General features: G+C 62.9%; 79 protein-coding genes, 1 other RNA gene and 2 pseudogenes. 56 read left to right on the forward strand and 26 right to left on the reverse strand.

Features of this window, described 5'->3' with window-relative positions:
• The 3 genes and pseudogenes from B3M58_RS22055 to cysN all read left to right on the forward strand — a co-directional run.
• Nucleotides 1–341 (forward strand): annotated as a pseudogene (locus B3M58_RS22055) (Nif3-like dinuclear metal center hexameric protein); the annotation flags it as partial.
• Between the two features lie 141 nt (nucleotides 342–482).
• Nucleotides 483–1400, forward strand: coding sequence for a sulfate adenylyltransferase subunit CysD (gene cysD, locus B3M58_RS22060; protein ID WP_296222515.1), 918 nt, complete (start codon nucleotides 483–485; stop codon nucleotides 1398–1400).
• 1 nt (nucleotide 1401) lies between these two features.
• The gene (gene cysN, locus B3M58_RS22065) at nucleotides 1402–3300 is read left to right on the forward strand and encodes a sulfate adenylyltransferase subunit CysN (RefSeq protein ID WP_296222516.1); all 1899 of its coding nucleotides are present in this window, start codon (nucleotides 1402–1404) and stop codon (nucleotides 3298–3300) included.
• A 192-nt stretch (nucleotides 3301–3492) separates the two neighbouring features.
• On the opposite strand, the gene B3M58_RS22070 is transcribed toward cysN, so the two are convergent.
• Nucleotides 3493–3930, reverse strand: coding sequence for a YhcB family protein (locus tag B3M58_RS22070; protein WP_296222518.1), 438 nt, complete (start codon nucleotides 3928–3930; stop codon nucleotides 3493–3495).
• A 140-nt stretch (nucleotides 3931–4070) separates the two neighbouring features.
• Here B3M58_RS22070 and B3M58_RS22075 point away from each other — a divergent pair, with 140 nt between their 5' ends.
• From B3M58_RS22075 to zapE, 3 genes are all read left to right on the forward strand, one after another.
• Nucleotides 4071–4700 (forward strand): alpha/beta hydrolase, encoded by a 630-nt coding sequence (locus B3M58_RS22075; protein WP_296222520.1) that lies wholly within the window; start codon nucleotides 4071–4073, stop codon nucleotides 4698–4700.
• A gap of 40 nt (nucleotides 4701–4740) precedes the next feature.
• A complete protein-coding gene (locus B3M58_RS22080; protein ID WP_296222522.1) occupies nucleotides 4741–6087 on the forward strand; it encodes a tryptophan--tRNA ligase in 1347 nt (448 codons plus the stop codon).
• Nucleotides 6088–6259: 172 nt separating this feature from the next.
• Entirely contained in the window at nucleotides 6260–7354 is a 1095-nt protein-coding gene (zapE, locus tag B3M58_RS22085; protein ID WP_296222524.1) for a cell division protein ZapE, read from the forward strand.
• 59 nt (nucleotides 7355–7413) lie between these two features.
• Here zapE and B3M58_RS22090 read toward each other — a convergent pair whose 3' ends face one another.
• Both B3M58_RS22090 and B3M58_RS22095 read right to left on the reverse strand, forming a co-directional pair.
• Complete coding sequence (locus B3M58_RS22090) at nucleotides 7414–8379, reverse strand: hypothetical protein (protein ID WP_296222526.1); 966 nt, start codon at nucleotides 8377–8379, stop codon at nucleotides 7414–7416.
• Between the two features lie 126 nt (nucleotides 8380–8505).
• On the reverse strand, nucleotides 8506–9411 hold the full coding sequence (locus tag B3M58_RS22095) for a GlxA family transcriptional regulator (protein WP_296222627.1): 906 nt from the start codon (nucleotides 9409–9411) through the stop codon (nucleotides 8506–8508).
• A gap of 293 nt (nucleotides 9412–9704) precedes the next feature.
• Here B3M58_RS22095 and B3M58_RS22100 point away from each other — a divergent pair, with 293 nt between their 5' ends.
• Nucleotides 9705–10841 carry an acyl-CoA dehydrogenase family protein gene (locus B3M58_RS22100; protein ID WP_296222527.1) on the forward strand — a complete coding sequence of 379 codons (1137 nt, stop codon included), beginning with the start codon at nucleotides 9705–9707 and terminating at the stop codon, nucleotides 10839–10841.
• Between the two features lie 46 nt (nucleotides 10842–10887).
• On the opposite strand, the gene B3M58_RS22105 is transcribed toward B3M58_RS22100, so the two are convergent.
• The gene (locus B3M58_RS22105) at nucleotides 10888–11925 is read right to left on the reverse strand and encodes an NADP(H)-dependent aldo-keto reductase (RefSeq protein ID WP_296222528.1); all 1038 of its coding nucleotides are present in this window, start codon (nucleotides 11923–11925) and stop codon (nucleotides 10888–10890) included.
• Between the two features lie 247 nt (nucleotides 11926–12172).
• On the opposite strand from B3M58_RS22105, the gene rplM reads away from it, so the two are divergent.
• From rplM to B3M58_RS22140, 7 genes are all read left to right on the forward strand, one after another.
• Nucleotides 12173–12601, forward strand: coding sequence for a 50S ribosomal protein L13 (gene rplM, locus B3M58_RS22110; protein ID WP_019693576.1), 429 nt, complete (start codon nucleotides 12173–12175; stop codon nucleotides 12599–12601).
• 14 nt (nucleotides 12602–12615) lie between these two features.
• The gene (rpsI, locus tag B3M58_RS22115; RefSeq protein WP_296222531.1) at nucleotides 12616–13008 is read left to right on the forward strand and encodes a 30S ribosomal protein S9; all 393 of its coding nucleotides are present in this window, start codon (nucleotides 12616–12618) and stop codon (nucleotides 13006–13008) included.
• A 254-nt stretch (nucleotides 13009–13262) separates the two neighbouring features.
• Nucleotides 13263–13856: a ubiquinol-cytochrome c reductase iron-sulfur subunit gene (petA, locus tag B3M58_RS22120; RefSeq protein WP_296222533.1), complete on the forward strand. Its 594-nt coding sequence runs from the start codon at nucleotides 13263–13265 to the stop codon at nucleotides 13854–13856.
• Nucleotides 13856–15067: a cytochrome b gene (locus B3M58_RS22125; RefSeq protein ID WP_296222535.1), complete on the forward strand. Its 1212-nt coding sequence runs from the start codon at nucleotides 13856–13858 to the stop codon at nucleotides 15065–15067. The genes petA and B3M58_RS22125 overlap by 1 nt, the downstream gene beginning before the upstream one ends.
• Complete coding sequence (locus B3M58_RS22130; RefSeq protein ID WP_296222537.1) at nucleotides 15067–15846, forward strand: cytochrome c1; 780 nt, start codon at nucleotides 15067–15069, stop codon at nucleotides 15844–15846. The genes B3M58_RS22125 and B3M58_RS22130 overlap by 1 nt, the downstream gene beginning before the upstream one ends.
• 89 nt (nucleotides 15847–15935) lie before the next feature.
• Nucleotides 15936–16553 carry a glutathione S-transferase N-terminal domain-containing protein gene (locus B3M58_RS22135; protein ID WP_296222538.1) on the forward strand — a complete coding sequence of 206 codons (618 nt, stop codon included), beginning with the start codon at nucleotides 15936–15938 and terminating at the stop codon, nucleotides 16551–16553.
• A 17-nt stretch (nucleotides 16554–16570) separates the two neighbouring features.
• On the forward strand, nucleotides 16571–16975 hold the full coding sequence (locus tag B3M58_RS22140; protein ID WP_296222540.1) for a ClpXP protease specificity-enhancing factor: 405 nt from the start codon (nucleotides 16571–16573) through the stop codon (nucleotides 16973–16975).
• Nucleotides 16976–17025: 50 nt separating this feature from the next.
• On the opposite strand, the gene B3M58_RS22145 is transcribed toward B3M58_RS22140, so the two are convergent.
• The 4 genes from B3M58_RS22145 to B3M58_RS22160 are packed head-to-tail and all read right to left on the reverse strand — an operon-like array spanning nucleotide 17026 to nucleotide 20362.
• The gene (locus tag B3M58_RS22145; protein WP_296222542.1) at nucleotides 17026–17559 is read right to left on the reverse strand and encodes a BON domain-containing protein; all 534 of its coding nucleotides are present in this window, start codon (nucleotides 17557–17559) and stop codon (nucleotides 17026–17028) included.
• Nucleotides 17556–18149 carry a phosphoheptose isomerase gene (locus B3M58_RS22150; protein ID WP_296222544.1) on the reverse strand — a complete coding sequence of 198 codons (594 nt, stop codon included), beginning with the start codon at nucleotides 18147–18149 and terminating at the stop codon, nucleotides 17556–17558. Before B3M58_RS22150 ends, B3M58_RS22145 begins: the two co-directional genes overlap by 4 nt.
• A gap of 30 nt (nucleotides 18150–18179) precedes the next feature.
• Nucleotides 18180–18554, reverse strand: a complete 375-nt coding sequence (locus tag B3M58_RS22155) for a YraN family protein (protein WP_296222545.1) — start codon at nucleotides 18552–18554, stop codon at nucleotides 18180–18182.
• Complete coding sequence (locus B3M58_RS22160; RefSeq protein WP_296222547.1) at nucleotides 18551–20362, reverse strand: penicillin-binding protein activator; 1812 nt, start codon at nucleotides 20360–20362, stop codon at nucleotides 18551–18553. Before B3M58_RS22160 ends, B3M58_RS22155 begins: the two co-directional genes overlap by 4 nt.
• A 263-nt stretch (nucleotides 20363–20625) precedes the next feature.
• Between B3M58_RS22160 and rsmI the strand changes: the two genes are divergently transcribed.
• From rsmI to lpxC, 18 genes are all read left to right on the forward strand, one after another.
• A complete protein-coding gene (gene rsmI, locus B3M58_RS22165) occupies nucleotides 20626–21498 on the forward strand; it encodes a 16S rRNA (cytidine(1402)-2'-O)-methyltransferase (RefSeq protein ID WP_296222548.1) in 873 nt (290 codons plus the stop codon).
• Nucleotides 21499–21538: 40 nt separating this feature from the next.
• Nucleotides 21539–21897, forward strand: an RNA gene (gene rnpB, locus B3M58_RS22170) — RNase P RNA component class A.
• Between the two features lie 309 nt (nucleotides 21898–22206).
• Nucleotides 22207–22662, forward strand: coding sequence for a division/cell wall cluster transcriptional repressor MraZ (gene mraZ / locus B3M58_RS22175; protein WP_296222549.1), 456 nt, complete (start codon nucleotides 22207–22209; stop codon nucleotides 22660–22662).
• Nucleotides 22663–22664: 2 nt separating this feature from the next.
• On the forward strand, nucleotides 22665–23606 hold the full coding sequence (gene rsmH / locus B3M58_RS22180) for a 16S rRNA (cytosine(1402)-N(4))-methyltransferase RsmH (RefSeq protein ID WP_296222551.1): 942 nt from the start codon (nucleotides 22665–22667) through the stop codon (nucleotides 23604–23606).
• Complete coding sequence (gene ftsL / locus B3M58_RS22185; RefSeq protein WP_414704123.1) at nucleotides 23603–23926, forward strand: cell division protein FtsL; 324 nt, start codon at nucleotides 23603–23605, stop codon at nucleotides 23924–23926. The genes rsmH and ftsL overlap by 4 nt, the downstream gene beginning before the upstream one ends.
• Nucleotides 23923–25656, forward strand: a complete 1734-nt coding sequence (locus B3M58_RS22190; protein ID WP_414704124.1) for a peptidoglycan D,D-transpeptidase FtsI family protein — start codon at nucleotides 23923–23925, stop codon at nucleotides 25654–25656. The genes ftsL and B3M58_RS22190 overlap by 4 nt, the downstream gene beginning before the upstream one ends.
• Entirely contained in the window at nucleotides 25656–27119 is a 1464-nt protein-coding gene (locus tag B3M58_RS22195; RefSeq protein ID WP_296222553.1) for a UDP-N-acetylmuramoyl-L-alanyl-D-glutamate--2,6-diaminopimelate ligase, read from the forward strand. Before B3M58_RS22190 ends, B3M58_RS22195 begins: the two co-directional genes overlap by 1 nt.
• Nucleotides 27112–28491, forward strand: coding sequence for a UDP-N-acetylmuramoyl-tripeptide--D-alanyl-D-alanine ligase (locus B3M58_RS22200; RefSeq protein ID WP_296222554.1), 1380 nt, complete (start codon nucleotides 27112–27114; stop codon nucleotides 28489–28491). Before B3M58_RS22195 ends, B3M58_RS22200 begins: the two co-directional genes overlap by 8 nt.
• On the forward strand, nucleotides 28492–29574 hold the full coding sequence (gene mraY / locus B3M58_RS22205) for a phospho-N-acetylmuramoyl-pentapeptide-transferase (protein WP_296222555.1): 1083 nt from the start codon (nucleotides 28492–28494) through the stop codon (nucleotides 29572–29574).
• A 7-nt stretch (nucleotides 29575–29581) separates the two neighbouring features.
• Nucleotides 29582–30928, forward strand: coding sequence for a UDP-N-acetylmuramoyl-L-alanine--D-glutamate ligase (gene murD / locus B3M58_RS22210; RefSeq protein WP_296222558.1), 1347 nt, complete (start codon nucleotides 29582–29584; stop codon nucleotides 30926–30928).
• Nucleotides 30928–32184 carry a putative lipid II flippase FtsW gene (ftsW, locus tag B3M58_RS22215; protein WP_296222560.1) on the forward strand — a complete coding sequence of 419 codons (1257 nt, stop codon included), beginning with the start codon at nucleotides 30928–30930 and terminating at the stop codon, nucleotides 32182–32184. Before murD ends, ftsW begins: the two co-directional genes overlap by 1 nt.
• Nucleotides 32174–33244 carry an undecaprenyldiphospho-muramoylpentapeptide beta-N-acetylglucosaminyltransferase gene (gene murG, locus B3M58_RS22220; protein WP_296222561.1) on the forward strand — a complete coding sequence of 357 codons (1071 nt, stop codon included), beginning with the start codon at nucleotides 32174–32176 and terminating at the stop codon, nucleotides 33242–33244. The genes ftsW and murG overlap by 11 nt, the downstream gene beginning before the upstream one ends.
• A gap of 28 nt (nucleotides 33245–33272) precedes the next feature.
• Nucleotides 33273–34694: a UDP-N-acetylmuramate--L-alanine ligase gene (murC, locus tag B3M58_RS22225; RefSeq protein WP_296222631.1), complete on the forward strand. Its 1422-nt coding sequence runs from the start codon at nucleotides 33273–33275 to the stop codon at nucleotides 34692–34694.
• Nucleotides 34691–35641, forward strand: a complete 951-nt coding sequence (locus B3M58_RS22230; RefSeq protein ID WP_296222563.1) for a D-alanine--D-alanine ligase — start codon at nucleotides 34691–34693, stop codon at nucleotides 35639–35641. Before murC ends, B3M58_RS22230 begins: the two co-directional genes overlap by 4 nt.
• A 3-nt stretch (nucleotides 35642–35644) precedes the next feature.
• Complete coding sequence (locus B3M58_RS22235; protein ID WP_296222565.1) at nucleotides 35645–36502, forward strand: cell division protein FtsQ/DivIB; 858 nt, start codon at nucleotides 35645–35647, stop codon at nucleotides 36500–36502.
• Nucleotides 36503–36522: 20 nt separating this feature from the next.
• The gene (ftsA, locus tag B3M58_RS22240; protein ID WP_296222567.1) at nucleotides 36523–37770 is read left to right on the forward strand and encodes a cell division protein FtsA; all 1248 of its coding nucleotides are present in this window, start codon (nucleotides 36523–36525) and stop codon (nucleotides 37768–37770) included.
• A gap of 42 nt (nucleotides 37771–37812) precedes the next feature.
• The gene (gene ftsZ, locus B3M58_RS22245) at nucleotides 37813–38997 is read left to right on the forward strand and encodes a cell division protein FtsZ (RefSeq protein WP_296222568.1); all 1185 of its coding nucleotides are present in this window, start codon (nucleotides 37813–37815) and stop codon (nucleotides 38995–38997) included.
• Nucleotides 38998–39109: 112 nt separating this feature from the next.
• Nucleotides 39110–40021 carry a UDP-3-O-acyl-N-acetylglucosamine deacetylase gene (gene lpxC, locus B3M58_RS22250; protein WP_296222569.1) on the forward strand — a complete coding sequence of 304 codons (912 nt, stop codon included), beginning with the start codon at nucleotides 39110–39112 and terminating at the stop codon, nucleotides 40019–40021.
• A 109-nt stretch (nucleotides 40022–40130) separates the two neighbouring features.
• Here lpxC and B3M58_RS22255 read toward each other — a convergent pair whose 3' ends face one another.
• Entirely contained in the window at nucleotides 40131–40586 is a 456-nt protein-coding gene (locus B3M58_RS22255; protein WP_296222570.1) for a DciA family protein, read from the reverse strand.
• 81 nt (nucleotides 40587–40667) lie between these two features.
• Between B3M58_RS22255 and B3M58_RS22260 the strand changes: the two genes are divergently transcribed.
• From B3M58_RS22260 to B3M58_RS22285, 6 genes are all read left to right on the forward strand, one after another.
• Nucleotides 40668–41594 (forward strand): M23 family metallopeptidase, encoded by a 927-nt coding sequence (locus tag B3M58_RS22260; RefSeq protein ID WP_296222571.1) that lies wholly within the window; start codon nucleotides 40668–40670, stop codon nucleotides 41592–41594.
• Nucleotides 41595–41712: 118 nt separating this feature from the next.
• On the forward strand, nucleotides 41713–44448 hold the full coding sequence (gene secA, locus B3M58_RS22265; RefSeq protein WP_296222572.1) for a preprotein translocase subunit SecA: 2736 nt from the start codon (nucleotides 41713–41715) through the stop codon (nucleotides 44446–44448).
• 138 nt (nucleotides 44449–44586) lie between these two features.
• The gene (gene argJ / locus B3M58_RS22270) at nucleotides 44587–45804 is read left to right on the forward strand and encodes a bifunctional glutamate N-acetyltransferase/amino-acid acetyltransferase ArgJ (RefSeq protein ID WP_296222573.1); all 1218 of its coding nucleotides are present in this window, start codon (nucleotides 44587–44589) and stop codon (nucleotides 45802–45804) included.
• Nucleotides 45805–45927: 123 nt separating this feature from the next.
• Nucleotides 45928–46560 (forward strand): glutathione S-transferase, encoded by a 633-nt coding sequence (locus B3M58_RS22275; RefSeq protein ID WP_296222574.1) that lies wholly within the window; start codon nucleotides 45928–45930, stop codon nucleotides 46558–46560.
• On the forward strand, nucleotides 46557–47498 hold the full coding sequence (locus B3M58_RS22280) for a Nudix family hydrolase (protein ID WP_296222575.1): 942 nt from the start codon (nucleotides 46557–46559) through the stop codon (nucleotides 47496–47498). The genes B3M58_RS22275 and B3M58_RS22280 overlap by 4 nt, the downstream gene beginning before the upstream one ends.
• Before the next feature lie 69 nt (nucleotides 47499–47567).
• Complete coding sequence (locus B3M58_RS22285) at nucleotides 47568–48677, forward strand: HPP family protein (RefSeq protein WP_296222577.1); 1110 nt, start codon at nucleotides 47568–47570, stop codon at nucleotides 48675–48677.
• On the opposite strand, the gene B3M58_RS22290 is transcribed toward B3M58_RS22285, so the two are convergent.
• A complete protein-coding gene (locus tag B3M58_RS22290) occupies nucleotides 48647–49558 on the reverse strand; it encodes a LysR family transcriptional regulator (protein ID WP_296222578.1) in 912 nt (303 codons plus the stop codon). The two genes, B3M58_RS22285 and B3M58_RS22290, sit on opposite strands and share 31 nt — an antisense overlap.
• Nucleotides 49559–49663: 105 nt before the next feature.
• Between B3M58_RS22290 and B3M58_RS22295 the strand changes: the two genes are divergently transcribed.
• Nucleotides 49664–50593 carry an AEC family transporter gene (locus B3M58_RS22295; RefSeq protein WP_296222580.1) on the forward strand — a complete coding sequence of 310 codons (930 nt, stop codon included), beginning with the start codon at nucleotides 49664–49666 and terminating at the stop codon, nucleotides 50591–50593.
• On the opposite strand, the gene B3M58_RS22300 is transcribed toward B3M58_RS22295, so the two are convergent.
• On the reverse strand, nucleotides 50556–51302 hold the full coding sequence (locus B3M58_RS22300) for a phosphatase PAP2 family protein (RefSeq protein WP_296222581.1): 747 nt from the start codon (nucleotides 51300–51302) through the stop codon (nucleotides 50556–50558). The genes B3M58_RS22295 and B3M58_RS22300 overlap by 38 nt on opposite strands.
• Complete coding sequence (locus B3M58_RS22305; RefSeq protein WP_296222582.1) at nucleotides 51292–53271, reverse strand: LTA synthase family protein; 1980 nt, start codon at nucleotides 53269–53271, stop codon at nucleotides 51292–51294. Before B3M58_RS22305 ends, B3M58_RS22300 begins: the two co-directional genes overlap by 11 nt.
• A 123-nt stretch (nucleotides 53272–53394) precedes the next feature.
• On the opposite strand from B3M58_RS22305, the gene B3M58_RS22310 reads away from it, so the two are divergent.
• The 6 genes from B3M58_RS22310 (at nucleotide 53395) to B3M58_RS22335 (ending at nucleotide 58222) form a co-directional block, all read left to right on the forward strand.
• Entirely contained in the window at nucleotides 53395–54078 is a 684-nt protein-coding gene (locus B3M58_RS22310; RefSeq protein WP_296222584.1) for a response regulator transcription factor, read from the forward strand.
• On the forward strand, nucleotides 54068–55342 hold the full coding sequence (locus tag B3M58_RS22315) for a sensor histidine kinase (RefSeq protein WP_296222586.1): 1275 nt from the start codon (nucleotides 54068–54070) through the stop codon (nucleotides 55340–55342). Before B3M58_RS22310 ends, B3M58_RS22315 begins: the two co-directional genes overlap by 11 nt.
• Before the next feature lie 118 nt (nucleotides 55343–55460).
• Nucleotides 55461–56150: a class I SAM-dependent methyltransferase gene (locus tag B3M58_RS22320; protein WP_296222588.1), complete on the forward strand. Its 690-nt coding sequence runs from the start codon at nucleotides 55461–55463 to the stop codon at nucleotides 56148–56150.
• Nucleotide 56151: 1 nt separating this feature from the next.
• Nucleotides 56152–56868 carry a lipopolysaccharide kinase InaA family protein gene (locus tag B3M58_RS22325; protein WP_296222589.1) on the forward strand — a complete coding sequence of 239 codons (717 nt, stop codon included), beginning with the start codon at nucleotides 56152–56154 and terminating at the stop codon, nucleotides 56866–56868.
• Nucleotides 56865–57260, forward strand: a complete 396-nt coding sequence (locus B3M58_RS22330; protein WP_296222590.1) for a diacylglycerol kinase — start codon at nucleotides 56865–56867, stop codon at nucleotides 57258–57260. The genes B3M58_RS22325 and B3M58_RS22330 overlap by 4 nt, the downstream gene beginning before the upstream one ends.
• 68 nt (nucleotides 57261–57328) lie before the next feature.
• A complete protein-coding gene (locus B3M58_RS22335; protein ID WP_296222591.1) occupies nucleotides 57329–58222 on the forward strand; it encodes an RluA family pseudouridine synthase in 894 nt (297 codons plus the stop codon).
• Nucleotides 58223–58399: 177 nt separating this feature from the next.
• Here B3M58_RS22335 and B3M58_RS22340 read toward each other — a convergent pair whose 3' ends face one another.
• The 4 genes and pseudogenes from B3M58_RS22340 to B3M58_RS22355 all read right to left on the reverse strand — a co-directional run.
• A complete protein-coding gene (locus tag B3M58_RS22340) occupies nucleotides 58400–58984 on the reverse strand; it encodes a cob(I)yrinic acid a,c-diamide adenosyltransferase (RefSeq protein ID WP_296222593.1) in 585 nt (194 codons plus the stop codon).
• 2 nt (nucleotides 58985–58986) lie between these two features.
• Entirely contained in the window at nucleotides 58987–60996 is a 2010-nt protein-coding gene (locus B3M58_RS22345; protein WP_296222594.1) for an ATP-binding protein, read from the reverse strand.
• 48 nt (nucleotides 60997–61044) lie between these two features.
• Nucleotides 61045–61953 carry a putative 2-dehydropantoate 2-reductase gene (locus tag B3M58_RS22350; protein ID WP_296222596.1) on the reverse strand — a complete coding sequence of 303 codons (909 nt, stop codon included), beginning with the start codon at nucleotides 61951–61953 and terminating at the stop codon, nucleotides 61045–61047.
• A 12-nt stretch (nucleotides 61954–61965) separates the two neighbouring features.
• A pseudogene (locus tag B3M58_RS22355) lies at nucleotides 61966–62985 on the reverse strand (response regulator); the annotation flags it as partial.
• A gap of 94 nt (nucleotides 62986–63079) precedes the next feature.
• Between B3M58_RS22355 and B3M58_RS22360 the strand changes: the two are divergent.
• Entirely contained in the window at nucleotides 63080–63559 is a 480-nt protein-coding gene (locus B3M58_RS22360; protein ID WP_296222600.1) for a YajQ family cyclic di-GMP-binding protein, read from the forward strand.
• A 133-nt stretch (nucleotides 63560–63692) separates the two neighbouring features.
• Nucleotides 63693–64526, forward strand: coding sequence for a mechanosensitive ion channel family protein (locus tag B3M58_RS22365; protein WP_296222602.1), 834 nt, complete (start codon nucleotides 63693–63695; stop codon nucleotides 64524–64526).
• 198 nt (nucleotides 64527–64724) lie between these two features.
• Here B3M58_RS22365 and B3M58_RS22370 read toward each other — a convergent pair whose 3' ends face one another.
• Both B3M58_RS22370 and B3M58_RS22375 read right to left on the reverse strand, forming a co-directional pair.
• Complete coding sequence (locus B3M58_RS22370) at nucleotides 64725–66269, reverse strand: AmpG family muropeptide MFS transporter (protein ID WP_296222603.1); 1545 nt, start codon at nucleotides 66267–66269, stop codon at nucleotides 64725–64727.
• A 43-nt stretch (nucleotides 66270–66312) separates the two neighbouring features.
• Nucleotides 66313–66627: an MGMT family protein gene (locus tag B3M58_RS22375; RefSeq protein WP_296222633.1), complete on the reverse strand. Its 315-nt coding sequence runs from the start codon at nucleotides 66625–66627 to the stop codon at nucleotides 66313–66315.
• A gap of 76 nt (nucleotides 66628–66703) precedes the next feature.
• Between B3M58_RS22375 and B3M58_RS22380 the strand changes: the two genes are divergently transcribed.
• Together B3M58_RS22380 and B3M58_RS22385 are read left to right on the forward strand one after the other, a co-directional pair.
• Nucleotides 66704–67702: a DUF481 domain-containing protein gene (locus tag B3M58_RS22380; protein WP_296222604.1), complete on the forward strand. Its 999-nt coding sequence runs from the start codon at nucleotides 66704–66706 to the stop codon at nucleotides 67700–67702.
• A 118-nt stretch (nucleotides 67703–67820) separates the two neighbouring features.
• A complete protein-coding gene (locus tag B3M58_RS22385) occupies nucleotides 67821–68825 on the forward strand; it encodes a DUF481 domain-containing protein (protein ID WP_296222606.1) in 1005 nt (334 codons plus the stop codon).
• Between the two features lie 182 nt (nucleotides 68826–69007).
• Here the strand turns inward: B3M58_RS22385 and B3M58_RS22390 are convergent, their stop codons facing one another.
• Entirely contained in the window at nucleotides 69008–69766 is a 759-nt protein-coding gene (locus tag B3M58_RS22390; protein WP_296222608.1) for an SDR family oxidoreductase, read from the reverse strand.
• Between the two features lie 102 nt (nucleotides 69767–69868).
• Between B3M58_RS22390 and B3M58_RS22395 the strand changes: the two genes are divergently transcribed.
• The 5 genes from B3M58_RS22395 (at nucleotide 69869) to B3M58_RS22415 (ending at nucleotide 74244) form a co-directional block, all read left to right on the forward strand.
• Complete coding sequence (locus tag B3M58_RS22395; RefSeq protein WP_296222610.1) at nucleotides 69869–70600, forward strand: HugZ family protein; 732 nt, start codon at nucleotides 69869–69871, stop codon at nucleotides 70598–70600.
• 63 nt (nucleotides 70601–70663) lie between these two features.
• Nucleotides 70664–71128, forward strand: a complete 465-nt coding sequence (locus B3M58_RS22400) for an FxsA family protein (protein WP_296222612.1) — start codon at nucleotides 70664–70666, stop codon at nucleotides 71126–71128.
• A 366-nt stretch (nucleotides 71129–71494) separates the two neighbouring features.
• Complete coding sequence (locus B3M58_RS22405; protein WP_296222613.1) at nucleotides 71495–71788, forward strand: co-chaperone GroES; 294 nt, start codon at nucleotides 71495–71497, stop codon at nucleotides 71786–71788.
• Nucleotides 71789–71844: 56 nt separating this feature from the next.
• Entirely contained in the window at nucleotides 71845–73494 is a 1650-nt protein-coding gene (gene groL, locus B3M58_RS22410) for a chaperonin GroEL (RefSeq protein ID WP_296222615.1), read from the forward strand.
• Between the two features lie 525 nt (nucleotides 73495–74019).
• Nucleotides 74020–74244, forward strand: a complete 225-nt coding sequence (locus B3M58_RS22415) for a hypothetical protein (RefSeq protein WP_296222616.1) — start codon at nucleotides 74020–74022, stop codon at nucleotides 74242–74244.
• An 84-nt stretch (nucleotides 74245–74328) separates the two neighbouring features.
• Here the strand turns inward: B3M58_RS22415 and B3M58_RS22420 are convergent, their stop codons facing one another.
• The 7 genes from B3M58_RS22420 to B3M58_RS22450 all read right to left on the reverse strand — a co-directional run bounded on the left by B3M58_RS22420 (nucleotide 74329) and on the right by B3M58_RS22450 (nucleotide 85738).
• Nucleotides 74329–77382, reverse strand: a complete 3054-nt coding sequence (locus B3M58_RS22420; protein ID WP_296222617.1) for a multidrug efflux RND transporter permease subunit — start codon at nucleotides 77380–77382, stop codon at nucleotides 74329–74331.
• A 27-nt stretch (nucleotides 77383–77409) separates the two neighbouring features.
• A complete protein-coding gene (locus tag B3M58_RS22425; RefSeq protein WP_296222618.1) occupies nucleotides 77410–78558 on the reverse strand; it encodes an efflux RND transporter periplasmic adaptor subunit in 1149 nt (382 codons plus the stop codon).
• Nucleotides 78559–78827: 269 nt separating this feature from the next.
• On the reverse strand, nucleotides 78828–80450 hold the full coding sequence (locus tag B3M58_RS22430) for a methyl-accepting chemotaxis protein (RefSeq protein ID WP_296222619.1): 1623 nt from the start codon (nucleotides 80448–80450) through the stop codon (nucleotides 78828–78830).
• 154 nt (nucleotides 80451–80604) lie between these two features.
• On the reverse strand, nucleotides 80605–81729 hold the full coding sequence (locus tag B3M58_RS22435; RefSeq protein WP_296222634.1) for a DUF1513 domain-containing protein: 1125 nt from the start codon (nucleotides 81727–81729) through the stop codon (nucleotides 80605–80607).
• 9 nt (nucleotides 81730–81738) lie between these two features.
• Nucleotides 81739–82800 carry an imelysin family protein gene (locus B3M58_RS22440; protein ID WP_296222620.1) on the reverse strand — a complete coding sequence of 354 codons (1062 nt, stop codon included), beginning with the start codon at nucleotides 82798–82800 and terminating at the stop codon, nucleotides 81739–81741.
• Nucleotides 82801–82810: 10 nt separating this feature from the next.
• Nucleotides 82811–84187, reverse strand: coding sequence for a di-heme oxidoredictase family protein (locus B3M58_RS22445; protein WP_296222637.1), 1377 nt, complete (start codon nucleotides 84185–84187; stop codon nucleotides 82811–82813).
• A 216-nt stretch (nucleotides 84188–84403) separates the two neighbouring features.
• Nucleotides 84404–85738, reverse strand: a complete 1335-nt coding sequence (locus tag B3M58_RS22450) for an imelysin family protein (RefSeq protein WP_296222621.1) — start codon at nucleotides 85736–85738, stop codon at nucleotides 84404–84406.
• Between the two features lie 216 nt (nucleotides 85739–85954).
• On the opposite strand from B3M58_RS22450, the gene B3M58_RS22455 reads away from it, so the two are divergent.
• Together B3M58_RS22455 and B3M58_RS22460 are read left to right on the forward strand one after the other, a co-directional pair.
• Nucleotides 85955–86527 carry a LemA family protein gene (locus B3M58_RS22455; protein WP_296222622.1) on the forward strand — a complete coding sequence of 191 codons (573 nt, stop codon included), beginning with the start codon at nucleotides 85955–85957 and terminating at the stop codon, nucleotides 86525–86527.
• Between the two features lie 6 nt (nucleotides 86528–86533).
• Nucleotides 86534–87427 (forward strand): GIDE domain-containing protein, encoded by an 894-nt coding sequence (locus B3M58_RS22460; RefSeq protein ID WP_296222623.1) that lies wholly within the window; start codon nucleotides 86534–86536, stop codon nucleotides 87425–87427.
• Nucleotides 87428–87511 lie beyond the last annotated feature (84 nt).

The following is an 87511-nucleotide window of genomic DNA, read 5'->3' on the forward strand; positions in this document are numbered from 1 at the left end:
TGGCCGAGCCGCTGAGCCCGCGCGACTTTGCCTGGCGCGTGCAGCAGGTGCTGGGCCGCGAGCCGCTGTTGGTCGAAGGCCCGGAGATGATCCGCCGGGTTGGCTGGTGCACGGGTGGCGGTCAGGGTTATATCGACCAGGCGATTGCCGCTGGCGTCGACCTGTACCTGACCGGTGAGGCCTCCGAGCAAACCTTCCACAGCGCCCGCGAAAACCGCATCAGCTTTATCGCCGCCGGCCACCACGCCACCGAGCGTTATGGCGTGCAGGCGCTTGGCGAGTACCTGGCACGACGCTTTGCCATCGAGCATCGGTTTATCGACTGCCCGAATCCGATTTAGCCGCCAGACCGGGCGAAACGCTGGGCATAAAGCTAGATCTTTTCGATCTAACTGGCGTCCTGAATAGAAGAGGGCGCTGTGCTAGAGTGCGCCATCGTCCACGGCCCGCCGGCCCCATTACACAGCAAACCGTGAGTAACCATGCTCGATAAATTGACCCACCTGAAACAGCTGGAGGCGGAAAGTATCCACATCATTCGTGAAGTGGCCGCCGAATTCGACAACCCGGTAATGCTCTATTCCATCGGTAAAGACTCCGCCGTGATGCTGCATCTGGCGCGCAAGGCGTTCTTTCCCGGCAAGCTGCCGTTCCCGGTGATGCACGTCGATACGCGCTGGAAGTTCCAGGAGATGTACCGCTTCCGCGAGAAGATGGTCAAAGAGTACGGCCTGGACTTGATTACCCACACCAATCCCGATGGCGTGGCGCAGGACATGAACCCCTTCACCTACGGCAGTGCCAAGCACACCGACGTGATGAAGACCGAGGGCCTCAAGCAGGCGCTGGACAAGTACGGCTTCGACGCCGCCTTCGGTGGCGCGCGTCGCGACGAAGAGAAATCCCGCGCCAAGGAGCGCGTGTACTCCTTCCGCGACAGCAAGCACCGCTGGGACCCGAAGAACCAGCGTCCCGAGCTGTGGAACGTGTACAACGGCAACGTCAAAAAAGGCGAGTCGATCCGTGTATTCCCGCTGTCCAACTGGACCGAGCTGGATATCTGGCAGTACATCTATCTGGAACAGATCCCGATCGTGCCGCTGTACTTCGCCGAAGAGCGCGAAGTGATCGAGATGAACGGCGCGCTGATCATGATCGACGACGAGCGCATCCTCGAACACCTCACCCCTGAGCAAAAAGCCAGCATCCACAAGAAGATGGTGCGTTTCCGTACCCTGGGTTGCTACCCGCTGACTGGCGCGGTGGAATCCACCGCCAGCACCCTGCCGGAAATCATTCAGGAAATGTTGCTGGCCAAGACTTCTGAGCGCCAAGGCCGAGTTATCGACCATGACTCCTCCGGCTCGATGGAAGAGAAGAAACGTCAGGGGTACTTTTAATATGTCGCACCAATCCGAACTGATCAGCGAGGACATCCTCGCCTACCTGGCCCAGCACGAGCGTAAAGAGCTGCTGCGCTTCCTGACGTGCGGCAACGTCGACGACGGCAAAAGCACCCTGATCGGCCGCCTGCTGCATGACTCCAAGATGATCTATGAAGACCATCTGGATGCCATCACCAAAGACTCCAAGAAAGTCGGCACCACCGGTGAAGATATCGACCTGGCGCTGCTGGTCGACGGCCTGCAAGCCGAGCGCGAGCAAGGCATCACCATCGATGTGGCGTACCGCTACTTCAGCACCACCAAGCGCAAGTTCATCATCGCCGACACCCCCGGCCATGAGCAGTACACCCGCAACATGGCGACCGGCGCGTCCAACTGCGACCTGGCGATCATCCTGATCGACGCCCGTTACGGCGTGCAGACCCAGACCAAGCGGCACAGCTTCATTGCCTCCTTGCTGGGCATCAAGCACATCGTCATCGCCGTCAACAAGATGGACCTCAAGGGCTTCGACCAGGGCGTGTTCGAGCAGATCAAGAGCGATTACCTGGCGTTTGTCGAAGGCATTGCCTTCAAGCCAAGCTCGATGCACTTCGTGCCGATGTCGGCGCTGAAAGGCGACAACGTGGTCAACAAGAGCGAGCAGTCGCCCTGGTACACCGGCCAGTCGCTGATGGAAATCCTCGAGACCGTGGAAGTGGCGGGTGATCGCAACTTCAACGACCTGCGTTTCCCGGTGCAGTACGTCAACCGTCCCAACCTGAACTTCCGTGGTTTCGCCGGCACCCTGGCCAGCGGCATCGTGCGCAAGGGCGACGAAATCATTGCCCTGCCGTCGGGCAAGGGCAGCAAGGTTAAGTCCATCGTCACCTTCGAAGGTGAGCTGGAACAGGCCGGCCCGGGCCAGGCGATTACCCTGACCCTGGAAGACGAGATCGACGTGTCGCGTGGCGACATGCTGGTGCATGGCGACAACCGTCCGCAGGTGGTCGACAGCTTCGACGCCATGCTGGTGTGGATGGCCGAAGAGCCGATGCTGCCGGGCAAAAAATACGACATCAAGCGCGCCACCAGCTACGTGCCGGGCTCGATTGCCAGCATCACCCACCGGGTCGATGTGAATACCTTGGAAGAGGGTGCGGCGAGCAGCTTGCAGCTCAACGAAATCGGCCAGGTACGTATCGCCCTGGATGCGCCGATCGCGCTGGACGGCTACGCGCACAACCGCACCACCGGCTCGTTTATCGTCATCGACCGCCTGACCAATGGCACCGTCGGTGCTGGCATGATCATCGCCGAACCGGTTGGTGCCGGCGGCGGCACTCATCATGGTGAGCTGGCTCATGTGTCGACCGAAGAGCGTGCCACGCGCTTCGGCCAGCAACCGGCCACCGTGCTGTTCAGCGGCCTATCGGGCGCCGGCAAGAGCACCCTGGCCTACGCCGTGGAGCGCAAGCTGTTCGACATGGGCCGTGCGGTCTACGTGCTGGATGGCCAGAACCTGCGTCATGACCTGAACAAGGGCCTGCCGCAGGATCGTGCCGGGCGTACCGAGAACTGGCGGCGTGCCGCGCATGTGGCGCGTCAGTTCAACGAAGCCGGCCTGCTGACTCTGGCGGCGTTCGTCGCGCCAGACGCCGAAGGCCGTGAACAGGCCAAGGCGCTGATCGGCACCGAGCGTCTGATCACTGTCTATGTGCAGGCATCGCCGCAGGTCTGCGCCGAGCGTGATCCGCAGGGCCTGTATGCCGCCGCTGGCGACAACATCCCAGGCGAGTCCTTCCCGTATGACATCCCGCTGAATGCCGATCTGGTGATCGATACGCAGTCGGTGTCGGTGGAAGAGGGTGTGAAACAGGTGCTGGCGCTGCTGCGTGAGCGCGGCGCGATCTAAGCCTGACGTTTGTCTGTAAGGAGCCCCGCCATGTGCGGGGCTTTTTATTTGAGCCAGGTTACCCGTAGGAGCGGCCCATGGCCGCGATAGCTGTTTCGCGGGCATGGACTAGGCGTCCCCGCCGCTCCTACAAGCCCGGCTCCAACAAAAATCCCCGGCTGTTTAGGCCGGGGATTTTGGAGCGGGCAATTATTACTTGTTCTTCAAACCGTAGTTTTCATCGAGCATGCCCGGTACATCGGCGCTTTTCGGCGCGTAATCCTTGGGCATTTCATTGTTTTTCGGCGGCGTCAGGCGCTCGCGCTTTTCCAGGCCGTCCTCGGTATGCAGCGAGGCGAGCAGGCGCTGTCGGGTCAGTTCGTCGAGCGCCAGGCGGCTGGCCCCTTCGGACATGTGTTCCTGTACTTCCTGGTAGCTCTGGGTGAGCTTCTTCACCAGGTTGGCGGTGGTGTTGAAGTGGGTTACCACCTCGCTCTGGTAAGTATCGAAGCGAGCCTGCATTTCGTCCAACTGGCGCTGCGTGCGGCTAGGGGCGGCATTGGGCGCAAGGCGGGCAATCAAGAAGCCAATGGCAATGCCGGCTACCAGGGTAATGGCGGGTAGCAACCAGGCGGTAAGCGTCTGTTCCACGAGTCCTTCCTCTCTAAACGGCTTTGCTTTACGTTAACGGCTCGAACCTGCGCTGTATACCGCAATGCAATGCCGAGATGTGTGCGGCGCAGGCTGTCAGCTAGACGAGTCGACCCACTGCGAGGTCACGGAGTTCCCTGTTGCTCACCCGCGAAACCCCCGTATTTATCGATGGCCCCTGCGGCCAACTCGAAGCCCTGTGGCTGGATACCCCTGATGCCCGTGGTGTGGCGCTGATCTGCCACCCTAATCCGGTACAGGGCGGCACCATGCTCAATAAAGTAGTCTCAACCGTGCAGCGCACTGCGCGCGATGCCGGCCTGGCCACCCTGCGCTTCAACTACCGCGGCGTCGGAGTCAGTGCCGGCAGCCATGACATGGGCAGCGGAGAGGTGGATGACGGCGAAGCCGTGGCCACCTGGCTGCGTGCGCAGTACCCCGAGTTGCCGTTGACCCTGCTGGGCTTTTCCTTTGGCGGGTTTGTCGCCGCCGCCCTGGGCGCGCGTCTGGAGGCCCAGGGAGTGACGCTCGACAAGCTGTTTATGCTGGCCCCGGCGGTGCATCGCCTGACCGAAGAAAATCCTCCAGCCAGCAAATGCCCGCTGATCGTGATCCAGCCGCAAGACGACGAAGTCATCGACCCGCAGGAGGTTTACCAATGGTCGGCGGCACTCGGACGTGCCCATGAGCTGCTGAAAGTGGCAGAATGCGGCCACTTTTTTCACGGCAAGCTGACGGATTTGAAAGATCTCTTACTGCCGCGTCTCTGACCTTGCGGGCTGCCTGAGCCTGAGTTGATAAGCGAACGCCATGACCACTCGTATCCTTACCGGCATCACCACCACCGGCACCCCGCACCTGGGCAACTACGCGGGCGCGATTCGCCCGGCCATCGTTGCCAGCCGCGCCGCCGATGCGGATTCGTTCTATTTCCTCGCCGACTACCACGCGCTGATCAAGTGCGACGAGCCGGCACGCATCCAGCGTTCGCGCCTGGAGATCGCCGCCACCTGGCTGGCCTGTGGCCTGGATGTGAACAAGGCGACCTTCTACCGCCAGTCCGATATCCCCGAGATACCCGAGCTGTGCTGGTTGCTCACCTGCGTGGCCGGCAAGGGCCTGCTTAACCGCGCCCACGCCTACAAGGCCTCGGTGGACAAGAACGTCGAGCAGGGTGAAGACCCGGATGCCGGCATCACCATGGGTCTGTTCAGCTACCCGGTGCTGATGGCGGCGGACATCCTGATGTTCAACGCGCACAAGGTCCCGGTCGGTCGTGATCAGATCCAGCACGTGGAAATGGCCCGCGACATTGCTCAGCGCTTCAACCACCTGTTTGGCGTTGGCCGCGAGCTGTTCACCCTGCCCGAAGCGGTGATTGAGGAAGACGTGGCCACCTTGCCAGGCCTTGACGGGCGCAAGATGAGCAAAAGCTACGACAACACCATTCCGTTGTTCGGCAGCGCCAAGCAGCTCAAGGACGCCATCGCCCGTATCGTCACCGACTCCAAGCTACCCGGCGAGGCGAAAGACCCGGACAGTTCGCATCTGTTCACCCTTTATCAGGCGTTTGCCGCACCGACGCAGCAGGCGGATTTTCGCGCCGAACTCACCGACGGCCTAGCCTGGGGTGAGGCTAAGCAGCGTCTGTTCCTGTTGCTCGACGCTGAGTTGGGCGAGGCGCGTGAGCGTTACCATGCGCTGATCGAAAAGCCGGCCGACCTGGAAGATATTCTGCTGGCCGGTGCCGCCAAGGCGCGCAAGACCGCCACGCCGTTCCTCGGTGAGTTGCGCGAAGCCGTGGGCCTGCGTTCATTCCGCAGTAAGGCGGTCAGCGGCGCGGGCGAAAAGAAGAAAGCCGGCAAGAGTGCGCGTTTTGTCAGCTTCCGTGACGACGACGGCAGCTTCCGTTTCCGCCTGCTCGATGCCGCCGGTGAGCAGCTGCTGCTGTCCAGGTCTTTTGCCGATGGCAAGGCCGCGGGCATGGTTAATAAACGCCTGCAGTCCGGCGAAGCGCTGGATGTACGCGAGCAGGATGGTGGCTTCGGCGTCTGGCTGGACGATGAGTGCGTGGCGCAGAGCCCCGCGTTTGCTGACAGCAGCGCCTGTCAGGCGGCGATCCAGCGTCTGCGTGAGGCACTGGCTGTTCAGGAATAACGCGCTAGAAGATGGTTTTGTGGGAGGGGCTTTAGCCGCGACAGCTTGCTGGTGCCAGTGCATCGCGGCTAAAGCCCCTTCCGCGGACCGGTACGCCATCTATAAGCCGATTGCCAATCCGCAGGGGCATCGCTAAAGTGACGCCCCCGTTTTACTTGCCCGGCTAACGAATATGACTCCCCTCGAGCGCTACCAGGCCGATCTCAAACGCCCAGACTTTTTCCATGATGCCGCCCAGGAAACTGCGGTGCGCCATTTGCAGCGCCTGTACGACGATCTGATCGCCGCAGACAAGGGCACCTCCGGCGTGTTCGGCAGACTGTTCGGCAAAAAGCCCCAAGGCCCGGTAAAGGGCCTGTACTTCTGGGGCGGCGTGGGGCGCGGCAAGACCTATCTGGTCGATACCTTCTTCGAGGCGCTGCCGTTCAAAGAGAAGGAGCGCACCCACTTCCACCGCTTTATGAAGCGTGTGCACGAAGAGATGCGCACTCTCAAGGGCGAAAAGAATCCACTGACCATTATCGGCAAGCGTTTCGCCGATGAGGCGCGAGTGATCTGCTTCGACGAATTCTTCGTCAGCGATATTACCGACGCGATGATCCTTGCCACCCTGCTGGATGAGCTGTTCAAGAACGGCGTCAGCCTGGTCGCGACCTCCAACATTGTCCCCGACGGCTTGTACAAGGACGGTTTGCAGCGCGCGCGTTTCTTGCCGGCCATTGCCCTGCTGAAACAGCACACCGAGATCGTCAACGTCGATAGCGGCGTGGATTATCGCTTGCGCGCGCTGGAGCAGGCCGAGCTGTTCCACTGGCCGCTGGATGCGGCGGCCGAGGAAAGCCTGGAAAAGAGTTTCAAGAGCCTGTTGCCCGAACACTGCTCGGTGCAGGAAAACGAGGCGCTGATGATCGAAAACCGCGCCCTCACGGCGCGCAAGGTCGGCGACGACGTGGCCTGGTTCGAGTTCCGCGAGCTGTGCGACGGCCCGCGCAGCCAGAACGACTACATCGAGCTGGGCAAGATTTTCCACGCTGTGCTGCTGGCCAACGTCGAGCAGATGGGCGTGGCCAAGGAAGACATGGCGCGACGGTTCATCAATCTGGTGGACGAGTTCTATGACCGCAACGTCAAGCTGATCATCTCTGCCGAGGTCGAGTTGAAGGACCTCTATAGCGGTGGTCGGTTGAACTTTGAGTTCCAGCGCACCCTGAGCCGGTTACTGGAAATGCAGTCGCATGAGTTCCTCTCGCGGCCGCACAAGCCGTAGGCTCGACACATAGCCGACAAAAAAGCTGCCCCAGGGCAGCTTTTTTGTCGGCGGCGTTTTTAGTGCTGCGCCAGTTTCTGCTCGTGCTGGGCGAGCATCTTCTGCGCGTAGGCCACTTCCAGGGCTTCCATGGCGTTGATCGGTTTGATCGCCACGGCGCGCTTGAGGTGTTGCAGGGCCTTGGCCTGCTCGTCGTCGCCGTACACGTAGGTCAGGGCGTTGGCGTATTCATAGTGGCCGATGGGCAGGTTGTCCTGGGCCTTGAAGCTGCGGCTGAAGTACTTCTCCATATTGTCGGCGCTAACACCGTAGGTCATGCGCCCAACCAGTTTGCCGACCTTGCGAATCACCCCGGCTTCATAGCCGCCGTAAAGCGCCAGGGCGAAAGGTTGCTGCGGTTGCTTGGCCAGCAGGGCTTTCAGCTCTTCAGGGATCTGCGAGGTGTAGCCGCGTTTCAGTACCACCGGGACCGACAGTTCTTCACCCAGGCGCGCCTTGGCATACACGCTGCCGAATTGCGCCACAGTGTCGGCCTTGATCAGCTCGCCGGCCTGCTCGGTGTAGGTGATCACCTCTTCCAGCAACTGGTGTTTTTCCGCCTGGTTAGGCACCAGGAACATGGCGTAGATCACCTGGGCAAACATCGCCGGAATCTGCCCGCCAACGCCGAGCGCCAGGCCCTGCTGCTTCGCTTCGGCGAAGTCGCCACGGAACATCAGGCGCCATACATCCTGCAACTTGGCGGCGTACCGCTCGGCCTCCTCGGGTTTGCCGGTAAAGCCGGTGTCGCCGGTCACGGTCAGCTCCAGCGCCTTGGGGTAGGTGGTGGCCATGGTCAGCACCCAGTCGGCGTCTGGGAACGGGTAATCAGTGCCGAAGCCGCGGGTCAGCTGCGGCCAGGCCTGGCGCAGCTTGTCGCCGCTGTAGTCGTAGGCGCTTTGATCGTAGGGGAAGGGTTTCCAGTCGTCGGCGGCCACAGCGCTGAAGCTGCAAGCGGCGAGTATGGCAATAAGAGTGCGGCGCATGGCGATGACCTGATTGTTGTTGTAGGTAGGGGTGCGCCGATCATAGAGCGCTACCGCGTGCGGCCCACCCATCCAAGGATGAGTTGCGCGGTGGGGTGGGCATGCGCGCGCTGTTACCCGCCGACCTTAAGCATGGCTGTCCTTGTGCTGAAACTGCCGGCGGTACTGGTTGGGTGACAGTTCCGTGTGCTGCCGAAACAACCGGGCGAAGAAGCTGGCATCGTCGTAACCGACCTCATAGCTGATGGTTTTGATGCTCTTGCGGGTGGCGCTGAGCAGGCCCTTGGCGGTTTCGATGCGCAGGCGTTGCAGGTAATGCAGTGGCTTGTCGCCGGTGGCGGCCTGGAACCGCCGCATAAAGTTGCGGATGCTCATGCCGTGCTCGCGGGCCACGTCTTCGAAGCGAAACTTGTCGGCGAAGTGCTCTTCCAGCCATTGCTGGATTTGCAGGATGGTCAGGTCGTGGTGCAGTTTTTGCCCGCCAAAACCGATGCGCCCCGGGGCGTAATTGCGTTGCACCTCATACAGAATGTCGCGGGCCACGCCCTGGGCCACGCTGGCGCCGCAGAAGCGTTCGATCAGGTAGATGTACAGGTCGCAGGCCGAGGTGGTGCCGCCGGCGCAGTACAGGTTGTCGGCATCCGACAGGTGCTTTTCCTGGTTCAGCAGCACCTTGGGGAAGCGTTCGGCGAACTCGCTGAAGAAGCGCCAGTAGGTGGTCGCTTCCTTGCCGTCGAGCAGGCCGGCCTGGGCCATCCAGAACACTCCGGTGGCTTCGCCGCAGATCGCGCTGCCGGCGGCGTGGCGTTGCTTCAGCCAGCTGAGCACCTGCGGGTGGCGCTGGCACAGCGCGTCGAAGTCGTCCCAGAAGGCCGGCAGGATGATCACATCGGCCCTGTCCAGCGGGCCATCCACGGGCATCAGCACATTGCTGAAACTGCGCACCGGTTTCCCGTCCGGGCTGACCAGATGAATCTCGAAGGTCGGGGTCAGGCCCAGGCCCTGTTGTTTGCCGTAGCGCAGGCTGGCCATATGGAAGAAGTCTTTGGCCTGCATCAGGGTCGAAGCGAACACGCCGTCGGTGGCGAGAATACTGACGCGCTTGAGCGGTGCGGACTGCGGAATGGTCATCGTTTGTTGTTCTTATGGTGAGAGGGAGCGCTTGGCGGTCGAAACCGCTTAACGCCGCCTTAGGGGTAAAGTGGTCAAGATACGGCTGGATCGTCTTATTTTTTGGCGCATGTGTCCAGTGTGTCCGACGCTTCGGCTGGCCTACAGTCTGGGTCTGTGTATTTCGTCTCCAGACCGCTTCCTTAGGTGCCAGCATGATCCCAAGAACCATCTTCAGCTCCGACCATGAATTGTTTCGCGACAGCGTGCGCAAGTTCCTTGAGCAGGAGGCCGTGCCTTTCCATCAGCAGTGGGAGAAGGATGGCTACATCGACCGCGCGCTGTGGAACAAGGCGGGGGAGGCGGGCATGCTCTGCTCGCATATTCCGGAGGAGTACGGCGGCATGGCGGCGGACTTTCTCTACAGCACCGTGGTGATCGAGGAGATCGGCCGTCTGGGTTTGACCGGTATCGGCTTCTCCCTGCACTCCGACATCGTCGCGCCCTACATCCTGCATTACGGCTCCGAGGCGCTGAAACACAAGTACCTGCCCAAGCTGGTTTCCGGCGAGATGGTGACCGCCATCGCGATGACCGAGCCGGGCGCGGGCTCCGATCTGCAAGGCGTAAAAACCACTGCGGTGCTGGATGGCGACGAGTATGTGATCAACGGCTCGAAGACCTTTATCACCAACGGCTACCTGGCAGACCTGGTGATCGTGGTGGCCAAGACCGATCCAAAAGCCGGGGCCAAGGGCACCAGCCTGTTCCTGGTCGAGGCTGATACCCCGGGTTTCTCCAAGGGTAAGCGCCTGGAAAAGGTCGGCATGAAGGCGCAGGACACCTCCGAGCTGTTCTTCCAGGACGTGCGCGTACCCAAGGAAAACCTACTGGGCCAAGCCGGCATGGGCTTCGCCTACCTGATGCAGGAGCTGCCGCAGGAGCGCCTGACCGTGGGCATTGGTGCACTGGCTTCGGCCGAGGCGGCGCTGAAGTGGACGCTGGAGTACACCCGCGAGCGCAAGGCCTTCGGCAAGTCGATTGCAGACTTCCAGAACACCCGCTTCAAGCTGGCCGAGATGGCCACCGAGATTCAGGTTGGCCGCGTGTTTGTCGATCGTTGCCTGGAGCTGCACCTTGAGGGCAAGCTCGATGTGCCGACCGCGGCGATGCTCAAGTACTGGGGCACCGACCTGCAATGCAAGGTGCTCGATGAGTGCGTGCAACTGCACGGCGGCTACGGCTTTATGTGGGAATACCCGGTGGCGCGGGCCTGGGCCGATGCGCGGGTGCAGCGCATTTATGCGGGCACCAACGAGATCATGAAAGAGATCATCGCCCGCTCGCTGTGATCTGGCGTTGAGATGAAAAGCCCGGCAATTGCCGGGCTTTTCTATTTCAGGGGGCCGGGTTGGGCTGATCCTTGTGGATGGCTTCGATGCCGGCTAGCACGTCTGCGCTCAGTTTGAGTTCGGCGCTGGTCAGGTTGCTATCCAGTTGCTCCAGGCTGGTGGCGCCGATGATGTTGCTGGTGACGAATGGCTGGGCGGTGACAAAGGCCAGGGCCATTTGCGCCGGGTCCAGGCCGTGCTCGCGCGCCAGGGCGACATAGTGCGAACAGGCGGCCTCCGATTGCGGATTGGTGTAGCGGGCGAAGCGGCTGAACAGGCTGATGCGTGCGCCCTCGGGGCGGGCTCCGCCTTCATATTTGCCGCTAAGCATGCCGAAGGCCAGTGGCGAATAGGCGAGCAGCCCGCACTGTTCGCGGATGGCGACCTCGGCCAGGCCGACCTCAAAGCTGCGGTTGAGCAGGTTGTAGGGGTTCTGGATGGAAACGCTGCGCGGCCAGCCGCGCTGTTCGGCCAGTTGCAGGAATTTCATGGCGCCCCAAGGCGTTTCGTTGGACAGGCCGATATGGCGGATCTTGCCGGCCTTGACCTGCTCGTCGAGCGCGTCGAGAGTTTCTTCAAGGGGCGTGAAGTCGCTGTCTTGGTGGCGATAGCCGAGCTGGCCGAAATAGTTGGTGGGGCGCTCCGGCCAGTGCAGCTGATACAGGTCGATCCAGTCGGTCTGCAGGCGCTTGAGGCTGGCGTCGAGGGCCGCCACGATGTGCTGGCGGTTGTGTTTGAGGTGTCCGCCGCGGATGTAGTCGATGCCGTTGCCGGGGCCGGCGATCTTGCTGGCCAGTACCCAGTCGCTGCGATCGCCGCGTTGTTTGAAATAGTCGCCGATGATTTGTTCGGTCTTGCTGTAGGTCTCGGCGCGCGGTGGCACCGGGTACATCTCGGCGGTATCGATGAAATTGATGCCGCAGGCTTTGGCGCGTTCGATCTGCGCGAATGCCTCGTCGGCGCTATTTTGCTCGCCCCAGGTCATGGTGCCCAGGCAAAGGGTGCTGACGCTTAAATCCGTCCGACCGAGTTGGCGATAATCCATTGGGTGCTCCTTCCGCAAAACAACCATACAAGCAGGTTGAATTTATTTTCGCAATCTGCATAATTGCGCACCTCTTTCTGCGGTGGAAGTGATGCGCCGCCCGCCGAAGAATCTTGCCGTATTACGGACGCGCTGACCCGAGCCCCCGATAGCGTCTGTCTTCGGCTGCCTTTGACTTGTCAAAGTACGCACTATTCAGTAAGATCCGCCGTCTTATTTATCAGGGCGGCCCCTGAGGCTATAAAGAATGAAAACTTTTACTGCTAAACCGGAAACAGTAAAGCGCGACTGGTTTGTCGTCGACGCTGCGGGTCAGACCCTGGGTCGTCTGGCTACCGAAATCGCGAGCCGTCTGCGTGGCAAGCACAAGCCGGAGTACACTCCGCACGTCGATACCGGCGATTACATCGTCGTGATCAATGCCGAGCAGATTCGTGTTACCGGTGCTAAGACCACTGACAAAATTTACTACTCCCACTCCGGTTTCCCGGGCGGCATTAAGTCGATCAACTTCGAAAAGTTGATCGCTAAAGCCCCTGAGCGCGTGATCGAGACCGCGGTTAAAGGCATGTTGCCGAAGAATCCGCTGGGTCGCGACATGTACCGTAAGCTGAAAGTCTATGCGGGCGCTGCTCACCCCCATACTGCTCAGCAGCCCCAAGAACTGAAGTTTTAACGGAATAGTTCATTATGTCGGCGACTCAAAATTACGGCACTGGCCGTCGCAAGACTGCAACAGCTCGCGTTTTCCTGCGTGCGGGCACTGGCAAAATCTCCATCAACAATCGCACCCTCGACACCTTCTTCGGTCGTGAAACTGCCCGCATGGTAGTTCGCCAGCCGTTGGAGCTGACCCAGTTGGGCGAGAAGTTCGATATCTACGTCACCGTTATCGGTGGCGGCGTGAGTGGTCAAGCTGGCGCAATTCGCCACGGTATCACCCGCGCACTGATGGATTACGACGAATCGCTGCGCCCTGCACTGCGCAAGGCTGGCTTCGTGACTCGCGATGCACGTGAAGTTGAGCGTAAGAAGGTTGGTCTGCGTAAAGCGCGTAAGCGTCCGCAGTACTCCAAGCGTTAATTCGCTACCTGCGTTCAAAAGCGCCCAGTTTCCTTTCGGAGCTGGGCGTTTTTTATGCGCGTTCGGCTGCTCTGCGACATCATGCCGCAGACGTAAATGCCGCGCCCTGTAAGGTGTTGAGCCACTGTGGATGGGGTAATTACCTTGTCAGAAAAGGGGCTTTTCTTTACCATTTGGCGAATTTTTTGCGCTACCCGATTTTTACCTAGTAGAGGCCTGACCAACAGGCCACAAAGCTGATGGGAGACGACTGAATGAGCAATGACGGCGTGAATGCAGGCCGGCGTCGCTTCTTAGTGGCAGCCACCTCTGTGGTGGGTGCTGCTGGAGCGGTGGGTGCCGCGGTCCCGTTCGTGGGGTCATGGTTCCCGAGCGCTAAGGCTAAAGCTGCCGGTGCACCGGTGACGGTGAACGTCGGCAAGATCGAGCCAGGTCAGCAAATGGTTGCCGAGTGGCGGGGGCAGCCGGTATTTATCGTGCGCCGTACCGAAGAGATTCTCAGCAATCTGGTGAAGCTTGAGCCACAACTGGCCGACTTCGACTCGCAGTCTTCGGTACAGCCGGCTTATGTCGACCCGAAGACGCGTTCGATCAAGCCGGAGTTGCTGCTGCTGGTGGGGTTGTGTACTCACCTGGGCTGCGCCCCGTCTTTCCGCCCGGAAGTCGCACCTGCCGATTTAGGGGCAGATTGGGTGGGTGGTTACTTCTGCCCATGCCACGGTTCCCGTTATGACCTCGCTGGCCGGGTCTATAAAGGGCAGCCTGCGCCCTTGAACCTGCCGGTGCCCCCGCACACTTACGAGTCGGATGATGTGATCGTCATCGGTGTGGACCAGGAGCAAGCATAATGAGTAAGTTCATGGAATGGGTGGATGCGCGCTTCCCCGCGACCAAGATGTGGGAAGACCATCTGAGCAAGTATTACGCACCGAAGAACTTCAACTTCTTCTACTTTTTTGGTTCCCTGGCATTGCTGGCGCTGGTCAACCAGATCGTCACCGGTGTTTGGCTGACCATGAGCTACACGCCGTCGGCGGAAGAGGCATTCGCCTCGGTCGAATACATCATGCGTGACGTGGAGTACGGTTGGATTCTGCGCTACCTGCACTCCACCGGTGCTTCGGCGTTCTTCGTCGTGGTCTATCTGCACATGTTCCGCGGCCTGCTTTATGGCTCCTACCAGAAGCCGCGCGAGTTGGTGTGGATCTTCGGCATGCTGATCTACCTGATGCTGATGGCTGAAGCCTTCATGGGTTATCTGCTGCCATGGGGGCAGATGTCCTACTGGGGCGCCCAGGTGATCATCTCGCTGTTTGGTGCCATCCCGGTGATCGGCGATGACCTGACCCAGTGGATTCGTGGTGACTATCTGATTTCCGGGATCACCCTGAACCGTTTCTTCGCCCTGCATGTGGTTGCCTTGCCGATCGTGATTCTCGGTTTGGTGGTGCTGCATATCCTGGCGCTGCACGAAGTCGGTTCGAACAACCCAGACGGCGTCGACATCAAGAAAAAGAAGGATGAAAACGGCATCCCGCTGGATGGCATCGCCTTCCACCCGTACTACACGGTGAAAGACATTGTCGGCGTGGTGGTGTTCCTGTTCATCTTCTGTTTCGTGGTGTTCTTCTTCCCGGAAATGGGCGGTTACTTCCTTGAGAAGCCGAACTTCGAAGCGGCCAACCCGTTCAAGACGCCTGAGCACATTGCCCCGGTGTGGTACTTCACGCCGTACTACGCGATTCTGCGGGCGGTGCCTGACAAGCTGCTCGGGGTAATCGCCATGGGTGCGGCGATTGCGGTGCTGTTCGTGTTGCCATGGCTGGACCGTAGCCCGGTCAAGTCGATGCGTTACAAGGGCTGGATGAGCAAGGTCTGGCTGCTGATCTTCTGTGTTTCGTTCGTGATTCTGGGGGTGTTGGGCGTCCTGTCGCCGACACCGGGTCGTACGCTGTTGTCGCAGGTGTGTACGTTCCTGTACTTCGCCTACTTCATCCTGATGCCGTTCTACACCAGGCTCGAAAAGACCAAACCGGTTCCGGAAAGGGTGACTGGCTGATGAGAAAGTTATTTGCTGCACTAGTTTTTGCTGCCATGCCGGCCCTGGCTGTGGGCGCCGCGAGCAACTATCCGCTGGATAAAGTGGACATCGATCTGACCGACAAGGCCGCTATGCAGGATGGTGCGCGGACCTTCGCCAACTACTGCATGGGCTGTCACGCGGCGCAGTATCAGCGTTACGAGCGGGTTGCCGATGACCTGGGCATTCCGCATGACGTGATGCTGGATAACCTGGTGTTCAACGATGCCAAGATCGGCGATCACATGAAGATCGGCATGCAGGCGGACGATGCCAAGGCGTGGTTCGGTGCGGCGCCGCCGGACCTGACCCTGGTTGCCCGTGTGCGTGGCACCGATTGGCTGTATACCTACCTGCGTACCTTCTATGACGACCCGAGCCGCCCGCTGGGCGCGAACAACAAGGTGTTCCCGAACGTCGGTATGCCGAACGTGCTGATCGGTCTGCAAGGTAAGCAGGTGATCGGTTGCAAGCAGGTGCAGGTGGTGGAGAACGGCAAGAAGCAATTCGACCCGTTGACCGGCACGCCGATCACCCATGAAGCCTGTGACCAACTGACCATCGAGCCAAAAACCGGCGCACTGAGCGAAGAGCAGTTCGACGAGAAGATCCAGAATCTGGTGACCTTCCTGGCGTATTCGGCTAACCCGGTGAAACTGGAAAGCCAGCGTATCGGTACCTATGTTCTGCTGTATCTTGCCTTCTTCTTCGTATTCGCTTATCTGCTCAAGCGTGAGTACTGGAAGGACGTGCATTAATCGGTTGTATCTCCGTTGTTGACCTGCGCGCCCCTTTGGGCGCGCAGGTCTTTCTGCTTCACATAACCTTATAAGCGAGGAGGACCGCCATGGGCGTGACCAATCGGTTGGCCTGTTACTCCGACCCCGCCGACCACTATTCCCACCGCGTACGCATTGTGCTCGCCGAGAAGGGTGTCAGCGCCGATATCATCAGTGTCGAAAAGGGCCGTTACCCGCCCAAGCTGCTGGAGGTCAACCCGTACGCCAGTCTGCCGACCCTGGTCGATCGCGATCTGGCACTGTACGAGTCGACGGTGGTGATGGAATATCTGGATGAGCGCTATCCGCATCCGCCCTTGCTGCCGGTGTACCCGGTGGCTCGCGCCAATAGCCGCTTGCTGATTCATCGCATTCAGCGTGACTGGTGTGCGTTGGTGGATCTGATTCTGGATTCGCGCAGCAAAGAGCCGGCGCGTGTGCAGGCGCGCAAGGAGTTGCGTGAGAGCTTGACCGGCGTTTCACCGCTGTTTGCCGATAAGCCGTACTTCCTCAGTGATGAGTTGAGTTTGGTCGATTGTTGCTTGCTGCCGATCCTCTGGCGTTTGCCGGTATTGGGGATTGAGTTGCCGAAACCCGCCAAGCCGTTGCTCGATTACATGGACCGTCAGTTCGCCCGCGAGGCCTTTCAGGTCAGTCTGTCCCCCGTTGAACGTGATATGCGTTAACGCTTGAGGAGGTTCCGATGAACTCCAGTCGCCCTTATCTGGTTCGTGCTCTCTACGAGTGGATCGTCGACAACGATTGCACCCCGCATTTGCTGGTCAATGCCGAGTTCTCTGGTGTGCAAGTACCGTCAGGCTTCGCCAACGATGGGCAAATCGTCCTCAATGTGTCGCCCAGTGCGGTGCGTCATCTGCATATGGATAACGAGGCGGTGAGTTTCGAGGGGCGTTTCGGTGGTGTGGCGCATAGCCTGTATGTGCCGTCCGCTGCGGTGCTGGCGATTTATGCGCGGGAGAATGGCCAGGGCATGGTCTTCGATCTGGAGCCGCCGGTGCCGGACGATGAAGATGGCGACGATCAGGGTCCGCCAGACGGTGAGCCGCCACGCCCGAGTGGGCGGCCCAGCTTGAAAGTGGTCAAGTAAACAAAAAAGGCGATCCTCGGATCGCCTTTTTTGTCTGTGTAGGTGTGCTGCTAGTTGGTGTACTGGAACAGCTTGATGATCTTCTGTACGCCGGAAACGCTCTGTACCAGGCTGGTCGCCTGATTGGCTTCCTGGCGTGAGACCAGGCCAAGCAGGTAGACGATGCCGTTCTCGGTGATCACCTTGATGCGTGTGCTCGGTACGCTGCTGTCGGTGAGCATTTGTGCCTTGATCTTGGTGGTCAGCAGCGAATCGTTGCTGCGTGCCAGCAGTGACGTGGGCTGCAGCACCTGCAGTTCGTTGTGCACTTTGCTGACGCCCTGAACCTTGCGAGCGGCCTGCTCGGCAGCGGCTTTTAAGTCGCTACGTGGCGTTTGCCCGGCGAGCAGCACCACGCCGTTGTAGCTGGTGACCACGATGTGCGAGGTCGGGCTGGTCAGGTCGGCATGCGCGCGGGCCACGTTGGAGCTAACTTCGGGGGCGATAAACTGGTCATCGATCTTGTTGCCGATACTGCGACTGCCGCAGCCGGCGAGAACCAGGGTAAATGCCAGAGCGGCAAGGATTAGCGGTGAACGCGTCATTCTTCACTCCCGAAGAGTTGGCTGTCGATTAGGTCGCACAGGCAGTGGATGGCCAGCAGGTGCACTTCCTGGATGCGCGCGGTGACTTTGGAAGGCACGCGGATTTCCACGTCTTCCGGCAACAGCAGCGATGCCATGCCGCCGCCGTCGCGGCCAGTCAGGGCAACCACGGTCATTTCACGGTCATGCGCGGCCTGGATGGCCTGGATCACGTTGGCCGAGTTGCCGCTGGTGGAGATTGCCAGCAGTACGTCACCCGGCTGGCCGAGTGCGCGAATCTGCTTGGAGAACACCTCGTTGTAGCTGTAATCGTTGGCGATCGAGGTGATGGTCGAGCTGTCGGTGGTCAGGGCGATGGCGGGCAGGCTAGGGCGCTCGCGCTCGAAGCGGTTGAGTAGCTCGGAGGAAAAGTGCTGGGCATCGCCGGCTGAGCCGCCGTTGCCGCAGGAGAGAATCTTGCCCTCGCTGAGCAGTGCCTGAACCATGGCCATGCTGCCTTGCTCGATAAACGGGATGAGCACTTCCATGGCCTGTTGCTTGGTTTCGATGCTGGCTTGGAACAGGTGGCGAATACGGGCTTGCATATCCATCGGAGAAATAACCTTTAGTGTGGCGGCCGCTCAGGTTTCAAAGGCGTTTTGAATCCAGTTCAGTCGCGGGGGTGAGTTGCCGTCGGCATTGATGGCAATCACGTCAAAACGGCATGGGTATTTGCCCCAGCGCGATTCCTGCTGCAAAAAATACGTGGCGGCGGTAATCAGTTTCTCGCGTTTGCGCGCATCCACGCTTTCAGCCGCGCCGCCCCAGGCGGTATGTCGCCGGTAGCGAACTTCGACGAATACTACTGTATCGGCGTGAAGCATGACCAGATCGAGCTCGCCACGCCGGCACCGCCAGTTCTGCGCCAGCAGGCGCAGTCCGTGTTGCTCCAAGTGCTGGCGGGCCAACGCTTCGGCGGCGTTACCGCTGCTTTGCGTGCTGCTGTGATCGATCAATTGCTGCTGTCGGGCAGGCGTTGCACGTGGCCGTCACGGAACTCGGCCCAGGGCAGTTGGCGTTCGATGCGCTGCGCCGGGTTCAGGCTCAGGCTGCCGGACAGGCCCTCGAGCCGGGTATTCGGCAGGGCTTTGAGTTGGCTCAGGCGTGGCGCCAGGCGATAGGCATCGACGCCCATGGCGTAGAGGCGGCCAAGGCTGCCGCCGGCTTGCGGCCACTGGCTGTCGACTTGCTGGCGCAGTGGATCGTTGACGTCCAGCAGCCAGGGTGTTTCGCAAAAACGAATGCCATTCAGATCGAGGTACTGCGCCTGGCTGTGATTGCCGGTGAACAGGTGGGACGTGGCATACACCGGCACGTCGCCGGCGTACTGGAAGGCCAGGGTTGGCTTGATCTGCTGCGCCTGTTGCGGGGTAGCCGCAAGGAAGATGAAATCGACATCCTGGCGCCGCGAGGGCTGTGCCGCTACCGCAACGCCCAGGGTGCTTTGCAGGCGTTTGGCGCGGGCTTCGCTTTGCCGCAACTGGAACAGGTCGGCGATCTGTTGCGCCAGCTCGACCGGTTGATCGACGTGTTCGGCGGCGATCAGGCTGCCGCCTTGGGCCTGCCAGCTCTGCCGGAAAGCGTCGAGTACGCGGTCGCCCCAGTCGCCACGCGGCACCAGGGCGACTGCCCGGCGCATACCGTCGGCCCAGGCGCGACGCGCTACTTCACGGGCCTCGTCTTCGGCGGCGAGGCCGAACTGGAACAGTTGCGCGGGACCTTCCTGGCCGTTCTCGCTGTAGTTCAGGGCCAGCGTGGTGATGGGCAGTTGTTCACGGGCGCTGAGTTGGGTAACCAGCGTTTTCTCCAGTGGGCCGATGACCAGTTGCGCCCCGGCAGCCTGGGCTTGGCGATAGAACTCGTCCAGCGAACTCATGCGCGAGCTGTCGTACACCTGGATGTTGGGGGGATTCTGTCCAGCTTGCTGGGCCTGGTAGTGGGCAGCGAGAAAGCCGTCGCGCAGGGCGCGCGCCACGGAGGCAAGCTGGCCTTCCTGGGGCAGCAGCAGGGCGATTTCGGTCAGCGGCTGGCTGGACAGCTCTTTGAGTTTGCTCAGCGGCTGCGGCAGTTGCAGGGCGGCGGGATGCTGTGGGTGTTGCGTGCGCCAGGTGTCAATGGCGGCTTGCTGTTGTTCCAGTGTGCCGGCGGTCTTCGATGCGCGCGCCAGGGCCAGCCAGCCCGCCAGGTCGGTATCGCCTTCGGCTTGCGGTTGTTCGAGTGGCAGGCTGGAAATCAGGCTCCAGATGGTTTCGTGGTTGCGTGCGGCGGTTTCGCCATTCAGCAATGGGGCGATAAACACGCGTTCGCGGGCGGCGGCCAGGGTTTGTCCATCGGCTTGCAGGGCCGTGGCGCGTGCCAGTTGGCTGCGCACCTGCTGCTCGACTGGCAGTTCGCCTAGGCGCTCCAGGCTTGGGTGGCTGAGTGCCTGCAGGGCGGCTTTGGGCTTGTCACGGGCCAGCGCCAGTTCGGCGGCCAGGGTGCTGGCGTAGATCTGCTGGGCCGGTTTCAGGTTGTCCAGCGGCACTTGTTCAAGAATCCCGGCGGCGCGACCGATGTCGCGCTGTTGGTAAGCCAGGTCCGCGGCGGAGAGGCGCAGCAACGCCGCTTGTTCCGGCTGGCTTTCGCCGGCTTGTTGCAGCAGTTGTTCGATATTGGCTTGTGGGGTGCGCGGCAGTTCGCCCAGGTTGGATGAGGGAGAGCTGGCACAGGCGGCGAGCAGGCCGACGAGGCCGAGGACGGAAAGCGAGCGCAGGCAAGCGATCATGTAAGCGTTCCTGATACTTGATCAAATGAGCGTCGAATTGTACCCAAGCCCTGGCGGTGGCGCGATGTCGAAGGGCGAGAACCGGTCCACGATCTGCTGCGCAGTGGCGCCGCAGCGCCAAAAAAGGCTGCGGGGTGCTCATTTGCAGCGCTTACGCTCTCTTTGCTCATGGGTTTTTCCTGGCTTGGCTAGCGCTCGCTAAAACGCGAGCTGGGGCTAAACGGGCTACAATGCGCGCCTTCGTGATTTGAGAGGCCTGTGCTGTGACCGCTTCCGGTGCATTAAATCCCACTCCTGGCAGCCTTTATGTAGTCGCTACACCGATTGGCAATCTCGACGACATCAGTGCGCGGGCGCTCAAGGTGCTCAATGATGTGGCCTTGATCGCTGCCGAAGACACCCGGCACTCGGCGCGGTTGATGCAGCACTTCGGGATTGGCACGCCTCTGGCTGCTTGCCATGAGCACAATGAGCGCGATCACGGAGGTCGATTTCTGGCGCGCTTGCTGGCGGGTGACGATGTGGCGCTGATTTCCGATGCCGGTACGCCACTGATTTCCGATCCTGGCTATCACCTGGTGCGCCAGGCGCGAGCCGCGGGTATTACCGTGGTGCCGGTGCCGGGTGCTTGTGCATTGATCGCTGCGTTGTCGGCGGCGGGTTTACCGTCTGATCGGTTCATCTTCGAGGGCTTTCTGCCCGCCAAGACGGTCGGGCGTCGCGCGCGCCTGGAACAGGTTAAGGAAGAGCCGCGCACGCTGATTTTTTACGAGGCGCCGCACCGTATTCTCGAGTGTCTGGTGGATATGCAGGCGGTGTTCGGGGCTGAGCGCCCAGCGGTGTTGGCGCGCGAGCTGAGCAAAACCTTCGAAACGCTTAAGGGGCTGCCGTTGGCTGAGCTGCAGGCCTGGGTCGAGGCCGACAGCAACCAGCAGCGCGGCGAGTGCGTGGTGTTGGTCGCCGGCTGGCAGGCGCCGGAGGACGATGCAGCAGTCAGTAGCGAGGCGATGCGCGTGCTCGATTTGCTGCTCAAGGAAATGCCACTCAAGCGCGCCGCCGCTCTGGCGGCAGAGATCACCGGGGTGCGCAAGAACCTGCTCTATCAGGCTGCGTTGGCGCAGCAGAAAGACGCTTGAGCTTGTTCTCCGGGCCACAGACCGCTAACCTTGGCGGCGGAGAGTCGATCGGACAGTCGCTGCCGCGTTTCGTTCTGCGAAAGGCGGGGGAGGAAAGTCCGGGCTCCATAGGGCGGAGTGCCAGGTAATGCCTGGGGGGCGCGAGCCTACGGAAAGTGCCACAGAAAATAACCGCCTAAGCGCTTCGGCGCCGGTAAGGGTGAAAAGGTGCGGTAAGAGCGCACCGCGCGACTGGTAACAGTTCGTGGCTAGGCAAACCCCACTCGGAGCAAGACCAAATAGGGTTCCATTGGCGTGGCCCGCGCTGGAACCGGGTAGGTTGCTAAAGGCGTGCAGTGATGTACGTCGTAGAGGAATGACTGTCCTCGACAGAACCCGGCTTACAGATCGGCTCTCCACCTTTCTCTTCTATCCGCATCAGCTTTCTCCCCGCCTTTCTAATACCGAAAAAATCTTACTCTTAACAAACTACTTTAACTTTGAAGTTCAGCTTGCTGTGTTGGTTGATTTTTATCCAGCGCAACCCCTCGCTATGCTGTGTTTCTACCCCGCTTTAGTTCGCTAAATCGCCGTTCTATAAGGATTTTTCCCTCCTGGCGCGCCTTGACGGTGGGGCGTGCGCGTTCCTATAGTGTGCGCAGGTGGTAAGAAGTGGCATGAAGTGGGTTTTTTTGGGCATGGACAGCTAATTAAAGGGGAAGCGCAGTCGTGTTTCGCGGAGCTAACGCCATCAGTCTCGACGCCAAAGGGCGACTCGCGATGCCAAGTCGGTATCGGGACGAGCTCGTGTCGCGTTGTGCTGGCCAGCTTATCGTGACCATTGATGCCGTCGACCCCTGTCTGTGTGTCTATCCACTGTCCGAGTGGGAACTGATCGAAAACAAATTGCGTGAGCTGGCGTCCTTCCGTGAGGAAAACCGTCGGCTGCAGCGTTTGTTGATTGGCAATGCCGTCGACCTCGAGCTGGATGCCAGCGGTCGCTTCCTGGTGCCACCGCGTTTGCGTGAGTACGCCAAGTTGGACAAGCGCGCGATGCTCGTCGGCCAGCTCAATAAATTTCAACTGTGGGATGAAGATGCCTGGAATGCGGTGGCCGATGCCGATTTGGCTGCCATCAAACAACCTGGCGCTCTGTCCGACGAACTACGTGACCTGATCCTGTGACTATGACTAGCAGCTTTCGCCACATTACCGTGCTGCTCGACGAAGCCGTCGAGGGGCTCGCCGTGCGAGCGGATGGCTGCTACCTGGATGGCACCTTTGGTCGCGGCGGACACAGCCGGCTGATTCTCGGAAAGCTCGGGCCGGATGGGCATTTGCTGGGGCTCGATAAAGACCCCTTGGCAATTGCTACGGGGGATGCGCTGGCGGCCGAAGACGGCCGCTTTGTCGTTGTGCAGCGTAGTTTTGCGGAACTCGGCGAAGAAACGGCGGTCCGCGGCTTGGCTGGCAGGGTCAGTGGCGTGCTGTTGGATCTGGGCGTGTCGTCGCCGCAATTGGACGATGCCGAACGGGGTTTCAGCTTCCTCAATGACGGCCCGCTGGATATGCGCATGGACCCGAGCCGTGGTGTCAGTGCGGCGCAGTGGATCGCCAGCGCCAGCGAAGAAGAAATCGCCCGAGTGTTCAAGGAATATGGCGAAGAGCGTTTCGCCAAGCGCATGGCGCGCGCCGTGGTGCAGCGCCGTATCGAGCAGCCGTTCGAGCGCACCGCCGATTTGGCGCAGGTGCTGACGGTGGCCAATCCGGCTTGGGAGAAGGGCAAGAACCCAGCAACTCGCGCCTTTCAGGGCCTGCGCATTCATGTCAATAACGAGTTGGGCGATCTCGAGCGTGGCCTCGATGCTGCCCTGGAAGCCCTTGAGGTGGGTGGTCGCCTGGTGGTGATCAGTTTCCACTCGTTGGAAGACCGCATCGTCAAACTGTTTATGCGCAAGCACGCCAAGGGCGAGCAGGACAAGCTGCCGCGTGACCTGCCGATCATTCCGAAAGCCTTCGAGCCGCGCTTGAAGCTGATCGGCAAGCCGCAGTTCGCCTCCGAGGCCGAGTTGAAAGCCAACCCGCGCTCGCGTAGCGCGGTGATGCGTGTCGCGGAGAAAGTGCGATGAGCACGCTGCTCGACAAACCTTTTTCGCGGGGCGGCCACCCGCGGGGCGGCCACCCGCGTGGCAGCCTGCTGATGTTGGTACTGTTCGTGGCGGTGCTCGGTTCGGCGCTGGCCGTGTCCTACAGCGCGCACTGGAACCGTCAACTGCTCAACGGGTTGTATGGTGAGCTGAGCATTCGCGACAAGGCGCAGGCCGAATGGGGGCGCTTGATTCTTGAGCAGAGCACCTGGACGGCGCACAGCCGTATCGAAAACCTGGCCAGCGAACAGCTGAAAATGCGCATCCCCGAAGCGGGCGAAGTGCGAATGGTGGCGCCATGATCAGGCTCGAGGGCGCACTCTATCCGTGGCGCTTCCGTCTGGTGCTGCTGCTGCTGGCGCTGATGGTCGGAGCGATTGCCTGGCGCATCGTCGATCTACACGTGTTCGATCACGACTTCCTCAAGGCGCATGGCGATGCGCGCAGCGTGCGGCATATCCCGATTCCGGCGCACCGTGGCCTGATTACCGACCGTAATGGCGAGCCGCTGGCCGTAAGTACTCCGGTGACCACCCTGTGGGCCAATGGCAAAGAACTGCAGGCCGCCAAGGCACAGTGGTCGACCCTGGCCGCTGCGCTGGGGCAGGAGCCGAAGGCCTTTGCCGAGCGTTTGCAGGGCAATGCCGAGCGCGAATTCATGTACCTGGTGCGCGGCCTTACGCCGGAGCAGGGGCAGCGCGTACTCGATCTGAACGTGCCTGGTGTGTATGCCATCGAAGAGTTCCGTCGTTTCTATCCGGCCGGTGAAGTGGCGGCGCATGTCGTCGGTTTTACCGATGTCGATGATCGCGGCCGCGAAGGCATGGAACTGGCGTTCGAGGATTGGCTGGCGGGTGTGCCGGGCAAGCGCCAGGTGCTCAAGGATCGCCGCGGTCGGCTGATCAAGGATGTACAGGTCACCCAGAATGCCAAGGCCGGTAAAGCGCTGGCATTGTCGATTGACCTGCGTCTGCAATACCTGGCCCATCGCGAGCTGCGTAACGCCGTGACCGAGTTCGGTGCCAAGGCCGGCAGCCTGGTGCTGCTCGACGTGCAGACCGGCGAAGTGCTGGCGATGGTCAACCAGCCGACCTACAACCCCAACAACCGGCGCAACCTGCAACCCGCTGCCATGCGCAACCGCGCGATGATCGACGTGTTCGAGCCAGGCTCCACCGTCAAGCCGTTTTCCATCGCGGCGGCGCTGGGTACGGGGCGCTGGACCCCGGAAATGACCGTGGACACCTACCCAGGCACCTTGCGCATCGGCCGCTACACCATCCGCGATGTATCGCGAGCGGGGGTGCTGGACCTCACCGGCATCCTGATGAAGTCGAGTAACGTTGGCATGAGCAAGATCGCCTTCGATATCGGTGCCGAGCCGATTTACGCGGTTATGCAGCAAGTTGGCTTGGGTCAAGAGACCGGCCTGAGTTTTCCGGGCGAGCGGGTGGGCAATCTACCGAATTACCGCGTATGGAAGCAGGCGGAAACTGCCACTCTGGCCTACGGCTATGGCCTGTCGGTGACGGCAGTGCAGCTGGCGCACGCCTATTCGGTGCTGGCCAACTCGGGCAAGAACGTGCCGTTGTCGATGGTGCGTTTGGATCGGCAACCGGTTTCCACTCAGGTGATCGATCAGCAAATCGCCAAAACCGTGCTTGGCATGCTCCAGGCCGTGGTCGAGGAGCCGGGTGGCGGCGGCGCGCGGGCCAAGGTGCCGGGTTACCACGTCGGCGGCAAGAGCGGCACGGCGCGCAAAGCCGCGGTGGGCACCAAGGGTTATGTCGACAAGGCTTATCGCTCGTTCTTCGCCGGTGTGGCGCCGATCGATAACCCGCGCATTGCCGCGGTGATCATGATCGACGAGCCGAGTGAGGGGGGCTACTACGGTGGTCTGGTGTCCGCACCGGTATTCGGCAAGGTCATGGCCGGTGCCCTGCGCTTGATGAATATCGTTCCTGATGACCTGCCGCCGCCTGTCGAATCGCAGACGGCTGCGGTGAACGCTGGTAAAGGAGGGCGTATCTGATGCCCATGCCGCTTAATCAATTATTGCCCGAAGCCGCCAGCGCGACGCTGATCCGTGAACTGACCCTGGACAGCCGTAAGGTGCGGCCGGGCGACCTGTTTCTGGCGGTGCCTGGGACCCAGCAGGATGGTCGTTTGCACATCGCCGATGCGATTGCGCGTGGCGCCGCCGCAGTGGCCTATGAGGCCGACGGCGCGCTGGCCATGACTGCCAGCAGCGCCGAGTTGGTGGCGATCAAAGGGTTGGCCGGACAGCTGTCGGCTATCGCCGGGCGTTTCTATGGCGAACCGAGCCGCGGCTTGCATCTGGTCGGCATCACCGGCACCAACGGCAAGACCAGCGTCAGCCAGTTGCTGGCCCAGGCGCTGGATCTGCTCGGCGAGCGCTGTGGCATCGTCGGCACCCTGGGCAACGGCTTTTACAACGCCCTGGCGCTGGGGCGCCACACCACGCCGGACCCGATCGGCGTGCAGGCCACCCTGGCCGATTTGAAGAATGCCGGTGCGCGCGCCGTGGCCATGGAGGTCTCCTCCCATGGCTTGCATCAAGGCCGTGTGGCAGCGCTGGCATTCGACGTGGCGGTGTTTACCAACCTGTCGCGCGATCACCTCGATTACCACGGTTCGATGGAGGCCTACAGCGCCGCCAAGGCCGCTCTGTTTGCCTGGGCGGGCCTGCGCTGCCGGGTGCTCAATCTGGACGATGCGTTCGGTCGGCAGCTGGCGCTGGCGGAGCAGGAGTCGCGCCTGATCAGCTACAGCCTGGAAGATGCCAGTGCCTACCTGTATTGCCGCGATGCGCAGTTCGACGAGAACGGCGTGCGCGCCAAGCTGGTTACCCCACGTGGCGAGGGCAGCCTGCGCAGTTCGCTGCTCGGCCGCTTCAACCTGAGCAACCTGCTGGCGGTGGTCGGTGCGCTGCTGGGCATGGATTACCCGCTCGACGAAATTCTCAAGGTGTTGCCGCAGTTGCAGGGGCCGATCGGCCGCATGCAGCGTCTGGGTGGGGTGCGTCAGCCACTGGTGGTGGTCGACTACGCGCACACGCCGGATGCCCTGGAAAAAGTCCTCGAAGCCTTGCGCCCGCATGTCAAAGGCCGCCTGCTGTGCCTGTTCGGCTGCGGCGGTGATCGTGACAGTGGTAAGCGTCCGCTGATGGCGGCCGTGGTCGAGCGCCTGGCCGATGGCGTGCTGGTGACCGACGACAACCCGCGTACGGAAACCCCTGAGCAGATCTTCCGCGACATCCGCGCCGGCTTTGCCGCGCCAGAGTCCGTGCAGTTCGTGCATGGCCGCGGCCAGGCGATTGCTCAGCTGATTGCCAGCGCGTCTGCCGATGATGTGCTGGTGCTGGCCGGTAAAGGTCACGAGGATTATCAGGAGATCAACGGCGAGCGTCAGCCGTTCTCCGACCTCGAAGAAGCCAGTCAGGCGCTGCTTGCATGGGGGGTGGCACATGCTTAAGGCGCTGCGTTTGAGCGAAGTGGCCGTGGCACTGAATGGTCGGTTGCTGGGCGAAGATCGCCTATTCGATGCGGTTGGCACCGACAGCCGGGCGATTCAGCCGGGGCAGTTGTTCATTGCCCTGAGCGGCCCGCGTTTCGATGGCCACGATTACCTGGCGGATGTCGCCAGCAAGGGCGCCGTCGCGGCCCTGGTCGAGCGGGAAGTGGCCAATGCGCCGCTGCCGCAACTGCTGGTGGGTGATACCCGTCAGGCGCTGGGGCAGCTTGGCGCCTTGAATCGTCAAGCCTACGGCGGCCCGTTGGCGGCCGTTACCGGCTCCAGCGGCAAGACCACGGTCAAGGAGATGCTCGCCAGCATCCTGCGCACGGCATTCGTCGAGCAAGGCAATGCGGTGTTGGCCACCCGTGGCAACCTGAACAACGATCTGGGTGCACCGCTGACCCTGCTCGAGCTGGCCCCGCAGCATAAAGGTGCGGTGATCGAGTTGGGCGCCTCGCGCGTCGGAGAAATCGCTTACACCGTTGGCTTGACCCAGCCGCATGTGGCCATCATTACCAATGCCGGCACCGCGCATGTCGGCGAGTTCGGCGGCCCGGACAAGATCGTCCTGGCCAAAGGCGAAATTCTCGAAGGGCTCGGTGCCAACGGCGTGGCCGTGCTCAACCTCGACGACGCGGCGTTCGCCACCTGGCGCCAGCGCGCGGCGGGCAAGCGCGTGCTGAGCTTTGCCCTGCACAACCCGGCGGCGGACTTCCATGCCAGTGACCTGGCTCGCGACGCCCGCGGCTGCTCGGCCTTTACCCTGCATTGCGCCGGCGGCCAGGCCCGCATCCAGCTCAACCTGCTTGGTGAGCACAACGTGGCCAATGCCTTGGCCGCCGCCGCCGCCGCGCATGCCTTGAGCGTACCGCTGGTCGATATCAAAACCGGCCTGGAAAACCTGCAACCGGTCAAAGGCCGCGCCGTAGCGCAGTTGGCGACGAATGGTGTGCGGGTAATCGATGACAGCTACAACGCCAACCCCGCGTCGATCTGCGCGGCCATTGATATACTCGCAGGCTTCTCCGGGCGCACCGTTCTGGTGCTCGGGGACATGGGCGAGTTGGGTGCCTGGGCCGAGCAGGGTCACCGCGATGTGGGTAGCTATGCCGTCGGCAAGGTTGCCGCACTGTATGCAGTCGGTCCGCTGATGGCTCATGCGGTCAACGCGTTTGGCGCACATGGCCGGCATTTCGCCGATCAAGCCAGCCTGATCGAAGCGCTACGCGTCGAGCAGGGCGACACCACCATTCTAATTAAAGGTTCACGCAGCGCCGCGATGGAAAAAATCGTGGCGGCGCTGTGTGGCACATTCGGGGAGAGTCACTAAATGCTGCTGCTGCTGGCCGAGTACCTGCAACAGTTCCACAAAGGCTTCGCGGTCTTTCAGTACCTGACCCTGCGCGGGATTCTCGGTGTGCTGACCGCCCTGGCGTTATCGCTGTGGCTGGGACCCTGGATGATCCGCACTTTGCAGATCCGCCAGATTGGCCAATCGGTACGCAACGACGGCCCGCAGTCGCACCTCTCGAAGAAAGGCACGCCAACCATGGGTGGCGCGCTGATTCTGTCCGCCATCGCGATCAGCACCTTGCTCTGGGCCGACCTGTCCAACCGCTATGTCTGGGTGGTGTTGGCCGTCACCCTGCTGTTCGGCGCCATCGGCTGGGTCGACGATTACCGCAAGGTGATCGAGAAGAATTCGCGCGGCCTGCCGAGCCGCTGGAAGTATTTCTGGCAGTCGGTGTTCGGCCTGGGTGCCGCGCTGTTCCTTTATATGACGGCGCAGAGCCCGGTGGAGACCACCCTGATTCTGCCGCTGCTCAAGGACTTCAGCCTTGAGCTGGGCTTGGGCTTCGTGGTGCTGAGCTACTTCGTCATCGTCGGTTCGAGCAACGCGGTCAACCTCACCGATGGCCTCGACGGCCTGGCGATTCTGCCCACCGTCATGGTCGGCGGCGCGCTGGGGATCTTCTGCTACCTGTCGGGCAACATCAAATTCGCCGAATATCTGTTTATTCCCTACGTGCCGGGCGCCGGTGAGCTGATCGTGTTCTGCGCCGCCCTGGTTGGCGCGGGCCTGGGTTTCCTCTGGTTCAACACCTACCCGGCGCAAGTCTTTATGGGTGACGTCGGCGCGCTGGCCCTGGGCGCGGCCCTGGGCACCATCGCGGTGATCGTGCGTCAGGAAGTGGTGCTGTTCATCATGGGCGGCATCTTCGTGATGGAAACCCTGTCGGTGATCATCCAGGTCGCGTCCTTCAAACTGACCGGCAAGCGCGTGTTCCGCATGGCGCCGATCCACCACCACTTTGAATTGAAAGGCTGGCCCGAGCCGCGGGTGATCGTGCGCTTCTGGATCATCACCGTGATTCTGGTGCTGATCGGCCTTGCCACTCTGAAGCTGCGTTGAGGAACCCATGACCCTGATTGCTTCTGACCACTTCCGCATCGTTGTCGGCCTCGGCAAGAGCGGCATGTCCCTGGTGCGCTTCCTCGCACGCCAGGGCCTGCCCTTTGCCGTGGTCGACACCCGTGCCAACCCGCCGGAGCTCGCCACCTTGCGTGAGCAGTTCCCGCAGGTGGAAGTGCGTTGTGGCGAACTGGATGTGGACTTCCTCTGCCGCGCCAGCGAGCTGCTGGTCAGCCCGGGCCTGGCCATCGCCACCCCGGCCCTGCAAGCCGCCGCTGCGCGCGGGGTCAAGCTGTCCGGCGATATTGAGCTGTTCGCCCGTTATGCCAAGGCGCCGATCGTGGCCATTACCGGCTCCAACGCCAAAAGCACTGTGACCACTCTGGTCGGTGAAATGGCGGCAGCGGCCGGCAAGAAGGTCGCGGTCGGCGGCAACCTCGGCACCCCGGCGCTGGATCTGCTGAATGACGAGATCGAGCTGTACGTCATGGAGCTGTCGAGCTTCCAGCTGGAAACCACCGATCAGCTGAATGCTGAAGTGGCGACCTGCCTGAACATCAGCGAAGACCATATGGATCGCTACGCCGATCTGCCGGCTTATCACCTGGCCAAACACCGCATCTTCCGCGGCGCGCGCCAGGTGGTGGTAAACCGCGACGACGCGCTGTCGCGGCCGCTGGTGGCCGATCAGCTGCCCTGCTGGTATTTCGGTCTGGGCAAGCCGGACTTCAAACGCTTCGGCTTGCTTGAAGACGATGGCGAGAAGTGCCTGGCGTACCAGTTCGATGCACTGCTGCCGGTGCGTGAGCTGAAAATTCGTGGCGCGCATAACCAGTCCAACGCCCTGGCGGCGCTGGCCCTGGGCCATGCCGTGGGCCTGCCGATGGATGCCATGCTGGCCACCCTGCGCCAGTTCGTGGGCCTGCCGCACCGCTGCCAGTGGGTTGGCGAACGCAATGCCGTGAGCTACTACGACGACTCCAAGGCCACTAACGTCGGTGCCGCGCTGGCCGCCATCGAAGGCCTGGGCGCGGATGTCAGCGGCAAGCTGGTGCTGATCGCCGGTGGTGATGGCAAGGGCGCGGACTTCTCGGCGCTGAAAACGCCGGTCGGCACGTTCTGCCGTGCTGTAGTGCTGCTCGGTCGAGATGCCGAATTGCTGGCTGCCGCGCTGGGCGACGCCGCGCCGCTGATCCGGGTCAAGACCCTGGAGGAAGCCGTGCAGCGCGCTGCCGAGTTGGCCGAAGCGGGCGATGCCGTGCTGCTGTCGCCGGCCTGCGCCAGCCTGGACATGTTCAAAAACTTCGAAGAACGCGGACGCCGGTTCGCCCATGCCGTGGAGGCGCTCGTCTGATGTTCGCCTTCCTGCGGCCTTATCCATCGCCCTTGTTTAGCCGTCGTGGCCTGGACATGGATTTCCCGCTGCTCGCCGGTTGCCTGGCGCTGCTCGGCCTGGGCCTGGTGATGATCGCTTCGGCCTCCACCGAAGTGGCCGCGGTCAACGCCGGCAGCCCGTTGTACTACATGATCCGCCACCTGATTTACCTGCTGATCGGCCTCGCCGCCGCCGGTGTGGTGCTGTTGATTCCACTGGCCACCTGGCAGCGTTTCGGTGCCGTGCTGCTGTTGGCCGCCTTCGCGCTGCTGATCATGGTGCTGGTGCCGGGGATCGGCCGCGAAGTGAACGGCTCGATGCGCTGGATCGGTTTTGGGGTGTTCAACGTACAGCCGTCGGAAATCGCCAAGGTGTTCGTGGTGGTCTACCTGGCGGGTTATCTGGTGCGGCGCCAGGCGGAAGTGCGCGAGAGCTGGTCCGGTTTCTTCAAGCCGTTCGTGGTGCTGCTGCCGATGGCGGGTCTGTTGCTGCTGGAGCCGGACTTCGGTGCCACCGTGGTAATGATGGGCGCGGCGGCGGCCATGTTGTTCCTCGGCGGCGTTGGCCTGTTCCGCTTCGGGCTGATGGTCGCCCTGGCCGTCGGCGCGGTGTTCGTGCTGGTGCAGACCCAGGAATACCGCCTGCAACGCTTGATCACCTTTACCGATCCGTGGGCCGATCAGTTCGGTTCCGGCTATCAGCTGACCCAGGCGCTGATCGCCTTTGGCCGCGGCGAATGGTTTGGCGTCGGCCTGGGCAACAGCATCCAGAAGCAGTTCTACCTACCGGAAGCGCACACCGACTTCGTCTTCGCCGTGCTCGCCGAAGAGCTGGGCATGATCGGCGCGTTGATCACGGTCGGCCTGTTCGTCTTCGTCAGCGTGCGTGCGCTGTACATCGGCCTGTGGGCGGAGAAGGCCAAACAATTCTTCGCCGCTTACGTGGCTTACGGCCTGGCCTTCCTGTGGATCGGCCAGTTCCTGATCAATATCGGCGTGAACGTCGGCCTGCTGCCGACCAAGGGCCTGACCCTGCCGTTCCTCAGCTACGGCGGCAGCTCGCTGGTGATCTGCTGCGTCAGCCTGGCGCTGCTGCTGCGCATCGAATGGGAGCGGCGCAATCAGCTGGGTAGCGAAGACGTCGATTTCGACGAGTCGGACTTTACTGAGGCGGGCTCCCCCGAGGCGGGCTCTCCCGTTGCGCGCGCTCCTGTGGAGGTGACGCATGCCCGGTAATGTCTTGATCATGGCGGGCGGCACCGGCGGCCATGTGTTCCCGGCGTTGGCCTGTGCCCGTGAGTTCCAGGCGCGTGGTTACCAGGTGCACTGGCTGGGTACGCCGCGTGGTATCGAGAACGAGCTGGTGCCGGCAGCTGGTTTGCCGTTGCACCTGATCAATGTCAGCGGGCTGCGCGGCAAGGGCAAGTTGTCCTTGCTCAAAGCGCCGTTCCAGTTGATCAAGGCGTTGCTGCAAGCGCGCAACGTGATGCGTCGGCTTGAGCCGGTGTGCGTGCTCGGCATGGGCGGTTATGTCACCGGCCCCGGTGGCCTGGCGGCCAAGCTGGCCGGTGCGCCGTTGATCATCCACGAACAGAACGCCGTGGCCGGCACCGCCAACCGCAGCCTGGTGCCGTTCGCCAGCCGCGTGTGCGAGGCGTTCCCGAATACCTTCGGCGCGTCGGCCAAGCGCCGTACCACCGGTAACCCGGTGCGCGAAGAGCTGTTCCTGGAAACCCCGCGTGATGCGCTGCGTAACCGTCAGCCGCGCCTGTTGATTCTCGGCGGCAGCCTGGGCGCCGAGCCGCTGAACAAATTGCTCCCCGCCGCGCTGGCATTGGTGGCGGCCGAGCTGCGCCCCGAGGTCTTTCATCAGGCCGGCAAGCAACATGATGGGGTGACCGCTGAACGCTATCGCGCCGCCGGCGTCGAAGCGCAGGTCGCGCCGTTTATCCAGGACATGGCCCGGGCCTATGCCTGGGCCGATCTGGTGGTGTGCCGTGCCGGTGCGCTGACCATCAGCGAACTGGCCGCCGCCGGGCTGCCGTCGTTTCTGGTGCCGCTACCGCACGCGATCGACGACCACCAGACGCGCAATGCCGACTATCTCGCGAAGGAGGGCGCTGCCGTCCTTCTGCCGCAACGTTCCACTGACGCCGCCACGCTGGCCGCGCAGCTGACCGAGGTTTTGATGCACCCCGACCGATTGAACAACATGGCGAGCACTGCGCGTCGCCTGGCCAAGCCCGATGCAACCCGCACGGTTGTCGAGATTTGCCTGGAGGTGGCCCGTGGTTGAGAGCCAAAAAGCATTCCCGCAGCCGGAAATGCGCCGTATCCGCCGCATCCACTTCGTCGGCATCGGCGGCGCCGGCATGTGCGGCATCGCCGAGGTGTTGCTCAACCTGGGCTATGAGGTGTCCGGCTCCGACCTGAAGGCCTCGGCGGTGACCGAGCGCCTGGAAAACTTCGGCGCGCAGATCTTCATCGGGCACCGTGCGGAAAACGCCGAGCACGCTGATGTGCTGGTGGTCTCCAGCGCCATCAACACCGCTAACCCGGAAGTCGCCACCGCCCTCGAACGGCGCATTCCGGTGGTGCCGCGCGCCGAGATGTTGGCCGAGCTGATGCGCTATCGGCATGGCGTGGCGGTGGCCGGCACCCACGGCAAAACCACCACCACCAGCCTACTGGCCTCGGTGTTCGCCGCTGGCGGCCTGGACCCGACGTTCGTCATCGGTGGCCGCCTGAATGCCGCCGGCACCAACGCTCAGCTCGGCACCAGCCGTTATCTGATCGCCGAAGCCGACGAAAGCGACGCCAGCTTTCTGCACCTGCAACCGATGGTCGCGGTGGTCACCAACATCGACATGGACCACATGAGCACCTACGAAGGTGACTTCAACAAGTTGAAGAAAACCTTCGTCGAGTTCCTGCACAACTTGCCGTTCTACGGCCTGGCGGTGATGTGCGTGGACGATCCGATCGTGCGCGAAATTCTGCCGCAGGTGGCGCGTCCGACCGTGACCTACGGCTTCGACGAAGGCGCCGATGTCCGTGCGATCAACGTGCGTCAGCAGGGCATGCAAACCTTCTTTACCGTGCTGCGCCGCGACCGTGCGCCGCTGGATGTATCGGTGAACATGCCGGGCAACCACAACGTGCTGAACGCTCTGGCGACCATCGCCATCGCCAGCGACGAAGGCATCAGCGACGCCGCCATTGTCCAAGGCCTGTCGTGCTTCCAGGGCGTCGGTCGGCGCTTTCAGGTGTACGGCGACCTGCCGGTCGACGGCGGCAGTGTGATGCTGGTCGACGACTATGGCCATCACCCGCGTGAAGTCGCCGCGGTGATCAAGGCCGTGCGCGGCGGTTGGCCGGAGCGCCGTCTGGTGATGGTCTACCAGCCGCACCGCTTCAGCCGTACCCGCGATCTTTACGAGGATTTCGTCCAGGTGCTGGCCGACGCCAACGTGCTGCTGTTGATGGAAGTCTATCCGGCCGGCGAAGAACCGATCCCCGGCGCGGATAGCAAGCACCTGTGTCACAGCATCCGTCAGCGTGGCCAGTTGGACCCGATCTACATCGAGCGCGGCATCGAGCTGGCACCGCTGATCAAACCGCTGCTGCGTGCCGGCGACATTCTGCTCTGCCAGGGTGCCGGCGATATCGGCGGCCTAGCCCCGCAACTGTTGCAAAGCCCTTTGTTCGCCACGGCCGGCGGCGAGTCGTCAGAGGAGTCGAAATGAGCGCCGATACCTTGAAATCCCAGCTGCCAGTCGCCGCCTTCGGTCGCGTGGCCGTGCTGTTCGGCGGCAAGAGCGCCGAGCGTGAAGTCTCCTTGAAATCCGGCAATGCGGTGCTGCACGCCCTGCAAGGCGCCGGCGTGGATGCGTTTGGCATCGATGTCGGCGATGACGTCCTCCAGCGCCTGCTCAACGAAAAAATCGACCGCGCCTTTATCGTCCTGCACGGCCGTGGCGGCGAAGACGGCAGCATGCAGGGCCTGCTCGAATGCGCCGCGATTCCCTACACCGGCAGCGGCATCCTCGCGTCCGCGCTGGCCATGGACAAATTGCGCACCAAGCAGGTTTGGCAAAGCCTCGGCTTGCCGACCCCGCGCCATGCGGTGTTGGCCTCGGTCGCCGACTGCGAAGCGGCGGCAACCGAGCTGGGCTTCCCGTTGATCGTCAAGCCGGCCCATGAGGGCTCGAGCATCGGCATGGCCAAGGTCGCCGATGTCGCCGCGTTGATCGCCGCCTGGCAGGACGCCAGCCGCTACGACTCGCAAGTGCTGGTCGAACAATGGATTCATGGCCCGGAGTACACCATTGCGGTGCTGCGCGGCCAGGTGCTGCCGCCGATTGGCCTGGGCACCCCGCATAGCTTCTACGACTACGACGCCAAGTACCTGGCCAATGACACCCAGTACCGCATTCCCTGCGGCCTGTCGGCGGAGCAGGAAACCGAGCTGAAAAACCTCACCGCACGCGCTTGCGAAGCAGTCGGTACCCAAGGCTGGGCACGGGTCGATGTGATGCAGGACGCCGCCGGCCAATTCTGGCTGCTGGAAGTCAACACCGTGCCAGGCATGACCGACCACAGCCTGGTGCCGATGGCCGCGCGCGCCGCAGGTCTGGATTTTCAGCAGCTGGTGTTGGCGATTCTCGCCGACAGCCTTGAGGCACGGGGTTAAGCCATGGGCGCCATCCTTCGTCATCAGCCAGGTTCAGCGCGCACTCCGGTGCGTGGCAAACCTGTGCCGCGCGGTGCAAGCCGCCTGGTGGCCAAGGAACCGCTTAGCGTGCGCCTGCCGAAGCCGAATTTCGGCGTGCTCAAGCGCCTGACCTGGCCGCTGTTGCTGATCGTATTGGGCTTCGGCGCGTACGAGCTGGCGCAGCGCCTGCTGCCCTATGCGGATCGGCCAATTGCCAGGATCAGTGTCGAAGGCGATCTGAGCTACATCAGCCAGCAAGCGGTGCAGCAGCGCATTGCGCCGTTCGTCAGTGCGAGCTTCTTCAGCGTCGACCTGCTCGGCATGCGTCGCGAACTGGAGCAGATGCCCTGGATTGCCAGCGCCGAAGTCCGTCGCGTATGGCCGGATCAGGTGCTGGTGCGCCTGGAAGAACAATTGCCGATTGCCCGTTGGGGTGATGAGGCGCTGCTGAACAACCAGGGTCAGGCATTCGCCCCCGACCAACTGGTGCATTACCAGCACCTGCCGCAGCTGTATGGCCCCAAGCGCGCGCAGCAGGAGGTGATGCAGCAATACCAGGTGCTCAGCCAGATGCTCCGGCCCATGGGTTTTTCCGTCGCACGCCTGGAGTTGCGCGAGCGCGGCAGTTGGTTCCTCTCCACGGCTCAAGGCATCGAGTTGCTGTTGGGACGCGACCATCTGGTGGAAAAAATGCGCCGCTTCACCGCCATTTACGGCAAGGCGCTGAAAGAGCAGCAAACGAATATCGCGCGGATCGATCTGCGTTACGCCAACGGCCTGGCCGTGGCGTGGCGTGAGCCGGTCGCGCCCACGGCGGCTGATACCGCTGTCGTGCAGTGAATCAGGAGAAGGCAAGACCCATGGCAAACGTGCAGAGCGGCAAGATGATTGTTGGCCTCGATATCGGCACCTCCAAGGTGGTGGCGCTGGTGGGCGAAGTGACGGCCGATGGCCAGCTGGAAATCGTCGGCATTGGCACCCATCCCTCGCGCGGCCTGAAGAAGGGCGTGGTGGTGAATATCGAGTCCACCGTGCAGTCGATTCAGCGCGCGGTGGAAGAAGCCCAACTGATGGCCGGTTGCCGCATCCACTCGGCTTTCGTCGGCGTGGCCGGCAACCACATTCGCAGCCTCAACAGCCACGGCATCGTCGCGATCCGCGACCGTGAAGTCAGCCCGGCCGACCTCGAGCGTGTGCTCGACGCGGCCCAGGCGGTGGCGATTCCGGCGGACCAGCGGGTGCTGCATACCCTGCCGCAGGATTACGTGATCGATAACCAGGAGGGCGTGCGCGAGCCGCTGGGCATGTCCGGTGTGCGCCTGGAAGCCAAGGTGCACGTGGTCACCTGCGCGGTGAACGCGGCGCAGAATGTCGAGAAGTGCGTGCGCCGCTGCGGCCTGGAAGTCGACGACATCATCCTCGAGCAGTTGGCCTCGGCCTATGCGGTATTGACCGACGACGAGAAAGAGCTGGGCGTGTGTCTGGTCGATATCGGCGGCGGCACCACCGACATCTGCATCTTCACCGAAGGCGCGATCCGCCACACCGCGGTGATCCCGATTGCCGGCGACCAGGTCACCAACGACATCGCCATGGCCCTGCGCACGCCGACCCAGTACGCCGAAGAAATCAAAATCCGTTACGCCTGCGCCCTGGCCAAGCTGGCCGGTGCCGGCGAAACCATCAAGGTGCCGAGCGTTGGCGACCGGCCGCCGCGCGACCTGTCACGCCAGTCGCTGGCCGAAGTGGTGGAGCCGCGTTACGACGAACTGTTCACCCTGATCCAGGCCGAGCTGCGTCGTAGCGGCTACGAAGACCTGATTCCCGCCGGCATCGTCCTCACCGGCGGCACGGCGAAAATGGAAGGCGCGGTCGAGCTGGCCGAAGAGATTTTCCATATGCCGGTGCGCCTGGGCGTGCCGCATGGCGTCAAGGGCCTGGCCGACGTGGTACGCAACCCGATCTATTCGACGGGGGTCGGGCTGTTGCTGTACGGGCTGCAAAAACAGGCCGATGGCATCTCCATGTCCGCCATCGGCAGCTACAACGATGAACCCAAAACACCGGTGATCGAGCGCATCAAGCGCTGGGTACAAGGCAATTTCTGAAGTGCAGTAGGCGTTACAACTAGAAAGTAAAGGAGAGGGAAAATGTTCGAACTCGTAGACAACATCCCGCAAAGCGCGGTTATCAAAGTCATTGGCGTGGGCGGCGGCGGCGGTAACGCGGTCAACCACATGTCGAAAAACAACATCGAAGGCGTCGAGTTCATCTGCGCCAACACCGATGCGCAGGCGCTGAAGAACATCGGCGCGCGCACCGTGCTGCAACTCGGCCCAGGCGTGACCAAGGGCTTGGGCGCGGGCGCCAATCCGGAAGTCGGCCGTCAAGCCGCGCTGGAAGACCGCGAGCGTATCGCCGAAGTGCTGCAAGGCTGCGACATGGTCTTCATCACCACCGGCATGGGTGGCGGTACCGGTACCGGTGCTGCGCCAGTGATCGCCGAAGTGGCCAAGGAAATGGGCATCCTCACCGTGGCTGTGGTGACTCGTCCGTTCCCGTTCGAAGGGCGCAAGCGCATGCAGATCGCCGACGAGGGTATCCGCGCGCTGGCGGAAAGCGTCGACTCGCTGATCACCATCCCTAACGAAAAACTGCTGACCATCCTCGGTAAAGACGCCAGCCTGCTGTCGGCTTTCGCCAAGGCCGACGATGTACTGGCCGGTGCCGTGCGCGGTATCTCCGACATCATCAAGCGTCCGGGCATGATCAACGTCGACTTCGCCGACGTGAAAACCGTGATGAGCGAAATGGGCATGGCGATGATGGGCACTGGCTGCGCCAGCGGTCCGAACCGTGCCCGTGAGGCCACCGAAGCGGCGATCCGCAACCCGCTGCTGGAAGACGTCAACCTGCAAGGTGCGCGCGGCATTCTGGTGAACATCACCGCCGGTCCCGACCTGTCCCTGGGTGAGTACTCCGACGTGGGTAACATCATCGAGCAGTTCGCCTCCGAGCACGCCACCGTCAAGGTCGGCACCGTGATCGATCCGGACATGCGCGACGAGCTGCACGTCACCGTGGTCGCCACCGGTCTGGGTGCGCGGATTGAGAAGCCGGTCAAAGTAATCGACAACACCGTGCAAGTCGCGGCCAGCGCGGCTGCCCCGACCGCACCGTCGCGTGCCGAGCAAAGCGTTAACTACAAGGACTACGAACGCCCGACCGTTCAGCGTCAGAGCCATGGTGGCGGGGCTACAGCGGCCAAGCTGAATCCGCAGGATGATCTGGATTACCTGGACATCCCGGCATTCCTGCGTCGTCAGGCTGATTGATGGAATGTATCAGGATCATTGGGGTGATTGGTGTTCAGCAAAGGCCGGTTCTGCTATCATCGCCGGCCATTGTTGAAAACAATTCGCAACTAGTGCTATAGCGGCCAAAGCCATGATCAGACAACGCACCCTGAAGAACATTATCCGCGCCACCGGCGTCGGCCTGCATTCCGGGGAGAAGGTATACCTGACCCTGAAGCCGGCACCTGTGGACACCGGTATCGTGTTCCGTCGTACCGACCTTGACCCTATCGTGGAAATTCCCGCGCGTGCAGGCAATGTCGGTGAAACCACCATGTCGACTACGTTGATCAATGGTGATGTCAAGGTGGATACGGTAGAGCACCTGCTTTCGGCCATGGCTGGCCTGGGCATCGATAACGCCTACGTCGAGCTCTCCGCGTCCGAAGTCCCGATCATGGATGGCAGTGCGGGTCCCTTTGTATTCCTGATTCAATCCGCCGGCTTGCAAGAGCAGGAAGCCCACAAGAAGTTCATCCGGATTCTTCGTGAAGTCACGGTCGAAGAGGGCGATAAGCGCGCCACCTTCGTGCCTTTCGAAGGGTTCAAGGTGAGTTTCGAGATCGATTTCGATCACCCGGTTTTCCGCAACCGCACGCAGTCGGCCAGCGTGGATTTTTCCAGCACGTCTTTTGTTAAAGAAGTCAGCCGTGCACGCACCTTCGGTTTTATGCGTGACATCGAGTTCCTGCGTTCGCAGAACCTGGCACTCGGCGGCAGCGTGGACAACGCCATTGTGGTGGATGAGTACCGTGTGTTGAACGAAGACGGCCTGCGTTATGAGGACGAGTTTGTCAAACACAAGATTCTCGATGCCATCGGCGATCTCTACCTGCTGGGTAATAGCTTGATTGGCGAGTTCCGTGGCTTCAAGTCGGGGCATGCCCTGAACAATCGTCTGCTGCGCGCCTTGATCGAGCAGACGGATGCCTGGGAAGTGGTTACCTTCGACGACCCGAAAACTGCGCCGATCTCTTACATGCGCCCAGTCGCGGCGGTGTAACGCAACTCTCTCTTCCTTTACTTTTCGAGGCCACCTTAGGGTGGCCTCTTTTTTGCCTCTGATATAGCGGGCCAAACGTCGGTAGTGCGAAATGCGCCGCGTATTGGGCTTATTCGCTGGGCTTGCCGTGTTTGGCCAGGCGTTCCAGGGCGGCGCGTAATTTAGGGTCGCTGATGCCGTCGGCAGTGGCTTGGATGTTCTCCGACGCGCTGCTGGAGAGGCTGATAGTGCGACCGGGTGCACGCCTTTCGGCAGTCGGCGGTTGCACCTTGAAGAGGATTTTCGCTAAGGTCGCGAACTCTTCGAGAGTCTGCAGTTGCCTGAGCAGGCGCCGTTGTTGATAACGCAAGCGGGTGGCCCAGTGGCCATCGGTGACGATAAGCAGCAAGCAGCCCTCGCGCCAAGACGCTACATGGCAGTGTTCGCGGGCCGCAGGTTGCAGTTGGCTTTGCAGTAAGTGTTGCAAGCGATCGAGGCGTTGAGCCTGATTGAACAACGCTTTCAAGGGCTTCGCTTCGCGCAGCAGCGCAGCGGGAGCACGAGCCGGCAAGGGACGAAACGCCATGGCAGGACGCCTGAGATTGTGGAGCCGCCATGGTAGCAGAATCCCTGCTACCGACTTGGGTTCCACCTTATAGGGGAAGCCATGCAGATCATCTTACTCAGCCGCCGTCATGGCGCTGCTCGCTCGCTCAGCCTGGATTTACGCTGGTTGCTGATGGCACTGTTGGTGCTCGTCGCGGCCGCGCTGGGCAGCGGCGTCGCCGTGGGTGCCTGGTGGGCGCCGCAATCGCCGGGGCTGGCGGACAATAGTCAGATTACCCAGGCGTTGGATGAGCAGCGTGCCGAGGTGGGCGCTGTGCGTGTCGATGCGCAACGTCAGTTGGATGCCTTTGCGGCGCACGTCGCCGAGCTGCAGGCGCGTCTGACGCGTCTGGATGCCTTGGGCGAACGTCTGACCGAGCTGGCGGAATTGGATGCCAGTGAGTTCGACTTTTCCTTGAATGTCGGTCAGGGTGGCCCGGAAGATTTGCTCGGCGGTGCGGCTTACGCGCCGCCCCCGTTTATCAGTACCCTGGATGAGTTGGCGTTGCGCCTCGACAGTCGCGAGCAGCAACTTGAGGTGTTGGAGCAACTGCTCGCCGAACGCCGCCTCGACGAGGCCGAATACCTGGCAGGGCGCCCGGTGCTGAAGGGCTATATGTCGTCGCCTTTTGGTCGGCGTACCGATCCCCTGACCGGGCGTCTGAGTGTGCACAAAGGCGTGGATTTCGCCGCCAAGGCCGGCAGTGATGTGGTCGCCGTGGCCGCTGGCGTGGTGACCTCTTCCGAGCGCCGTTCCGGCTATGGCAATACCGTGGAAATCAGTCATGCCGATGGCTATGTCACCCTGTATGCGCACAATCAGAGCAACCTGGTGCAGGTCGGCGATCTGGTGCAGCGTGGCCAGACCATTGCCAAAGTGGGTAGCACCGGGCGCTCCACCGGTTACCACGTACACTTCGAAGTCAGCAAGAAAGGCCGCCTGGTCAACCCCGCCAGTTACATCGCCAGAGTCAGTGGCGTCGAATAACGCCGCTTTCCTCAAGTTCGTTTCCGGGTAGAATGCCCCCTTCGCACGCAGCCATGAAGGCTGCATGGGCGACTCACGGGGCCGCCCTCCATCCATACGCGTGGAAGATCCTGTCGATATGTTTGCGCCTTTGTTGAAAAAACTCTTTGGAAGCAAGAACGAGCGTGAAGTTAAGCGCATGCTCAAGGCGGTTCAGTCCGTCAATGCCTTCGAGGAGCAGATGCTCGCACTCTCTGATGAGCAACTGCGCGCCAAGACTGAAGAGTTCAAAGCCCGTCTGGCCAAAGGCGAAACCCTCGACCAGCTGTTGCCGGAAGCCTTCGCGGTTGCCCGTGAAGCCGGTAAGCGGGTGATGGGTATGCGTCACTTCGACGTGCAGCTGATTGGCGGCATGACCTTGCATGACGGCAAGATCGCCGAGATGCGCACCGGTGAAGGCAAGACCCTGGTAGCGACCCTGGCGGTGTACCTCAATGCGCTGTCCGGCAAGGGCGTGCATGTGGTCACGGTCAACGACTACCTGGCCCGTCGCGACGCCAACTGGATGCGTCCGCTGTACGAATTCCTCGGTATGTCGGTGGGTATCGTCACGCCGTTCATGCCGCCGGAAGAAAAGCGTGCAGCCTATGCCGCCGACATCACCTACGGCACCAACAACGAATTCGGCTTCGACTACCTGCGCGACAACATGGCCTTCAGCCTGGACGACAAGTTCCAGCGTGAGCTGAACTTCGCGGTGATCGACGAAGTCGACTCGATCCTTATCGACGAAGCGCGCACCCCGCTGATCATTTCTGGCCAGGCCGAAGACAGCTCCAAGCTGTACATCGAAGTCAACAAGCTGATTCCGCGCCTCAAGCAGCACATTGAGGAAGAGGAAGGCGTGGTCACCCAGGAAGGCCACTACAAGGTCGACGAGAAGACCCGTCAGGTCGAGCTCAACGAGCTGGGCCACCAGTTCATCGAAGAGATGCTCACCGAAGTCGGTCTGCTGGCCGAGGGCGAAAGCCTCTATTCGGCGCATAACCTGGGTCTGTTGACCCATGTGTATGCCGGTCTGCGCGCGCACAAACTGTTCAACCGCAACGTCGAATACATCGTGCAGAACAACCAGGTGCTGCTGATCGACGAACACACCGGCCGCACCATGCCGGGTCGTCGTCTGTCCGAAGGCCTGCACCAGGCCATCGAAGCGAAGGAAAACCTGCCGATCCAGGCCGAAAGCCAGACGCTGGCCTCGACCACCTTCCAGAACTACTTCCGCCTGTACAACAAGCTGTCCGGTATGACCGGCACCGCCGACACCGAAGCGTTCGAGTTCCATCAGATCTACGGCCTGGCGGTGATCGTGATCCCGACCAACCGTGCCCTGGCGCGTAAGGACTTCAATGACCTGGTCTACCTGACCCAGGAAGAGAAGTACGCCGCGATCATTACCGACATCAAGGAATGCCAGGCCCAGGGCCGGCCAATCCTGGTCGGCACCGCGACGATCGAGAGCTCCGAGTACGTGTCGCAGCTGCTCGACAAGGAAGGCATGGCGCACAAGGTGCTGAATGCCAAGTTCCACGAAAAAGAAGCGGAAATCATTGCCCAGGCCGGTCGTCCGGGTGCACTGACCATCGCCACCAACATGGCCGGTCGCGGTACCGACATTCTCCTGGGCGGTAACTGGGAAGTCGAAGTGGCGGCGTTGGAAAATGCCACCGACGAACAGGTTGCGCAGATCAAAGCCGATTGGCAGAAGCGCCACCAGCAAGTGATCGAGTCCGGCGGCTTGCATGTGATCGCCTCCGAGCGTCACGAGTCGCGGCGGATCGACAACCAGCTGCGCGGCCGTTCCGGGCGCCAGGGCGACCCAGGTTCGAGCCGTTTCTACCTGTCGTTGGAAGACAGCCTGATGCGCATCTTTGCCTCCGACCGGGTGAAGAATTTCATGAAGGCCCTGGGCATGCAGTCCGGCGAAGCCATCGAACACCGGATGGTGACCAACGCCATCGAGAAAGCGCAGCGTAAGGTCGAAGGCCGCAACTTCGACATGCGCAAGCAACTGCTGGAATTCGACGACGTAGCCAACGAGCAGCGCAAAGTGATCTATCACATGCGCAACAGCCTGCTGGCCGCCGACGATATCGGCGAGACCATCGCCGACTTCCGCCGCGAAGTGCTGGATGGCACCATCAACGAGCACATTGCGCCGCAATCGCTGCCTGAGCAGTGGGATATCCCCGGCCTGGAAGCGGCAATTTACAGTGGCTTCAATCTCAAGTTGCCGGTCCAGCAGTGGCTGGACGAAGACGACAAGCTCTACGAAGAAACCCTGCGCGCGCGCATCCTCGAAGAGCTGATCGCGGCCTACAACGAGAAGGAAGAGCAGGCCAGTGCCGAGGCCCTGCGCACCTTCGAGAAGCAGATTCTGCTGCGCGTGCTCGACGACCTGTGGAAAGACCACCTGTCGACCATGGATCACCTGCGTCACGGTATTCACCTGCGCGGTTATGCGCAGAAGAACCCCAAGCAGGAATACAAGCGCGAGTCGTTCACCCTGTTCCAGGAGCTGCTTGACTCGATCAAGCGCGACACCATTCGTGTGCTGTCCCACGTGCAGGTGCGTCGCGAAGACCCGGTCGAAGAAGAAGCCCGTCTGCGCCGCGAGGCCGAAGCCATGGCCGAGCGTATGCAGTTCCAGCATGCCGAAGCTTCGGCGCTGCTGCAGCCGCAAGTGGCGGACGAGGACGGTGATGTCGCCGTTGCCGTGGCGCCGGTGCGGGTCGAACAGAAGATCGGCCGCAACGAGCCTTGCCCTTGCGGCTCTGGCAAGAAGTACAAGCATTGTCATGGTCAACTGACCTGATGGTCTGACGCGACACCGCAACAAGGGCTTTGGGTTTGGCCACTCGCTTGACCCCGCCCCCACAACGCCGCGAACGGCTTAGCCGCTCGCGGCGTTTTACCATCGAATTCAGTCCTACTACCTCAAGGAGCGTTCTTTATGGCTGTTGGTCTTGGCCCACTGTCTACCCTGCATCCGGTTCCAGGTTTTGAGCTGGGCATCGCCTCGGCTGGCATCAAGCGCCCTGGGCGCAAGGATGTGGTGGTCATGCGCTGTGCCGAGGGCTCCAGCGTGGCGGGGGTATTCACCCTCAACGCGTTCTGCGCGGCGCCGGTGATCCTGGCTAAGAAGCGCGTGCTGGGCAGCGTGCGCTACCTGCTGACCAACACCGGCAATGCCAACGCCGGTACCGGCGAGCCGGGCTTGCAGAATGCCGCGCGCACCTGCGCCGCGCTGGCTCAGTTGACCGGTGTCGACGACAGCTCTGTGCTGCCGTTTTCCACCGGGGTGATTGGCGAGCCGTTGCCGGTGGAGAAAATCGAGGGCGCCTTACAGGCCGCGCTGGATGACCTGTCGGAAAACCACTGGGCCGAGGCCGCCACCGGCATCATGACCACCGACACCCTGCCCAAGGGCGCCAGCCGCCAGTTTGTGCATGACGGCGTGACCGTGACCGTGACCGGTATCAGCAAGGGCGCGGGGATGATCAAGCCGAACATGGCGACCATGCTCGGTTATATCGCTACCGATGCAAAGGTTGCCCAGGGTGTGTTGCAGGACCTGCTGCGCGATGCGGCGAACAAGTCGTTCAACCGCATCACCATCGATGGCGATACCTCGACCAACGACTGCTGCATGCTGATCGCCACCGGCAAGGCGGCCTTGCCGGAAATCACCCAGGCCAGCGGCGAGCTGTTCGCCAAGCTCAAGGAAGCGGTGTTCGCGGTGTGCATGGAGGTGGCGCAGGCCATCGTGCGCGACGGCGAGGGCGCGACCAAGTTCGTCACCGTGCAGGTGAATGGCGGGGCGACTCATCAGGAGTGCCTGGACGTCGGCTATGCCGTGGCCCACTCGCCGCTGATCAAGACTGCGCTGTTTGCCTCCGACCCGAACTGGGGGCGTATTCTCGCCGCGGTCGGCCGCGCCGGGGTGGCGCAATTGGACGTGAGCAAGATCGATGTTTTCCTCGGCGAGGTGTGCATCGCCAGTCGCGGCTGCCGGGCGAGCAGCTACACCGAGGAACAAGGCGCGGCGGTGATGGCCGAGGCGGAAATCACCATCCGTATCGAATTGGGCCGTGGCACCTGTGGCGAGACGATCTGGACCACCGACCTGTCCCACGAGTACGTGAAAATCAACGCCGAGTACCGCACCTGAGTGTGACCGGTGGGTGACGTGCTGCCGCTATTCCCGTTGTTCATGGGGCCATGAGCAACGGGAATTTGCTATTCGGGGAGCCGCCTTTTAACGTCCAACGACCCGCAAGAGAGGAACGAGCGCATGTCCCTGATTCTGGTTATTGGCGACAAAACCTATTCGTCCTGGTCGCTGCGCGCCGCGTTGGCCCTGGAGTTGGCCGGCGCACCCTACAGCGAGTTGGTGATTGCGCTCAATCGCGCGGATAGCCAAGCCCGCATTCGCCTGCATTCGCCGACTGGCAAAGTGCCGCTGCTGAAGACCGAGGACGGTCCGGTGTGGGACACCCTGGCGATTGCCGAGTACCTGGCCGAACGCTTTCCCGAGGCGCACCTGTGGCCGCGCGGGCAGTACGCCCGGGCGGTGGCGCGCAGCGTGTGTGCGGAAATGCACAGCGGTTTTGTCGGCCTGCGCACGCACCTGCCGATGGACCTCAAACGCGACCAGGCGCTGGACCGCATCCCGGATGCCGCGCAGGCGGATATCCAGCGCATCTGCGCGCTGTGGGCCGAATGCCGGACCCGCTTCGGCCAGGACGGGCCGTTCCTGTTCGGTCACGCCAGCCTGGCGGACGCGTTCTTCGCCCCGGTGGCCGCGCGTTTGCGCAGCTACCAGGTGGCGCTGCCCGACGAGGCGGCGCGTTATGTGGCGACTATCTACCAATGGCCGGCGTTCCAGCGCTGGTATCAGGCCGCCCAGGAGGAGCGACTGGCGTGAAACGTATTCATGTAGCAGCAGCAGTGATCCGCGGCGCGGATGGTCGCATCCTCATCGCCAAGCGTGCCGAGGAGCAACACCAGGGCGGTCTGTGGGAGTTTCCCGGCGGCAAGGTCGAGGCCGACGAGACGGTGCCGCAGGCCCTGGCCCGCGAGCTGGAAGAGGAGCTGGGTATTCGTCCGAGCGCCGCGCGGCCGTTGATTCAGGTGCGCCACGATTACCCGGATAAACAGGTGCTGCTGGACGTCTGGGAGGTCTCGGCCTTCTCCGGCGAACCGCATGGCGCCGAAGGCCAGCCGCTGGCCTGGGTCAGCCCCCGGCAATTGGATGACTATGCCTTCCCGGCGGCCAATGCGCCGATCGTCATGGCCGCGCGGCTGCCCGAGCGCTACCTGATCACCCCGCAGGATTTACCCCCCGCTGAGCTGCTGCACGGCGTGCGCCGCGCCTTGGCCAGCGGCATCCGCCTGATCCAGTTGCGGGCGCCGGGTATGTTCGATGCCCAGTACCGTGACCTCGCCGTGGATATCCAAGGCCTGTGTGCCGGCAAGGCGCAACTGATGCTCAAGGGGCCGCTGGAGTGGCTGGGCGATTTTCCCGCCGCCGGTTGGCACCTGACGGCCGCGCAGTTGCGCCAATACGTCGATAAGGGCCGGCCGTTTCCGCTGGAGCGGCGCCTGGCTGCCTCCTGTCACTCGGCTGCCGAGTTGCAATTGGCGGCCCGCATGGGCGTGGATTTCGTCACCCTGTCGCCGGTGCAGGCCACGCCAAGTCATCCCGCAACGCCGGCGCTCGGCTGGGCGCAGGTCGCCGAGTTGCTACAAGGCTTCAATCAGCCGGCATACGTGCTGGGCGGCGTCGGCCCGGCGCAACTCGAACAGGCCTGGCAGGTGGGTGCGCAAGGCGTCGCCGGAATTCGCGCATTCTGGCCGGACTGATGGGCATGGCTTGGCGGTAGGGGTATAGTCGCGCCCTGAAATGGTGCGTGATAGGCGGGGGCCCAGGCAGTGAATGCGCTTATAGAGTGGCTGAAAGCCTTTTGGCCGGCGCCGATGGCGGTCAGCCGCAGTGAGCAGGCCCTCAGTTGCATCGGGGCGTTTCTTGCCCTGTTGTTTACCGGCTGGCTGTGCCGGGAAGCCCTGGGTGACGCCAGCCCTTGGCTGATCGCGCCGATGGGCGCGTCCGCGGTGTTGCTATTCGCCGTACCCGCCAGCCCTTTGGCGCAACCCTGGTCGGTGATCGGCGGCAACCTGGTTGCCGCGTTGGTCGGCGTGGCGTGCGCCAGTTGGTTGGGGCACAGCGGAGCGGTCGCCGCCTTGGCCGGCGCCTTGGCGATTGCCGGGATGTTCGCTTTGCGCTGCCTGCATCCACCGGGCGGCGCCGTCGCCCTGACGGCGGTATTGGCGGGCGAGGAGATTGCCCAGCTGGGTTACCACTTCGCCCTTTACCCGGTGGCGCTGAACTCCCTGGGTTTGTTGCTGATGGCCTTGTTGTTCAATAACGCGTTGCGCCGGCGTTACCCGCATCGCCCGGTTGAACACGTCAATGTGCACCACACCGCCGACCCGATTCCGCGTGATCGCCTGGGTTTTACCCCGGAAGATCTGGATGCGGTGCTCAAGGCGCGCGGCGAGCTGCTCGACATTGCCCGCGACGACCTCGAAGAAATCCTCCTGCAAACCGAGACGCGGGCGTACCGCCGCCGTTTCGGTGAAATCCGCTGCGCCGACATCATGTCCAAGGACGTGCTCAGCGTCGCGCCGGATGCCTCGGTCGGCGTGGCCCTGGCGCACTTGCAGGCGCACAAGTTGAGCGCCATGCCGGTGCTCGGCGCGCGGCGCGAGCTGCACGGCATGCTCTACCTGCACGACCTGGTGCCGGCCACGGCCAGCAGCGCGCCGGTCAGCACGCTGATGCAGCGTCAGGTGCCGAGCTGCCGAGCGGACTGGCCGATTACCTACCTGGTGCAACTGCTCTCCGACAGCCATGTGCACAAGGTGCCGGTAGTCGATGAGCACAAGGTGCTGCTGGGCATCGTTACCCAGTCGGACTTGGTCGCGGCGCTGTTTCGCGTGTCCCTGGACCGCTACTCGGCGGCAACGCCCGAGGCGCGGTAGGCGCTGGCCAGGCGCTGGGCGCACTCGATGAAGCCGGGCAGGCACGGATTGCTGTTGGCGCTGTTCCAGTACAGGCCTTGCTCGACCCGTGGCGAGGCCAGCAGTGGGCGAAACACCGCGCCGGCGAGTTGCATGCGGCGCATCGAATCCGGCACCAAGGACACGCCCAGGCCCTCGGCGACCAGGTTGACGATGGTCTGCTGCAGGTGGGTTTCCAGGTGGATGTGCGGGCTAAAGCCTTGCTGTTGGCAGCAGCTCAGCAGCGCCTCGTGCAGCGCCGGTGCGGTGCTGCTGGGAAAACTCACGAAGCGCTCGTCGGCCAGCCACGCGACATCGATGCATGCCTGCGCTGCCAGCGGATGAGTGCTCGGCAACACCGCGCACAGCGGCTCGCTGTGCAGCGGTAAATAGCGCAGATGGCCGGGCAAATGAGCGGGAAAGGCGATGCCGATATCCGCGCTGCCGCTGTTGAGTGCCGCCTGCAAATCACGCGGCAGGGTTTCATTGAGGCGCAGGCTGACCGCCGGTCGTTCGCCGCTGTAGGCCTTGATCAAGCGTGGCAGCAGGTTCCAGGCGGCGCTCATGGTGAAATTTAGGCGCAGTTCGCCGCGCTCGCCGCGTGCGGTGGCCTGGGCCGTGCGCATGGCGTTATCGAGGTCGGCCAGCAGACCTTTGGCGTGCCGGTAGAACTGTTCGCCCGCCAACGTCAGGCTGACCGCGCGCGAGGTGCGCGCGAGCAGGACGACGCCAAGTTCGGCCTCAAGCGCGGCGATCTGCCGGCTCAGCGGCGGTTGGGTGATGTGCAACTGCTGCGCCGCGCGCCCGTAATGCAGGGTTTCGGCGAGCACGGTGTAGTAGCGCAATTGGCGGAAATCGATCATCGATACGGTTTCGGTATGAATTTTCCTACCAAATAGCATTAGACGGTATCAATCGCCAGCCCTAACCTGCTGCGTCACCTCCGACGACTGCGAGTTGGCTGACGTATGGCTTCCGTGTTCAACGTGATTCTGCCGATCTTCGCCCTGATCCTGGCCGGTTTCCTCTGTCGCCGCCTGGGCATCCTCGGGCCGCATGCCGCCTCGGAAATCAACCGCATGGTGGTCTGGTTGTGCCTGCCGGCGCTGCTGTTCGAGGCCACCGCCACGGCGGTGTGGGCGCAAGTCTGGCAGCCGCGTTTCATCCTCGCCTACAGCCTGGGCACCCTGGCGGTCTTTGCCCTGACCGTGCTGTGGCGCTTGCGTCGGGTTGGCAACCTGGCCGATGCCAGTGTGCAAGGCCTTGCCGCGTCCTACGCCAACACCGGCTACATGGGCATTCCGCTGTGTGTGCTGGTGCTGGGCGATGCGGGCTTGCAGCCAGCGTTGATCGCCACGCTGATCGTGGTCTGCGTGCTGTTCGCCTCGGCGGTGGTGTGCATCGAGGTCGCCCTGCAAGACGAGAAAAGCCTGCACCGCGCGGTGGCCAAGGTGCTGCTGGCGCTGGCGAAAAATCCCCTGGTGGTGGCGCCTTTGCTCGGTGGTCTGTGGGCCGTGGGCGGGCAGCCGCTCCCGCTGCCGGCTCAGCGCTTTATCGAGCTGTTGGCCAGCGCCACCGCGCCCTGTGCACTGATTGCTCTGGGCCTGTTTCTCGCCCACAAGCAGGTCGGACGCGGCGACGGCAGCCTCGGCCTGGTGCTGCTCAAGTTGATCGCCCACCCGCTGATCACCTGGGTGCTGGCGTTCCACGTGTTCCAGTTACCGCCGTTGTGGGCGCACGCGGCCTTGCTGCTCAGCGCGCTGCCGACCGGCACCGGGCCGTTTATGCTGGCCGAGTTCTACCGCCGCGAGGCGTCGGTGGTGTCGCGCAGCATCCTGCTGTCGACGTTGGGCTCGCTGCTCAGCTTGTCGCTGTGTCTGTACCTGATTGCGCCGTGAGGCGCTCGTCGGCAACCTGCACGGGGCGATAGAGCAGCAGGCGGTAGGCGCCCAGGCAGATGGTCCAGCAGAACAGTGCCGTCCACAGGTTGTGCGATAAGAAGTGCGCGCCCTGCAGCATGCGCCCCAGCGAAAACAGCGTCCCCAGGCCCAACGCCAGGCCCAGCGCGACCTGCGCCGCGCGTGGCCGCCGGTCGCGCAGCAGGAAAAACAGTGCAAACAGCGAGAAGCCTGCCGCGGCATGACCGCCAGGCCAGCAGCGACCGGGTTTGGTTGTGGGCGCGCGGGCGCTGAGCAGTAGCGTGTAGGTTTCCTGGCCGCCAAACTCGCTCAGGCTCCACGGGCAATGCACGCCGGTCAGGGCTTTCAGCGGGGTGACGAGGCTGCTGGACAGGCCCATCGCCAGTACCAGGTAACCGAGCGGCCGGCGCCAATGCCGCCAGCGCGCGCCCAGCAGGCTGAGAACGAAGCCGGCGATGGCCAGCACGCCGATGCCGATCACCGCTTGCTTGGCGCGGTCATGCAGGACGTCTTCGAGGAACCCGCTGTGCCGACCGATAAAGCCGTTCTGCGGGTCGTAGGCCCAGTGCGCGAGGGCGAAATCCACTGCCGTCGGATCGCCGAGCAACAGCAGCATCGCGGCCAACGGCACGCCGAAGCCCAGGTAGAAATTGAAGGGCCGCGAGGCCGTCAAGGGTTCACCGTGCATGTGCCGGCTCCTGGGTCTGCCGCGCGGCGTTGAGTGGCCCTGTGCTGGGTTGCCAGCCGAGCAGGGCATGGCTGAAGCCGTAACTGGCACCCTGGTAATAGGCGATGTCGCGGGCGACCAGCGGGTCGCTCGAGGTCGCGTTCGATTCGTGGCTGATGCCCAAGGCGTCGTCGTGGCGGCGCATGGCGTGGCGCGGGCTGAGGATGGCCAGGTCATGGCCGTCGAACAGGCCGAGGTGCTGGTAGTTGCCAATCACCGCACGGCCGGGGGCGGCGTCGTCGCGCAGCACGTTGCGGCCGAAGAAGGTCGAGTCGTAATCGACGTTGAGCAGGCCGAGCAGGGTCGGCGCCAGGTCGATCTGGCTGGTTAGCCCGGCGAACTCGCGCGGCGCGATCAGCCCGGGGGCATAGATGAACAGCGGGATGTGGTAGTTGGCCACCGGCAAGTCTTCGCGCCCGGCGCTGCCGGCCGTGTGGTCGGCGACGAAGACGAACAAGGTGTTGGCGAACCAGGGTTTGCCCTGGGCCTGGCGCAGGAACTCGCCAATCGCGTAGTCGGTGTATTGCACCGCGCCCTCGCGGCCGTCGCCGGAGGGAATGTCGATGCGCCCGGCGGGGTAGGTGTAGGGGCGGTGATTGGAGGTGGTCATCAGTTGCAGGAAGAACGGCGTGCCGGCGGCATGGTCGGCGTCGGCCAGTTTCAGGGTCTGGGCGTAGAGGTCTTCGTCGGACATGCCCCAGGCGTTCTTGAAGTGGATGTCCTGCTCGGCAACGCTGCTCTGATCGACCACGCGGTAACCGTTGCCGCTGAAAAACGCATTCATGTTGTCGAAATAGCCGCGTCCGCCGTAAACGAAAGCGCTGTCGTAGCCCAGCGCCTGGAACTGCTGGCCGAGGCTGGCAAAGCCGCTTTCCCGGCCGATGCGTTTGACGATCGAGCGCCCCGGGGTGGGCGGGATCGACAGGCTGATGGCCTCCAGGCCACGGTCGGTACGGGTGCCGGTGGCATAGCAGTTACTGAAGAACAGGCTCTGTTGGCGCAAGCGGTCGAGGTGTGGCGTGAGGCCGCGGGTGTCGCCGAAACTGCCCAGGTATTTGGCGCTGAGGCTCTCGATGGTGACCAGCACCACGTTGCGCCGTTGCAGCCGACCGGGGTTGTCGATCTGCCGGCGAATATCCATTGGCTCTTGGCTGAGAAAGCGCGCGTTGGGCTCACGCAGCTCCTCGCGCAACTGTTGCGCCACCTCGGCCTGGGGCCGGGTGCTATAGAACTGCGGGTAGTCCAGCTCGTTGTTGCGAAAGGCGGCGAAGAATTGATAAGGGCCGTTACTGGCCAGCTCGCGCTGGTAGGCATTACCACCTATGCCGCGGGGCACATCCTGGCCAAGCAACAGGCTACTGGCGCCGGCCAACAGCGCACTGCCGGCCAGCGCCAGGGCCGTGCCGCGCCAGGACAGCAGGGGCGCATTGAGCGCTGCCGTGGTGACCTTGCGCAGCAGCACCGCGGCGGCCACGGCAAGCGCGGCCAAGACCGCCAACAGCGGATAGATCGGGTACGACTCGAGGATATTGGCGATTACTTCGTCGGAGTACACCAGGTAATCCACGGCGATAAAGTTGAAGCGCACGCCGAACTCGTCCCAGAACAGCCACTCCGCCACCGCGCCGAACAGCATGGCGAACAGGCTCACGGCCAGCAGCCCATGCAGCGCGCCACGGTGCCAGCGGCGTTGCCACAAGCGCCTTGGGCAGAGCAGCAGGTAGAGGGTCAAGGGCAGGGCGGCATACGTCAGAAAGGCCAGGTCGTAGAGCATGCCGATGGCGTACAGGCGGGCCAGCGCCTGCGGGCTGGCGTCGGCATCCGCCAGGTGGCTGAGCAGCAGGCCGCTGCGGGTGACGAGAAAGACCGTCAGCCAGGCCAGCAGAATCAGCGACAGGTAGCGTAGTTGAGCAAACGTGAACGGTGGCATCGTATGATCCGCGTCAGAGGGATGCGCGGCAGTCTGCTCAGGGGTTCGTGAGCCTGGCGTAAAAAACCTGTGAAAAAAGCGTCAAAGCACTTATCCGTGACCTTGCCAAAGGGTTGGCCGAACATGCGCATTCTTGTGGTGGAAGACAACCGGGACATCCTCGCCAACGTCCTCGATTACCTGACCCTGAAGGGCTACAGCGTCGATTGCGCGCAGGACGGCTTGAGCGGGCTGCACCTGGCCGCGACCGAGCATTACGACCTGATCGTGCTGGACATCATGCTGCCCGGCATGGACGGCTACCAGTTGTGCAAGCGCCTGCGCGAGGACGCCCGGCGCGACACGCCGATCATCATGCTGACTGCCCGCGACGCCCTCGACGACCGTTTGCAAGGGCTGAACGTCGGGGCCGACGATTACCTGCTCAAACCCTTTGCATTGTCCGAACTGGTGGCGCGCATCGAGGCCATCCTGCGGCGTAGCCAGGGCAACCGTAAGCGCCAACTGCAAGTCGGCGAGCTGATCTACGACCTCGATACCCTGCACATCAGCCGCGCCGGGCAACCGCTCAAACTCAACCCGCTGGGGCTGAAGCTGCTGGCCGTACTGATGCAGCGCAGCCCCGCCGTGGTGCGCCGCGAAGCCCTGGACGAAGCACTGTGGGGCGACGATTGCCCGGATAGCGACAGCCTGCGCAGCCATATCCACCAGCTGCGTCAGGTGCTCGACAAACCGTTCGGCACACCGCTGCTGCACACCATCCATGGCATCGGTTATCGCCTGGCGGAGTCGGCCGATGGTGTCTAAACAGCCGTTGCTGCGCCGCATCGTGATCGCCTTCGTGCTGATGACTCTGGCCGTCAGCGGGGTGTTTTCGCTGAGCATCGTGGCGATCGTGCACTTCGTCGAAGAGCACCTGGTTTCCGAGGAGCTGAGTCGCGAGTTGAGCATCGTTATCGATGACGACCTGACACGCGGCCAAGCGCCTCGACTGGATTCCAGCACGCGCTTTTTCGCCACGCAGCTGCCCGGCTATGCCGTGCCAAAGCAGTTCGCCGAGGCGCGCGACGGATTTTCCGAGGTGGTCGAAGGCGATCAGGCGTTCTATGTCTTCACGCGCAGGGAGAACGCTCAGGTTTTTATGCTGGTGCAGGAGCAGCACGAGTTCGAGGCGCGTGAAAGTATCCTGTTCAATGTGGTGCTGGCCGGTTTTCTACTCAGCGTACTGGCGGCCTGGGGCCTTGGCTGGTTGCTGGCGCGTCGGGTGATGGCGCCCGTGATCCGCCTGGCCAACCAGGTGCGCCACCGCGATCAACTGCACGCCGTGGCGCCGGCTCTGGCGCCGGATTACCCGGACGACGAAGTCGGCCACCTGGCTGCGGCGTTCGACAGCACCCTGGGGCAACTGCGCCACTCGCTGGAGCGTGAGCAACTGTTTACCAGCGACGTCAGCCATGAGCTGCGCACGCCGCTGATGATCATCGCCAGCTCCTGCGAACTGCTGGCAGAGGCCTCCCACCTGGATGCCCTCCAGCGCGAGCAGGTGCAGCGTATCCAGCGGGCGACAGAGGAAATGACCGACCTGGTGCAGACCTTTCTGATCCTTGCGCGGGCGCGCCTGCAAGAGTCGACCCAGGGCGGCAGGGCAACCTTGGCCGCGGTGGCCGACGAGCAGAGCAAGCGCTGGGCGCCGTTGATCCGCGAGAAAGGCCTGCAGTTTGAACTGATCGAGCAGGCTCCGGATGCGGCGCAGTACAACCTGACCTTCCTGCGGACGGTGATCTCCAACCTGCTGCGCAACGCCTTGCATTACACCGAGCAGGGCTCGGTGCGGCTGATCCTCGATAACGGTGGTTTTCGCGTGGAAGACAGCGGTATTGGCATTCCCCTGGATCAGCAGGAGCAGATGTTCCTGCCTTTCGTGCGCGGTGCCCAGGCGCGCGGCGAGGGTCTGGGCTTGGGCTTGTCCCTGGTCAAACGGATCTGCACGCACCAGGGCTGGGCGGTGCGCGTGCGTGAACTGCCGCCGCAGGGTAGCGTGTTCGAGGTCAACCTGCGGCACGACGGCTAACCGGCCAAAACGCCCTGCGAGGGCGCCGCTTCACGTTTTTTTCACATCCTTTTGACGGGGGCTTGATGCCTCCGTCGCTACTTTGGCAGCCATGGATTCCTCAACGGAGCAGGCTGTCATGTCTATCGGTAAACCCATCGAGCTGGATTTTTCGCGTAAATACGATCGTGAGCACGCCCGTCAGTATTGGCACAAACACCAGGACGGTCTGGCGCGACGGCTGTCGCACTGGCGCGATGAGCAGTTGGCGCGGCGGGCGCTGAAACTGGCGGGCGAGCCGAACCTGGTGCTCGATTTGCCGTCCGGTGCCGGGCGTTTCTGGCCGTTGTTGGCCGAGCAAGCCAACCGGGTGATTCTGGCCGCCGACAACTCCCACGACATGCTGGCAATGGCCCTGGCCGGGCAACCGGCGGAAGTGGTGGCAAGGGTGAAGGCCTTCCATGCCTCGGCCTTTGATATTGGCTTGGGCGATAACGCCGTCGACAGTATTTTCTGTATGCGCCTGCTGCACCACATCGCCGCTCCTGAGCATCGCCTGGCCATGCTGCGGGAGTTTCACCGGGTAACCCGCGACACGCTGATCGTCTCGCTGTGGGTCGACGGCAATTACAAGGCGTGGAGGCGTCGACGCCTGGAGGCCCGGCGCGCGTCGCAGGGCCGGGCGGCAGATAACCAGAACCGCTTCGTGATCGCTCGCGACTGCATCGAGGCGGAGTTCCGCCAGGTTGGTTTCGAGATCCTCGGTCACCAGGATTTTCTGCCGGGGTACGCCATGTGGCGGGTGTACGTTCTGCGCAAGGGCAACTGACATGAACAGCCTGATCGCGTTGCCGCAGGGCGAAGCGCTGGCCAGTACCTTCGAGCGCTGGTGGCATACCCAGGGTGAGTGGGTCGAGGCGCCCAACCAGCGTCGTAGCGGCGAGAGCGGGGTGCAGCGCATACGCACCAAAGCCCAGCAGTTGCTGTACAGCAAGCGCCAGACCGGGCACCTCTACCGCTGCTGGCGGCACCCGTTGGGACGGCCCACGATACTGCGTGAGCTACAGGCCATGCAGGCACTCGACAAGCTGGGTATCCGCGTGCCGAAACTGGTGTACTGCGCCGCGCAGAAAAGCGCCGGGCAGTGGCGCGCGCTGCTGGTCACCGAGGCCTTGGAGGGTTTCGTCAGCCTGGAACAATGGTACGCCAGCAGCAACGCACTGCGCGCCAGCGCCGCGCTCAACCACCACCTGCTGCAACAACTGGCGGTGATGCTCAGCCGTTTGCACTTGGCCGGCTGGCAACATGGCTGCTTGTACCCAAAACACATCTTCATCAAGTGTCATAGCGCCCGCACCGGCGATTGGGTTGAGCTGGCGTTGCTCGACCTGGAAAAAAGTCGGCAGCGGCTATTCGGCGCTGCTGCTTCGCGGCACGACCTGAGTCAGCTTTACCGGCATAGAGGGGCGATGCCGGAGTCGGACTGGCAAACCTTTGTCGCCACGTACAGCAGTTTTATGCGTGCGTTGGCGCCGTACGCACCATGAAGCCCGAGCCTGTACCTGGGGCATTCGACAGCCGCGCGCTGAAGGGCCGCAGCGGCTGGCGGCGGGTTGTCCAGGCAGGCGGCTATTCGTGGGCCGGGCTGCGGGCCGCATTCAGCGTGGAGGCGGCGTTTCGTCAACTGTTGGCGTTGAATGCGCTGCTGGTGCCACTGGCGTTCTACCTGACTGCCGACAAGCTCGAACGAGCGCTGCTGATCGCCGTGTGCCTGCTGGCGCTAATCGTCGAACTACTCAATTCGGCGCTCGAAGCCACGGTGGATCGTATCTCGCTGACGCTGCATCCCTTGTCGAAACAGGCCAAGGACATGGGCAGCGCGGCGCAACTGCTGGCCTTGACGTTGATCGCCGTGGTCTGGACATTGCTCCTGTTGTAGTGGCGCGGGTCTTTGACGCCGCGCGCGCGGCTGCGGCCTAATGGCGGTCTGCCAACGCGAGTCTCGCCATGTCCGTATCTGCCCGTTCCCCGTCGAATATGCGCCCCAGCACCCTGCACCTGCCGCAAGGCCCGTGGGCGACGGTGCTCGACTGCCTGTGCGCGCACTTTCCAGCGATCGCGCGCGAGGTCTGGCTGGAGCGCATGGCCCGTGGCCGGGTTCTGGATGCGGCGGGGGCGCCTATTGGTCCTGCACAAGCCTACCAAGTGGGCTTGCGGGTGCATTACTTCCGCGAGGTGCCGCTGGAAACGCCGATTCCGTTCGTCGAGAGCGTGCTGCATGTCGACGAGCACCTGCTGGTCGCCGACAAGCCGCACTTCCTGCCGGTGATGCCGGCGGGCGAATACGTCGAGCAGACCTTGCAGGCGCGCCTGGCCAAGCGTTTGGGCAATGCCGATCTGGTGCCGCTGCACCGTATCGACCGGCACACCGCCGGGCTGGTGCTGTTTTCCACCAACCCGGCCAGCCGTGGTTTGTATCAGGCGCTGTTTCGCGAACGGCGGATGGACAAGCGCTACGAAGCCCTGGCGCCTGCGCTGCCCGAGGTGCAGTTTCCGCTGTTGCGGGCGACGCGTTTTGCGCCTGGCGAGCCGTTCTTCCGCATGCAGGAGGTGCCCGGCCCGCCGAACACCGAGACCCGCATCGAGGTCGCGGAACAATGCGGCGAGCTGTGGCGCTACGCGCTGTTCCCGGTCACCGGCAAGAAGCACCAGTTGCGCGTGCACCTCGCCGCGCTGGGCGCGCCGATCTGCAACGACCCGTTCTACCCGGTCGTCAGCGATACCGCGGATGCGCCGGACGATTACAGCAAGCCGCTCAAGCTGCTGGCCCACAGCCTGGGCTTTATCGACCCGCTGACGGGAGAGGCGCGGCACTTCCAGAGCCAACTGAGCCTGAGCTGACGGACAGCCGTGTGCGCCGTGGATTGCGCTGTGCGGCAGACGGTGGACAAGCTGGCGCATGTCCACCCTACGGGATGGCCGAGATAGCGAGGTGGCGAGGTAGGGCGGACATGGCGCAGCCTTGTCCGCCACCTGTGGGATTGAACGGCAGACCAGCCGCGCTGCGGTATGTCCGCCTTACGCAACCGGCTCTTTCGCGGCGGCCTGCCACAGCACTTCGTCGATCTGCTGGCGTTTGGCGATCAGGCGGGCGGCGACGAACAGCAGGTCGGACAGGCGATTGACGTACGCCAGGCCAACGCCGCGGAGCGGTTCGACCGCGTTCAAGTGCTGACAGCGCCGCTCGGCGCCGCGCGCCAGGCTGCGGCACACGTGGGCCTGGGCGATCAAGCGCGAGCCGCCGGGCAGGATGAAGTTTTCCAGCGGGCCAACTTCCTCGTTCCAGCGGTCGATCGCCTGTTCCAGACGCTCGATTTCGCCCTGTTGCAAGGCCTGGTACGCCGGCATCGCCAACTCGCCGCCGAGGTCGAACAGGCGGTGTTGACAGGGGGCGAGTACCTCGATGATCTCGTTCAAGCCCGGGCACACCGCGCTCTGCTCGGCGAGTTCGGCGAGCAACAGGCCGAGCTGGCTGTTCAGCGTGTCGACTTCGCCCATGGCATCCACCCGCGGATGGTCCTTGGTCACCCGGCGGCCGTCGGCCAGGCCGGTTTCGCCCGTGTCGCCGGTGCGTGTGTAAATCTTCGACAGTCGATAAGCCATGGTTACAAACCTGTGGTGGCGGGCGTCAGGGGTAGGCGCAGGGTAAAACAGGTGCCCTGGCCGATCTTGGAATGCACTTCCATCTGCCCTTTGTGGTTGTTGGTGATGATGAAGTACGACACCGACAGGCCCAGCCCGGTGCCCTGGCCGACTTCCTTGGTGGTGAAGAACGGCTCGAAAATACGTTTGCGCACCGACTCGGGCATGCCGGCGCCGTTGTCTTCCACCTGGATTTCCGCCCAGGGCGGCGCCAGGCGGGTGCGTAGGGTGATCTGCCCCGGCGTGTGGTCTTCGCGCTGATGGATGGCCTGGGCGGCGTTCTTCAGCAGGTTGAGCAGCACCTGCTCCAGTTCGTTGGCGGTAGCGGGCACCGGTTCCAGCGCGGGGTCGAATTCACGCTGGATGAGCAGGCTCTTGAAATCGAAGCTTTCGGTCAGGTCGAAGTCGTTGCTGGCGATTTCCAGCGCCTGGTCGATCAAGGCCGGCAGTTGACACGGCGTCAGCTGGCGGTTGCTGCGCCGGCTGAAACTGAGCATATGGCTGACGATCCTCGCCGCGCGGGTGCCGGCCTGTTGGATGCCGTCGAGTAGCTGCGGCACTTCGCGGGCATTCAGGTAGCGGTCGATGGCGTCGAGGCAGATCCCGGTCTGCTCGGCCTGCTCACGGTTCTTTTCCAGCTCCGGCGACAGCCGCCGGCGAATGTTCTGCACGTTATGCAGAATCGCCCCGAGCGGGTTGTTGATTTCATGCGCCATGCCGGCCGCGAGGCCGCCGACCGAGAGCATCTTCTCCGATTGCACCATCATTTCTTCCAGGCTCAGGCGCTGGGTGATGTCGTCGATGCGGATCACCACGCCGCGTCCGGCGCCGCCGGTCAACGGGTAGAAGGTCAGGGCGTAGTGGCACGGTTCGTGGTCGCGGCTCCAGGTCACCCGTTCGATTTTTTCCACCTTGTGCTGCTCGACGGTGCGTTTGAGCTGGGTCAGGAAGGGCTTCAGCGGTGGGAAGGCGAGAAAGACCGGCTGGTTCAGCGCCTCATCCAAGGACGTGCCGGAGAGGGCGCTGGCTTCCTGGTTCCACTGGGTGACGTAGAGCTGCTCGTCGAGGGCGATCAGCGCCGAGGGCATCGAGTCGATGATGCTGTTGAGGTAGTTCTGAAAGCCGGTGAGCTTTTTCTCGATCTTGCTGCGCACCTGTACTTCCAGCTCCAGCTTGCGGTTGGAGTGGCGGGTTTCCTCGGCCAGGCTCTGGGCCTGGTCGAACGCCGCCTGGGCGTCGTCGCGCGCGCGCTTGAGCTGCTGCTCGCGCGCTTCGATGCGCATCAGCATGGTGTTGAAGGCGTCGGCCAGGCTGCCGATCTCATCCTGGTTGCCGCGGCGGGCGCGCAGCGCATAGTTTTCCTCGCGGGTGACCTGGCGCGACAGCTCCTCCAGGCGGCGGATCGGCTTGGTCACCAAGCGCCTGATTTGCCGCGCCACCAGCAGCCAGAGCACCAGGCTGAAGGCCAGAATCACCAGGCTGGCGGTCAGGGTGCCGGTGTAGAAGGCGCCGGGCAGTTCGCTGGAGGCGACCAGCAGCAGGTAGCCGGGGCGGCCGTCGGGCTGTGGCAGCTCGACCAGCAGGTTGGTGCGAAATTCGGTGTGGCGCCAGCTGTCCAGCTGCTCGACGCGCCGCGGCAGTTGTAGTTTTTCGCCGCGCTGCAACTGCGCCAGGCTGACGCCGTTGTTGTCGTAGATCACCGCCGCGCGCAGCGGCGCGTAATCATCCAGGCGCTTGAGCAGCGCCTCGGCGGCACTGGCCGAGGCCAGCGCCTCGCGGCTCAGTTGGGGGCTGGCGATCAATCGCCCGAGGGTGTGCAGGGCCTGCGGCGCCACGCTTTCCTGGGAAATCCAGTAGGCCGCGCTGATGAATGCCAGGTTGGCCACCACCAGCACGGTGGCCAGCAGCGCCAGCAGCGCCACGAGCAATTTGCGACCGACCGGAAGGTTTTCGAGGCGCTGGCGCAGGGACATGGCGGGCTGAATCGCGGTGAAGAGTGTGTGCGCAGGGTAGCGCGCGGCTCAATGGCTGGGCAATCGGCGCGCTTGCAGGTGGTTGAGCAGGCGCGCGTGCAGGGTGTCGAGGTGCGGCAGCACCAGGCGGTGGCGCCGCGCCGCCGCGCAGGCATGGCCGAGCAGGTAGGCGATCTCGGTCCGTCGGCCTTGGGCGACGTCCTGGTGCATTGAGGAGTAGTTCGCCGCAGTGGCCTGGATCACTCGCAGCACGTCGTCGTGCAGGTCGCTCGCGGCACTCGGCTGGCCGCAGGTGTGCAGCAGTTCGCTCAGTTCGGCGCACAGCGTGGCGACTTCGGCCGGGTGTTCGGCGAGACCGCCGTTGCGGCAGTCATAGAGCACGGTCAGCGGGTTGATCGCACAGTTCAGCGCCAGCTTGCGCCACAGCCGGCTGAGGATATCCAGGCTCCAGTCATGCACGATGCCGCTGCGCTGGAGATCGTCCAGCCAGGCCGGAGCGCTGAGGTCGCGCGGGTCGCCGAGCCAGGTGTGGCCGTGGCCGGCGAAGACCACGCGAAAGTCGCCATCGCGGAAGGCGCCCTCGGTACTGCAGGCGAGGATGCAGCGCGCATGGGGCACGCGGGCGGCGACGCTGTCCTGGCTGCCCAGGCCGTTTTGCAGCAACAGCAGTTCGGCGTCGGCGGTCAGGCGCGGCGCCAGCTGGGCGACGGCGGCTTCGGCGTCATAGGCTTTGCACGCCACCAGCAGGCGCTGGATCGGCGTGGGGTCGGCGGCGGTTTGCGCCGGCAGGGGATACAGCCGAGCGTTGCCGCGTTCGACCAGGGTCAAGCCGCCGGCGCGTTGGTAGGCGGCGAGGCGCGTGCTGTCGCGCAGGATCAGTTGCACCGGCACGCCGGCGCGGGCCAGGCGTACGGCCCATAAGCTGCCGAGGCTGCCGGCGCCGAGGATATGCCACATGGCCGGCGGCGCTTAGCGTGGCAGCGGCAGGCGCATGGCGGCGACCCGACCACTGACATAGGATTCCGGCAGCAGCTTGGCCGCGTGCGCGATCAGGCTCTCCGGGTCGACAGGCAGGGCTTTGGCATCGAGACCGACCAGGCTGATGCCGGCCTTGAGGGTGATAAAGCCCTCGCTGGTCTTGAAGGCCTTGAGGTTGATGCCCTCGTGCAGGCGTTTGAAGCTGCTCGGCGAGCATTCGTGCAGGTCTTCGAGCAGGGTGATCAGGGCGAAGTGGTTGTCGTCCAGGCGCACCAGCACATCCAGCGGTCGCACCAATTGCTGTAGACGCCGCGCGACGCCATGCAGCAACTCGCTGTAGAAGCCGTTGCCGTATTGCTGGCGCAGCTCGCCGGCTTCTTGCAGGCCGATCAGCAGGTAACACAGGGCACCGCCGCGCGACTCGACCTGGCGCAGGCTGTCGAGCAGCTTCTGCCGCAGGTAGCGCGGGTTGCCCAGGCCGGTCAGCGAGTCGACCAGGTTGCGTTGCTCCAGGCTGGCGATGTTTTCTGTCAGCAGACGGTTTTCCTGGAGCAGGCGCTGCAAGGTGTTGCACAGGCGGTCGGCGGCGTACACCCGCGGCACCAGCTGTTCGTTCATCGCCGCCTTGCTGATGAAGTCGTCGACACCGCGGTCGAAGGCTTCGCTGAGGACGTTTTCGCCTTCCTTGCCGGTCAGCAGGATGACGTAGGTGTAATGGTCGGCCATTTCATCCAGCTGGCGAACCCGGCCGGTCAGTTCCAGGCCGTCCATTTCCGGCATCAGCCAATCGGCCAGGAGCACGCTGGCCGGGCGCTGTTCGAGCAATCTGATGGCTTCGGCGGCGCTGTTGGCGAAGCGCACGTCCTGGTAGCCAGCCTGGCTCAAGGCACGGCCGATCATGGCGCTGGAGAACTTGGCGTCGTCCACCACCAGGATGCTGAGATGGGGGTTGGGCATGGGCAGGCTCACTGGGAAGTCGCAGGGGCCCGGTACATCGCCGGGCAGTGTTTGTCGCTACGGATATATAATGGCCGAGTTTTTTAACCGTCAAGCCAGGCGCACCCCGTCCGTGATGTGGGTCGCGCCGTCTATCTGGAGGAAGCCCATGCCCTCGTTCGACGTGGTGTCCGAGCTGGACAAACACGAAGTTACCAATGCTGTCGACAACGCCATCAAAGAGCTGGAACGGCGTTACGACCTGCGCGGTAAAGGCAGCTTCGAGCTGAAAGAGCTGACAGTCAACCTGACGGCCGATGCGGATTTCCAGCTGGAGCAGATGGTCGAGATTCTCAAGCTCAGCCTGGTAAAGCGCAAGATCGATGTGCAGTGTCTGGAGTTCAAAGACGCCTATCCGTCGGGTAAAAGCGTCAAGCAGGAAGTGATTCTGCGCGAAGGCATCGAGAAAGAGCTGGCGAAGAAGATCGTCGCGCACATCAAAGACAGCAAGCTCAAGGTGCAGGCCGCCATTCAGGGCGAGCAGGTGCGCATTACCGGCAAGAAGCGCGATGACCTGCAAGAGGCGATTGCCGCCTTGCGCACCAAGGATTTCGGCATGCCGTTGCAGTACAACAACTTCCGCGATTGATTGAACCTGCGCGGCGCAGTGGCGTCGCAATAGGTTAGGTTAGCAAGTTGACCGCCATGGCCTGCCATGGCGGTTGCGTTTTACGCGCTGGCAAGGCGCGTACGTGTCAAATAATGTTGAAAAGGAGTGTCCGATGGAGATGAATGTCGAGCAACTGGTGAAGATGTCCGAGACCTGGCTGCCGGTGGTGTTGAACTACAGCGGCAAGCTGACTCTGGCCCTGTTTACCCTGCTGATCGGCTGGTGGCTGATTAACACGCTGAGCCATAAAGTCAGCGGTTTGTTGGATCAGCGCAACGTCGACCGTGCTCTGCACAGCTTTATCGGTAGCCTGGCGAGTATTGTGCTCAAGGTGCTGCTGCTGGTCAGCGTGGCCTCGATGATCGGTGTGGAAACCACCTCCTTTATCGCTGTGATCGGTGCCGCCGGCCTGGCGATCGGCCTGGCGTTGCAAGGCAGCCTGGCGAACTTCGCCGGCGGTGTGCTGATCATGCTGTTCCGCCCGTTCCGCGCCGGTGACTGGATCGAAGGGCAGGGCGTGTCGGGCAGCGTCGACAGCATCCAGATCTTCCATACCACCTTGAAAACCGCCGACAACAAAGTGGTGATCGTGCCCAACGGCAGCCTGTCCAACGGCAACATCACCAACTATTCCCGCGAGCCCAAACGCCGCGCCGATATCAACCTGGGCATCGACTACGCCAGCGACATCAAGACGGCGCGCGATGTGCTGATGAAGATCGCCGAGGACCCTCGCGTGCACAAAGACCCGGCGCCAGTGGTGTTCGTCACCGGCCTGGGCGACAACGCGGTCAACCTGTCGCTGCGCGTGTGGGTGGCGACCCCTGACTTCTGGCCGGTGACCTTCGAGTTCATCGAACTGGCCAAGGAGCGTTTGACCGAGGCCAGCATTGGTATTCCGTTCCCGCAGCGGGTGGTGCACCTGGTGCAATCCCAAGCCAGCTGAATCTGGCCGAGTAGGCAAAAGCCCCGCACTGGCGGGGCTTTTTTGTGGCTCGATGCGCTCCAGCCTCTTATGGCTTTAACCGCACAAGCCGAGCAGACTCAGAGGTTAAATCCGCACGCAGGCTGGGAAAGAGAGGCCTCGGCCGCTGCCACAATAGCCTGACGTCTTATGCACCACGTGATTGCGGCAGAGCCTTGTTCACGCCTGTTCGCTGGGCGCCGCCGGTGCGGAGCCATTGGCTTGCGGGCGTTCGCGCCGCCATTGCAGGGCGATCAGGATCAGCGTGGGAATTCCCAGCAGCGCGGTGGCGAGGAAGAACTGCGCATAGCCGAGCTTTTCCACCATCACCCCGGAGTAGCCACCGATCAGGCGCGGCAGCAGCAGCATGATCGAGCTGAGCAGAGCGTATTGGGTGGCGGAGAATTTCAGGTTGGTCAGGCTCGACAGGTAGGCGACAAACGCCGCCGTGGCCAGCCCGGCGCTGAAGTTGTCGGCGGAGATGGTGACGATCAGCATCTGCAAGTCGGCGCCCATGCCGGCGAGCATGAGGAACAGCAGGTTGGTCGCCGCCGAGGCCGCGCCGCCGATGAACAGGATCGGCAGAATACCGAAGCGCACGATCAGCAGGCCGCCAACGCCGGCACCGAGCAGGGTCATGACCAGACCGAACAGCTTGCTAACGCTGGCGATCTGGTCCTTGGTGAAGCCCTGGTCGATGTAGAACACGTTGGCCATCACGCCCATCACCGTGTCGGACATGCGGTAGGTGGCGATCAGCCCGAGCAGCAGCAGGGCCTGCCAGCGATAGCGCAGGATGAAGTCGTTGACCGGCGTCAGCACCGGCGCCAGGCCGCGTCGGCCCATGGAGGACAGGCACAGGCTGGTGAGGATGGTGTAGAGCAGGGCACGCAGGAAGGCGCGGTCTTCGAACAACAGGTCGAGCATGCTCGCTTCGCCGCGCACCACGCTGGCGAAATCGGTGTGGTAGAGCTGAGTGAACATCGCCGGCACCGAGACCAGGAGGACGATCAGCACCAGCACCGAGGCGATTTGATGGTTGAAGCCATAGCGCGCTGCCGCCATTTGGGTATGCAGTGGCACGGCCGGCTCGCGCATCCACAGGCTGGTCAGCAGGCCCGGCAGCATCAGCATGGCAAACAGCATATAGGTGCCGGCCCAGGCACCGTGTTGGTAGAGCTGCACGGTGGAGCCGAAACCCTCGGCAAAATACAGCGCGCCAGCGGTGGCCAGCAGCGCCGCGACCCGGTAGCCGGCCATGTAGCTGGCGGCCAGCGCGGCCTGGCGGGTGTCTTCGACGATTTCCAGGCGGTAGGCATCGACGGCGATATCCTGGGTGGCGGAGGCGAAGGCCACCAGCACCGCCAGGGAAATCAGCCAGGTCAGGTGGGTTTGTGGATCGCACAACGCCATGCCGGCGAGGCCGATGGCGATCAAGACTTGCGACAGCACCAGCCAGGAGCGGCGACGCCCCAGTTTGCCGAGCAATGGCAGGCGCCACTGGTCGAGCAGCGGCGACCAGACCCACTTGAAGGCATAGGCCAGGCCGATCAGGCTGGCGAAGCCAATGGTTTCGCGCGCCACGCCGGCTTCGCGCAGCCACACTGAGAGGGTAGAGAACACCAACATGTAGGGCAGGCCGGCGGCGAACCCGAGGAGCAACAGCACCAGCGTTGCGGGGCTGGAATAGGCGGCGATTGCATCGCGCCAGCTTTTACGGGGCATTGAGCGGGTATCTGCCTGCGGAGTACGAAACAAAGGGCGCACTCTAACCGCTGTGCTCCATCGGGCGCCAGCCATGCTGTCGGATATCCACCCGTTGGTTATGCATAAACACCCCTTCGGCGCGCAAGCGCGCCCGTTGCTCCTCGCCGGAGACGCTGCCGGCTGGCAGGCTCAGGCGTCCGCCGGCGGCGACCACCCGATGCCACGGCAGCGTCGTACCTGCCGGCAGCTGGCTGAGGGTGCGTCCGACCCAGCGCGCGGCGCGGCCCAGGCCCGCCAGTTCGGCCAATTGCCCATAGCTGACCACCTTGCCTGGCGGCACCTGGGCGAGCACCAGGTACAAGGCGTCGCGGCGCATGGCCTGGCTTGCTGCCGAGAGGGGCGAAGCGGCATGCTTGGCCGCTTCTTCCCGTCCCTTTTGTTGTCGACCGATCATGCTGCTACGCATCCTGCTGTTATCTGTTCTCGTGGGCGCACCCACCGCGTTGTGGGCGGACACCGTCTGGCTGGACAACGGCGATCGCCTGAGCGGCGACATCCTGTTGCTCGACGGCGGCAAGCTGGCGCTGAAAACCAAGTATGCCGGCCAGGTGCTGATCGACTGGAAGGATATCGACACCCTCAGCTCGGACAAACCCCTGTTGCTGCGTCGCCATGGCTTGGACAGCGAACACAGTAAACAGTTGGCCGCGGCGGGCAAGGGCATGGTACGGGTGCTCAACTCGACCAGCCAGACCGTGCCGCTGGCCAGCATCAGCCGCCTGGTGCCGCCGCGCCCGCTGCTGCAAGACCGTGTGTGGGAGGGCAACCTCGACGCCAAACTGGACATGGAACGAAATGAGGATAAGACCGACGAGTGGAAGCTCAAGGGCAATACCCGCGTCGAGCACGGCCGCTGGCGCCATGTGTTGACCGGCGAGCTGGAACGCGAGAGCAAGAATGACAACAAGGTCGACGACAACTGGCAACTGGAGTACGACCTCGACCGTTTTCTCACGGAGCACTGGTTTTGGCGAACCGGTGTCGAGCAGCAGGAAGACGAGTTCGAGCTGATCAAGCGCCAGCGCATCGTCGGCACCGGGCCCGGTTATCGTTTCTGGGACAACGAGCTGGGACGCTTCGACCTGATCGGTCAGTTCAATCGCGTGCGCTTCGAGGCGGCGGATACCGACCTGGCGTTCGACACCTTCTCCCTGGAGTGGGACTACAAGCGCTTGCTCTGGGGCACGCGTCTGGAGTTCTACAGCAACGCCGAGTTGCAGGTGCCCGAGATCGAGGCAATCGACTATGTGCTCGACAGTGAATTCGGCCTGCGTTACCGGTTGAACCACTGGGCGCGGTTGTCCTTGCTGTACGAGCTGGATCAAGTCCGTGGCCTCGGCGAGACCACCTCCGAACGGCATTATCTGATTGGTCTCGGGGTCGGTTGGTAGGACGGCACCGGTCGATTTTCTGGAACTTGGCGGGATTCTGTCGGTCATTGTTTGCTCAGCCGCTGGGCTAGCGGATAATGCCCAGCTTTTCGCGAATCAGAGCAGTCTTAGTCCGCCTATGTTTTCCAGAACCTTGCTGTGCCTGGCCCTTTCAGTGGCCACAACCTCGCTCATGGCCGATACCGTTTGGTTGAAGAACGGCGATCGCCTGACCGGCAAGATCAAATTTTTCGACGGTGGCAAGTTGCTGCTAGAGACCGATTACGGTGGCTCGATTCCGTTGGATTGGAAAAAGATTGCCACCCTGGAAAGCGACCAGGAGCTGCTGATCAAGGAGGACGCGATCACCGGCGAGCGCGCCAAGTCGCTGCAGGCGGCCGAATCGGGCAAGGTCACTCTGGCCAATGGCGATACACCGAAAACCATCGAGCTGGCCAGCATCGAGCAGATCATGAAGCCTAAGCCGCTGATCGAGGACCTGACCTGGAAGGGCAATATCGATGCGGCGCTGGACTACAAGCGTGCCGAGAACGATACCGACGACTATGACATCGACCTGAAAACCCAGGCGCGCCATGGTCTGTGGCGACACAACGCGGAAGCCGGCTACAACCGCGAGTTCCAGGACGACGTGGTGACCACCGATAACTGGAATGCCGAATACGCCCTCGACCGCTTCCTCGATGAACACTGGTTCTGGCAGGGGCGCCTCGAATACAAGCGCGACATGGTCGAGGACCTGGCCCGCCAGCGTATCGTCGGTACCGGCCCGGGTTACCAGTTCTGGGATAACGAGCTGGGTGCGTTCTCCGTGGCGGGCCTGGTCAACCGCGGTGACTATGAATTTGCCAATGGCGAGACAGAGAACTTCTACTCCCTGAGCATGAAGTGGGACTACAACCGTTACCTGGTCGGCAAGACCGTCGAGCTGTTCAGCAATGGCGAGGTCGGCAAGCCGCTGGCCAATGCCGCCGATTACACCTTGGATGCCGAGCTTGGCCTGCGTTACAAAGTCACCGACTGGGCCTCGTTGAATGTAAAAGCCGAGAAGGATCTGGTCAGCGGTTCGGAAGGCGAGCTGGACGAAACCCGCTACAGCCTGGGCTTTGGCGTCGGCTGGTAAATTTCTGCAGCCAACAAAAAGCCCCGCATCTGCGGGGCTTTTTGTATTCAGCATTTTAGATCTTGCGAGCTAGAGCCAGGCAAGTCGAAAACGACTGAGGGCGCGGCGTTTACGGGGTGTAAATGAGCAGCTCGAGGTCGTTTTCAACGCAGGATGGCCGACGCGCAGCAGATCGGTGCGGATTACAACCGTAGGCCGCCGTCCAGCTCCAGGATGCGACCGGTGTAGTAGTCGTTTTCCAGGATGTAGGCCACCGAGTGAGCGATCTCGGCGGGTTTGCCCATGCGCCGCAGCGGAATCCCCGAGGTCATCTTCTCCAGGGCTTCCGGTTTCATGGTCAGGGTCATCTCGGTTTCGATGAAACCCGGTGCCACGCCCGCGACGCGAATGCCATAACGCGCCAGTTCCTTGGCCCAGACCACGGTATCGGCCGCGACGCCGGCCTTGGCGGCGGAATAGTTGGCTTGGCCGATGTTGCCGGCACGCGAGATCGAGGAGATGTTGACGATTGCTCCTTCGTTCTTCAGCTCGATCATCTTCGCCGCCACTTCACGGGTGCAGAGGAATACGCCGGTCAGGTTGACGTCGATCACCGACTGCCACTGCGCCAGGCTCATTTTGCTCATCTCGCCGTCCTTGACCTTGATGGTCAGGCCGTCGCGCAGAATGCCGGCATTGTTTACCAGGCCGTTGATCGCGCCGAAGTCCTCGGCAACCTGGGCGACCATATGGGTCACCTGCTCTTCGTTGGCCACGTTGCACAGGTATGCGCGCGCCTCGACACCATGGGATTTGCAAGCGGCCACCGCGTCGTCGAGTTTTTCCTGATTCAGGTCGACCAGCGCCAGTTTGACGCCTTTGCCAGCCAGGTATTCACCCATGGCGCGGCCCAGGCCCTGACAGCCGCCGGTGATGATGATGACCTTGTCGTTGAGCTGCATGTTTTTCCCCTCAAGATGCTGCGTGATTAACCCCGCTGGCCCTGTAACCGCTATTCTAGGCGCCTGTCCGTTAGTGACGGATTCTTTGCGAGGAGTCATAAGGTGAGCGTGAAAGCCGGCAAGCATGCCCGAGAATTGCTGCTCAAGGAATACCGAGGGGTGCTCTCCACCCACTCGAAAGCCATGCCGGGCTTTCCTTTCGGATCAGTGGTGCCGTATTGCCTGGACGGCCAAGGCTGGCCGCTGATCTTGATCAGCCGTATCGCCCAGCACACCCATAATCTCAAGCAGGACGCCAAGTGTTCGCTGTTTGTCGGCGAACGGGGGGCCGAGGACGTGCAAGCGGTCGGCCGCTTGACCCTGCTCGCCGAAGCCCGCCAGTTGCATGATCCGGCGGCGATTGCTGCCGCCGCCGCGCGCTACTACCGCTTTTTCCCCGATTCGCAGAACTACCACCAGGCGCATGACTTCGATTTCTGGGTGCTGGCGCCGGTGCGTTGGCGTTATATCGGCGGTTTCGGGGCGATCCACTGGCTGGATCAGGTCGCGCTGGAAAACACCTTCGCCGGCGACAGCGAGCAGGGCATGATCGCGCACATGAATCAGGACCACGCCAGTGCGATTGCCCATTACGTTGCGCTGGCGGGCCTGCCGAAGCATGTCCCCGCCGAGCTGGTTGGCATCGACAGCGAAGGTTTCCACCTGCGCATCGGTCAAGGCCTTTACTGGCTGGCGTTTCCAACATCCTGTAACAGTCCGGGCGCGGTGCGTCAGGCCTTGGTGCAGCTGGCGCACGCAGCAACCTGGCCGACCGATGGTCCGGCTTCAGCTTGAATTAAGCGCAAACCCCCATACTTCTCATTAACTGGAAGCTGTTCTTCCGCGAAGGAACCCTTGATGCGTGCTTTTCTGTTGTTATTTCTGCTGTTTCCGATCATCGAACTGGCGCTGTTGATTCAGGTCGGCAGCATGATCGGCGTTTTGCCGACCCTGTTGCTGGTGATCGGTACCGCGGTGCTTGGCAGCGTTCTGCTGCGTGTCGCCGGTGTTGCCACGGCGTGGCGTGCGCGCGAGAAATTGGCGCGCGGCGAACTGCCCGAGCAGGAAATGCTCGAAGGCTTGCTGATTGCCGTTGGTGGCGGTTTGCTGCTGCTGCCGGGATTTATCAGCGATATCTTCGGGGTGCTGTGCCTGATCCCGTTCACCCGTCGCATGCTGGTGAATAAGGTGCGCCTGCGCGCCGCCGAACAAGCTATGCGTCAGCGCGCTTTTGCCGATGACCTGGCCGCGCGTACCGGGCAACACCGTCCGAGTGCGGCCCGACCGAATGTGTTGGAAGGCGAGTACGAGCGCCGCGATTAATCTGAAAGGCGCGCAGCGCCGCCACCTCTTCTATGACCGTCTCCCGCCGGGAGACGCTGGCGCGAAGCGCTGGATGAGGGCGCGGGTATGCCGCGAAGGCTTGCATGATTCATCCGTTGCGCCGCTCGCTAAAGCCCATGCCGATAGTTGCTGCGAGTCGCTCTGACGCGTAAAAAAAATCATCGATTACCCTTGAAATACCCTGGCGCGCCCTTATGTAGCGGTCACCGCAAGGTTTTCTGTCGGTTTCGGCAGAACAGACTTCCGCGTTGTGCCTCGTGCAACGCAACCGGCACTGCCGGGCTTTGCTAACCCGCCGGTCAACGTGCCGGCCGCTGTAAACCACCTAATTGGGAGAGATCGACAATGAAGCTTCGTCCTCTGCATGACCGCGTCGTAATTCGTCGCAGCGAAGAAGAGACCAAAACCGCAGGCGGCATCGTGCTGCCAGGTTCCGCTGCCGAGAAGCCGAACCAGGGCGAAATCGTCGCTGTTGGCACCGGTCGCGTGCTGGACAACGGCGAAGTGCGCCCACTGGCCGTTAAAGTCGGCGACAAAGTGGTGTTTGGCCCTTACTCCGGCAGCAACACCGTCAAAGTCGACGGCGAAGACCTGCTGGTGATGGGCGAGAGCGAAATCCTGGCCGTTGTCGAAGCCTGATTTCCGCCTGCACACCGCACTGCGTTCTACCCAAACGAATTTGAGGAATCATCATCATGGCTGCTAAAGAAGTTAAATTCGGCGACTCCGCCCGTAAGAAAATGCTCGCCGGTGTCAACGTCCTGGCTGACGCGGTTAAAGCGACCCTCGGCCCGAAAGGCCGTAACGTGATCATCGAGAAGAGCTTCGGCGCTCCGACCATCACCAAGGACGGCGTTTCCGTTGCCAAAGAAATCGAGCTGAAAGATCGCTTCGAGAACATGGGTGCGCAGCTGGTTAAAGACGTTGCTTCGCGTGCCAACGATGACGCTGGCGACGGCACCACCACCGCCACCGTTCTGGCTCAAGCCATCGTCAACGAAGGCCTGAAAGCCGTCGCTGCCGGCATGAATCCGATGGACCTCAAGCGCGGTATCGACAAGGCGACCATCGCCATCGTTGCTGAGCTGAAGAAGCTGTCCAAGCCTTGCGCTGACACTAAAGCCATCGCTCAGGTGGGTTCGATCTCCGCTAACTCCGACAGCTCCATCGGCGAAATCATTGCCGAAGCCATGGAAAAAGTCGGTAAAGAAGGCGTGATCACCGTTGAAGAAGGCTCGGGCCTGGAAAACGAACTGTCGGTTGTTGAAGGCATGCAGTTCGACCGTGGCTACCTGTCGCCGTACTTCATCAACAAGCCGGACACCATGGTCGCCGAACTCGACGGCCCGCTGATCCTGCTGGTCGACAAGAAAATCTCCAACATCCGCGAAATGCTGCCGGTGCTGGAAGCCGTTGCCAAAGCCGGTCGTCCGCTGCTGATCGTTGCCGAAGACGTTGAGGGCGAAGCCCTGGCTACCCTGGTCGTCAACAACATGCGTGGCATCGTCAAAGTCGCAGCCGTCAAGGCACCGGGCTTCGGTGATCGTCGCAAGGCCATGCTGCAGGACATCGCCGTTCTGACTGGCGGTACCGTCATCTCCGAAGAGATCGGTCTGAGCCTGGAAAGCGCCACCCTGGAGCACCTGGGTAACGCCAAGCGTGTGATCCTGAGCAAAGAGAACACCACCATCATCGACGGTGCTGGCGTTCAGGCTGATATCGAAGCCCGCGTTGCGCAGATCCGCAAGCAGGTTGAAGACACCTCGTCCGACTACGACAAAGAGAAGCTGCAAGAGCGTCTGGCCAAGCTGGCTGGCGGTGTTGCGGTGATCAAAGTCGGTGCCGGCACCGAAGTTGAAATGAAAGAGAAGAAAGCCCGCGTTGACGACGCCCTGCACGCGACCCGCGCAGCCGTTGAAGAAGGCGTGGTACCTGGCGGTGGCGTAGCACTGGTGCGCGCTCTGCAGGCCATCAGCGAGCTGAAAGGCGACAACGCCGATCAGGACGTGGGTATCGCGTTGCTGCGTCGTGCTGTCGAAGCACCGCTGCGTCAGATCGTTTCCAACGCTGGCGGCGAGCCAAGCGTAGTGGTCGACAAGGTCAAGCAGGGTTCGGGCAACTACGGCTTCAACGCCGCAACCGACACCTACGGCGACATGATCGAGATGGGTATTCTCGATCCGGCCAAGGTCACCCGTTCGGCGCTGCAAGCAGCTGCGTCCATTGGCAGCCTGATGATCACCACCGAAGCGATGATCGCCGAAGTGGTTGAAGAGAAGGGCGGCGCCGGCATGCCTGATATGGGCGGCATGGGCGGTATGGGTGGCATGGGCGGCATGATGTAAGCCAGCCGGCACCCTGAGTTGCACCGAAAACCCCGCGCTTGTCGCGGGGTTTTCGTTTTTCTGGGTGAATCAAAAGCTCAGGCGGGTGCTGCTGGAAAAGCCGGTATGCCAATTGCTTAGGTTTAACTGCGCTATCGGATTGGTGCGCGTCAGTTGGCTAGGGTGCTGTCTGCACCGCTCGGCTTCTTCGGCTTTATCTCACTGGGATGTGCTCTGGCATGCGGTTATCCGCGTGACGGTGAATTTTTTTGCGACTGTTTTTGCGCTTGCCTGGCCGTTGGTCTGTTACTGCGTGGTACGGCAGGCCGGCAACAACAGTGGGCAGTAAGGTGACTGGCGAGTGTTACTGGTGCGTTGCGGAACCATTGCGGCCGGCGTTGCTCCAACGCTGCTGGTGTGAATGAGCCGCCCCGGCAAGCCTGGGTATGTAGGCGGTTACCGTTCGTCGTGTAAGGCGTCGTGCGGGTAATCAGTGATCTAGGGTTAGCAAACAGCGTTTGGCAGCGCTATCAAGAGGTTGCAGTGATGAAGTTAGAAATCGCACGAGGTTTGTTTTTCGTTGCTGCGCTTGGCGTGGCCTCGATCGCGGCCGCCGCCTGGCAAGAGTCGAGCCCTGAAGTGCTGACCCAAAACGGTTTGGGCTACTGCCCGTTACCGCCGCAGGCCCGCGTGGTCGAGCAGTTGCGGCCGGACCAAGACTTGCTGTTGTTTATGTTCGGCCTGTCCCAGGGCATGCGTTCCCAGGGTTGAAAAAGCACAGCTAAAAATCAGGCCCAAAGGAAAGCCCCGCAATTGCGGGGCTTTCTGCTTTCTAGCGCTCAGCGGAGTGACCGATCAGCCTGCGCCGACCGACTGCGCTAGCGGTTTTGCATCGGGCTGGGCCAGTAGGCTGTACACGCAGGGCAGCACGAACAGGGTGAACAGCGTGCCGACCGACATGCCGGTGGCGATCACCAGGCCGATGTCGAAGCGGCTCACCGCACCAGCGCCGCTGGCGAGGATCAGCGGCACCATGCCGAAGACCATCGCCGCGGTGGTCATCAACACCGGACGCAGGCGAATCGCCGCCGCTTCCTCGACCGCTTCGCGGCGCGACAGGCCTTTGTCGCGGCGCAGTTGGTTGGCGAACTCGACGATCAGGATGCCGTGTTTGGTGATCAGGCCGATCAGCGTCACCAAGCCCACCTGGGTGTAGATGTTCATGCTGGAGAAGCCGAGGAACAGCGGGATCAGCGCGCCACAGATCGACAGCGGCACGGTGACCAGGATCACCAGCGGATCGCGGAAGCTCTCGAACTGCGCCGCCAGCACCAGGAAGATCAAGGCCAGGGCCAGGCCGAAGGTCACGTACAGCGCGCTGCCTTCCTGCACGTACTGGCGCGAGGCACCGGCATAGTCAAAGGCGAAACCGGCGGGGGCTTCCTCCTCGGCGATCTGTTGTACCGCCTCGATTGCCTCGCCCATGCTGACGATCGGGAAGCCCTGAATGATCGCCGAGTTGAGCTGCTGGAACTGGTTCAGCTGGGTTGGTCGGGCACGGTCGCTGACGCTGATCAGGGTCGACAACGGCAGCATCGCGCCGCTCTCGCTCTTCACGTAGTAGCTGCCGAGCCAGCCCGGATTGTCGCGGTAGGCGCGCTCGACCTGGGCGATCACCTTGTAGCTGCGCCCGTCGATGGTGAAGCGATTGATCTCGCCTTCGCCGAGCAGGCTGGCCAGGGTCAGGCCGAGATCCTGCATCGACACGCCCATCTGCGCGGCTTTCTCGCGGTCGATCTCGACCACCACTTCCGGTTTGTCGAACGCCAGGTCGACATCGAGGAAGGCGAACTTGCCAGACTGCTCGGCGCGTTGCTTGATCTTCTCGGTGACCTGTAACAGCGACTCGTAATCGTTCGGCGTGTTGATCACGAACTGGAACGGCAGGCCGCTGCCGGTGCCGGGCAAGGAGGGCAGGTTGAAGCCGAAGATTTGCAAACCGGGGATTTGCGCCAGGCGCCCTTGCACCTCGGGGAGAATCTCCATCTGGGTGCGTTCGCGGTCGTCCCAGGGCGTCAGCAGGAAGCCGCCGATGCCCGACTGCACGCCGTTGAAGCCATTGATCTGGAACGACGAGTAGTACTCGGGGAATTCCTTGAAGATCGCCACGAACTCGTCGGTGTACCTGTTCAGGTACTCCAGGTTGGTTGGCTGCGGCGCATTGGCGATCATAAAGATGATGCCCTGGTCCTCTTCCGGCGCCAGCTCGCTTTTGGTGAAGCTGAGCAGCACCGGAATCAGGCACATGACGATCATGGCGAACACCACCACCACCGGCCGGGTGTTCAGGGTGCCATGCAAGGTGCGCTGATAACTGCGTTTCAGGCGCTCGAAGATCTGGTCGAGCTTGTGCGCCAAACCCGAGGGATTTTCCTCGTGGCGCAGCAGCTTGGCGCACATCATCGGCGACAGCGTCAGGGCGACGATGCCGGAGATGATCACCGCGCCCGCCAGGGTCAGGGCGAACTCCTTGAACAGTGCCCCGGTGAGGCCTTCGAGGAAGCCGATGGGCGCGTACACCGCCGCCAGGGTGACGGTCATCGACACCACCGGCACGGCGATCTCCCGCGCGCCTTCGATGGCTGCGTCGAACGGCGTCTTGCCGTCCTCGATATGCCGGTGGATGTTCTCCACCACGACGATGGCGTCGTCCACCACCAGGCCGATGGCCAAGACCATGGCCAGCAGGGTCAGCAGGTTGATCGAGTAGCCCATCAGTTGCATGAAGAACAGCACGCCGATCATCGACAGCGGGATGGTGATCACCGGGATCAGCACCGAGCGGAACGCACCGAGGAACAGGAACACCACGACGATGACGATCAGCACCGCTTCGCCGAGGGTCTTCACCACTTCGTCGATCGAGGCCTGGATAAACAGGGTGGCGTCGTAGGCGATGGAGACTTTCAGGTTCGGCGGCAACTGGGCCTCCAGCTCCGGCATGATCTTGCGTACTTCCTTGATCACGTCCAGCGGGTTGGCGCTCGGCGTGCCCTTGATGCCGATATACACCGACGGCGTGCCGTCGAACGAGCTGATCGAGTCGTAGTTTTCCGCGCCCATCTCCACTCGCGCCACATCGCGCAGCAGCACACGGCTGTCGCCCACGGTCTTCAGCGGAATGGCGGCGAAGGCCTCGGCGGACTTCAGATCGGTCTCGGCATTGATGCTGGTGACCACGTACTCGCCCTTCACCTCACCGGCGGCGGCGAGGAAGTTGTACTCGCGCACCGCGTCGTTGACGTCGCTGGCGGTGACGCTGTAGGCGGCCATCTTCACCGGGTCGAGCCACAGGCGCATGGCGAACACCTGGTTGCCGAGGATTTCCGCCTCGGCCATGCCGGGCAGCGTCGCCAGCTTGGGCTGGATCACCCGTGACAGGTAATCGGTGATCTGCGGGTTGGAGAGTTCATCGCTGTAGAAACTGATGTACATCAACGCCGAGGCGTCGGCCGCCTCCTTGCTCAGTACCGGGTCTTCGGCATCCTGTGGCAGCTGGTTCTTCACCTCGTTGGCCTTGGCCAGCAGTTCGGTGAACAAACGGTCGCTATCGGCGCCGATGCGCGCGTAGATCGAGATGATCGACACGTTTTGCCGGCTCACCGAGGTCATGTAGTCGATGCCCTCGGCGCTGGCCAGGCTCTGTTGCAGCGGCTGGGTGATGTAGCCCTGAATGGTCTCGGCGTTGGCCCCGGGGTAGGCGGTGGTCACCGTGATCAGGGCGTTCTCCATCTGCGGGTACTGGCGGATGGTCAGTTTGCTGAACGCCTGCAAGCCGAGCAGGATAATCAGCAGGCTGACCACCGTCGCCAGTACCGGGCGACGGATAAACGGATCGGTAAAAGCCATGAGTCAGTTCCTTTACGCCGGCGTCGCTTATTGCGCGACGCCGGGCTGGCTGTTTGCGGCGTTGGCCGGGTCGGCGGCGATGGCGACATGGGCGCCGTTATCCAGCTTGAGCTGGCCGGCGGTGACCACCTGCTCGCCAGCCGCCAGGCCCTTGTGGATCACCACCTGGCCTTCGCGGCGCTCGCCGGTTTCGACGAAGCGTCGCTCGACCATCAACTCGGCCTGGCCTTTGGCGTCTTTGACCACCTGGCCGTCGTCGCCTTGCTTCTCGCCGACCACGTACACCGAGTTGCCGTAGAGGGTGTAGGTGATCGCGGTTTCCGGCACCACCACCACGGTCTGCTCGCCTGGCAGCAACACTTCCAGGTTGGCGAACATGCCCGGCAGCAACTTGTGGTCCGGGTTATCCAGCATCGCGCGCACCTGCACGTTGCGCGTGGTGTCTTCGACCTTGGGGTTGATCGCGGCGATGGCGCCTTCGAACACTTCGCCGGGATACGCCGCGACGCTGAAGCGCACGCGTTCGCCGATGGCCAGTTTGGGCACGGCTTGCTCCGGCAGGAAGAAGTCGACGAACAGCCTGGACAGGTCCTGCAAGGTCGCGATGGTGGTGCCGGAGGACAGGTAGTCGCCGACATCGACCTGGCGGATGCCGATGGTGCCGGCGAACGGTGCGAGGATGCGCTTTTTCCCCAGCAGGGCTTTGAGTTGGGCGACGCTGGCGTTGGCCTTTTGCAGTTCGGCGGACAGGCGGTCGAACTCGCTCTTGGAAATGTTCGAACGGCTGACCAGGCTGCGGCCCCGCTCGAACTCGACGCGCGCCAGGCCCAGTTCGGCCTCGGCGGTGGCCAGGCTGGCCTGTTCGACGGCGCTGTCCATCTGGATCAGCGGCTGCTTGAGGCTGATTTTCTCGCCGGAGAGAAACAGTACGTCGCTTACGGTGCCGCCGACTTCCACGGTCAGGTCGACACCCTGAAAGGCCTTCAGCGTGCCGATGGCCGGCAGGCGGCTCTGCCATGGGCGCTCGATAGCCTGCGCCGCGGCCACGCTGATGGCGGGCTGCGGTACCGAGAACTGCTGCACCTGTTGATAAATCGACAAGCCTTTGTAGGCGGCGAGGGCGAGCACCACGAGGGCGACGACGCCCAGCATGATGAGCATGCGGCGGAGCAACATATTCCGGTTCCTTGGCAAGGCAAATGGGGCCTGGGAATAGGCAAGACGGGCACATTAGTACCCCTGTGGAGGCAAGTCAAAGAGGCGGATTTGCAAAAGATTGCGAGGGCGGATTTACGCAACGAAGTGTCCGATAAATCACCGAAATTGCCCGTAGATGCTGGCAATTTGCCCGCTTTATCGGTGCCACTTACCGGCTCGGCTCGGCTCGGCTCGGCTCGGCGAAGCGCTGACGCCGCTGCTTGGGTGGCGCAGCGGCGTCATGGCAATCAGGCGCTGAGGCGTTGGGTGACCTCGCTGAGCTGGCCGGACAAGGCATGCAGGTTTTGGCTGGCGGCTTCGGTGCGTTGCACGTTTTCCTGGTTGGTGGTGGCGATGGCGGTGATCTCGGTGAGGTTGCGCGAAATGTCCTCGGCCACCGAGGTCTGCTCTTCGGCGGCGGTGGCGATCTGCCGGTTCATGTCGCGGATCGCTTCGATGGCGGTAGTGATGCGTTGCAGCATGGCGCCGGCAGCGGTGACCTGTTCGACGCCTTCTTCGCTGCGGCTCTGCCCGCTCTCGATGGCGCGCACGGCATTCACTGCGCCGGTTTGCACGGTGTCGATGATCTGGTGGATTTCCGCGGTGGATTCGGCGGTGCGCTGGGCCAGGGTGCGCACCTCGTCGGCGACCACCGCGAAACCGCGCCCGGCGTCGCCGGCACGCGCGGCCTCGATGGCGGCATTCAGCGCCAGCAGGTTGGTCTGTTCGGCGATGCCGCGAATCACTTCGAGGACCTTGCCGATGCGCCCGCTGTCGCTTTCCAGGCGGCGGATGACGGCGGCGGTGTTGGCGATCTCGCCGCGCATGCCGGTGATGGTGTGGATGGTCGATTGCATGACCTGCTCGCCCTGTTGCGCCGAGCGGTCCGCGTCGTCTGCCGCGTGCGCGGCTTCGGCCGCATGGCGCGCGACTTCCTGGGCAGTGGCGGACATTTCGTGCATGGCCGTGGCGACCTGATCGGTACGCTGGAATTGCTCGCGGGTGCCTTGGGCCATCAGCGTGGCGATGGCGTTGAGTTCGCCGCTGGCGTTGTCCAGGTCGGCGGTGCTGCGTTGCAGGCGGCTGAAGGTGTCGGCGAGGAAGTCACGCAGGGTGTTGGCGGCCACGGCCAGACGGCCGAGTTCGTCGCGGCGGCTGGTGTCGACGCGCTGGCCGAAGTTGCCGCGGCTGAGTTGGGCGATGTGCTCGATCAACTCGCGGATCGGGTTGATCAGGCTGCGGTTGACCAGCCACAGGCTGAACAAGCCGATCAGCAGGCTGGACACCAGCATCACCGCCAAGCCGAGCTGGACCGTCTGGCTGGCGGCAGCGCTGATGGCCACGGACTGCTCCTGGCCACGCTGGCTGAGTTGCTTGACCAGGGTGGTCATCTGTTCGCTGGCGGCGCGGTCGATGCCTTTGACCGCGGCATCGCCGGCAGTCGGCTCGGCACCTGCGGCGAGAAAGGCGTCACGGCCCTTGCGGTAAGCGCTGCCCATGGTCTGGTGTTCACGGCGCAGGCGTTCGACCTGGGTTTTCAGGTCGGCGTCTTGTTGCTGCTCGGCAAGCTGCGCGAGTAGGGCCTGCACCTTGCTCTCCTGGGCCTGGAACTGCGCCCAGTATTTCTCCAGGTCGGCGGGGTTCTTGCCGCGCAACAGGACGTTTTTCCACTCCTGTACCTGCACCTTGAATTCGAGGTTGGCGCTGTCCACCAGGCGCGAGGCCTGTAGCGTGCCGTCGACCAGGCCACGGTAAGACTGGATGCCATTGGAGAGAAAGCTGAAGCACGCCAGGGCGATCAGCAGGATCAGCAGCAGGCTGCCGCCGAGCAGGGTGAGAATTTGTGCGCGCAGGGAACGCTGCAAGGACATGGTCGACGCCTCGAAAGAACGGGTGGAAGGGTTGCCGAGCCGTCCAGGGTAATGCGCTGAGATGACGTCCATGTGGCGCTGTGGCGCGACGGCTGGCAGAAGTATAGGTCGGTCTGGCGCCGCCGCTCTTGAGCGGCGGCGTGTGTTGGCGCGTCTACGCCAGGCGCAGGTGGTTGTCCCACAGCCCGGCGGGCAGTTGCAGCGGGCGGGTGGCGATCTGCGCGCTGCGACAGTCATACAGACGGCAGCGCCCCTGGCCCGAGCTGACCACGAAGCCCTCGGCGACCGCGCCGACACCGGCGCAGTCGGGCAGCGGCGCGTCGAGACGCAGCGCGGCGCTGTCCAGATCCCAGATGAATACCCGGTTACCGCGTGGCGCGGTCAACGCCAGCAGGCGCAGTTCGCTATGGATCGCCACGCTGGCGGTGTATTGATTCATCGCCAGGCGCTGCGCTTCGCCCAGTGGGAACGCCTGGAACGCCTGCCCCGGTCGTTTGATCGCCAGCAGCGGCGCGGCATCGCTGGCTTCGCCCATGTACTGCTGGCCGCTGACCACGGTGCCATCGCTGGCGACCGCCAGGTGGCGCACGCTGTTCATCCGTTCGGGCAACTGCTCCTTGCTGTGCAGCGTGCCGTCGCGGCCGAGCAGCACCAGGCTGGCCTCCATGGCGTCGAGGTTCATTTCCACGCGGCTGTCGGCTTCGGTACGGATGCCGCCATTGGCGATTACCAGGGTGTCGCCGTCGGGCATCCACAGCAACTGGTGCGGGCCGACGCCATGGCTGGACAGCTCACCGTTGCGCTGCAGGCGCCGGTTTTCCGGGCGCTGACCGGCGAGACGGTAGACGCCGATCACCCCGCGACCGGGGTCGCTGGTGTCGTTCTCGGTGGCGTACAGCCACTCGCCATTGCGGTGGAACACCGCATGGCCGTAGAAATGCCGGTGCGCTGGTGTGTGCAGGGTGTGCAGCAGACGGCCGTCGCGGGTGTCGATCAGGTAGCTCTGGGTGCTCGGCCGGCGACCGACGAACAGCGCCAGCGGCAGGCTCGGGTGCGGCACCACGTCATGACAACGCTCGTTGACCGCGGTGGCGAACACCTGGCTGCCATCCAGGCGGTAGCCCACGGCGTAATGCCGACCGGCGGCATCGTTGCGCGCCGACAGCAGCAGCGGTTGTGCGTCGTTGTGCATCAACGTCCAGCCGCCAAGAGTGCCGGCGGCCGCTGCCGTGGCGGCCAGCGCCGCGCCGGTGAGGCCGAGGAAGGCCCTGCGGTTGATCTGCATGGTTCAGTCGCCGTCGTGGGCGTTGAAGCCCAGTTGAATGCCCAGGGTTTTCGCCAGTTCGGCTTCATGCAGACGATGCAAGGCGTTGAGGCTGTCGTACAGCGCGTTCAGCTCTTCGCGGCCGGCGGCATCGCCGAGCAGTTCGCCCAGCGGACGCTCCAGTGCGGCCAGGCGCTGACGGGTGTCGCTGTAGGCGGCGTCGAGGCGTTGCTTGAGGTCGGTTTGGTCGCTGCCGAGCAGGGCCTGCACGCCATCCTGTTCGGCGCCATGCCAGATGCGCTCGGCGCTGGCCAGGCTGGCGGCGAGGTTGGCCAGGCTGGCCTTGCTGCGCCAGGCTTCGGCCTGGTACGGCTGCGGTTGACCTTTGCTCTGGCGGCCGAGCGGGGTGCCGAGTTTTTTCTTCAGGCCGTCGATGGCGCTGACCTGGGTGCGCAGCAGCTCGGCCACCGCTTCGGCGGGTTCGGCGTAACGCGCATTGGGGAAGCTCTGCAGCTGTGCGGCCATGCCGTCCTTGGCCTGCCACTGGGTCAATACGTCGGCGGCGAGGACTTGCTGGTGCTGGCCGATGGCGCTGAGCAGCGGGCAGTAGCGGGCTTTTTGCGTGGCGTCGTTAAGGTCGATGGCCGGGTCGAACAGCAGGTATTCGTAGGCGGTCAGGCCTTGCACCACCACGCTGGATTTATCCAGGTCGGCGGGGGTCAACGCCGGTTTGCTCTTGATCAGCGCCTCCACCTGGCGCGCCACCAGGTTCTTCTTGTCCGGCCAGAACTGCACTTGCCAGGCGCGGTTGCCTTCGGCCAGCGGGCCGAGCAGCAAGGGCTGCAAGCCCGCCCAGGCACTTTGCGCCGCGAGGAACGCCTGGCGCGCCTCGCTCAGATCCTGGGTGCCGGCACAGAAGGCCTGGCCGCTGCCGGCCAGTTGCCGGTCGGCCTCGGCCCAGGTGCTGTAAGCCGGCAGCAACACGCCATCGGCCAACGCGGCGCTGACCTGCTGCTGCGGGTCGGTCGGGGTGCAGGCGCTGAGCGCCAGGCCCAGCAGGGCGAGGGTGAACGACGAGCGGATCATGGGTGGCTCCTTACAGCGAGTTCAAAAAGGCCAACAGCGCGGCGCGCTCGTCGGCGGTGAAGGTCAGCACCTGTTGTTTTGCCTGCTCGGCTTCGCCGCCGTGCCAGACGATGGCTTCCAGCAGGTTGCGCGCGCGGCCGTCATGCAGGAACTGGGTATGCCCGTTGACCGTCTCGGTCAGGCCGATGCCCCACAGCGCCGGCGTGCGCCATTCGCGGCCATTGGCGAGGAACTCGGCGCGGTTGTCCGCCAGCCCTGGGCCCATGTCGTGCAGCAACAGGTCGGTATAGGGGCGAATCGTCTGGTTGGCCAGCTCCGGTTCGGCGGCGTCGCTGGCGGTGGTGAATTGCGGGGTGTGGCAGCCCTGGCAGCCGGCTTGATGGAACAGGCTCTTGCCGGCCAGCACCTGAGCGTCGTCGACCTGGCGCCGCGCCGGCACCGCCAGGTTGCGGCTGTAGAACAGCACGCTGGCGAGAATCGTGTCGCTGACTTCCGGCTCGCCGCCATGCGGCGCGGCCCGGCAGTCGCTTTGCGCCAGCGTGCACTGGTCGTGCGGCAGCAGGCGGCTGGTCAAGCCCATGTCGTTGGCGAAGGCGTGGGCGTTCTGCTGGTTGAGCGTCGGTTGCCCGGCTTTCCAGCCGAAGCGACCGAGTGCGGTCTGTTGCCGGGCATCGTCCCAGACCCGGTTGGCGCGCCCGGAAATACCATCGCCATCGGCATCTTGCGGGTCGGCATTGGCCAGGATTGCCGCCTCGGGAATCGCTTCGAGCAGGCCCAGGCCAATCATCGGCGGCGCGATACGCGCGGAGAATTGCGTGTGCGGGTGCAGCGCGCCGTAGCCGAGCTGACTGATCTGCAAGCTCGGGTGGCGCAGCTCGACCGTGCTGCCATCGGCAAACGCCACGGTTTGCGTGGTGTAGCTGACCCGCACCTTGCCCTCGGGGGCGACGCCGGGGTTGGCCATGTCTTGCAGCTGCGCGCCATAGCTGGGCTCGGGGACGACGCCCAGGCGCTTGAGCACCTCGGCGTGTTCGGCGCCGGCGGGCAGCGACAGACGTACCAGCATCGAGGCGGCACTGACCGCGTCCGGCCCAGGCGGGTGGCCGCGACCATCCTTGATGTGGCAGTTCTGGCAGGCGTTGGTGTTGAACAGGGGGCCGAGGCCGTCGCGGGCGGTGGTGGTCGCGGGGGCGATCACCCAGGGGTTGCGGAAAAAGCTGTTGCCGACGCTGAAATCCAGGCGCCGGCTCGGCGCGAGGTTGGCCGAGGGCAGGGAGAAGGCGTTGTGGTCGCGCTTGAACACCGTGGTGCTGCCGGCGGAAAGCGCCTCGCCAGGTTCGGCGGCGGTGAAGCGCGGCGCCTGGTCACAGGCGACCAGGCCGAGCATCAGGCACACGGCCGGCAACGGCCGTAGACGACGGAACAGCACAAGCATCGACAAAGATCCGCAAGAGACATCAGGGCGGCAATCTTAGCAGGCTAACTTAATTTAAATAAGACGGATTTGCGTTAGCGGGCTGTTGAAAAACTGCTGTAGTCACATGGCAGGCAGAAAAAAGCCGATGCGATCTTGCGATCGCATCGGCTTTTGCCCAGCGTTTCCTTAGAACTGGTGGTCAGCGGTATCCGGATTCAGATCGCTGATGCCCAGCTTACCGGCCGCCTGCTCGATCGCACCGGTCTGCTTGACCAGCGCGGCGATGGCGTCACGCACGATCTGCTGGCCTTCGGCGTTGTCGGCGGCGATCAGCTGATCGAAGTGCTTGCCATTGTTAGCGCTGGCGACCAGAGCCTGCAGCTTGCCTTCAGTGGCTTCGAGGTCGGCTTTCAGGGTGTTGTCCGCTGCGGCGTCGGCCTTGGCGACCAGGGAGGACAGGCTCGGGCCGGTCAGGGTGGTGCCGTCGACTTTCTGGTACTCGCCCAGGTAAACGTTACGAATACCTTTGCCGTTGTAGAAGTGCGAGTTGTGGGTGTTGTCGCTGAAGCAGTCGTGCTCGTCTTCGGTGGAGTTGGCTTCCAGCGCGACCTTCATGCGCTCGCCGGCCAGTTCGCCGAGGGACAGGCTGCCCATGCCGAAGAGCATCTTGCGCAGGCCGTTTTCGGCCGACTCGGCTTCAAGCGTAGCGCGGTAGTTGTCGGCATTGCCGGCCTGCCACTGCACAACCATGGCATCGAGGTCGCTGACCAGCAGGTCGGTAGCCGCCTTGATGAACGCGCGACGGCGCTCGTTGTTGCCACCGGTAGCGCCTTCACCGACCACGAAGTCGCTGGCCGGACGCTCGCCGGCACCTGGGCCGCTGCCGTTGAGGTCCTGGCCCCAGAGCAGGAATTCGATGGCATGGTAGCCGGTGGCGACGTTGGCTTCGGAGCCGCCCAGTTCATTCAGGCTGGCCAGCAGTTCCGGGGTGATGGTGGTGACATCGAGCTGGTCTTCGCCGACCTGCAGCGCGGTGTTGGCGATGATATTGGCGCTGGCGCCTGGGTTGCCCAGCGCGTGCTGGTAGTCGCTGGCGACGTAGTCGATCAGGCCTTCGTCCAGCGGCCAGGCGTTCAGTTGGCCTTCCCAGTCGTCGACCACGGCGTTGCCGAAACGGAATACTTCCGTCTGCATGTACGGCACGCGTGCGGCCAGCCAGGCTTCGCGGGCGGCTTTCAGGGTGTCGTCATTCGGGGTGGTGAGCAGGGCGTCGATGGCGCTTTGCAGGGCTTTGCCGGTGCTGGCGGCATCGCTGAACACGGCCAGGGCCAGGTCGGCGTAATGCGCGACTACCGCTTTGGCGGCGGCTTCGTCGATCTGCTTGGACGCTGCGACTGGTGCGCTGGCGCTGGTGGCGGCAGGCGCCGCGGCTTGGCTGGCAGGCGCCTTGTCTTCGCCGCAACCGGCGAGGGAAATAGCAATGGCCAGCAGGCTGGCTGAAGCCAGGGGCATACGAATCATGACGAAGTCCTTTGCGTGGGAAGTGAGAGACGTACGCGGCTGCGCACGAAAAACTGCAACATAATGCGAAAGATTTGCATTTTGCGCAAAGGGTCGTTGTACCTAAATCGCATAAATCTCGTGCGCGGGGTCTCCGTGCCGCGCAGGCGATGCCGCTAGAATGCCAGCACACATCTGCCTGCCGCCGTTATGGTCCGTCGTTATGGAGAAAACCGCATGAGCCTCACCAGCGTCGCCGTTCTCGTGATTCTGATTCTGCTCGCCGCCTACGCGGTGAGCCTCTACAACGGCCTGGTGCGCTTGAAGCACGGGGTGAGCAAGGCCTGGGCGAATATCGATGTGCTGCTCAAGCAGCGCCACGAGGAGCTGCCCAAGCTGGTGGAAACCTGCAAACAGTACATGCAGCACGAGCGCACCACGCTGGAGCGGGTGATCGCGGCGCGCCAGGCGGTGTCCAGCGCCCGCGAGAAGGGCGACATCGGCGCCCTTGGGCAGGCGGAAAGCGGCCTGCGCGCGGGCCTTAGCCAGCTGTTCGCGTTGGCCGAGAACTACCCGGAGCTGAAGGCCAACGACAGTTTCCAGCACTTGCAACAGCGCATCAGTGGTCTGGAGCACGGTATCGCCGACCGCCGCGAGCTGTATAACGAGGCGGTCAACCTGAACAACGTGCGCATCGAGCAGTTTCCCGATGTGCTGATCGCCCGCGCGTTCGGCTTCCAGGCGGCCGAGTTGCTGGAGTTCAGCGAGGCGGAAAAGGCCGACGTCGACCTCAACGCGCTGTTCAGCTGAGCCGTGGTGCTTGAAGGGCAGTTGCTCAGTCTGGCGTTCAGTGTTGGCGCCACGGCCGGTGGTGCCTGGTGGTGCCTGCGCCGCTTGGTGCAGGCGCGGCATTTGCTGGATACGCCGACCTCGAAAATCCGCTCGGCGGCGCAGGGCTATGCCGAGTTCTACGGCGTGCTGCATGAGCAGGCGGATAGCGCGGTGGTCGGCCCGCTAACGGGCAAACCGTGTCTGTGGTGGCGGTTCAAGATCGAGGAGTACCAGTGCAGTGGCAAAAATCGCACCTGGCGCGTCGTCGAAAGTGGTAGTAGCGAGGCCTGGCTGCTGCTGGATGACAGCACCGGCCGCTGCCTGATCGACCCGCGTGGGGCGCACGTACGGCCGGCGACCCGTGAGGTGTGGAAAGGCAACCTGCGCCACCCGCGTGGGCCGGCCAAAAGTGGCTTATTGGCCTGGCTGGGCAGTGGCAAGAGTTACCGTTACAGCGAGGAGCGCTTGCACGCCGGGCAGCCGCTGTACGCCATCGGCGATTTTTGCAGCAGCGGCGGCGGGCGCCAGGGCCTCGACAGCCGTGCGGCGCAGAACACGGTGATTCGCGAATGGAAAGGCGATTTTAGCGGCCTGTTGCAGCGCTTCGACAGCGACAGCAACGGTCAGCTCGACGAGCTGGAATGGAACCGTGTGCGCCTGGCCGCGCAGTTGGAGGCCGAAGATCGCCACCGCCAGCAGAGCCAGCAACCGGCGCAGCACCAGTTGCGTAAACCGCGCGAGGCGCAGCCGTTCATTTTGTCGTGCGCGGGCGAAGATGAATTGGCGCGGCAGTTCTACTGGCAAGCCGCTGGCGGTGCGTTGGCCTGCCTGTTGGGCGCCCTGGCCACAGCCTGGTTGCTCGGGGTGACGGCGGTGTAATGAAGGCTCTGTACCCGTTAACTGTTGATGAAGCCCGCCGTCACGTGGGAGCGGATTTAGCCGCGAAAGATCTTCAGTTTTCAA

The organism is Pseudomonas sp. UBA2684 (genome assembly GCA_002354655.1).
In the GTDB taxonomy this organism is placed as follows: Bacteria; Pseudomonadota; Gammaproteobacteria; order Pseudomonadales; family Pseudomonadaceae; genus Aquipseudomonas.

Excerpts from the sequence above, each read along its gene's own strand:
- cysD (WP_296222515.1), top strand. The coding sequence starts at position 483 with ATGCTCGATAAATTGACCCACCTGAAACAGCTGGAGGCGGAAAGTATC.
- cysN (WP_296222516.1), top strand. The coding sequence starts at position 1,402 with ATGTCGCACCAATCCGAACTGATCAGCGAGGACATCCTCGCCTACCTG.
- B3M58_RS22080 (WP_296222522.1), top strand. The coding sequence starts at position 4,741 with ATGACCACTCGTATCCTTACCGGCATCACCACCACCGGCACCCCGCAC.
- zapE (WP_296222524.1), top strand. The coding sequence starts at position 6,260 with ATGACTCCCCTCGAGCGCTACCAGGCCGATCTCAAACGCCCAGACTTT.
- B3M58_RS22090 (WP_296222526.1), bottom strand. The coding sequence starts at position 8,379 with ATGCGCCGCACTCTTATTGCCATACTCGCCGCTTGCAGCTTCAGCGCT.
- B3M58_RS22095 (WP_296222627.1), bottom strand. The coding sequence starts at position 9,411 with ATGGCCAGCCTGCGCTACGGCAAACAACAGGGCCTGGGCCTGACCCCG.
- B3M58_RS22100 (WP_296222527.1), top strand. The coding sequence starts at position 9,705 with ATGATCCCAAGAACCATCTTCAGCTCCGACCATGAATTGTTTCGCGAC.
- B3M58_RS22105 (WP_296222528.1), bottom strand. The coding sequence starts at position 11,925 with ATGGATTATCGCCAACTCGGTCGGACGGATTTAAGCGTCAGCACCCTT.
- rplM (WP_019693576.1), top strand. The coding sequence starts at position 12,173 with ATGAAAACTTTTACTGCTAAACCGGAAACAGTAAAGCGCGACTGGTTT.
- rpsI (WP_296222531.1), top strand. The coding sequence starts at position 12,616 with ATGTCGGCGACTCAAAATTACGGCACTGGCCGTCGCAAGACTGCAACA.
- petA (WP_296222533.1), top strand. The coding sequence starts at position 13,263 with ATGAGCAATGACGGCGTGAATGCAGGCCGGCGTCGCTTCTTAGTGGCA.
- B3M58_RS22125 (WP_296222535.1), top strand. The coding sequence starts at position 13,856 with ATGAGTAAGTTCATGGAATGGGTGGATGCGCGCTTCCCCGCGACCAAG.
- B3M58_RS22130 (WP_296222537.1), top strand. The coding sequence starts at position 15,067 with ATGAGAAAGTTATTTGCTGCACTAGTTTTTGCTGCCATGCCGGCCCTG.
- B3M58_RS22135 (WP_296222538.1), top strand. The coding sequence starts at position 15,936 with ATGGGCGTGACCAATCGGTTGGCCTGTTACTCCGACCCCGCCGACCAC.
- B3M58_RS22140 (WP_296222540.1), top strand. The coding sequence starts at position 16,571 with ATGAACTCCAGTCGCCCTTATCTGGTTCGTGCTCTCTACGAGTGGATC.
- B3M58_RS22145 (WP_296222542.1), bottom strand. The coding sequence starts at position 17,559 with ATGACGCGTTCACCGCTAATCCTTGCCGCTCTGGCATTTACCCTGGTT.
- B3M58_RS22150 (WP_296222544.1), bottom strand. The coding sequence starts at position 18,149 with ATGGATATGCAAGCCCGTATTCGCCACCTGTTCCAAGCCAGCATCGAA.
- B3M58_RS22160 (WP_296222547.1), bottom strand. The coding sequence starts at position 20,362 with ATGATCGCTTGCCTGCGCTCGCTTTCCGTCCTCGGCCTCGTCGGCCTG.
- rsmH (WP_296222551.1), top strand. The coding sequence starts at position 22,665 with ATGACTAGCAGCTTTCGCCACATTACCGTGCTGCTCGACGAAGCCGTC.
- ftsL (WP_414704123.1), top strand. The coding sequence starts at position 23,603 with ATGAGCACGCTGCTCGACAAACCTTTTTCGCGGGGCGGCCACCCGCGG.
- B3M58_RS22190 (WP_414704124.1), top strand. The coding sequence starts at position 23,923 with ATGATCAGGCTCGAGGGCGCACTCTATCCGTGGCGCTTCCGTCTGGTG.
- B3M58_RS22195 (WP_296222553.1), top strand. The coding sequence starts at position 25,656 with ATGCCCATGCCGCTTAATCAATTATTGCCCGAAGCCGCCAGCGCGACG.
- B3M58_RS22200 (WP_296222554.1), top strand. The coding sequence starts at position 27,112 with ATGCTTAAGGCGCTGCGTTTGAGCGAAGTGGCCGTGGCACTGAATGGT.
- mraY (WP_296222555.1), top strand. The coding sequence starts at position 28,492 with ATGCTGCTGCTGCTGGCCGAGTACCTGCAACAGTTCCACAAAGGCTTC.
- murD (WP_296222558.1), top strand. The coding sequence starts at position 29,582 with ATGACCCTGATTGCTTCTGACCACTTCCGCATCGTTGTCGGCCTCGGC.
- ftsW (WP_296222560.1), top strand. The coding sequence starts at position 30,928 with ATGTTCGCCTTCCTGCGGCCTTATCCATCGCCCTTGTTTAGCCGTCGT.
- murG (WP_296222561.1), top strand. The coding sequence starts at position 32,174 with ATGCCCGGTAATGTCTTGATCATGGCGGGCGGCACCGGCGGCCATGTG.
- murC (WP_296222631.1), top strand. The coding sequence starts at position 33,273 with ATGCGCCGTATCCGCCGCATCCACTTCGTCGGCATCGGCGGCGCCGGC.
- B3M58_RS22230 (WP_296222563.1), top strand. The coding sequence starts at position 34,691 with ATGAGCGCCGATACCTTGAAATCCCAGCTGCCAGTCGCCGCCTTCGGT.
- B3M58_RS22235 (WP_296222565.1), top strand. The coding sequence starts at position 35,645 with ATGGGCGCCATCCTTCGTCATCAGCCAGGTTCAGCGCGCACTCCGGTG.
- ftsA (WP_296222567.1), top strand. The coding sequence starts at position 36,523 with ATGGCAAACGTGCAGAGCGGCAAGATGATTGTTGGCCTCGATATCGGC.
- ftsZ (WP_296222568.1), top strand. The coding sequence starts at position 37,813 with ATGTTCGAACTCGTAGACAACATCCCGCAAAGCGCGGTTATCAAAGTC.
- lpxC (WP_296222569.1), top strand. The coding sequence starts at position 39,110 with ATGATCAGACAACGCACCCTGAAGAACATTATCCGCGCCACCGGCGTC.
- B3M58_RS22255 (WP_296222570.1), bottom strand. The coding sequence starts at position 40,586 with ATGGCGTTTCGTCCCTTGCCGGCTCGTGCTCCCGCTGCGCTGCTGCGC.
- B3M58_RS22260 (WP_296222571.1), top strand. The coding sequence starts at position 40,668 with ATGCAGATCATCTTACTCAGCCGCCGTCATGGCGCTGCTCGCTCGCTC.
- secA (WP_296222572.1), top strand. The coding sequence starts at position 41,713 with ATGTTTGCGCCTTTGTTGAAAAAACTCTTTGGAAGCAAGAACGAGCGT.
- argJ (WP_296222573.1), top strand. The coding sequence starts at position 44,587 with ATGGCTGTTGGTCTTGGCCCACTGTCTACCCTGCATCCGGTTCCAGGT.
- B3M58_RS22275 (WP_296222574.1), top strand. The coding sequence starts at position 45,928 with ATGTCCCTGATTCTGGTTATTGGCGACAAAACCTATTCGTCCTGGTCG.
- B3M58_RS22290 (WP_296222578.1), bottom strand. The coding sequence starts at position 49,558 with ATGATCGATTTCCGCCAATTGCGCTACTACACCGTGCTCGCCGAAACC.
- B3M58_RS22295 (WP_296222580.1), top strand. The coding sequence starts at position 49,664 with ATGGCTTCCGTGTTCAACGTGATTCTGCCGATCTTCGCCCTGATCCTG.
- B3M58_RS22300 (WP_296222581.1), bottom strand. The coding sequence starts at position 51,302 with ATGCACGGTGAACCCTTGACGGCCTCGCGGCCCTTCAATTTCTACCTG.
- B3M58_RS22305 (WP_296222582.1), bottom strand. The coding sequence starts at position 53,271 with ATGCCACCGTTCACGTTTGCTCAACTACGCTACCTGTCGCTGATTCTG.
- B3M58_RS22310 (WP_296222584.1), top strand. The coding sequence starts at position 53,395 with ATGCGCATTCTTGTGGTGGAAGACAACCGGGACATCCTCGCCAACGTC.
- B3M58_RS22315 (WP_296222586.1), top strand. The coding sequence starts at position 54,068 with ATGGTGTCTAAACAGCCGTTGCTGCGCCGCATCGTGATCGCCTTCGTG.
- B3M58_RS22320 (WP_296222588.1), top strand. The coding sequence starts at position 55,461 with ATGTCTATCGGTAAACCCATCGAGCTGGATTTTTCGCGTAAATACGAT.
- B3M58_RS22325 (WP_296222589.1), top strand. The coding sequence starts at position 56,152 with ATGAACAGCCTGATCGCGTTGCCGCAGGGCGAAGCGCTGGCCAGTACC.
- B3M58_RS22330 (WP_296222590.1), top strand. The coding sequence starts at position 56,865 with ATGAAGCCCGAGCCTGTACCTGGGGCATTCGACAGCCGCGCGCTGAAG.
- B3M58_RS22335 (WP_296222591.1), top strand. The coding sequence starts at position 57,329 with ATGTCCGTATCTGCCCGTTCCCCGTCGAATATGCGCCCCAGCACCCTG.
- B3M58_RS22340 (WP_296222593.1), bottom strand. The coding sequence starts at position 58,984 with ATGGCTTATCGACTGTCGAAGATTTACACACGCACCGGCGACACGGGC.
- B3M58_RS22345 (WP_296222594.1), bottom strand. The coding sequence starts at position 60,996 with ATGTCCCTGCGCCAGCGCCTCGAAAACCTTCCGGTCGGTCGCAAATTG.
- B3M58_RS22350 (WP_296222596.1), bottom strand. The coding sequence starts at position 61,953 with ATGTGGCATATCCTCGGCGCCGGCAGCCTCGGCAGCTTATGGGCCGTA.
- B3M58_RS22360 (WP_296222600.1), top strand. The coding sequence starts at position 63,080 with ATGCCCTCGTTCGACGTGGTGTCCGAGCTGGACAAACACGAAGTTACC.
- B3M58_RS22365 (WP_296222602.1), top strand. The coding sequence starts at position 63,693 with ATGGAGATGAATGTCGAGCAACTGGTGAAGATGTCCGAGACCTGGCTG.
- B3M58_RS22370 (WP_296222603.1), bottom strand. The coding sequence starts at position 66,269 with ATGCCCCGTAAAAGCTGGCGCGATGCAATCGCCGCCTATTCCAGCCCC.
- B3M58_RS22375 (WP_296222633.1), bottom strand. The coding sequence starts at position 66,627 with ATGCGCCGCGACGCCTTGTACCTGGTGCTCGCCCAGGTGCCGCCAGGC.
- B3M58_RS22380 (WP_296222604.1), top strand. The coding sequence starts at position 66,704 with ATGCTGCTACGCATCCTGCTGTTATCTGTTCTCGTGGGCGCACCCACC.
- B3M58_RS22385 (WP_296222606.1), top strand. The coding sequence starts at position 67,821 with ATGTTTTCCAGAACCTTGCTGTGCCTGGCCCTTTCAGTGGCCACAACC.
- B3M58_RS22390 (WP_296222608.1), bottom strand. The coding sequence starts at position 69,766 with ATGCAGCTCAACGACAAGGTCATCATCATCACCGGCGGCTGTCAGGGC.
- B3M58_RS22400 (WP_296222612.1), top strand. The coding sequence starts at position 70,664 with ATGCGTGCTTTTCTGTTGTTATTTCTGCTGTTTCCGATCATCGAACTG.
- B3M58_RS22405 (WP_296222613.1), top strand. The coding sequence starts at position 71,495 with ATGAAGCTTCGTCCTCTGCATGACCGCGTCGTAATTCGTCGCAGCGAA.
- groL (WP_296222615.1), top strand. The coding sequence starts at position 71,845 with ATGGCTGCTAAAGAAGTTAAATTCGGCGACTCCGCCCGTAAGAAAATG.
- B3M58_RS22415 (WP_296222616.1), top strand. The coding sequence starts at position 74,020 with ATGAAGTTAGAAATCGCACGAGGTTTGTTTTTCGTTGCTGCGCTTGGC.
- B3M58_RS22420 (WP_296222617.1), bottom strand. The coding sequence starts at position 77,382 with ATGGCTTTTACCGATCCGTTTATCCGTCGCCCGGTACTGGCGACGGTG.
- B3M58_RS22425 (WP_296222618.1), bottom strand. The coding sequence starts at position 78,558 with ATGTTGCTCCGCCGCATGCTCATCATGCTGGGCGTCGTCGCCCTCGTG.
- B3M58_RS22430 (WP_296222619.1), bottom strand. The coding sequence starts at position 80,450 with ATGTCCTTGCAGCGTTCCCTGCGCGCACAAATTCTCACCCTGCTCGGC.
- B3M58_RS22440 (WP_296222620.1), bottom strand. The coding sequence starts at position 82,800 with ATGATCCGCTCGTCGTTCACCCTCGCCCTGCTGGGCCTGGCGCTCAGC.
- B3M58_RS22445 (WP_296222637.1), bottom strand. The coding sequence starts at position 84,187 with ATGCTCGGCCTGGTCGCCTGTGACCAGGCGCCGCGCTTCACCGCCGCC.
- B3M58_RS22450 (WP_296222621.1), bottom strand. The coding sequence starts at position 85,738 with ATGATTCGTATGCCCCTGGCTTCAGCCAGCCTGCTGGCCATTGCTATT.
- B3M58_RS22455 (WP_296222622.1), top strand. The coding sequence starts at position 85,955 with ATGAGCCTCACCAGCGTCGCCGTTCTCGTGATTCTGATTCTGCTCGCC.